Raw genomic sequence first — 113,519 nt, 5'->3', positions numbered from 1 at the left:
AGATAATGACTAAACAGATTATGTTTCCATTCCGGCTGAGAATAGGTGTCGTATTCCAGATTGCCATTGTCCTGGCAGTCGACGTCATATAACGGCAGGAAATCTAATAGCGACGTAATACGTAATGCCAGTTCACGCATTTCTGCATTATTAATTGCATGAATGATTGCTCGCGCCAGCATTTCAATCTGCAACTCATTGACCACTAATTCGCATTTGCTGCCATCATGTAGCGTTAATGCGAAATTAAGATTTTCGCCCTGATTATCGGTAAGTTCCAGCGCGTTAACCCGGCGATTAATATCGGCATTTTTAAGCTCATCAACCAGAATTTCCGGGATATTTTCTGCCATTTTCTTAATGGCTTTATCGCGAGCTTGCTCATACAGAAGGCGTGCATCAGCATCCAGTTTATGCTTTTGATGCAGACGACTTTCCAGCGCAATCAGAAGGTCGCGCAGTTCCATCACAGACATAAAGAACAACGATTCTTTATTGCGAGGCTCTTTAATTTTCAGCGCCAGTGCAATGAAATTATTACTCTTGCGAATAACACCGGTATTAACACCCTTGATGCTTATGGCCATGTAGGTTCTCCCTAACCATTTCTCAATTAAATAATTAATTTTAATTTATAAGCCAGATAAATGGGCTTGGTAGTAATAGTTGTTAAAATAACATAAATAGCCGTGCTCACTCTATATAAACAGAAAAGAAAGGTTAATTATTGGTGTTGGCTATATAAAGAGTAAAAATAGCAATGTATATGAATAATTAAAGGTTATGCAACGGGCAAAGATTAAACTTCCCTGTAAAATGACAGGTCGCTGTACTGCGTTTGTTGCTCTTGCCGGATGCGGCGTAAACGCCTTATCCGGCCTATAGTTCATTGAAAATTCATTCAATTTCAATGCACGATGTAGGCCTGATAAGCGTAGCGCATCAGGCAATTTTAATGTTTAACTTCCCTGTTTAATCAGTTACTGCTGGCGTAGCTGGAGATCCAGCGGCGTTTTGCTGGGTTCGCCACCAATCTCGCGCGCCAGTTTTGGCACCAGATATCCCGATACTAACGTCAGCAACTCACGCATAATCTGCCGCGCTTCATCATCGCTCACCATGAAATGCGCCGCGCCCTGCACTTTATCGAGCACATGCAGGTAATAGGGCATCACACCGGCGTCAAACAGTGCATTACTCAGATTTGCCAGAGTTTGCGCGTTATCGTTCACGCCACGTAACAGAACGCTTTGGTTAAGCAGGGTGACGCCGACACGGCGCAATTTAGCCATCGCCTGACGAAACGTTTCATCTACCTCATTGGCATGGTTGATGTGATTCACCAGCAAGATTTGCAGCGTAGAACGGGCAAAGCGTTCAACCAGCGCCTCGGTGATGCGTGCCGGGATCACAATCGGCAGACGGCTGTGAATCCGCAGACGTTTGATATGTGGGATCGCTTCCAGTTGCGTTAATAACCAGTCCAGTTCGTGATCTTTCGCCATCAGCGGATCGCCGCCGGAGAAAATAATCTCGTCCAGTTCCGGATGCGCAGCAACATACTCAAGTGCCGTCTTCCAGTTTCGCTTGTTGCCCTGATTTTCGGCATACGGGAAGTGGCGACGGAAGCAATAGCGGCAATTTACCGCGCAGCCACCTTTGACCAGCAACAGCGCCCGGTTGTGGTATTTATGCAACAAACCAGGCACTACGCTGTGCTGTTCTTCCAGCGGGTCGGTGGAGAATCCGGGCGCGACGACAAACTCATCTTGCGAGGTAAGTACCTGACGCAAAAGTGGATCGTTTGGATTGCCTTTCTCCATGCGATCGATAAATGAGCGGGGCACGCGCAGGGCAAACAGCTTTTTGGCGCTGCGTCCGGCCAACAGTTTTTCGTCCGCGTCTATATTCAAAAGACGCAGAAGTTCATCAGGATCGGTCACAACATCGGCAAGTTGCGCTAACCAATCTTCTCTGGATGGGGTATTTAGGGTTACAATATGCGCCATTTTGTGGCTTAGCTACCAATTAATAAATTTCAGAGGGCCTTATGGCAACGTACTATAGCAACGATTTTCGTGCTGGTCTTAAAATCATGTTAGATGGCGAACCTTACGCGGTTGAAGCCAGTGAATTCGTGAAACCGGGTAAAGGTCAGGCATTCGCTCGCGTTAAACTGCGCCGTCTGCTGACTGGCACTCGCGTAGAAAAAACCTTCAAATCTACCGATTCCGCTGAAGGCGCTGATGTTGTCGATATGAACCTGACTTACCTGTACAACGACGGTGAGTTCTGGCACTTCATGAACAACGAAACTTTCGAACAGCTGTCTGCAGATGCAAAAGCAATTGGCGACAACGCTAAATGGCTGCTGGATCAGGCAGAGTGCATCGTAACTCTGTGGAATGGTCAGCCGATCTCCGTTACTCCGCCGAACTTCGTTGAACTGGAAATCGTTGATACCGATCCGGGTCTGAAAGGTGATACCGCAGGTACTGGCGGCAAACCGGCTACCCTGTCTACTGGCGCTGTGGTTAAAGTTCCGCTGTTCGTACAGATCGGCGAAGTCATCAAAGTGGATACCCGCTCTGGTGAATACGTATCTCGCGTGAAGTAATGCGGTTGTGGTGCGGCCTGTGGGCTGCACCATCACTTTCTCAGGTCAGAGATGATGAAACGCCTTATCCTTCTTGTTTTGCTTGCCAGTGCGCTGCTCACGGGCTGTAACACCGCTCGCGGTTTTGGTGAAGACATTAAACATCTCGGTAATTCCATCTCCCGCGCAGCCAGCTAATTTTTCTTCTCTTCCTAAAAATCATCAGATTTCCGTCATTTTCGGTGGTGTTGTCTATTATTAATTTGCTATAGGCAAACACAAATAACATTACCTAAAAGGAAGACGTTATGGTGAAGAAGACAATTGCAGCGATCTTTTCTGTTCTGGTGCTTTCAACAGTATTGACTGCCTGCAACACCACGCGTGGCGTTGGTGAAGATATCTCCGACGGCGGTAACGCGATTTCTGGCGCAGCAACGAAAGCGCAGCAATAAGCAATAACGGTACGGCAGTTTTGTCGTGCCGTTGATACTGATGACAAAGGCAAAATTGCCTGATGCGCTACGCTTATCAGACCTACATAGCCCATGCAATATATTGAATTTGCACAATTTTGTAGGCTGGGTAAGGCATTAACGCCGCATCTGGCATAAACAACTGACACTTTGTCAACAATCTGTAACGGTACGACAAGTTTGTCGTACCGTTTATTTTTTCAGCGATAGTCACTAAGGTAATAGTTGAAATTCCCCTGCCACCTGGCAAAATATCCGTTCAACCATCAGCTTTGCAGGACGACCTGCAAACGCTTCTTTTCACCGGGGACGGCCCCATTTCTCCGGAGTTTTATATGTCCTGGATTATCTTATTTATTGCTGGGTTGCTGGAAGTCGTCTGGGCTGTTGGCCTGAAATATACCCACGGCTTTAGTCGTTTGACGCCAAGTGTTATTACCGTGACGGCGATGATTGTCAGTATGGCGCTGCTCGCCTGGGCGATGAAGTCATTGCCTGTAGGGACGGCTTATGCTGTCTGGACGGGGATTGGCGCAGTCGGCGCGGCTATCACCGGCATTGTGCTGCTCGGCGAGTCCGCTAACCCGATGCGCCTGGCGAGTCTGGCGTTAATTGTGGTGGGAATTATTGGTCTGAAACTCAGCACTCACTAACTACCGGGCTGCTGTACCCAAATAAACTTACTAACATCAAACCCTTCCCGGGTTGCGACTGCCAGCATCTCCTGTTTAACTTCGTCAGAAATGGTTGGCGTGCGAGAGAGTATCCACAGGTAGTCGCGGTCCGGGCCGCAAACCAGCGCGTGGCGGTACTCCCGGTCGAGCGCGATGACATTATAACCGCCGTAGAATGGCCCAAAGAACGACACCTTCAGGGCTGCGCGACGCGGATCTCCAGTAAAGTAGGCTTTTCCTTCACTCTGCTGCCACATCTCTCTGTCAGGGTTATAGCCTTTATTAATGACATTCAGGCCGCCGTCATCACGCAGGCTGTATGTTGCGGTGACTTTTTCCAGTCCACGTTCAAAGCGGTGATCAAAACGGGCAATCTCATACCATGTACCCAGATAGCGTTTGGTATCGAAATTATTTACCACGGTCACGCCACGCGGTGGTGTGGGAGAACTACAGGCAACCACCAGAAATGCAGCCGTCGCTGCGGCAACGAGAGGGAGCAGGCGCATAAATGTTTCCTTACTGGTTTTTTCTAAGTGTAGATGACAGCAAGGAAATGCGAAGAAAAGGTCCGAAAATTCGGACCCGATGAAATTTTACTGCAGAGCGTTGAGAATCTGCCAGGCGGCGGTAACTCTCGCTGGATTGGGATAATTTTTGTTAGCCAGCATCACAATACCCAGCTCTTTTTCTGGGATAAACGCGACATAGCTACCAAATCCGCCGGTCGCACCTGTTTTATGCACCCATGATGACCGCACAGCAGGAGCAGGGGGCGTAATCGCTTTTACTGGGCTTGTCGCCAGCGCAATTTTACTGTCGCTGCCATTGATGATGCTGTCAGGATTTACCGGCCAGTCCAGCATTTCCCAGCCCAGGCCCTGATACATATCGCCGGTTTGCCAGTAGCGAGATTGCGCCAGTTGTATCCCTTGCTGAAGTGTTTTGCCGTTGATATCACGGGGATTCATATTGCTTCGTACCCAGCGGGCCATATCTTCAATCGTCGATTTTACACCGTACGCTTCAGCATCCAGCGCCCCTGGCGAAACATGCACTGCCTTGCCTTCGCGATATCCCCAGGCGTAATTCTTTTCTTCTGCGGACGGCACATTAATCCACGTATGAGTGAGTTTGAGTGGCTGGAAAACACGAGTTTGCATCGCCTGTTCAAAGCTCAAACCTGATGGCTTCACGGCCAGTGCGCCGAACAAACCGATACTGGAGTTTGCATACAGACGTTGTGTTCCTGGCGCCCATTCAGGCTGCCAGTTTTGATAGAAGCGCAGCAAGTCGCTTGAGGATTTCACCTCATCCGGCACCTGTAACGGCAGGCCGCCAGCGGTGTAGGTTGCGAGATGTAATAGTGTGATCCCATTCCACTGTTTAGCGGTAAGTTCAGGCCAGTATTTTGTGACGGGATCGTTTAGATTGATTTCCCCTCGAGCAATAGCATCGCCACCAAGCACGCCCGTAAATGTTTTACTGACCGAGCCTAACTCAAACAACGTTTGCTGCGTGACGGGCCGCTTTTTTGCCACATCCGCGTAGCCCCAGGTAAAGTAATAAGGCTTACCCTGATAAATCACTGCAACGGCCATGCCGGGGATGTTTTGTTGCTCAACAAGTGGGGTAATTGTGTGATGCACAATATCGTTGATTTGTTGTTCGCTATGGGGCGCGGCAAGAGTGGAGCAAGAGACGGTAATCAGTAAGGTGCAAAGCGTCGTTTTGAGCATAAGGTCTGGTTTCCATACAAAACGGCCCGCCATAGGCGGGCCGGATTTACATTGGCGATACGTTAGATTGTAACGATACCAATCAGTGTGACAACTGTCAGGATAGCAGCCAGACCGTAGAAAACCCATTTACCCGCAGGCACGTGAATTTTCAGATCGTGCATCGCGTGGTGCATACGGTGTAAACCACACCACAGCGGCAGGACGATCATCAGGAACAGGAATACGCGACCAATGAAGCTTTGCGCGAACGCCAGAACGCGTTCGTAGCTCAGTGCGTCACCCGGGAACAGACCCAGCGGCAACAGAATGCCAACCAGCAGGATCATTACCGGCGCAATGATCGCACTCCACATACCACCGGCCCCGAAGAGGCCCCAGAATACCGGTTCGTCAGAACGCTTTGGATTTGGATTAATCATCTCAGGCTCCTTACCAGTACAGGGCAACAAACAGGATTACGATGGTGGCAACCACGGTTACCGCCCAGAGACTTTTGATAATTGGCTCTGGTCCCATTTTTTCGTCTTTTACAATGATATTGGCCGCTTTCGGTGCCAGTTCAAACCAGGTTTTGGTGTGCAGCAGGGCTGCCGCCAGAGTAATCAGGTTAATGATCACGATAACCGGGTTTTGTAAAAAGTCGACGAATCCCGCCCAGGTATCCGGGCCATTTTTCAGGGCAAACAGCCCGAAAATCAGTTCAATGCTGAACCACACAGCCGGAACCGCTGTGCCTTCGCGCAGCATGTAAAAGCGATAAAACGGCAATTTTTTCCACCAGGTGGACGTCATTGGCCGTACATACGGTTTACGTTTAGTCGTCATGTTGCACTCCTTAGCGTGGTTTCAGGGTCGCGATAAGAAAGTCTTTTGAACTTTCTACTTTGCCCTGCTGAATGGCCGCAGCCGGATCGACGTGTTTCGGGCAGACTTCGGAGCAGTAGCCCACGAAAGTACAGCTCCATACGCCGTTCTGGCTGTTTAACTGCGCCATACGCTCCTTCTTACCGTGGTCGCGGCTATCTTCGTTATAACGATGTGCCAGCGTAATGGCAGCCGGACCGATGAACTCTGGGTTCAGGCCGAACTGCGGGCATGCGGCATAGCACAGACCACAGTTGATGCAACCGGAGAACTGGTGATACTTCGCCATCTGCGCCGGGGTCTGGATGTTAGTACCCTGATCCGCGGTGCGGGAGTTGCCGATGATGTACGGTTTGATCGCTTCCAGACTTTCGATGAAGTGGGTCATATCGACCACCAGATCGCGTTCAATCGGGAAGTTAGCTAACGCTTCAACCTTCATGCCGTTGGTGTAGTCACGCAGGAAGGTTTTACATGCCAGTTTCGGCACGTTGTTAACCATCATGCCGCAGGAGCCACAAATCGCCATACGGCAGGACCAGCGGTAGCTCAGGTCCGGCGCAAGGTTGTCTTTGATATAGCCCAGCGCATCCAGCAATGAGGTGGTTTCATCATAAGGCACTTCATAGAATGCGCTATGTGGTGCGGTATCGACTTCCGGGTTATAACGCACCACCTCAATTTTCAGGTTTTTCATCTCAGCCATTCGCCTTCTCCTTCTTATTGGCTGCTTCCGCCTTATCGGCTGCATCCGCTTCGCCACCGTACATGCGTTTGGCCGGCGGCAGCTTAGTAATTTTCACGTCGCTGTACTCCAGGCGAGTAGTGCCATCAGCATCGCGGAAGGCGAGGGTGTGTTTGAGGAAGTTGATGTCGTCACGTTCAGTGCAACCTTCGTCCAGACGCTGGTGCGCGCCGCGGGACTCTTTACGTGCCATTGCAGAGTGCGCCATACATTCGGCAACGTTCAGACCGTGGCCCAACTCAATGGTGTAAAGCAGGTCGGTGTTGAACACGCTGGAAGTGTCGGTGATGCGAACGCGCTTGAAGCGTTCCTGCAGTTCCGCCAGCTTGTCGATGGTTTTCTGCATCAGTTCCGGCGTACGGTAGATACCGCAGCCTTCTTCCATGGCCAGGCCCATTTCGTCGCGGATCTTCGCCCAGTTTTCGCCGCCGTCCTGGTTAACCAGATCTTTCAGACGCTGTTCAACGCCAGCAACTTGGGCATTGATCGCTGCATCGTTGCCATTACCGGCAGTAGATGCGCGCTCCATTGCTTGCTCACCAGCCAGACGACCAAAGACCACCAGTTCCGCCAGGGAGTTGGAGCCCAGACGGTTTGCGCCGTGCAGACCTACAGAGGAACATTCGCCTACGGCGAACAGGCCCTTAATGCGGGTTTCGCAGTTCTGATCGGTTTCGATACCACCCATGGTGTAGTGTGCGGTCGGACGTACCGGAATCGGCTCTTTAACCGGATCGACGCCAACATAAGCTTTCGCCAGTTCACAGATGAACGGCAGACGTTCGTGCAGTTTTTTCTCGCCCAGGTGACGCAGGTCAAGGTAAACCACATCGCCACGCGGCGTGGAAATGGTGTTGCCTTTACGCCATTCGTGCCAGAAGGCCTGAGAAACTTTGTCGCGTGGACCCAGTTCCATGTATTTGTTTTTCGGCTCGCCCAGCGGAGTTTCTGGACCCATGCCGTAGTCTTGCAGATAACGGTAGCCATTTTTGTTGACCAGAATACCGCCTTCGCCACGGCAACCTTCGGTCATCAGGATACCGGAACCTGGCAGACCGGTTGGGTGATACTGAACGAATTCCATGTCACGCAGCGGAACACCGTGGCTCAGCGCCATACCCATACCGTCGCCAGTAACGATGCCGCCGTTGGTGTTGTAACGATAAACACGGCCAGCGCCACCAGTTGCCATCACCACTGCGTTAGCACGGATCTGAACCAGCGTGCCTTCCATCATGTTCATTGCTACCAGGCCGCGAACATGACCATCATCAACCAGAATATCCAGCACGAAGTGTTCGTCAAAACGCTGGATCTGCGGGAATTGCAGAGAGGTCTGGAACAGCGTATGCAGCATATGGAAGCCGGTCTTATCGGCGGCGAACCAGGTACGCTCGATTTTCATGCCGCCGAAGCGACGTACGTTCACGCTACCATCCGGGCGACGGCTCCATGGGCATCCCCACAGTTCCAGTTGGGTCATTTCGGTTGGGCAGTGGTGGACGAAATAATCCACAACATCCTGCTCACATAACCAGTCGCCACCCGCTACTGTATCGTTAAAGTGATAATCGAAGCTGTCATGATCCTGCGCGACAGCGGCGGAGCCCCCTTCTGCAGCAACGGTATGGCTGCGCATTGGGTATACTTTTGAGATTAGTGCGATTTTTGCATTCGGATTTGCCTGCGCGGCAGCAATTGCAGCACGTAATCCCGCGCCACCGGCACCTACAATGGCAAGATCGGCTTGAAAGGTTTGCACGACATTCCTCCAGATTGTTTTTATCCCACATCCACGTACTTCAGGGTAAGTGCCTGAAAGTTACGGTCTGCGAACGCTATTCCACTGCTCCTTTATAGGTACAACAGTATAGTCTGATGGATAAGTCTGAAATTTGACGAGATCGATTTTTTTAGTGCGCAAGCGGGCTAAATTATCACTGAAGATGATTAATTTAATTACTAAACCATCAGATTGTGGTTTTTTTAGTCACCCCCCCTTGCTGAATGATTCCTGCGTAAAATTTGTCTCGCCGTCGCGTTGCGAGTAGACTTCGTGCCCTTGTTAAAAACTGGAGATTTCACTATGAGCGAAACGGCATCCTGGCAGCCGAGCGCATCCATTCCTAACCTATTAAAACGCGCGGCGATTATGGCGGAGATCCGTCGTTTCTTTGCCGATCGTGGAGTGCTGGAGGTGGAGACGCCTTGTATGAGCCAGGCGACGGTAACCGATATTCATTTGGTCCCGTTTGAGACACGTTTCGTTGGCCCCGGACACTCCCAGGGGATGAATCTCTGGTTAATGACCAGCCCTGAATATCACATGAAACGCCTGCTGGTTGCCGGTTGTGGCCCAGTATTCCAGCTGTGCCGCAGCTTCCGTAATGAAGAGATGGGGCGTTATCACAACCCTGAGTTCACGATGCTGGAGTGGTATCGGCCGCATTATGATATGTACCGGCTGATGAACGAAGTTGACGATCTTCTGCAGCAAGTACTGGATTGCCCGGCTGCAGAAAGCCTTTCTTATCAGCAAGCCTTCTTACGTTATCTGGAAATTGATCCGCTCTCTGCTGATAAAACGCAGCTGCGGGAAGTGGCGGCGAAACTGGATCTGAGCAACGTTGCCGATACCGAAGAAGACCGCGATACGTTGTTGCAGTTGCTGTTTACCTTTGGTGTGGAACCGAACATTGGTAAAGAAAAACCGACCTTTGTTTATCATTTCCCTGCCAGTCAGGCATCACTGGCGCAAATCAGTACCGAAGATCATCGGGTCGCAGAGCGCTTCGAGGTCTACTACAAAGGTATTGAGCTGGCGAATGGTTTCCACGAATTAACGGACGCCCGTGAACAGCAACAACGCTTTGAGCAGGATAACCGTAAGCGTGCGGCGCGTGGTTTACCGCAGCATCCAATCGACCAAAACCTCATCGAAGCTCTGAAAGTCGGTATGCCTGACTGCTCCGGCGTAGCTCTGGGCGTTGATCGTCTGGTGATGCTGGCGTTGGGCGCGGAGACGCTTGCGGAAGTGATTGCCTTTAGCGTTGACCGGGCATAATTCTGAAAAATCATCTAATTAACCACACAGAATGGCGCTGTAACGCCATTCTGTAGCAGATGTTTTCATTTTTCTGCTAAAGGCCACAATTTAAGACTGGATATTTGCTATCATCCAGGTATCAATTCTGTATGTTTTTTTATTGCGACCCGTCAATCGAGGGGTAGTGCAGTTCAGTGCGCGCGTTTTATACATGTGCTAAAACGAAGGATAATTTCATGCCTCACACGATAAAAAAGATGAGTCTGATAGGACTCATATTGATGATCTTTACCTCAGTATTTGGGTTTGCCAATAGTCCGGCAGCTTATTATTTAATGGGGTATAGTGCGATTCCCTTTTATATATTTTCTGCATTATTATTTTTTATACCATTTGCCTTAATGATGGCAGAAATGGGCGCGGCCTATCGCAAAGAAGAAGGCGGCATCTATTCCTGGATGAATAATAGTGTCGGACCACGTTTCGCCTTTATCGGCACATTTATGTGGTTTTCCTCTTATATCATCTGGATGGTGAGTACCTCAGCTAAAGTCTGGGTACCATTTTCTACGTTCCTCTACGGTACCGACATGACTCAGCACTGGCGCATTGCTGGCCTGGAGCCAACGCAGGTAGTGGGTCTGCTGGCGGTGGCATGGATGATCCTGGTTACCGTGGTTGCTTCAAAAGGGATTAATAAAATTGCTCGTATTACTGCAGTAGGTGGTATTGCAGTAATGTGTCTTAATTTAGTATTACTGTTAGTGAGCATTGCCATTTTGTTATTAAATGGTGGCCATTTTGCACAGGATATTAATTTCGTGGTATCGCCGAATCCAGGATATCAATCCGGTCTGGCGATGTTATCGTTTGTGGTATTTGCCATTTTCGCTTACGGCGGAATTGAAGCGGTTGGTGGTCTGGTAGATAAAACAGAAAACCCAGAAAAGAACTTTGCCAAAGGTATTGTTTTTGCCGCTATTGTTATTTCAATCGGTTATTCGCTGGCGATATTTTTATGGGGCGTCAGCACTAACTGGCAGCAGGTATTAAGTAATGGTTCCGTTAACCTCGGCAATATCACCTATGTGTTGATGAAAAGTCTGGGGATGACGCTGGGTAACGTGCTGCATTTGTCACCTGAAGCGTCATTGTCGCTGGGCGTATGGTTTGCGCGTATTACCGGGCTTTCGATGTTCCTGGCTTACACCGGCGCGTTCTTTACGCTTTGCTATTCACCGCTGAAAGCGATCATCCAGGGTACGCCGAAAGCGTTGTGGCCGGAACCGATGACGCGCCTGAACGCCATGGGTATGCCGTCTATCGCCATGTGGATGCAGTGCGGGCTGGTTACTGTCTTCATCCTGCTGGTTTCGTTTGGCGGTGGTACTGCATCAGCGTTCTTTAACAAGCTGACGCTGATGGCGAACGTTTCCATGACGCTTCCCTATCTGTTCCTCGCGCTGGCTTTCCCATTCTTTAAAGCTCGTCAGGATCTCGACAGACCATTTGTGATTTTCAAAACACACATGTCAGCAACGATCGCGACAGTGGTGGTGGTACTGGTGGTGACGTTTGCGAACGTTTTCACCATCATCCAGCCAGTGGTTGAAGCCGGAGACTGGGATAGCACATTGTGGATGGTTGGCGGCCCTGTCTTCTTCTCGCTGTTAGCGATGGCGATTTACCAGAACTATTGCAGCAGAGTGGCAAAAAATCCGCAGTGGGCGGCTGAGTAATCAGATGCCCTATCGTCGGCCTGACGATAGGGCGTAATGACAGGGAATGAGTGGGATTTCGTATGCGCTATAGCGAAATTAAGCGACCGGTTTCCTCATGAGTGCGCGCATGTTTGTCTTGTGCTGCATCTGGTTTGTTGTGGCGTTCTTCTGGATAACCATCACTTCCGCGCTGGACAAAGAGTGGATGATTGATGGACGCGGGATTAACAACGTCTGTGATGTGCTGGAGTATCTGGAAAATGACGATACTCGCGATGTCGGTGTGATATTGACGTTGCCGCTCTTTTTCCCTTTTCTCTGGTTCGCGCTGCGGCGAAAAAAAAGCGGCTGGTTTATGTACGCCACCGCACTGGCGATCTTCGGCTATTGGCTGTGGCAGTTTTTTCTGCGCTATCAGTTTTGTTTGTGAGCCGGAGTGGTTCATCCGGCCACAAAGACCTTACAAACTTCCCGCCTGACGACCTTTACCCGCAGAAGTCAACGTTCTCCCCGTTTGTTTACCGTTGAGGCTTTCCAGACGCATCTGGAAGGGCGGGAATGGCATATCAATACCGTGGGCGTGGAAGCCCGCCAGAATCAGTTGATGGATTTCATGGCGCAGCGGCATGCGGTGACCCATTTCTGCGGCGTAAATACGCAGCTCGAAAATCTGGATCCCTTGCTGTAGATCCACCAGGAAGACTTCCGGCGCAGGATTGTCGATCACCAGCGAGCAGCGATGCGCAGCGTTAAGCAAGATTTCCGTCACTTCTTCACTGTTGGCATCAGCAGGGGCCGGAATCGTCAACACCACGCGCGTGACCGAGTCAGAGAGCGACCAGTTGATAAACTGCTCAGTAATAAACGCCTTGTTCGGCACGATAATCTCTTTACGGTCCCAGTCGCTGATGGTGGTGGCGCGGGTGTTAATTTTCGTCACGCTACCGGTAAGATCGCGGATCGTTACCGTATCGCCAATGCGAATCGGTTTTTCGAACAGGATAATCAGGCCAGAGATAAAGTTGGCGAAAATTTCCTGCAAACCAAAACCGAGACCAACACCGAGCGCGGCGACCAGCCACTGCAATTTCGACCACTCAATACCAATCATTGAGAAGCCGACCAGCCCGCCAATCAGCATCAGCAGATATTTGGTGATGGTGGTGATGGCGTAGCCCGTACCCGGCGTTAAATCCAGGTGCTGCAAAATCGCCAGTTCCAGCAGCGCGGGCAGGTTGCGCACCAGCTGCGTGGTGATGATAAACACCAGAATGGCAATCAGCACCGCACCGAGGGTAATCGGCTCCAGACTTTCTACGCCCTGTACCGTGGAAGTGACATCCCACAGCGAAATATTTTCGAGGAAGCCGAAAGCGGAATGGATTTCTGACCACAGCACAATGACCGAAAGCAGGGCGATCAACATCAGGATTGAGCGCACCAGCCGCAAGGACTGCGCACTGATGGCATCGAGATCGACTTCGCTTTCATCGACTTCAATCGCCCCTTCCGGGCTACTGTGATGATGCGCTTCCTCTTCGCCACGCGCGCGCTGCGCTAACATCTCGGCCCGGCGATGTTTCGCCCGGTCAAAAGCCAGTCTGCGTCGCTGGATTAGCATCCAGCGGCGGATAACGTGGTAAACCACCAACAGCAGGAACCAGATGGCGACCGAGGTTTCAAGCCTTGCTAACAGCGCCTGTGCCGTTGCCAGGTAACCGACTGCCGCTGCCAGAATAGCGACCAGCGGCGCGCCAATCATCATGTTCCATAACATATGGTTGGTAATGTTATCGCCGCTTCCCTCTTTGTTGAGGTACAGCGGGATCCCCGCTTTTTTCAAACTGAGGGTGACCACCGCCAGCGCACCACATATGAGAATAAAGCAAAGCCGTCCCAGCGAACCGGAAAACTCGCGGTCGTCGAGATTATCGAACATCATCAGCGCCATAATCAGCGGCACGATAAGCCCGATGCTCATCAGGTAGTAGCGCATCCCGCGGGAAACACGTTCGCGCGGCCAGCCAAAATGAGCGATAAACAAGCCGTTCGGGCGGGCAAATGTGGCGCAAATCATCACTACCCACAGCAGCGGCACGGTGGCTGTTACGCCATCACCAATCGCTACCGCCAGCGGATAAGGCCACGCCTCGCGCAAGCCGTAACCCAGCGTCATCCACAGCACCGGTAACGGTGACGCGACGAGAATCGACCAGAAAAGGGTGCGTAATGTCAGCCAGAAGTGATCCTGAGTCACCTTGCCGACTTTCGCTGCCGAACGTTCGAGAAAACGGGTGAAATAGCGGCGCGAGTAAATACTGCAACCGACCAGAATCAACGCGCCAAACAGCGGCAAAATCGTCTCTTTGCTGGTCAGCATCATGATGCTGGCTTTACCTAACTGGCTGAAGGTGTCCAGCGAAATGAGACGGCGCAGGTCCTGGGCGATTTCCAGCGGCCAGGCGATGGTCATCGGGCGCACGTCAGAGGTCCAGAACAGATAGCGGTGCGTCGCTTCGTTCACCTCTTTCAGCGCATCTTCCAGTTGCCCGTTGGAGACTTTCAGCTTGGTCAGTTCCAGCAGTAGCGTGTCACCACCCTGCAACAATGAGTTCAGCAACTCACGCTGAGTACGCAGTTGTGCTTCGAGAATACGGTTTTGCTCGGCGGTCAGCGGCTGACCGTCAGTCTGAAGGATTTGTCGCAGTTGCGGTTGTTTATTGAGTAGATCCTCATAGTGCAACCGTTGCACGCGCAACTGCGCCATTTCGGTATCAAGTTGTTGCGGTTTCGGCATTTCCGGCAGTCGTGCCACCTGCGCTCGCAACGCTTCGCCGAGCAGGTTGGATGCTCCCAGCCATTGTGACTGCTCGCGCAGGGTATTCAGCGCCTGCCGGACCTGTAATGTCTGGCTGGCAGCCTGACGCTGTTGCGAAGCGACGAGATCCATTCGCTGCGCTTGTTGATTCAGCGCTGCCGACAGTTCGCGGTTAATTTTGAATTGCGCGACGATATCTTTCGGTAAATTGGCACTGCTTTCAGCCAACAACTCGGTGCTTTCCAGCGCCCGCTCCGCCTCAAGCTGGCGTTGGCTGTTCAACTGATTACGTAAGGCCTGCAAATACGCATCCAGCTGCTGGCTCTCTTTTTCCGCCAGCTCAGAGCGCAAGCGCGCTAATTCCTGGCGGTTATTGGCAGACAGCTGCGCCAGCTCTAGTTCATCAACGAGGGTTTTCAGACGTGCGGAGTCAGACTGCAACGCGAAATTTTGCGCCTGGTTGAGCGGGGTATTGCCGGTAAGCGTTCCCAGGCGGCGCTCAATTTCATTTAACTGACGACGGGCATCAGTTTGCTGTTGCGGAAGTTGATTCAATGAATCCGCTATCTCGCGGGCGCGTTCCTGCTCTTGCTGGGCCTGACGGCTCTTATCCAGCAACTGACTGCTGACCTGGAGAATTTCCTGATTCAGCGCGTCGGTAGACATTCCCGGCGACACGCTGCGCGGCTCGTCACGCATGTTGTTTAATTGTGCGCGCAGAGTAGCAGAGAGTTTCGGATAATTATCAATGACTTCTTGGTATTGCTTGATGCGCTCAAGGGAACCTTTTCGTTCCTCAAGCGCATTTAAGGCAGACTGGAGCGCCTCTACGACTTCCGGCTGCGCGGGTTTCGCCGCTTTTGCCTGCTCCAGTTCCTGGGTGATTTGTTTGCTATCGGGGGCCGTCGCGGCGTACGCCCCCCAACTGAGGCACCAGGCCATCAGAAAAGTGATAATCAGGCGCACGTCAGCGTTTCCTTTGATGGATTAGACCTGGTCTTTTTTATCGTCAACCAATGGGCTGGCGTCGTGTTCTGCTTCGATCTCTTCAGCAGGAAGCGGGGCTGGTTCAGCGTCTGGCGTAACAAAGGTTTCGGTAGATACTGCCAGCGGCTGGCCAATTTTCGTGACAGACAGGCTTTCCAGTTGCTCAACCAGATTCACTTTACCTGGTGCAAACAGGTTGATAACGGTAGAGCCAAGTTTAAAGCGACCCATTTCCTGGCCTTTCAGCAGCGCCACAGAACCGTCGTTTTCCCCGGCAGGCCAGGTCCAGCGTTTGATGATGCCTTCGCGCGGTGGTGTAATGGTACCCGCCCAGACCGTCTCAATGCTGCCAACAATCGTCGCACCAACCAGAATCTGCGCCATCGGGCCAAATTCGGTATCGAACAGGCAGATCACGCGTTCGTTACGGGCAAACAGATTTGGCACGTTCTGAGCAGTGAGATGGTTAACGGAGAAGAGATCGCCCGGCACGTAGATCATTTCACGCAGAATACCGTTGCACGGCATGTGTACGCGGTGGTAGTCACGCGGGGAGAGGTAAGTGGTCACAAACGTACCGTTGCGGAATAGGTCCGCCATCAGATAGTTGCCCGCCAGCAGGGCTTCGAGGCTGTAATTGTGGCCTTTGGCTTGCAGGATTTTATCTTCTTCGATTTTACCTAACTGGCTGATAACGCCATCGGCAGGCATGACCAGTACATTCGGATCGGTATTGATTGGGCGTACTTCGTCACGCAGCGGACGGACAAAAAATTCGTTAAAGGAGCGGTAGCTGGCAGTATCCGGCTTCTGCGCCTCTTGCATGTCGACTTTGTAGTATTTAACGAACAGATCGATAACCAGTTTTGTCAGCCATCCTGCTCGCTTGCTTGCGCCCCAACCCGCCAGGCGAGTAAGCCATAGTTTCGGCAGAATGTACTGTAGCGAAAGTTTAAATGAATTTAACAAAGTAGCCTCCAGGCCATTGTTTTGTCGTTCCTGATCCGGCGTATATGCCGGATCCTGAAAAAAAGGGGGACGATTCTAACGACGGTTAGCTTAATTGTCAGTCATCCGTATCAGAAAAGTTTTTACGCGTTTTTACCTGCGCCATGCTTTCCAGAATACGGTGATAGTTTTCGAAACGGGTTTCCGCGATTTTCCCTTCGTCAACGGCTTCACGGATAGCGCAGCCCGGATCGGTATCGTGTTTGCAATCGCGGTATTTGCACAGACCTAAGTAGTCATGGAATTCGACAAAACCGTGAGTGATTTGTTCCGGCTCGAGATGCCAGAGTCCGAATTCGCGTACCCCAGGAGAATCAATCACATCGCCGCCGTGCGGGAAGTGATACAACCGAGCGGCAGTCGTGGTGTGCTGGCCCAGACCTGAGTTGTCAGAGACATCGTTGGTCAGGATCTCTTTTTGCAGCCCCAGCAACGCGTTCAGCAGGCTGGATTTGCCAACGCCAGATTGCCCGGCAAAAATGCTGATGCGTCCGGTCAATGCCTCTTCCAGCGGTTTCAGCCCATCCTGAGTATGGCTGGAAACCATCAATACGCGATAACCGATGTTGCGGTAGATATCCATCTGTTCGTTGACGAACGCCATGCCTTCGTCGTCCAACAGGTCAATCTTGTTGAGCACAATAATCGGCTCAATCTGCAAGGTTTCGCAGGCTACCAGGTAACGGTCGATGATATTGAGCGACAGCTCCGGCAAAATGGCGGAGACAATAACAATCTGATCGATGTTGGCGGCGATGGGTTTCACGCCGTCGTAGAAATCCGGACGCGTCAACACCGAGGTGCGCTCATGTACCGCTTCCACGATCCCTTTGACATTTACGCCTTCCGCCGCCGGTTTACCCGGACGCCAGACTACGCGGTCGCCGGTCACCAGCGAACGGATGGTACGGCGAATATTGCAGCGGTGAACGTCGCCATCGGCGGATTCCACATCAGCGTGCATACCAAAGCGGCTGATGACGATACCTTCATCAGGCTCACCAAACAGATTGTCGTCGTAGTCGGGCTTCTCCTTAGACGTTTTAAGACGACGCTGGTGATTGGCGTTCACGCGGCGCTGCTGGCCTTTGGAGAGTTTATTTTTACTCAATCGTACAGACTCCTGGTCGCCCCTGATGGGCAAAACATCTATGATACACGCAATTGTGGATCAATATAGTCACTGTGAATGGGTGGAAAATAGCATGAGTGCCAATGAAAACAACCTGATTTGGATCGATCTTGAGATGACCGGTCTGGATCCCGAGCGCGATCGCATTATTGAGATTGCCACGCTGGTGACCGATGCCAACCTGAATATTCTGGCAGAAGGGCCGACCATTGCAGTACACCAGTCTGATGAACAGCTGGCGCTGATGGATGACTGGAACGTGCGTACTCATACCGCCAGCGGGCTGGTAGAGCGCGTGAAAGCGAGCACGATGGGCGATCGGGAAGCAGAACTGGCGACGCTCGAATTTTTAAAACAGTGGGTGCCTGCGGGTAAATCACCTATCTGCGGTAACAGCATCGGCCAGGATCGTCGCTTCCTGTTTAAATACATGCCGGAACTGGAGTCGTACTTCCACTACCGCTATCTCGATGTCAGCACGCTGAAAGAGCTGGCGCGCCGCTGGAAGCCGGAAATTCTCGACGGTTTTACCAAGCAGGGGACGCATCAGGCGATGGATGATATCCGCGAATCAGTTGCGGAACTGGCTTACTACCGCGAGCATTTCATCAAGCTGTAAAATTTTTCCTGGTCACGTAACCGCCGGAATCCACTTGCGGCGGCGTGATTTTGACGCTAAATTGAACGCCTTGCTGATAATTTCAGCACTTGAGATAAAAATTCGAAAAATTTTTTTTAGGGGGGTTGCAGAGGGAAAGATTTCTCGTATAATGCGCCTCCCGTAACGACGCAGAAATGCGAAATTACGAAAGCAAAAATTAAGTAGTACGCGGGAATAGCTCAGTTGGTAGAGCACGACCTTGCCAAGGTCGGGGTCGCGAGTTCGAGTCTCGTTTCCCGCTCCAAAATTTGAAAAGTGCTGTAAAGCACAGACCACCCAATCGCAGTATTTCGAATTGCGACAAGGCGGCAACTGAACGAATCCTTGGGGACTTACAAAAGTAAGTGACTAAGGTGAGTGAAGGCAGCCAAGGCAGTAGCAGTTCGAAAGACGAAGATTAAGCGGGAATAGCTCAGTTGGTAGAGCACGACCTTGCCAAGGTCGGGGTCGCGAGTTCGAGTCTCGTTTCCCGCTCCAAAATTTGAAAGTGCTGCAAAGTACAGACCACCCAAGCGGGAATAGCTCAGTTGGTAGAGCACGACCTTGCCAAGGTCGGGGTCGCGAGTTCGAGTCTCGTTTCCCGCTCCAAATTCTTCCCCCAATAAAATATCCACAGCGACGCGATGCGTTATTGCTGGTTTTTGTTGCCTCTGACAAACTCTTGTAAACAGAGTTATCCACAGGTCCGGGCTGTAATCTTAATTTCAGAAAAACTTCGCACGGTGAACAGTAATTTTTTAACTTGTTGATATATAAGTTGAAAATTAAGATTGTATTTTGTCGTATCGATCACTTGACGATGATATTCGTCTTGAATTGCAATGCGTTTTTATTTTTATTCACAAGCTGTGGATGAATCAGGCGTCACGTGGTAGTCCCTTTTCAATTACACGAACCAGACGCTGTTTTTTTGGTAATTGCACTTCGACCACGCACGCATTTCGTCTCTCAATTTGCTGCGCAATCGCCCACGCTATATGCTCATCAAGAAGTGGGTGCTCACCTTTACGACTTTCCAGCGCCGTCAGAATCGCTTCATCCCAGGGCGCATTGCCTAATGCTACGGCGATATTACGCAGCCAACGCAGGTGACCTATACGGCGAATCGCCGATCCTTCCGTGACTTTTAAGAATTTCTCTTCGCTCCATGCAAAAAGCTCAATGAGTTCCGGTGCGTGTAGTGGTTTGCGCGGGCTGAAATCGTCTTCAGTTGTCAGTTGTGAATAGCGATTCCACGGGCAGATAAGCTGACAGTCATCACAGCCGTAAATACGGTTTCCCATTAACGGTCGCAACTCTTCCGGGATAGCCCCTTCCAGCTCAATCGTCAGATAAGAAATACAACGGCGAGCATCGACGGTATATGGCTCGACGATGGCGCCGGTCGGGCAAATCGTCATACAGGCCACGCATTTACCGCATCCTTCCTCGACCGGTTGATCCACGGGCAGAGGAATATCGACCAGCAATTCACCTAAAAAGAAGAACGAACCGGCCTCGCGATTGAGGATAAGTGAGTGCTTACCTGTCCAGCCAAGTCCAGCTTTTTCAGCTAACGGGCGCTCGAGAATAGGCGCAGAATCGACAAACGGTCTAAAATTCAGCGAAACACAATGTTGTTGAATCATCTCGCCCAGCTTTTTGAGTCGGTTGCGCAGAAGCTTGTGATAGTCACGGCCCAGCGCATAACGGCTAACATAGCCGAGTTTGGGATTTTTCAGCGTGCTGGCAAATGCGGCGTTGGCAGGAAGATAATTCATCCGCACGCTGATCACGCGCAGCGTACCGGGCAATAACTCGTGGGGGCGGGCGCGCAGCATACCGTGACGCGCCATCCAGTCCATTTCGCCGTGGTACTGTTTGTCCAGCCATGCTTGCAGTTTGGGCTCGGACTCGCTGAGATCGGTATCGGTAATACCCACCTGCTGAAAGCCCAGTTCCAGCCCCCACTGTTTAATTTTTTGCGCTAACTGATTGAGATCGAGGGGCTCTGACATGACGGACCATACAATGAAGAAAAACCCCGTAAGTATACCACACACCGTCTGGCACGCCGACGATATCCGCCGTGGAGAACGTGAGGCGGCCGATGCGCTGGGGCTAACGCTCTATGAGCTGATGCTTCGCGCTGGCGAAGCCGCATTTCAGATGTGTCGCGCGGCTTATCCTGACGCCCGCCACTGGTTGGTGCTGTGCGGTCATGGCAATAATGGCGGCGATGGCTACGTGGTCGCGCGGCTGGCAAAAGCGGTCGGCATTGAGGTCACGTTGCTGGCTCAGGAAAGTGACAAACCGTTACCGGAAGAGGCCGCGCTGGCACGCGAAGCATGGTTAAACGCGGGAGGCGAGATCCATGCTTCGAATATTGTCTGGCCCGAGTCGGTGGAGTTGATTGTTGATGCGCTGCTCGGCACCGGATTGCAGCAAGCGCCGCGCGAATCCATTAGCCAGTTAATCGACCACGCTAATTCCCATCCTGCGCCAATTGTGGCGGTTGATATTCCTTCCGGCCTGTTGGCGGAAACCGGCGCCACGCCAGGTGCGGTGATCAACGCCGATCACACCATCACCTTTATTGCGCTGAAACCTGGCTTGCTCACCGGGAAAGCGCGGGATGTTACCGGGCAACTGCATTTTGACTCGCTGGGGCTGGATAGCTGGCTGGCAGGTCAGGAGACGAAAATTCAGCGGTTTTCTGCTGAACAACTTTCTCTCTGGCTGAAACCGCGTCGCCCGACTTCGCATAAAGGTGATCACGGGCGGCTGGTGATTATCGGTGGCGATCACGGCACGGCAGGGGCGATTCGTATGACGGGGGAAGCGGCGCTGCGTGCTGGTGCTGGTTTAGCCCGAGTACTGACTCGCTGTGAAAACATTGCGCCGCTGCTGACTGCACGACCGGAATTGATGGTGCATGAACTGACTATGGACTCTCTTACCGAAAGCCTGGAATGGGCCGATGTGGTGGTGATTGGTCCCGGTCTGGGCCAGCAAGAGTGGGGGAAAAAAGCCCTGCAAAAAGTTGAGAATTTTCGTAAACCGATGTTGTGGGATGCCGATGCATTGAACCTGCTGGCAATCAATCCCGATAAGCGTCACAATCGCGTGATCACGCCGCATCCTGGCGAGGCTGCGCGGTTGTTAGGCTGTTCCGTCGCTGAAATTGAAAGTGACCGCTTACATTGCGCCCAACGTCTGGTACAACGTTATGGCGGCGTAGCGGTGCTGAAAGGTGCCGGAACCGTGGTCGCCGCCCATCCTGACGCTTTAGGTATTATTGACGCCGGAAATGCAGGCATGGCGAGCGGCGGCATGGGCGATGTGCTCTCTGGTATTATTGGCGCATTGCTTGGGCAAAAACTGTCGCCATATGATGCAGCCTGTGCGGGCTGTGTCGCGCACGGTGCGGCAGCTGACGCACTGGCGGCGCGTTTTGGTACGCGCGGGATGCTGGCAACCGATCTCTTTTCCACGCTACAGCGTATTGTTAACCCGGAAGTGACTGATAAAAACCATGATGAATCGAGTAATTCCGCTCCCTGATGAGCAGGCAACATTAGACCTGGGCGAGCGGGTAGCGAAAGCCTGCGATGGCGCAACCGTAATCTATCTGTATGGCGATTTAGGCGCAGGTAAAACCACCTTCAGCCGGGGCTTTTTACAAGCTCTGGGTCATCAGGGTAATGTCAAAAGCCCCACTTATACGCTGGTCGAACCCTATACGCTCGACAACTTAATGGTTTATCACTTTGATTTGTACCGCCTTGCCGATCCCGAGGAGCTGGAGTTTATGGGGATCCGCGACTATTTTGCCAACGATGCCATCTGCCTGGTGGAGTGGCCACAACAAGGTACAGGTGTTCTTCCTGACCCGGATGTCGAAATACACATTGATTATCAGGCACAAGGCCGTGAGGCGCGCGTGAGTGCGGTTTCCTCTGCGGGTGAATTGTTGCTGGCGCGTTTAGCCGGTTAACCTTTAAAAGGTGGCGGGATGATGTATCGCATCAGAAATTGGTTGGTGGCGGTGTTGGTGCTGCTGTGCGCGCAGGCTGGCGCCGCGACGCTCTCTGATATTCAGGTTTCTAACGGTAATCAACAGGCGCGGATAACGTTAAGTTTTAATGGCGATCCTGATTATGCGTTTAGCCATCAAAGCAAACGCACCGTGGCGCTCGATATCAAACAAACGGGCGTGATTCAGGGGCTGCCGTTGTTGTTCAGCGGTAATAATCTGGTGAAGGCGATTCGCTCTGGAACACCTAAAGATGCACAAACGTTGCGGCTGGTGGTCGATCTTACCGAAAACGGTAAAACCGAAGCGGTGAAGCGGCAGAATGGCAGCAATTACACCGTTGTCTTTACGATTAACGCCGATGCGCCGCCACCGCCCCCTCCACCGCCTGTTGTTGCTAAACGCGTTGAGGCTCCGCCAGTGGTCGCACCGCGCGTTAGCGAACCGGCGCGCAATCCGTTTAAAACAGAAAGCAACCGTACCACGGGTGTTATCAGCAGCAATACGGTAACGCGTCCGGCAGCGCGCGCGACGGCTAACACTGGCGATAAAATTGTCATCGCTATTGATGCTGGACACGGCGGTCAGGACCCTGGCGCTATCGGCCCTGGTGGTACACGGGAGAAAAATGTCACCATCGCCATTGCGCGTAAATTACGTACCTTGCTCAATAACGATCCGATGTTTAAGGGCGTTTTAACCCGTGACGGGGATTACTTTATCTCGGTGATGGGGCGCAGTGATGTGGCACGTAAGCAAAACGCCAATTTCCTCGTGTCGATTCATGCCGATGCCGCACCAAACCGTAGTGCCACCGGTGCCTCCGTATGGGTGCTCTCAAACCGTCGCGCTAACAGCGAAATGGCAAGCTGGCTGGAACAGCATGAGAAGCAGTCGGAGCTGCTGGGCGGGGCGGGTGATGTGCTGGCGAACAGTCAGGCCGACCCGTACCTAAGCCAGGCGGTGCTGGATTTACAATTCGGTCATTCCCAGCGGGTAGGGTATGATGTGGCGACCAATATGATCAGTCAGTTGCAACGCATTGGCGAAATTCATAAACGCCGACCAGAACACGCCAGTCTCGGCGTTCTGCGTTCGCCGGATATCCCGTCAGTACTGGTCGAAACTGGTTTTATCAGCAATAACAGCGAAGAACGTTTGCTGGCGAGCGACGATTACCAACAACAACTGGCAGAAGCCATTTACAACGGCCTGCGCAATTACTTCCTTGCGCATCCAATGCAGTCTGCGCCGCAGGGTGCAACGGCACAAACTGCCAGTACGGTGACGACGCCAGATCGCACGCTGCCAAACTAAGGATTATTGATGCCAATTCAGGTCTTACCGCCACAACTGGCGAACCAGATTGCCGCAGGTGAGGTGGTCGAGCGACCTGCGTCGGTAGTCAAAGAACTGGTGGAAAACAGCCTCGATGCGGGCGCGACGCGTATCGATATTGATATCGAACGCGGTGGGGCGAAACTTATCCGCATTCGTGATAACGGCTGCGGTATCAAAAAAGATGAGCTGGCGCTGGCGCTCGCGCGTCATGCTACCAGTAAAATCGCCTCTCTGGACGATCTCGAAGCCATTATCAGCCTGGGCTTTCGCGGTGAGGCGCTGGCGAGTATCAGTTCGGTTTCCCGTCTGACGCTCACTTCGCGTACCGCGGAGCAGCAGGAGGCCTGGCAGGCTTATGCCGAAGGCCGCGATATGGACGTGACGGTAAAACCGGCGGCCCATCCGGTGGGAACGACGCTGGAAGTGCTGGACCTGTTCTACAATACCCCGGCGCGGCGCAAATTCCTGCGCACTGAGAAAACTGAATTTAACCATATCGATGAAATCATCCGCCGCATTGCGCTGGCGCGTTTCGACGTCACTATCAACCTGTCGCATAACGGAAAAATCGTACGCCAGTACCGCGCAGTGCCGGAAGGCGGGCAAAAAGAACGCCGTTTAGGGGCGATTTGCGGCACCGCTTTTCTCGAACATGCGCTGGCGATTGAATGGCAACACGGCGATCTCACGCTGCGCGGCTGGGTGGCCGATCCGAATCACATCACGCCCGCACTGGCGGAAATTCAGTATTGCTACGTGAATGGTCGCATGATGCGCGATCGCCTGATCAATCACGCGATCCGCCAGGCCTGCGAAGACAAACTGGGGGCCGATCAGCAACCGGCATTTGTGCTATATCTGGAGATCGACCCGCATCAGGTGGACGTCAACGTACACCCCGCCAAACACGAAGTGCGTTTCCATCAGTCGCGTCTGGTGCATGACTTTATCTATCAGGGCGTGCTGAGCGTGCTGCAACAGCAGCTGGAAACGCCTTTGCCGTTGGAAGATAACGCCCAGTCAGCACCGCGCCATATACCCGAAAACCGCGTGGCAGCAGGGCGTAATCACTTTGCTGAACCGGCAGTTCGTGAGCCAGTGGCTCCGCGTTACTCTCCGTCTTCATCTCCTGCGCCTGCTGCAAGTAGCGGTAGCCGTCAGGCCGCCCCGTGGCCGAACGCGCAACCGGGCTACCAGAAACAGCAAGGCGATGTGTATCGCCAGCTTTTGCAAACGCCTGCAGCGATGCACAAACCAAAAGTGCAAGAATCGCAGGAACTTACGCTGGCTGCGAATGGTCAAAGCTTTGGTCGGGTGTTGACTATCGTCCATTCGGACTGTGCGCTACTAGAACGTGACGGCAATATTTCACTTTTAGCCCTGCCGGTGGCGGAACGCTGGTTACGTCAGGCGCAGTTAACGCCGGGAGATGCGCCGGTCTGCGCTCAGCCGCTGCTTATTCCGCTGCGGTTAAAAGTCTCTGGTGAAGAAAGAGCGGCCTTAGAAAAAGCGCAGTCTGCACTGGCGGAATTGGGTATTGAATTTCAGTCCGATGCGCAGCATGTGACCATCAGGGCCGTGCCTTTACCCTTACGCCAACAAAATTTACAAATCTTGATTCCTGAACTGATAGGCTACCTGGCGGAGCAGTCCGTATTCGAACCTGGCAATATTGCGCAGTGGATTGCACGAAATCTGATGAGCGAACATGCGCAGTGGTCAATGGCACAGGCCATAACCCTGCTGGCGGACGTGGAACGGTTATGTCCGCAACTTGTGAAAACGCCGCCGGGTGGTCTGTTACAATCTGTTGATTTACATCCGGCGATAAAAGCCCTGAAAGATGAGTGATATCAGTAAGGCGAGCCTGCCTAAGGCGATTTTTTTGATGGGGCCGACGGCCTCCGGTAAAACGGCGTTAGCTATTGAGCTGCGTAAAATTTTACCAGTAGAGTTGATAAGCGTTGATTCTGCCCTTATTTACAAAGGGATGGATATCGGGACGGCGAAGCCGAACGCTGAAGAATTACTCGCCGCGCCGCACCGATTGCTGGATATTCGCGATCCGTCGCAGGCTTATTCGGCCGCTGATTTTCGCCGCGATGCGCTGGCGGAAATGGCCGATATCACGGCGGCGGGGCGGATCCCGCTGTTAGTGGGCGGTACGATGTTGTATTTCAAGGCGTTGCTGGAAGGGTTGTCTCCACTACCGTCGGCGGACCCGGAAGTACGGGCCAGAATTGAGCAACAGGCGGCAGAGCAAGGTTGGGAGTCATTGCATCGTCAACTTCAGGAGATCGATCCGGTTGCGGCAGCAAGGATTCATCCAAATGATCCACAAAGGCTTTCCCGGGCACTGGAAGTTTTTTTCATTTCGGGTAAAACTTTAACGGAACTGACGCAAACGTCAGGAGACGCTCTACCGTATCAGGTGCATCAGTTCGCCATCGCCCCGGCGAGCCGTGAACTGCTCCATCAACGAATTGAGCAGCGTTTTCATCAGATGTTGGCTTCAGGTTTTGAAGCAGAAGTCCGGGCGCTTTTTGCCCGAGGAGATTTGCATACGGATTTGCCTTCCATTCGTTGCGTGGGTTATCGCCAGATGTGGTCTTACCTTGAAGGCGAAATCTCATACGATGAAATGGTTTATCGAGGTGTTTGCGCCACGAGACAGTTGGCGAAGCGGCAGATAACCTGGCTGCGTGGTTGGGAAGGCGTTCACTGGCTTGACAGTGAAAAACCAGAACAGGCGCGTGACGAAGTATTACAGGTTGTTGGTGCTATCGCAGGCTGAATGTGTACAATTGAGACGTATCGTGCGCAATTTTTTCAGAATCGAAAGGTTCAAAGTACAAATAAGCATATAAGGAAAAGAGAGAATGGCTAAGGGGCAATCTTTACAAGATCCGTTCCTGAACGCACTGCGTCGGGAACGTGTTCCAGTTTCTATTTATTTGGTGAATGGTATTAAGCTGCAAGGACAAATCGAGTCTTTTGATCAGTTCGTGATCCTGTTGAAAAACACGGTCAGCCAGATGGTTTATAAGCACGCGATTTCTACTGTTGTCCCGTCTCGCCCGGTTTCTCATCACAGTAACAACGCCGGTGGCGGTACCAGCAGTAACTACCATCATGGTAGCAGCGCGCAGAATACTTCCGCGCAACAGGACAGCGAAGAAACCGAATAAGGTTTCGGGCTGTTTTTTTTACACGGGGAGCCAGCGATCCTGCGTTCCCCGCTGATCTATTTAGAGGGTTATACGCTTGTTTGACCGTTATGATGCTGGTGAGCAGGCGGTACTGGTACACATCTATTTTACGCAAGACAAAGATATGGAAGACCTCCAGGAGTTTGAATCTCTGGTTTCTTCCGCCGGTGTCGAAGCATTGCAGGTGATTACCGGTAGCCGTAAAGCGCCGCACCCAAAGTATTTTGTAGGTGAAGGTAAAGCAGTTGAAATTGCGGAAGCCGTAAAAGCGACGGGAGCTTCGGTCGTTCTTTTTGACCATGCCCTGAGCCCGGCGCAGGAGCGTAACCTGGAGCGTTTGTGCGAGTGTCGTGTTATCGACCGCACCGGCCTTATTTTAGATATTTTCGCCCAACGTGCGCGTACCCATGAGGGTAAGTTGCAGGTTGAGCTGGCGCAGCTGCGCCATCTGGCTACGCGCCTGGTGCGTGGCTGGACCCACCTTGAAAGACAGAAAGGCGGGATCGGTTTGCGGGGGCCGGGTGAAACCCAGCTCGAAACCGACCGTCGTTTGTTGCGTAATCGCATCGTACAGATACAGTCGCGCCTGGAAAGAGTTGAAAAGCAGCGTGAGCAGGGGCGGCAATCACGTATCAAAGCCGACGTCCCTACTGTTTCGCTGGTGGGATATACCAACGCCGGTAAATCTACCCTTTTCAATCGCATCACCGAAGCGCGGGTCTACGCGGCAGACCAGTTGTTTGCCACCCTCGACCCGACGTTGCGGCGTATTGACGTCGCAGATGTCGGTGAAACCGTGCTGGCAGATACCGTAGGGTTTATTCGCCACCTGCCGCACGATCTGGTGGCGGCATTTAAAGCCACGTTACAAGAGACGCGGCAAGCCACATTGCTGCTGCACGTCATTGATGCGGCAGATGTGCGTGTACAAGAAAACATCGAAGCGGTGAATACGGTTCTTGAAGAGATCGATGCTCACGAGATCCCAACTCTGCTGGTGATGAACAAGATCGATATGCTGGAAGGTTTCGAACCGCGTATTGATCGGGACGAAGAGAACAAACCGATCCGTGTCTGGCTTTCCGCACAGACCGGAGCGGGGATACCACAGCTTTTTCAGGCTTTGACGGAGCGGCTTTCCGGCGAGGTGGCGCAGCATACATTGCGTCTGCCGCCGCAGGAAGGGCGTCTGAGAAGTCGTTTTTATCAGCTTCAGGCAATAGAAAAAGAGTGGATGGAGGAGGACGGCAGCGTAAGTCTGCAAGTTCGTATGCCGATCGTTGACTGGCGTCGCCTCTGTAAACAAGAACCGGCGTTGATCGATTACCTGATCTAACGGCGTAGCGTCTGAAGCGTGGAGTCATATCCTCTGGCGTCGAAAGACAACAGGGATCACCGCATAACAAATATGGAGCACAAACATGGCGTGGAATCAGCCCGGTAATAACGGACAAGACCGCGACCCGTGGGGAAGCAGCAAACCTGGCGGCAACTCTGAGGGAAATGGAAACAAAGGCGGTCGCGATCAAGGGCCACCTGATTTAGATGATATCTTCCGCAAACTGAGCAAAAAGCTCGGTGGTCTGGGCGGCGGTAAAGGCACTGGTTCTGGCGGTGGCAGTTCATCGCAAGGCCCGCGCCCGCAGCTTGGCGGTCGTGTCGTTACCATCGCAGCGGCAGCGATTGTCATTATCTGGGCGGCCAGTGGTTTCTACACCATTAAAGAAGCCGAACGCGGCGTGGTAACACGCTTTGGCAAATTCAGCCATCTGGTTGAGCCGGGTCTGAACTGGAAACCGACGTTTATCGACGAAGTCAAACCGGTGAACGTGGAAGCCGTGCGTGAACTGGCCGCTTCCGGTGTGATGCTGACGTCCGATGAAAACGTAGTGCGCGTTGAGATGAACGTGCAGTACCGCGTCACCAATCCGGAAAAATATCTGTATAGCGTGACCAGCCCAGATGACAGCCTGCGTCAGGCTACCGACAGCGCCCTGCGTGGGGTTATCGGTAAATACACCATGGACCGCATTCTGACGGAAGGTCGTACCGTGATTCGTAGCGATACTCAGCGCGAACTGGAAGAGACTATCCGCCCGTATGACATGGGTATCACGCTGCTGGACGTCAACTTCCAGGCTGCTCGTCCGCCGGAAGAAGTAAAAGCGGCGTTTGATGATGCGATTGCCGCGCGTGAAAACGAACAGCAATACATTCGTGAAGCAGAAGCGTATACCAACGAAGTTCAGCCGCGTGCGAACGGTCAGGCGCAACGTATCCTCGAAGAGGCGCGTGCGTACAAGGCCCAGACCATCCTGGAAGCTCAGGGTGAAGTGGCGCGCTTTGCTAAACTTCTGCCGGAATATAAAGCTGCGCCGGAAATTACTCGCGAGCGTCTGTATATCGAGACGATGGAAAAAGTGTTGGGCAACACCCGCAAAGTGCTGGTTAACGATAAAGGTGGCAACCTGATGGTTCTGCCGTTAGACCAGATGCTGAAAGGTGGTAACGCGCCTGCGGCGAAGAGCGATAACGGTGCCAGCAATCTGCTGCGTCTGCCGCCAGCCTCTTCCTCCACAACCAGTGGAGTAAGCAACACGTCGTCCACCAGTCAGGGCGATATTATGGACCAACGCCGCGCCAACGCGCAGCGTAACGACTACCAGCGTCAGGGGGAATAACGATGCGTAAGTCAGTTATCGCGATTATCATCATCGTGCTGGTAGTGCTTTACATGTCTGTCTTTGTCGTCAAAGAAGGTGAGCGCGGTATTACGCTGCGTTTTGGTAAGGTACTGCGTGACGATGACAACAAACCTCTGGTTTATGAGCCGGGTCTGCATTTCAAGATACCGTTCATTGAAACGGTGAAAATGCTCGACGCGCGTATTCAGACCATGGACAACCAGGCAGACCGCTTTGTGACCAAAGAGAAGAAAGACCTGATCGTCGACTCTTACATCAAATGGCGCATCAGCGATTTCAGCCGTTACTACCTGGCAACGGGCGGTGGCGACATTTCGCAAGCGGAAGTGCTGTTGAAACGTAAGTTCTCCGACCGTCTGCGTTCTGAAATTGGTCGCCTGGACGTGAAAGACATCGTCACCGATTCCCGTGGTCGTCTGACCCTGGAAGTGCGTGACGCGCTGAACTCTGGTTCTGCGGGTACAGAAGATGAAGTTACTACCCCGGCAGCAGATAACGCCATTGCCGAAGCGGCAGAGCGCGTAACGGCTGAGACGAAGGGCAAAGTTCCGGTCATCAACCCGAACAGTATGGCGGCGCTGGGTATTGAAGTTGTCGATGTGCGTATCAAGCAGATCAACCTGCCGACCGAAGTGTCTGAAGCGATCTACAACCGTATGCGCGCCGAGCGTGAAGCGGTAGCGCGTCGTCATCGTTCACAAGGTCAGGAAGAAGCAGAAAAACTGCGTGCGACTGCTGACTATGAAGTGACCAGAACGCTGGCAGAAGCAGAACGTCAGGGCCGTATCATGCGCGGTGAAGGTGATGCCGAAGCTGCCAAGCTGTTTGCAGACGCATTCAGCAAGGATCCGGACTTCTACGCGTTCATTCGTAGCCTGCGTGCTTATGAGAACAGCTTCTCTGGCAATCAGGACGTGATGGTCATGAGCCCGGACAGCGATTTCTTCCGCTACATGAAGACGCCGAGTTCCGCGACGCGTTAAGATAACGACCGCGGTACAGGTCAATAAAGCCACCGCATCCTCAGGGATGTCGGTGGTTTTCTTTTTCTATAAGGATAATGAATGAATTCGACAATCTGGCTGGCGCTTGCCCTGGTTTTAGTCTTGGAAGGTTTAGGGCCGATGCTTTACCCGAAGGCATGGAAGAAGATGATCTCCGCAATGACTAATTTACCCGATAATATTTTACGTCGTTTTGGCGGTGGACTTGTGGTTGCGGGCGTTGTGGTCTACTACATGTTGAGGAAAACGATTGGCTGAGCAAAAAATAGGCTGACCAAGGTCATTTTTGGATGCAAAAAGTGCTGTAACTCTGAAAAAGCGATGGTAGAATCCATTTTTAAGCAAACGGTGATTTTGAAAAATGGGTAACAACGTCGTCGTACTGGGCACCCAATGGGGTGACGAAGGTAAAGGTAAGATCGTCGATCTTCTGACTGAACGGGCTAAATATGTTGTACGCTACCAGGGCGGTCACAACGCAGGCCATACTCTCGTAATCAACGGTGAAAAAACCGTTCTCCATCTTATTCCATCAGGTATTCTCCGCGAGAATGTAACCAGCATCATCGGTAACGGTGTTGTGCTGTCTCCGGCCGCGCTGATGAAAGAGATGAAAGAACTGGAAGACCGTGGCATCCCCGTTCGTGAGCGTCTACTGCTGTCTGAAGCATGTCCGCTGATCCTTGATTATCACGTTGCGCTGGATAACGCGCGTGAGAAAGCACGTGGCGCGAAAGCGATCGGCACCACCGGTCGTGGTATCGGGCCTGCTTATGAAGATAAAGTAGCACGTCGCGGTCTGCGTGTTGGCGACCTTTTCGACAAAGAAACCTTCGCTGAAAAACTGAAAGAAGTGATGGAATATCACAACTTCCAGTTGGTTAACTACTACAAAGCTGAAGCGGTTGATTACCAGAAGGTTCTGGATGATACGATGGCAGTTGCCGACATCTTGACTTCTATGGTGGTTGACGTTTCTGACCTGCTCGACCAGGCGCGTCAGCGTGGCGATTTCGTCATGTTCGAAGGTGCGCAGGGTACGCTGCTGGATATCGACCACGGTACATATCCGTACGTAACTTCTTCCAACACCACTGCTGGTGGCGTGGCGACCGGTTCCGGCCTGGGCCCGCGTTATGTTGATTACGTTCTGGGTATCCTCAAAGCTTACTCCACTCGTGTAGGTGCAGGTCCGTTCCCGACCGAACTGTTTGATGAAACTGGCGAGTTCCTCTGCAAGCAGGGTAACGAATTCGGCGCAACTACAGGTCGTCGTCGTCGTACCGGCTGGCTGGATACCGTTGCCGTTCGTCGTGCGGTGCAACTGAACTCTCTGTCTGGCTTCTGCCTGACCAAACTGGACGTTCTGGATGGCCTGAAAGAGGTGAAACTCTGCGTGGCTTACCGTATGCCGGATGGTCGCGAAGTGACTACCACTCCGCTGGCAGCTGACGACTGGAAAGGTGTTGAGCCGATTTACGAAACCATGCCTGGCTGGTCTGAATCCACCTTCGGCGTGAAAGATCGTAGCGGCCTGCCGCAGGCGGCGCTGAACTACATCAAGCGCATTGAAGAGCTGACCGGTGTACCGATCGATATCATCTCTACCGGCCCGGATCGTACTGAAACCATGATTCTGCGCGACCCGTTCGACGCGTAATTCTGGGACGCCCGGCAGATATTTTGCCTGCTGGGCTAACAGTGTGATACATTGCTGTGTCGGGTAAGCCATTACGCTATCCGACACAGTGTTAAATCCTCGCTTTTTTCCTTCCCCAAACTGAAATAAATTAGCGACACAGCTTGTGGCTGGTTTATCATCAATATAAATGTATTTTTTCCCGATTTCCCTTTTTTGAGGTTGATGTGCAGTTAACGAGTTTCACTGATTACGGATTACGTGCGCTGATCTATATGGCATCATTGCCAGAAGGGCGGATGACCAGTATTTCTGAAGTGACTGACGTCTACGGCGTCTCCCGTAATCATATGGTCAAAATAATCAATCAACTTAGTCGTGCCGGCTACGTGACTGCTGTTCGTGGAAAAAATGGCGGCATTCGCCTGGGTAAACCGGCGAGTGCGATACGTATTGGTGATGTGGTGCGCGAGCTGGAACCTTTATCGCTGGTGAATTGCAGCAGTGAGTTTTGCCACATTACACCTGCCTGTCGGTTGAAACAGGCACTTTCTAAGGCCGTGCAAAGTTTTCTTACGGAACTGGATAACTACACGCTTGCCGATTTGGTTGAAGAGAATCAACCGCTTTATAAATTATTGCTGGTGGAGTGACGAAAATCTTCATCAGAGATGACAACGGAGGAACCGAGATGTCACAAGATCCTTTCCAGGAACGCGAAGCTGAAAAATACGCGAATCCCATCCCTAGTCGGGAATTTATCCTCGAACATTTAACCAAACGTGAAAAACCGGCCAGCCGTGATGAGCTGGCGGTAGAACTGCACATTGAAGGCGAAGAGCAGCTTGAAGGCCTGCGTCGCCGCCTGCGCGCGATGGAGCGCGATGGTCAACTGGTCTTCACTCGCCGTCAGTGCTATGCGCTGCCGGAACGCCTCGACCTGGTGAAAGGTACCGTTATTGGCCACCGTGATGGCTACGGCTTTCTGCGGGTTGAAGGACGTAAAGATGATTTGTATCTCTCTAGCGAGCAGATGAAAACCTGCATTCATGGCGATCAGGTGCTGGCGCAGCCGCTGGGCGCTGACCGTAAAGGTCGTCGTGAAGCGCGTATTGTTCGCGTACTGGTGCCAAAAACCAGCCAGATTGTTGGTCGCTACTTTACCGAAGCGGGCGTCGGCTTTGTGGTTCCTGACGACAGCCGTCTGAGCTTCGATATTTTAATCCCGCCCGATCAGATCATGGGCGCGCGGATGGGCTTTGTGGTGGTTGTTGAACTGACCCAACGCCCGACTCGCCGTACCAAAGCGGTGGGTAAAATCGTCGAAGTGCTGGGCGACAATATGGGCACCGGCATGGCGGTTGATATCGCTCTGCGTACCCATGAAATTCCGTACATCTGGCCGCAGGCTGTTGAGCAACAGGTTGCCGGGCTGAAAGAAGAAGTGCCGGAAGAAGCAAAAGCAGGTCGTGTCGATCTGCGCGATTTACCGCTGGTCACCATTGATGGCGAAGACGCCCGTGACTTTGACGATGCAGTTTACTGCGAGAAAAAACGCGGCGGCGGTTGGCGTTTATGGGTCGCGATTGCCGACGTCAGCTACTATGTGCGTCCGCCAACACCGCTGGACAGCGAAGCGCGTAACCGTGGTACGTCGGTGTATTTCCCTTCGCAGGTTATCCCGATGCTGCCGGAAGTGCTCTCTAACGGCCTGTGCTCGCTCAACCCGCAGGTAGACCGCCTGTGTATGGTGTGCGAGATGACAATTTCGTCGAAAGGCCGCCTGACTGGCTACAAATTCTATGAAGCGGTGATGAGCTCTCACGCGCGTCTGACCTACACCAAAGTCTGGCATATTCTGCAGGGTGATCAGGATCTGCGCGAGCAGTACGCCCCGCTGGTTAAGCATCTCGAAGAGTTGCATAACCTCTATAAAGTGCTGGATAAAGCCCGTGAAGAACGCGGTGGGATCTCGTTTGAGAGCGAAGAAGCGAAGTTCATTTTCAACGCTGAACGCCGTATTGAGCGTATCGAACAGACCCAGCGTAACGACGCACACAAGTTAATTGAAGAGTGTATGATTCTGGCGAATATCTCGGCGGCGCGTTTCGTTGAGAAAGCCAAAGAACCGGCACTGTTCCGTATTCACGATAAGCCGAGCACCGAAGCGATTACTTCTTTCCGTTCAGTGCTGGCGGAGCTGGGGCTGGAATTGCCGGGCGGTAACAAGCCGGAACCGCGTGACTACGCGGAGCTGCTGGAGTCGGTTGCTGATCGTCCTGATGCAGAAATGCTGCAAACCATGCTGCTGCGCTCGATGAAACAGGCGATTTACGATCCAGAAAACCGTGGGCACTTCGGTCTGGCATTGCAGTCCTATGCGCACTTTACTTCGCCGATTCGTCGTTATCCTGACCTGACGCTGCATCGCGCCATTAAGTATCTGCTGGCGAAAGAGCAGGGGCATCAGGGCAACACCACTGAAACCGGCGGCTACCATTATTCGATGGAAGAGATGCTGCAACTGGGTCAGCACTGTTCGATGGCGGAACGTCGTGCCGACGAAGCAACGCGCGATGTGGCTGACTGGCTGAAGTGTGACTTCATGCTCGACCAGGTGGGCAACGTCTTTAAAGGCGTTATTGCCAGCGTCACTGGTTTTGGCTTCTTTGTTCGTCTCGACGACCTGTTCATTGATGGTCTGGTTCACGTCTCTTCGCTGGACAATGACTACTATCGCTTTGACCAGGTAGGGCAACGCCTGATGGGCGAATCCAGCGGCCAGACTTATCGCCTGGGCGATCGCGTGGAAGTTCGCGTCGAAGCGGTTAATATGGACGAGCGCAAAATCGACTTTAGCCTGATCTCCAGCGAACGCGCACCGCGCAACGTCGGTAAAACGGCGCGCGAGAAAGCGAAAAAAGGCGATGCAGGCAAAAAAGGCGGCAAGCGTCGTCAGGTCGGTAAAAAGGTAAACTTTGAGCCAGACAGTGCCTTCCGTGGCGAGAAAAAACCGAAGCCGAAAGCGGCGAAGAAAGATGCGAGAAAAGCGAAAAAGCCATCGGCTAAAACGCAAAAAATAGCCGCAGCGACCAAAGCGAAGCGTGCGGCGAAGAAAAAAGTGGCAGAGTGATCATTACCCTCTTCAAACAGAAGAGGGTTAGATTGCTGACAAAATGCGCTTTGTTCATGCCGGATGCGGTGTGAACGCCTTATCCGGCCTACATAATCACGCAAATTCAATATATTGCAGGGACCATGTAGGCCGGATAAACGTAGTGCATCAGGCAAAACGTAAACAACGAGTACATTAATGAGCGAAATGATTTACGGCATCCACGCAGTGCAGGCCCTGCTGGAGCGCGCCCCTGAACGTTTTCAGGAAGTCTTTATTTTAAAAGGCCGTGAAGATAAACGTCTGTTACCGCTGATTCACGCCCTTGAATCCCAGGGCGTGGTTATCCAGCTGGCAAACCGCCAATATCTCGATGAGAAAAGCGACGGTGCCGTGCATCAGGGCATTATCGCCCGTGTGAAACCAGGACGGCAGTATCAGGAAAACGATCTGCCGGATCTGATCGCTTCGCTCGAACAACCGTTCCTGCTGATCCTCGACGGTGTAACCGATCCGCACAACCTCGGCGCGTGCCTGCGTAGCGCGGACGCCGCTGGCGTTCATGCGGTGATTGTGCCGAAAGATCGCTCCGCACAGCTCAACGCCACGGCGAAAAAAGTAGCCTGCGGCGCGGCAGAAAGCGTTCCGCTGATTCGGGTGACTAACCTTGCGCGCACCATGCGTATGTTGCAGGAAGAGAATATCTGGATCGTCGGTACGGCAGGCGAGGCGGATCATACGCTCTATCAGAGCAAAATGACCGGACGACTGGCGCTGGTGATGGGCGCGGAAGGTGAAGGTATGCGTCGTCTGACCCGTGAACATTGCGATGAGTTGATCAGCATCCCAATGGCAGGAAGTGTTTCTTCGCTGAACGTTTCGGTTGCGACCGGAATTTGCTTATTTGAAGCGGTTCGCCAGCGCAGCTAATCCCTCTGATTTAAGAAAAACCATCCAGATTTGGATGGTTTTTTTTTATCTATAGCTGGTAAGATAATTACGCTCTATAAATATTCATCTTATTAATAATTAAATTTAATATATATGGAATAATATATGATATGGAATCCGTTGGCGCTGGCGACAGCGTTACAAGCTGTACCTAAACAAAATATTGATGTAACAAATAGTGAAAATGCATTAATTATTAAAATGAATGATTACGGCGATTTGCAAATCAATGTTCTTTTTACTTCTCGCCAGATGATTATCGAAACATTTATTTGTCCGGTAAGCTATATCAATAATCCAAATGAATTTAATACATTCCTTTTAAGAAATCAGAAAATTATGCCGCTGTCATCGGTGGGGATCTCCAGCGTGCAACAGGAAGAGTATTACATTGTTTTCGGGGCATTATCGCTTAAATCTTCTCTTGAAGATATCCTGCTTGAAATAACCTCGCTGGTAGATAATGCATTGGATCTGGCTGAAATTACGGAAGAATATTCACACTAATTACAAGGACGGGTATTTATGGGAATTTTAAAAAGTTTATTTACGCTGGGGAAATCGTTTATCTCCCAGGCGGAAGAATCCATTGAAGAAACCCAGGGCGTGCGCATGCTGGAACAACATATTCGGGACGCCAAAGCTGAACTGGATAAAGCCGGAAAATCTCGCGTCGATCTGCTGGCGCGGGTGAAATTAAGTAACGATAAGCTGAAAGATTTACGCGAGCGTAAAACCAGTCTGGAAGCCCGTGCGCTGGAAGCATTAAGCAAGAACGTTAACCCATCGTTAATTAACGAAGTCGCCGAAGAAATTGCGCGCCTTGAGAATCTTATTACCGCTGAAGAACAGGTGTTGTCGAATCTGGAAGTCTCCCGCGATGGTGTGGAAAAAGCCGTTACGGCAACGGCACAGCGTATTTCCCAGTTTGAGCAACAAATGGAAGTCGTTAAAGCTACTGAAGCCATGCAGCGTGCGCAGCAGGCCGTAACGACCTCGACTGTTGGTGCCTCTTCCAGCGTTTCGACAGCTGCAGAGTCATTAAAACGCCTGCAAACGCGTCAGGCTGAGCGCCAGGCCCGGCTGGATGCCGCCGCGCAGCTGGAAAAAGTGGCAGACGGTCGCGATCTCGACGAAAAACTGGCGGAAGTGGGGATTGGTGGTGTTAACAAAAGCAATGCCCAGGATGTGCTGGCAAGGCTGCAACGCCAACAGGGTGAGTAATTTTTTGCCAGCCTCACTAAAAGGCTGGCTGCTAATTTAAGGATAAAATATGTCTGGTTTTTTCCAGCGCCTGTTTGGTCAGGATGATAAGCCTGTTATCGTTCGCGGTCCGCTGGGACTTCATCTCAATAGTGGCTTTACGCTCGACTCGTTAGCGTTTCGTTTGCTGGAAGATGAATTGCTGATTGCGCTGCCGGGTGAAGAATACACGGTAGCAGCTGTCAGCCACATCGATCTGGGCGGCGGTAGCCAGATTTTCCGCTACTACACTTCGGGCGATGAATTTCTGCAAATCAATACCACCGGCGGCGAAGATATTGATGACATTGATGATATCAAGCTCTTTGTCTATGAAGAGAGCTACGGTATCAGTAAAGAGAGTCACTGGCGCGAGGCGATCAACGCCAAAGCGATGGGGGCAATAACCTTAAACTGGCAGGAAAAACGCTGGCAGCGATTTTTTAACAGCGAGGAACCGGGAAATATCGAACCCGTCTACATGCTGGAAAAAGTAGAAAATCAAAACCATGCCAAATGGGAGGTCCATAATTTTACCATGGGCTACCAACGGCAAGTGACCGAAGATACTTACGAATATTTGCTGTTAAATGGTGAGGAATCTTTTAACGATCTCGGCGAGCCGGAGTGGTTATTTTCGCGCGCGCTGGGCGTCGATATCCCGCTGACATCACTTAATATTATTGGTTAATTACAGGGACGGTTACGATGCATATACTGGATTCACTTCTTGCTTTTAGCGCCTATTTTTTTATTGGCGTGGCGATGGTAATTATTTTTCTTTTTATCTATTCTAAAATTACACCGCACAACGAATGGCAGTTAATTAAAAATAATAATACCGCGGCGTCACTGGCGTTCAGCGGTACATTGTTGGGTTACGTGATCCCGTTATCCAGTGCGGCAATCAATGCGGTGAGCATTCCGGATTATTTCGCCTGGGGCGGGATTGCACTGGTGATTCAGTTACTCGTTTTTGCTGGTGTCAGACTTTATATGCCCGCATTAAGCGAAAAAATTATTAATCACAATACCGCAGCAGGAATGTTTATGGGAACCGCCGCACTGGCTGGTGGTATTTTTAACGCAGCTTGTATGACATGGTAATGGACGATCATGGCCAGAAAACGCAAATCAAGAAATAACAGTAAAATTGGTCACGGAGCGATCAGTCGCATTGGTAGACCGAATAATCCTTTTGAACCGCGTCGCAATCGCTACGCACAAAAATACTTAACGTTGGCGCTAATGGGCGGTGCCGCTTTTTTTGTATTGAAAGGTTGTGGCGATAGTGGCGATGTCGATAACGACGGTGATGGAACGTTTTACGCGACTGTGCAGGATTGTATTGATGACGGTAATAATGCCGACATTTGCGCGCGTGGCTGGAACAACGCCAAAGCGGCATTTTATGCCGATGTTCCGAAGAATATGACTCAGCAGAACTGTCAGTCTAAGTACGAAAATTGCTACTACGACAATGTTGAACAGAGTTGGATCCCGGTCGTTTCTGGATTTTTGTTAAGCCGGGTTATTCGTAAAGATCGCGATGAGCCGTTTGTTTATAACAGCGGTGGATCCTCATTTGCTTCCCGCCCCGTCTGGCGCAACACTTCCGGTGATTACTCCTGGCGCTCCGGTTCTGGCAAAAAAGAGTCTTATTCCACGGGCGGCTTTACCACCAAAAAAGCGTCTACCGTTTCTCGCGGCGGCTATGGCCGTTCTTCCAGCGCCCGTGGGCATTGGGGAGGCTAATCATGCTGAGACACAACGTTCCTGTGCGGCGGGATCTGGACCGGATTGCCGCCGATAACGGATTTGACTTTCATATCATCGACAATGAAATCTATTGGGATGAGAGTCGGGCTTACCGCTTTACTCTGCGCCAGATTGAAGAGCAGATCGAAAAACCGACTGCGGAACTGCATCAGATGTGCCTGGAGGTGGTGGATCGTGCGGTTAAAGATGAAGAGATCCTGACGCAACTGGCGATCCCGCTGTTGTACTGGGATGTGATCGCCGAAAGCTGGCGCGCACGCGATCCTTCGCTGTATGGCCGTATGGATTTTGCCTGGTGTGGTAATGCGCCGGTTAAGTTGCTGGAGTACAACGCCGATACGCCAACTTCATTGTACGAGTCGGCTTATTTCCAGTGGTTGTGGCTGGAAGATGCCCGGCGCAGCGGCGTTATTCCGCGCGATGCCGATCAGTACAATGCCATTCAGGAGCGCCTGATTTCACGCTTTAGCGAGCTTTATAGCCGGGAGCCGTTTTATTTTTGCTGCTGTCAGGACACCGACGAAGACAGGAGTACCGTGCTGTACTTGCAGGACTGTGCTCAGCAGGCAGGACAGGAGTCGCGGTTTATCTACATTGAAGATCTCGGTTTGGGCGTCGGCGGTGTACTGACCGATCTTGATGATAATGTCGTCCAGCGTGCATTTAAGCTGTATCCGCTGGAGTGGATGATGCGTGACGATAACGGTCCGCTGCTGCGCAAGCGTCGTGAGCAGTGGGTGGAGCCGTTATGGAAAAGTATCTTGAGTAACAAAGGGCTAATGCCGCTGCTTTGGCGCTTCTTTCCTGGTCATCCTAATCTTCTGGCGTCCTGGTTTGAGGGTGAAAAACCGCAGATCGCCGCTGGCGAAAGCTATGTGCGTAAACCGATCTACTCACGCGAGGGCGGTAACGTCACCATTTTCGACGGTCAGAATAACGTCGTTGACCACGCTGATGGTGATTACGCCGATGAACCGATGATCTATCAGGCGTTTCAACCGCTACCGCGATTTGGCGATAGTTACACGCTGATTGGTAGCTGGATTGTCGATGATGAAGCGTGCGGTATGGGTATCCGCGAAGATAACACGCTGATCACTAAAGACACTTCGCGTTTTGTTCCGCACTACATTGCGGGTTAAGAATGTTTTAGCAATCTCTTTCTGTCAGGAATCCGTGGCAGTGACCATACTAATGGTGACTGCCATTGATGGAGGGAGACACCGTGCACTGGCAAACTCACACTGTTTTTAATCAACCTATACCCTTAAATAACAGCAATTTATACCTGTCTGATGGCGCGCTCTGCGAAGCGGTAACGCGCGAAGGCGCTGGCTGGGATAGCGATTTTCTCGCCAGTATTGGTCAGCAACTCGGAACGGCAGAATCCCTTGAACTGGGGCGGCTGGCGAATGTAAACCCACCTGAACTGTTGCGCTACGATGCCCAGGGGCGACGTCTGGACGATGTCCGTTTCCATCCCGCATGGCACCTGCTGATGCAGGCGTTATGTACCAATCGGGTACACAACCTGGCCTGGGAAGAAGATGCTCGTTCTGGCGCATTTGTGGCGCGGGCGGCGCGTTTTATGTTGCACGCGCAGGTTGAGGCCGGGTCGTTATGTCCGATAACGATGACCTTTGCCGCCACGCCATTGCTGTTACAGATTCTACCCGCGCCGTTTCAGGACTGGACCACCCCGCTGCTGAGCGATCGCTACGATTCTCACTTATTGCCAGGCGGGCAAAAACGCGGTTTGTTGATTGGCATGGGAATGACGGAAAAGCAGGGCGGTTCCGATGTCATGAGCAACACCACCCGTGCAGAGCGTCTGGAAGATGGCTCTTATCGGCTGGTGGGGCATAAATGGTTTTTCTCGGTGCCACAAAGCGACGCGCATCTGGTGCTGGCGCAGACCGCGGGCGGTTTGTCCTGCTTTTTTGTGCCGCGATTTTTGCCTGACGGGCAACGCAACGCGATTCGGCTGGAGCGTCTGAAAGATAAGTTGGGTAATCGTTCCAATGCCAGTTGCGAAGTGGAGTTTCAGGATGCCATTGGCTGGTTGTTGGGGCAGGAAGGGGAAGGGATTCGCCTGATCCTGAAAATGGGCGGGATGACGCGTTTTGATTGTGCTCTGGGCAGCCACGCCATGATGCGCCGTGCGTTCTCGCTGGCGATTTATCACGCACATCAGCGCCATGTATTTGGTAATCCGTTAATAGAACAGCCTCTGATGCGCCATGTCTTAAGTCGCATGGCGCTTCAGCTTGAAGGGCAAACAGCATTGTTGTTTCGTCTGGCGCGGGCCTGGGATCGACGTGCCGATGCCAAAGAAGCTCTGTGGGCGCGTTTATTTACGCCTGCGGCGAAATTTGTGATCTGCAAACGTGGCATTCCGTTTGTGGCTGAAGCGATGGAGGTACTGGGCGGTATTGGCTATTGCGAAGAGAGCGAACTACCGCGACTTTATCGAGAGATGCCAGTGAACAGCATCTGGGAAGGCTCTGGCAATATTATGTGCCTCGATGTGCTGCGCGTTCTTAATAAGCAAGCGGGTGTATACGACTTGCTGTCGGAAGCGTTTATGGAAGTGAAAGGGCAAGATCGTTATTTTGATCGCGCGGTTCGTCGCTTACAACAGCAACTGCGCAAACCGGCTGAGGAATTGGGACGGGAGATAACACATCAATTATTTTTGCTGGGCTGCGGCGCGCAAATGTTGAAATATGCTTCTCCGCCAATGGCGCAGGCGTGGTGTCAGGTGATGTTAAATACGCGCGGTGGCGTGCGGTTGTCAGAGCAGATCCAGAATGATTTATTGCTGCGGGCGACGGGGGGAGTGTGTTTGTAAGCGTATACGACGGATGCGACGCTGGTTTCGATTAACTAAATGAAATATGTGAAAATTGTAGGCCGGACAAGGCGCTCGCGCCGCATCCGGCATTGTTCATTTGCTGTAGATGACACTCACGCATACAGTATCGCCTGTACACGCCAGTTATCGGGCTGCTGGTCTTCATACATGGTAATAATGCGATACCATGATGCCCCTTGTTCATCGGCCTTTAACGCCACGATACGTTCCACGTCCTGCGGATCCCCTGAAATATTGCTAACCGAGATCTGACCTATTTCATTCAGGCCCGTCACGCAGTCAGCACTGGCGAATTCTGCAGACTGTGCCGTGGCGCTCGCAGGGCAAGTCACTAATTGCAGCGAGGGTGAGGCAAGTAATTGTTTCATCGTCAGCTCCATTTTTCGTTTCCCCACATGTTGCAGGGCATTCCATCGCGGTAATAAACGCCCGAGCTTCCAGCCGGTAATTTATTGTGCACAGATAAACGCATAGGGACGCAAAGCAATGTAAAGCTGACTATGTAAGTTGTCTGATTTATTTACGGTACAAAATGGCTTGTGAATACCACTGTCCTGTCACGATGGTTTCATCCACCATTACGACAACGTAATAATCAGCTTTTGCAGCGACAGCTTTCGCTCTGATTTCTGCTAATGCGTCATCCGGAGAGCCCCGTACCATCGTGCTTACGCTACCTATTCGCTGTAACCCTTGTGTCTGGTCACGGCGAATCTCTTGCGGATGGTCCGTTACTGGCGGTGCTGGCTGTGGCGTACCTTGCAGTGCGCTACAGGCGCTTAGCATCAACACCAATAATAAACTGGCAAACCGATAAATAACGCTATTACGTTTCCTGCTAACCATAGTGTAGTGCCTTATTTATTTAACTTGAGGGGAATGTTCCCGAATTGTTACCTGGTACGCGATTTTCGAATGAAAACGTTGTGAAAGCGTAATCCACATCTCAACATTATGAACTAATACGGTCAGCAGAAACTTGTGCTAAGGATTTCTTCATGTCATACCAGACTCAAAGGAGAAAAAGATGATTGAATTAGAATCACGCGTGCTGGCTGATATTCCCGTTCTTCACGCTTATCCCATAGGGCAAAAAGAACCCCCATTACCGTGTGTGATTTTTTATCACGGATTTACTTCATCCAGCCTGGTTTATAGCTATTTTGCCGTCGCGCTGGCGCAGGCTGGTTTCCGGGTGATCATGCCGGATGCGCCCAATCACGGTAGCCGTTTTAGTGGCGACGCAGCGAGGCGTTTAAATCAATTCTGGCAAATCTTGCTACAAAGTATGCAGGAATTCACTACTTTACGTGCGGCAATAGCCGAAGAAAACTGGCTGCGTGATGAACGCCTGGCGGTTGGTGGCGCGTCGATGGGCGCAATGACCGCGTTGGGGATTACCGCTCGCCACCCCACGGTGAAATGTACCGCCAGCATGATGGGGTCTGGCTATTTCACATCGCTTGCCCGTTCACTGTTTCCACCGTTGAAGCCTGAAACGCCAGCACAGCAAAACGAATTTGATAACATTATTGCTCCACTGGCAGAGTGGGAAGCGGCAAACCACCTGGACGAACTGGGAAGCAGGCCACTGCTGTTGTGGCATGGCCTTGACGATGATGTTGTGCCTGCCGAGGAATCACTACGTTTGCAGCAGGCATTAAGAGAAACGGGACGAGATAAACAGTTAACCTGTTTATGGCAGCCTGGCGTGCGCCACCGTATTACACCCGAGGCGTTAGATGCTGCGGTGACATTTTTCCACCAGCATCTTTAAACACGCAGAATGCTGACCCCTTGCGCTTCCAGCTGTTGCAGGATCTCTGGGTTAGCATTTTTGCCGGTGATCAGCATATCGATTTGATCGGCGCGGCTAAAGAGCATCCCCGCGCGTTCACCAATCTTACTGCTATCGACCAGCACTACTAGTTTCCCTACCACGCTCAGCATCTTCTGCTCTGCCATCGCTGTCAGCATATCGGTTTTATATAACCCTTCTGCGGTCAGCCCTTTGCCGCTGGTAAACATCCAGTGCCCGGCATAGAGACTGTTTTCGCTGCCCTGTGGGCTTAAGGTGATGGACTGACTTTTGTTGTACTGCCCGCCCATGATGATCACGCTGTCATGTTCCTGATCGATCAGATAGTTTGCCAGCGGGAGATAATTAGTGATGATTTGCACCGGTTTGCCACACATTTCCCGGCCGAGCAGAAACGCGGTAGAGCCGCAGTTGATGACCACGCTTTCGCCCGGATTGACCAGTTGTGATGCCGCTTTAGCGATACGTACTTTTTCATCGTGATTCTGCGCCTGATGCAGATTCATCGGCGTCCATCGCGGGCGCTGCTGGGTAATCGCTTCGGCGCCATTGCGCACTTTTTTCAGTTTGCCGCTTTCGTCGAGTTTATTGATATCGCGTCGCGCAGTGGCAGGCGAAATTCCCAGACGCTCAACGACTTTCTCCACGGTCACAAAGCCCAATTGTGCGAGCATTTCCAGGAGGATTTGATGTCTTTGTGCTTCAGTCATGAGCTATTCCGATAGAATTTGATTTTTTTAGATGATATTTGAAATAGCCAGGAAATACTACGCCGGATAGCGCGAACAGATCCACGCTACCCGGTATAAACGACAGATTACAGGAACGATTTGAACGGCAGATCCGGTTCAATAGTGAAGCAATCGTCAAAACCACGCGGATAGTGATACTCGAAGTTATCTTTATCCAACGGCCAGGTAAACTTGCCACCGACCTGCCAGATAAACGGCTTAAAGCCATACTTCAGACGATCTTTTTTCATCTCCCACAGTACGCGGATTTCCTGCGGATCGGCCTGGAAGTTTGACCAGATATCATGGTGGAACGGGATAACTACTTTCGCATTCAACGCTTCGCCCATACGCAGCATATCGGCGCTGGTCATTTTGTCGGTAATACCGCGTGGGTTCTCACCGTACGATCCTAACGCCACGTCGATCTGATGCTCGTTGCCATGTTTTGCATAGTAGTTAGAGTAGTGGGAATCGCCGCTGTGATACAGGGAACCGCCCGGTGTTTTGAACAGATAGTTTACTGCGCGATCGTCCATGCCGTCTGGCAGCACGCCAGCCGCTTTTTGATCCGCTGGTAGGGTGATCAGTGCAGTACGGTCGAACGCGTCAAGGGCATGAATTTCAATGTCTTTCACTTTTACCACATCGCCTGGTTTGACCACGATGCAGCGCTCTTTTGGTACTCCCCAGCCAATCCATAAATCCACGCAGGTTTTCGGTCCGATAAACGGTACGTCATCAGCACAGTTCTGCATCACGGCAGCAGCGACGTTGACGTCTATATGATCGTTGTGATCGTGAGTTGCCAGTACCGCGTCGATCTGGCGAATCGCAAACGGATCAAGAACAAACGGGGTAGTACGCAGGTTTGGCTGCAGTTTTTTCACGCCAGCCATGCGCTGCATCTGGTGACCCTGTTTCATCAGCGGGTTACCGTGACTTTGTTTGCCAGTACCGCACCAGAAATCAACGCAAACGTTGGTGCCACCTTCCGATTTCAGCCAGATCCCAGTACAACCGAGCCACCACATCGCGAATGTACCAGGAGCTACCTGCTCTTGTTCAATTTCTTCATTCAGCCAGCTACCCCACTCCGGGAAAGTGCTCAGGATCCAGGATTCACGGGTGATACTTTTCACTTTACTCATCGCCATTTACCTTCATGATGTTCAGTTTTAATCAATATGTGATTGGTTTTGATTAATCCTGACACTATTTTTTCAGGAAGGCAATGACCATTTTTTGACTTTTTGCCAGGGGAGTTGTTGTGGATTTTGAGTGTGGAAAGATTTAACGGAATGTGTAATCCATTTAACTAAATGAATTTAAATGAGTAATTGTTTCGTTGCATGAATCCCACTCTATCCATGTGGAATTATTTGCGTGCCGCGTCACATTTAATCATAAATAATCTTGTTGTGATTACTTTTGAAAATTAGAGTGAATGCACAACATTCCGGGTGTGCGGAATACCCGGTTACCTCTTCTTCAGGAGATCGTTATGGAGATCCTCTACAACATCTTTACCGTGTTTTTTAACCAGGTCATGACCAATGCCCCGTTGTTGCTGGGTATTGTGACCTGTCTGGGCTACATCCTACTGCGCAAAAGTGTCAGCGTTATTATTAAAGGGACGATTAAAACCATTATTGGTTTCATGTTGTTGCAGGCAGGGTCCGGCATCCTGACCAGCACCTTCAAACCGGTGGTGGCGAAAATGTCGGAAGTCTACGGTATCAACGGTGCGATTTCAGATACTTACGCTTCGATGATGGCCACTATCGAGCGCATGGGCGATGCCTATAGCTGGGTGGGTTACGCGGTGTTGCTGGCTCTGGCGCTGAACATCTGTTACGTGCTGCTGCGTCGTATTACCGGTATTCGCACCATCATGCTGACTGGTCACATCATGTTCCAGCAGGCGGGGCTGATTGCCGTTACGCTGTTTATTTTCGGTTATTCCATGTGGACGACCATTATCTGCACCGCGATTCTGGTTTCGCTCTACTGGGGCATTACCTCCAACATGATGTACAAGCCGACTCAGGAAGTCACCGACGGCTGCGGTTTCTCCATCGGTCACCAGCAGCAGTTTGCATCATGGATTGCTTATAAAGTCGCGCCGTTCCTGGGCAAAAAAGAGGAGAGCGTTGAAGACCTCAAACTGCCTGGCTGGCTGAATATTTTCCACGACAACATCGTCTCCACGGCGATTGTCATGACCATCTTCTTTGGCGCCATTCTGCTCTCCTTCGGTATCGATACCGTGCAGGCGATGGCAGGCAAAGTGCACTGGACGGTCTACATTCTGCAAACCGGTTTCTCCTTCGCGGTGGCGATCTTCATCATCACTCAGGGCGTGCGCATGTTTGTGGCGGAACTCTCTGAAGCATTTAACGGTATCTCCCAGCGTCTGATCCCAGGTGCGGTTCTGGCGATTGACTGTGCGGCTATCTATAGCTTCGCGCCGAACGCCGTGGTCTGGGGCTTTATGTGGGGCACCATCGGTCAGCTGATTGCGGTTGGTATCCTGGTCGCCTGCGGTTCCTCGATCCTGATTATTCCTGGCTTTATCCCGATGTTCTTCTCCAACGCCACCATCGGCGTGTTCGCTAACCACTTCGGCGGCTGGCGTGCGGCGCTGAAAATTTGTCTGGTGATGGGGGTGATTGAAATCTTTGGTTGCGTCTGGGCGGTGAAACTCACCGGTATGAGTGCCTGGATGGGTATGGCGGACTGGTCAATTCTGGCACCGCCGATGATGCAGGGCTTCTTCTCCATCGGTATCGCCTTTATGGCCGTCATCATTGTAATTGCACTGGCTTATATGTTCTTCGCTGGCCGCGCACTGCGCGCAGAAGAAGATGCAGAAAAACAACTGGCAGAACAGTCTGCTTAATAAGGAGTTTTGATTATGACCGTACGTATTCTGGCTGTGTGTGGCAACGGACAAGGCAGTTCCATGATCATGAAGATGAAAGTGGACCAGTTTTTAACCCAATCAAACATTGACCACACGGTAAATAGCTGCGCGGTTGGCGAATACAAAAGCGAGTTGAGCGGCGCGGATATCATCATCGCTTCTACGCACATTGCGGGCGAAATCACCGTGACCGGCAACAAATACGTGGTTGGCGTACGCAACATGCTCTCTCCTGCTGATTTTGGCCCGAAACTGCTGGAAGTGATCAAAGAGCATTTCCCGCAGGATGTGAAGTAAGGACGCGCCATGAAATTACGTGATTCGCTGGCGGAGAATAAATCTATCCGTCTGCAGGCTGAAGCTGAGACATGGCAGGACGCAGTGAAAATCGGCGTTGACCTGCTGGTGGCGGCGGATGTTGTCGAGCCGCGTTACTACCAGGCGATTCTGGATGCGGTTGAACAGCACGGCCCGTACTTTGTGCTCGCACCAGGCCTGGCAATGCCGCACGGTCGGCCGGAAGAGGGCGTTAAGAAAACCGGTTTTGCGCTGGTGACGCTGAAAAAGCCGCTGGAGTTCAACCACGAAGATAACGACCCGGTGGATATCCTCATCACTATGGCGGCGGTTGATGCCAACACTCACCAGGAAGTGGGCATCATGCAGATCGTCAACCTGTTTGAAGATGAAGAGAATTTCGACCGTTTACGTGCCTGCCGTACCGAGCAGGAAGTACTGGATCTCATTGACCGCACCAACGCGGCAGCTTAAGAAGGAATTGAACATGTCATTACCGATGTTGCAAGTCGCGCTGGACAACCAGACTATGGATAGCGCCTACGAAACCACTCGCTTGATTGCCGAAGAAGTCGACATTATCGAAGTGGGTACCATTCTATGCGTGGGCGAAGGCGTGCGTGCGGTTCGTGACCTGAAAGCGCTTTACCCGCACAAAATCGTGCTGGCAGATGCCAAAATTGCCGATGCGGGCAAAATCCTTTCTCGTATGTGCTTCGAAGCCAATGCTGACTGGGTGACTGTAATTTGCTGTGCGGATATCAACACCGCCAAAGGCGCTCTGGACGTGGCAAAAGAGTTTAACGGCGACGTGCAGATCGAACTGACCGGTTACTGGACCTGGGAACAGGCGCAGCAGTGGCGCGACGCAGGCATTCAGCAGGTGGTTTATCACCGCAGCCGTGACGCACAGGCCGCAGGCGTAGCGTGGGGCGAAGCGGACATTACCGCGATCAAACGTCTTTCCGATATGGGCTTCAAAGTGACCGTCACTGGTGGCCTGGCGCTGGAAGATCTGCCGCTGTTCAAAGGCATTCCGATTCACGTCTTTATCGCGGGCCGTAGTATCCGTGATGCCGCTTCTCCGGTGGAAGCCGCACGTCAGTTCAAACGTTCCATCGCCGAACTGTGGGGCTAAGGAGCGGATATGTTGTCCAAACAAATCCCGCTTGGCATCTATGAAAAAGCGCTCCCCGCCGGGGAGTGCTGGCTGGAACGGCTGCAACTGGCAAAAACGCTGGGCTTCGATTTTGTCGAGATGTCGGTAGATGAAACTGACGAGCGCTTGTCGCGCCTCGACTGGAGCCGTGAGCAGCGTCTGGCGCTGGTGAATGCAATTGTTGAAACCGGCGTGCGTGTACCGTCCATGTGCCTTTCTGCTCATCGTCGTTTCCCGCTGGGCAGCGAAGATGATGCGGTGCGGGCGCAGGGGCTGGAGATTATGCGTAAAGCTATCCAGTTCGCCCAGGACGTCGGCATTCGCGTGATCCAGTTGGCGGGCTATGACGTTTACTATCAGGAGGCCAATAACGAAACGCGTCGTCGTTTCCGTGACGGCCTGAAAGAGAGCGTCGAGATGGCGAGCCGTGCGCAGGTCACGCTGGCAATGGAGATCATGGATTACCCATTGATGAACTCTATCAGCAAGGCGCTGGGCTACGCGCACTATCTCAACAATCCGTGGTTCCAGCTCTACCCGGATATCGGCAACCTGTCGGCGTGGGACAACGATGTGCAGATGGAGTTACAGGCCGGAATCGGGCATATCGTTGCGGTGCATGTGAAAGACACCAAACCTGGCGTCTTCAAAAACGTGCCGTTTGGTGAGGGTGTGGTGGATTTCGAACGTTGCTTCGAAACGCTCAAACAGAGTGGCTATTGCGGGCCCTATCTGATTGAGATGTGGAGCGAAACGGCGGAAGACCCGGCGGCAGAAGTGGCGAAAGCGCGTGATTGGGTGAAAGCGCGCATGGCCAAAGCAGGCATGGTGGAGGCGGCATAATGCAAAAGCTGAAACAGCAGGTATTTGAAGCCAATATGGATCTGCCGCGCTACGGGCTGGTGACCTTTACCTGGGGTAACGTCAGCGCCATTGACCGCGAACGCGGGCTGGTGGTGATCAAGCCCAGCGGCGTCGCCTACGAAACCATGAAAGCAGACGATATGGTGGTGGTCGATATGAGCGGCAAGGTGGTGGAAGGGGAGTATCGTCCGTCTTCCGACACTGCGACGCATCTCGAACTCTACCGTCGTTACCCGTCGCTTGGCGGCATTGTCCATACCCACTCCACTCATGCCACCGCATGGGCGCAGGCGGGGCTGGCGATCCCGGCGTTAGGCACCACGCACGCTGACTACTTTTTGGGCGATATCCCGTGTACGCGCGGGTTAAGCGAAGAAGAGGTGCAGGGCGAGTACGAACAGAACACTGGCAAAGTGATTATCGAAACGCTGGGTGACGCCGAGCCACTGCATACGCCGGGAATTGTGGTGTATCAGCACGGACCGTTTGCCTGGGGGAAAGATGCTCACGATGCGGTGCATAACGCGGTGGTGATGGAGGAAGTGGCAAAAATGGCGTGGATTGCGCGCAGTATTAACCCACAACTCAATCACATCGACAGCTTCCTGATGAATAAACACTTCATGCGTAAGCACGGTCCTAACGCCTATTACGGGCAGAAGTAAAACACGCGCTGCGGAAATTGCCTTCTTCGGGAGATAACTGGTCTGATTCCGCAGCCGTTTTTCAAAAAAATGCCCCCGGAGAAGGGGGCAAAGCAAACTATGGCAATGTTTCGTTGGTTATACCTGGTGCTAGCGATAAATATCCGCGCTGGCGTGCATATTGCCGTTACTCCCCGGTTCCCGCATCAGAATCACGTGGTAGTACGTTGCGCCTTGCGCATCTGTCTCTTCATTCAGTGCCTGGCGAGCTTCACTTTCAGTGGCGAAGTTATGGTTGATATAAATCACGCCTAAGCTCTGCACGTCGTCCATATTTCTGGCCTGGTGGTTATTAATTTCAATGGCTGCCCATGTATTTGCACTTAGCAAAAGCACAGCCAGAAGGGCTAAAACACGGCTGAACATAGATACCTCCTCAACGGCTGACTTTGTACGCGCTCCTCTGTGATGATCTTCTGATTTAATTTTAATCAATGATAAAGAAGTTGATGGTGACCATTTCTGATGCAGTTGTTCAAAAAAACGCCCTGATGGGATGTGATGAACTTCAAATCAGCGGGTTAGTACGATTTGGCGAAAGATGAGATTTATTTGTCGGCTGGCCTTGAGTTTAGCGGGGCATACAAGTACTATAACGCGTCATTTTTCAGCCGACCTTTAACACGTTCCTTGCCTCCCCGGGATTCGGCTGACCCAGACAGGAGGCTGAATAATCCGTAAGGAGCAATTCGATGCGTCATTACGAAATCGTTTTTATGGTCCATCCTGACCAGAGCGAACAGGTTCCGGGCATGATCGAGCGCTACACTGCTGCCATCACTGGTGCAGAAGGCAAGATCCACCGTCTGGAAGACTGGGGCCGCCGTCAGCTGGCTTACCCGATCAACAAACTGCACAAAGCACACTACGTTCTGATGAACGTTGAAGCTCCGCAGGAAGTGATCGATGAGCTGGAAACTACCTTCCGCTTCAACGATGCCGTTATCCGCAGCATGGTTATGCGTACCAAGCACGCTGTTACCGAAGCATCTCCGATGGTTAAAGCGAAAGACGAGCGCCGTGAGCGTCGCGATGATTTCGCAAACGAAACCGCAGATGATGCTGAAGCTGGGGATTCTGAAGAGTAATTTCTGATGACCAACCGTCTGGTGTTGTCCGGCACCGTGTGCAGGACTCCCCTTCGCAAGGTCAGTCCATCAGGAATTCCTCACTGCCAGTTCGTGCTTGAGCATCGTTCTGTGCAGGAGGAAGCCGGTTTTCACCGGCAGGCGTGGTGCCAAATGCCCGTTATTGTTAGCGGACACGAAAACCAGGCCATTACTCACAGTATAACGGTCGGCAGTCGCATAACCGTTCAGGGGTTCATTTCATGCCACAAGGCAAAGAACGGACTGAGCAAAATGGTTTTGCATGCCGAGCAGATTGAATTGATAGATTCTGGAGACTAGCCATATGGCACGTTATTTCCGTCGTCGCAAGTTCTGCCGTTTCACCGCGGAAGGCGTTCAAGAGATCGACTATAAAGATATCGCTACGCTGAAAAACTACATCACCGAAAGCGGTAAGATTGTCCCAAGCCGTATCACCGGTACCCGTGCAAAATACCAGCGTCAGCTGGCTCGCGCTATCAAACGCGCTCGCTACCTGTCCCTGCTGCCGTACACTGATCGCCATCAGTAATCGGTCACGGTCCATTAATACGACTTTGAGAGGATAAGGTAATGCAAGTTATTCTGCTTGATAAAGTAGCAAACCTGGGTAGCCTGGGTGATCAGGTAAACGTTAAAGCGGGCTATGCTCGTAACTTCCTGGTACCGCAGGGTAAAGCTGTTCCAGCTACCAAGAAAAACATTGAATTCTTCGAAGCACGTCGCGCTGAACTGGAAGCTAAACTGGCTGAAGTTCTGGCAGCAGCTAATGCTCGCGCTGAGAAAATCAATGCACTGGAAACTGTTACCATCGCGTCTAAAGCTGGCGACGAAGGTAAACTGTTCGGTTCCATCGGTACTCGCGACATCGCTGACGCTGTAACTGCAGCTGGCGTTGAAGTGGCTAAGAGCGAAGTTCGTCTGCCGAACGGCGTTCTGCGTACCACTGGCGAACACGAAGTGAGCTTCCAGGTTCACAGCGAAGTATTCGCGAAAGTGATCGTAAACGTAGTAGCTGAATAATTCGTTATTCAACGAGACGTAAAAACGCCGACCTTGTGTCGGCGTTTTGCTTTTAGTGATAAAAACCTCAGAAACAGCTGTTCCCTTCATAAAGTTCTCTTACTATTCCTTTTATAAAAAATTCTCAGGACCCATACCTGGCCCCCAGCCTCGCCGCTGGTAGCTCGTGTCATGTTTTTTTACGCGGAAAACATGACAAAAGCATCAATACAGCGTCTCCCTTGCAAGATAATAAAAACAATAAGTTATGTGCAAATGCGCTGTTATTTTATTGTTTTTTTAGATAAAAAGATAAAATATTATCATTATGGGTAAAAAAACAGCACCGTTACTCCCTTATACGAATCAGATGCTTAGTGAATTTGGTGAGCGGCTGAAACTTGCTCGTTTACGACGCAGGCTTACCGCAAAGCAAGTTGCTGAACGTGCCGGGATGTCGCCAATAACATTGCGTTCTCTGGAGTCAGGAAGTGCAGGGGTCACGATAGGGGCATATTTGTCTGTGATGCAGGTTTTGGGTCTGGAAACGGATTTAAATAAGCTTGCAGCTGAAGACGACTTAGGGCGTCAGCTCCAGGATTCCCGTTTGATTAAAAAAAGAGGGCTTGCTCGTTCATCCGGTAAGAATGACGAAGGGATTCAGACAGCCTCATTTCAGACGAAACGCGAGAAAGAAGGTCATCTCACCACGGATTTAACAGCGCTGGCAAAAGACTCAACGCCAACTAATCCAGGGGAAACGTCCACCTCTCTTGCTGCACTATTACAACCGATAAAAAAACCGATAAAAGGAAATTAATTATGGCATTAATCGGAGTGTATGCGGATTGGGAAGGCCTGGATGGTCCTGCGCGTATTGGTTATTTGCACAGTCGTCGCACCCGGGCGCGTGAGATATTTGAGTTTGAGTACGATAAAAAGGCGCTTGCAGATCCTGCACTTAATTTTATTCAGTTAGATCCTGAAATAATGTTGTATGAGGGAACACAGTACCCAATTCCTCCTAAGGATAAATTTGGTGCATTTAGTGATTCCTGCCCGGATCGTTGGGGACGCATGCTAATGAAGCGGCGTTTTGAGAGGGATATCCGAGACGGATTATTTGATAAAGACTCCCACCTTTATGAGTCTGCTTATTTATTAGGTGTACATGATCTTTATCGGGTTGGGGCTCTTCGATATAAACTTGAAGACACTGGAGAGTTTCTTGATAACCGCATTGATGTTGCAGCCCCACCATTTACCGAAATAGCGAGTCTGGAAAGAGCTAGCCGGGCAATTGAAGAAGATCCTGATAATAGAGAACTCATGGGGCAAAAATGGTTAAGAATGCTAATCGCACCTGGGGGCTCATTAGGAGGTGCGCGTCCGAAAGCCAGTGTTGTTGATGAAGCAGGACATCTCTACATCGCTAAATTTCCCAGTGTAAAAGATGAGTATGATGTTGGTGGATGGGAAATGGTCGTTAATGCACTTGATTTGGAATTAGCTCGAGAAGTTGCGGAGTATTTTCGACTTGGTTTGACAGAAGCAGATGACATTATTGCTAATTTTAGAGGAATTGTCAGTCAGTGGCGAACCATTGCCGAGCGTCTTAGATTACCTGGTCGTGAACAAGAGTTAATGGCAGAGGCGTTCAGGGCGTCAATTTAGAATAGTTATTTCGATATATTCGATGAGGGCCGCAATAAGCAGCCCTATTAAGATAATTACTTCGTCGCCTGAATGTCGGCCAGCATTGGGGCAAGGGCAGGGTTATCCTTAGCGAAGTTTGCGTACATTGGCTGTACTTTCTCGATAAACGGAGCTTTATCAACCTGGTAGACTTTCACGCCCATTTTATCCAGTTTCGCAAATTCTTGTTTCTCTTCTTCGCTCCACAAGTCTTTCATGTAGCTCATTGATTCTTTAGATGCTTTTAATATAGCAGCCTGATTTTCCGGGCTAAGTTTATCAAACGCAGCATTGCTCATCAGAACCACATCGGGAACCATAGTGTGTTCGTCAAGGCTGAAGGATTTTGCCACTTCACCGTGACGCATGGTGGTCAGCGCCATCACACTGTTTTCCGCCATATCGACCACGCCCTGCTGTAAGGCTGTATACAGCTCGCCGTAATCCAGTGGCGTCGGGTTACCGCCCATGACTTTGATCATTTCAACTGCGCCAGGACTTGGCTGGACACGGACTTTCATGCCTTTCAGATCGTCTGGTTTCAGTACCGGTTTATTGCCGTAGAAGCTGCGGGCGCCTCCATCATAAAAAGTCAGCCCGAAATAACCTTTGCTTTTCGTTGAGTCGAGGATTTTTCTCCCGATATCGCCCTGCATCACCTGATAATAATGATCACGATCGCGGAACAAATAAGGCAGGCTAAATAATTTATAAGAATTTTCAAATGATTCCATTTCTGCCGCATTGGTTTTTACCAGCGGAATAGCGCCAGAACGAATCAGCTCCATTGTTTCTCGTTGAGTACCCAATGTTCCATTTGGATAAATACGAATAGTAATATCACCGTTAGAGTACTCTTTGCTCTTTTTCGCAAAGAACTCCATCGCTTTATGAACAGGATGAGACTTATCCTGATTATGACTCAGTTTTAATGTCACTGCCCAGGACTGGCTTGCGGATAACATAAGAACAGCACCGATAATGCCAGCGGATACTTTTATTTTCATAGATGTTCCTTTTCTAATAAATATGGCGGCAGGTGCCGCCAGTGAATGCATATCAGTAGCCCAGTGCTCTTGGCAATGCCATACTGATTTGCGGAATATAGGTCACCATTGCCAGCACCAATACCATCACGGCATAGAATGGCAGCATAGGTTTGATAATTTTATTAATCGGTAATTTAGATACACTACAACCGACAAATAACACACTGCCTACAGGCGGAGTACAAATACCGATACACATGTTCAGTACCATGACAATACCAAAGTGAATCGGGTCCATGCCCAGTTCGGTGACAACCGGTAAAAATATCGGCGTAAAAATCAGTACCGCTGGCGTCATATCCATAAATGTGCCAATGATCAACAAGATAATATTGATAATAAGCAGGATTACTATTGGATTATCAGAAATGGTATTGAGCAAATCGAGGATCAGGAAGGGTACGTCAGCGTTGGACATAGCCCATGACATGCCCATTGAAGAACCGATCAATAACAAAACAATTGCGGTGGTAATGACGGATTCCAGAAATATTTTAGGCAAATCTTTAACTGAGATTTCACGATAAAGAACCAGCGCAAGGAAAAGGGTATAAATTACCGCAATTGCCGAAGCCTCTGTCGGGGTAAAAACACCGCTTAGTACACCGCCCATAATTAACACAATCAGGAAAATACTGGGGATCGCCATCCATATAGCCACTCCAGCCTGGCGTAAAGTTGGGCGTTCTGGTTTGGGGTATCCGCGACGTACCGCGATAATACCGGCGACGACCATCAGCGCCAGGCCCAGTAAAATTCCCGGAACATACCCTGCCAGGAACAGTGCAGCAATAGACGTACCGCCGCTGACCAGTGAATAGACGATCAACGTATTGCTTGGTGGAATAAGTAAACCAGTAGGAGCAGAAGCAACGTTAACCGCAGTGCTGAATGCCGGGTCGTAGCCTTCTTTAACCTGTTGCGGATGCATGACACCGCCCATCGCCGCCGCCGAAGCAACGGCTGAACCAGAAATTGCCCCGAACAGCATATTGGCAAGAATATTACAGTGAGCAAGTGAGCCTGGCAGACGACCGCCAAGAATTCGGGCAAAGTTAATTAGCCTTCGTGCTATTCCTCCATGATTCATAATGTTGCCAGACAAGATAAAAAATGGGATTGCCAACAACGTAAAACTATCTAACCCGGAGGCTAACTTTTGGGAAACCACACTCAATGCTGAGTTGAAATCGAGTTGTGTGGAAATTGATGCCAGTGTTGATAAACCAATGGCATAAACAATAGGTACACCTAATGCCAACATAAAAAAGAAGGCACCAAATAACACAATAATCGGTAACCAGTAATCCATAATTTCTCCATTCCTACTATGGTTGGTTGTTGTTTATTATCTTTAGCGTGGTTGTTTAAGTTCTGTTAAAACCATATCTATGGTGTATATAATAATAAGTACACCACTAATCGGGATGCTCATATAGATATATCCCATCTGCCAACCTAAAGCGGGTGAGGTTTGACCTGAATCGAATGTGTCCATAGTTAATAGCCCACCACCATATACCATAATGATGGTGGCGAAGATAATAACGATAGTCTGAATACACAAAAATAAATGACGCCGTGCTTTTCCTTTCAGCATCATAGGAAGCAGGTCAATCGCCAGGTGCCGGTTCTGCCCCGCGGTATAGGCACCACCAAAAAGGCCAAGACAAATAAAAAGCAAACGACTGAGCTCATCCGTAAATATACTGGGGCTTTTAAATATAAATCGTGCTACCACCTGCCATGTCACACATGCCACAATGATCGCCAAAATGGTAATATTCAATGTTGCAAGCAGAGCATTAATAGATCTAATTATATTTCGCATAGTGATTAACCTTTGCAATATCATTCATCCTGTGGCTGGTAAATTGTCCCATTAAGAAAACCAGGCCAGTTTTTTTCAAACCAAATGCCGCGGATAATGGGAAACTCACGAACAGGTGCTTTTCTGACGTGAAAGATACCATTGCAATAATGAATAAGTAGCTTATCTTTTTTATCCTCAGTACGCTCTGAACGAAAGCGCCAAGCATCACAAAAACCATTTCGTGTTTGCGGAATCGAATTTCCATCTCCGTCGAGAATAATACGAGCCCCACGGCTACCACCATCGGCATCAATATAATGCGTCAACTGTGTCAATACGGCAGCAGAGGTCAGCGTCATATGCCGCCACATAAACAGCTCGGCAATTTCGCCCACATGTTTGATAGCCAATCCATGCTGTTGGACAAATTCGTTCAATAGCAGGGCATCACGAGTGGCACGTCGGACTTTATCGGTATGGCAAATAAACCCCGCATGATCAGACATTCGTGCCTGAATTTTTTCCTTAACCAATGACAATGGCATCCCGGTCTCGTTATCGTGCGCCTGAGTAATGATCTCTCTTATGGACGCCAGGGCCGGAGCGGTCAGTTGTGCAATATCTCCATCAACAGACCGCTTTTGGGAGCAACCAATAAAACGCGCCAGGCGCACTGCAAAAACCTGTCCAGCATTCAGTGCCGCGCCGCCAGGCCGGGTAACGCCGTGAGTTCCGGCAACTTCTCCCACCGCGAAGCAACCAGGCAGGGAGGTTTGCCCCCAGATATCCACTTCTATACCGCCATTCATGTGCTGATTATTCATGGCAAACTGCAATGGCTGCGTGGTGAGATCGTAGCCGTGCATCTTGTACAGCGAGATAGACAGCGGATTCATTCGTTGCAGGCGTTCGATGGGCGATTGCGCCAGGGCGCCGTTGTTTTCAAGATATGCGCGAACGTCGTCGTCCAGTCGATCCAATGAGAACGGCAAATCACCAGGCACCGCTTCAGGATTGCGATTGAAATCCATAAATACCTGGCGACCTGATTGCTGTTCCTGCGCCACCGCCATGTCTAACAAGCTTGAACCAAAATCCATCACTCGTGTGGCGTGGAATGGCCACTGATAGCCTTTACGGAAGATGTTTGAAGCCAGTTCCTGGGTGGTGCGATAGTAATCTGCAAGGAAGTTATACTCGTTGCCCTCAGCATCCACAGAATAGATATACGGGATCACCTGCACATAGGTGCCGGATAAATTCCACGGAAACGTGCTGCGTGGCGTGCCTATACCAAACTGGCTTTCTGTCAGATTGGTTAGTGTCAGACCTTCTTCCAGGGCCAGTCCCAGCGAGCCGAAGCATTTATGTGGATAAACACTGTCGCGATAAAGCTCGCCCGGTCCGCCCGTTGCCAGTACCACATTGGGCGTAGTCACAATGGCCAGCCCCCAGGGGTTATGGGCGCGGGAACCGGTTGCGAGAATAGCCCCCGCAACGCGATCTTCGCCATTCTCTCCGCACTGATGCAGGAGCTTAATCACCGTTGCACTGGTCAACATTGGGATGGCGAGGCGCTGCACTTCCTCCAGCAATACTTTTACCATCAGGCGAGATGTCCGCGGTCCACAGGAGGTTGCGCGTCCGGCTTCGTCATGGTCGGTTTGATAACGGAGAATTGCGCCATAGCGATCTTCCGGTAATTCCAGACCAAGATATTGCAGACCGCCGAGGGTATGCAGGGAACCGACCGCCTCGACATAAGCGGTGTCGTGATCCATTGCGCCACCGCTCGCCAGTGCCTCGGCCAGTTTGGCAAAATTGTCTCCGTTGCCCGCAGTAGCGGCGGTAAACAGTGTTTGTTTATCAGAACCGGAACACGCTGACGTTCCCATGTATAACCCGGCGGTGGCGACCAGCACATTTTGCTGGCGACGTTTCAGCTCAACCGCCGCACGTAATCCTGCTGCGCCGCTACCAACGACCAGCGCATCAACTTGCCAGATCGGGTAATCAACATCCTCAACGGTGACAATTGACGTTGGTTCTGCTGACACAAACCCCTTTGGAAAAGTGACGTGCGTCAGCGAATCGAGGATGGCGTCATCAAGCTGGCTCATGCATCCTCCATCGGCGTAAACAGGCTGCTTTCCATCAGACGTGGTTGCCTGATAATCGGGCGGAAGGCCATGAACGGCAGAATGTCGCGCTCAATCTCCACACCTGGCGCGATCTCAATTAATTCAACGCCTTCTGCCGTTAACTGGAATACCGCGCGTTCGGTGATATACAGCACCTCCTGACCGCTTTGCTGTGCGTACGCGGCGCTAAAGGTAATTTTTTCCACCTGAGTAACCAGTTTGGGGATTTGACCTGACTGGGCGATATGCAGGCCATCTGGCGTTACATCGATTTTGCTGCCTTTGGCGTCAAACGTGCCGCAGAACACCACTTTTCGGGCGTTTTGTGCAATTTCGAGGAAGCCGCCGGGGCCGATCAGATTGCCGTTGAGATGCGAAACGTTGACGTTGCCGTGCTGATCCATCTCACCCATGCCGAGGAAAGTGATATCGATCCCGCCGCCGCTGTAGAACTCGAATTGATCCAGCGAAGGGATAATGGCGTCGGCGTTACGGGCGCAGCCAAAAAACGCGTCATCCAGCATCATGCCGTTATGTACGCCTTGCTCAACACTTAGCCACAAACTTTGATAAGGCACGCCTTCACGCAGCGCAACGCCAGGAATACCGCCCGGAATACCAAAGCCAAAGTTGGTTGAAGCACCAGCTACCAGTTCACGTGCTGCCCGACGGGCAATCAGACGACGTACCGGATGACTAACCAGTTCAATAGCGTCGTTAGAACTCAGACGGCGATGTTGACCACTAATTGTCAGGTCGTAACCACCAAGATAGGTTTGCGGTTGTTCGCGGTGTTCAACGATGCCATCGACCAGAATCCCCGGAAGCTTGACTCTACGTGGTTCAAGCGCGCCTGCTTCCAGTACATCGCGCACCTGTACGAACACTTTGCCGCCGCTGTTGTGTGCTGCCAGCGCCATCGAATAGCTATCCATATCAATCGCTTCTTCTTCGAGGCTGACGTTGCCACGCGGATCGGCATAAGTGCCGCGCAAAATGGCATAGTCCACTTTGAAAGGGCGATAGCGGAGTTTGGTTTCACCATCAATTTCAATCAGTTCTACCAGATCATCGGTGGTGCAAGCGTTTGACTTCCCGCCGCCATTACGCGGATCAACAAACGATCCCAACCCTACGTGGGTAAAAAGTCCCGGACGTCCGGCGCCGATCTCCCGCAGCAGAGCCTGAATTACGCCGCCCGGGAAGCAGTAGGCTTCAATGGCATTGTTTTTCACCAGTTCCTGCATTTTGGGCGACCAGGTAAAGTGTCCGGCAATTATGCGTTTGAGCATTTCGGCATGAGCGAAGCGATTGGTACCTTTGCTGTCGCGATCGCCAATACCCAGCGAGTGGATTAATGTCAGATCGCGCGGGTGTCCGGTTTGCAGGAAACGAGCTTCAATGGCTGCCAGAATATGGTCAGCTTCCACCATGCCGCCGCCGTTACCGCTAATGGCAATGGTTGCGCCGTCCTGAATTTGCGCCGCCAGTGCCTCGGCGGTTGTTATCTTACGCATACAATTTCCTTATTGATTGTGGAAGCTCACGCTACTTTTTTCGGCAAACGCGCGCGTCGCCTGCTGGCAATCCTGAGTGGCGGACATTAACCCTGCCAGTAACTGGTGCGAGTAATCGGCGTGTTTATTTTCCAGCGCCAGAATCAGTTGCTTAATATGCGCCAGTGCCACCGGACCACATTTTTCCAGCTGCGCTAACTGATTCGCCATCCAGCTTTCTACCTGTTCTTTTTCCACCACTTCATCAATTAAATTCGCCGCCTGGGCTTCATGTGCCGTCAGACGTTTACCCAGCATCAGCATCTGGCGACCAACCACCGGGCCAACCTGATTAAGCACGCGCTCAATGCCCATCCAGCCTGGCACCATGCCGAGGATCACTTCAGGATTAGAGAATTTCGCGTGGGGGCGAGCGATACGAATATCACAGCACAAGGCGAGTTCAATCCCACCGCCAATGGTATGACCGTTGAGATTCGCAACGGTTAATTGGGGTAAATTGCGCAGACGATTAAAAACGTCATTACCGCGTTTAATCCATTTTCTGCCCATATCTAATGGCGAATAGGCTGACCACGATTTAATATCGCCGCCTGCACAAAAGAATTTATCGCCGGTAGCAGTTAATTCGACTAATCGTAATGTGGTGTCGTTTTCAATTTCATTTAAATAATGATCGAGAGATTCGATCATTTCTTCATTAATAGCATGACATTTATCTTCACGGTTCAATGTCAGGCGGCAGGTAGCCGCCGCTCTGCTGAACAGAACGGGTTGGTCACTCATGTTCATTCCTTAACAATAATGTGCGATGCGATCGACGCTAATATCCAGCGTGCTGTTAATATCTTTCTGCCACCAGTACGGCGAGAATATTTCCAGTTCAATAGCGCCATTAAATCCGGCGTTTTCAACCAGCCGACGGATTGACGGAATATTGATGACGCCATCTCCCGGCATTCCCCGATCATTGACCAGATCGGTGGTTGGTACTAACCAGTCGGAAACATGAAACGCGAGAATGCGTTTTCCGGCACGCAGGATTTGGCTGGCGAGCTCCGGATCCCACCAAACGTGGTAGACATCTACCGCGACGCCGAGGCCAAATTCGCCATCGGGATCGAGTTCATCACACCAGTCCAGCGCCTGGCGTAACGTGCACAAACAGGAACGATCGGCTGCGGTCATCGGGTGCAGCGGTTCCAGCGCAATCGGCACGCCGACCTCTTTCGAATGCGGTAGTAACTGGCGAATCCCTTGTTTCACCTGTTCCCGCGCCTCATACAGATCTTTTGTACCCGTTGGCAGTCCACCAACCACCTGCATATAACAGGCGGCGTTAAGCACGGCGGCGTCGTCCAGCGCCCGGCGGTTATCATCAATCGCTAGTTTGCGTTCCGCCAGCGTCGGTGCGGTGTAGTAAGTGCTACGGCACAAACCGGAAACGCTCATGTTACTGGCGGCGAGTTGGCGGGCGATCTGCTGGAGATCTTCGCCCTGCAATTCTCTGCGCCAGGGGGCTATTGCGCCAATACCGCGCGCGGCGCAAGCGTCAATAATGGCGGGCAGCGGCGTTTTATAACCCAGTGTCGCGGTATTAATGCTGAATAAATCAGGGCGTTGTAACAGATCTCTCATGATTCAGCCTCAGAAGCGCGGCATACTTAAGCCGCCGTCGATGGCGACCGCCTGACCACAGGTGTAAATCAGTTTGCCTTCCGCCATCGCGCGGACAGTGGAGGCGATATCAGCCGGATAACCCCAACGTCCCCACGGCACCAGACCTTTGGCAATCAATTCGTCGTAATAGGCGGTTGCCGGAATGGTCATATCGGTTTTAATTAGGCCAGGGCGCACTTCATAGACGCCAATTTGTTCGTTACAAAGGCGAGCGGCAAACAGACGAGCAGCGGCAGAAACGGCGGTTTTGGCAATGGTGTATTCGCCGCGATTCATCGCCAGCATGATGGCGTTTATGGAACTGACAAAAATAATCGAACGGTGCGGCAGCTCCGCTTCCGGCTTCGGCTGTGCGAGCAGACGTTTACTGAATGCCTGAGCGAGGAAGAACGGTGCGCGGGTATTGATGGCAATGTTTTGGTCGAAACTGTCTGGTTCGAGATCGAGGAGGTCACCGCGCTTTTTCACTGAAATCCCTGCGTTGTTGAGCAGACAGTCCAGACGCCCCCACTGGTTTTGCGCCGCGTCGAGCATCTCTTCATGTAGGGAGAGATCGCCGACATCGGCAGGGAAGCAAATGACTTCCACGCCTTCTGCCATACATTCTTGTTGTGTGATATGCAGTTTTTCTACGCTGTCGGCATCAGGGCGATCGTTAATCAGCAGGTTAAACCCGCCACGAGCAAGTTCCAGCGCACAACCCTTTCCAATACCACGTGCAGCGCCAGTGATGACAGCAACAGGACGAGTGGATTTCATAGGTTAATCCTCTTTTTTTGAATATTGTTTCCTTAAGTGATGGTTAGCTTGCAACTAGTTAGTAAAAAGATCAACCATCTGGTTGGTTGATCTGCGATAATGATCACAGGACATTTGATAACTCGATGAAAGACAATGTTTTGCCTTTTTGCTGTCGCTGAGATCAAATACGGTTATGATAGCCATCACGAAGAAGACGTGGGGAAGCGGAATGTATCTTGATACCAGTCACGCGCAAAACCTGAAGGAAAAATTGTTGTTATGCGCAGTCAATGAATTTGCCGAATATGGCTACGAAGGGGCCAGAGTCGATAATATTGTGAAGGCCGCAGGGTGCAGTAAACAGACGGTTTATCACCACTTCGGGAACAAAGAAAATTTATTTATTGAAGTTCTGGAATATACCTGGAATGATATTCGGCAAAAAGAAAGATCCCTTGATGTTTCTGGCCTTCCGCCACAAAAAGCCATAGAGGAAATTATCGATTTCACCTGGGATTATTATATATCTAATCCCTGGTTTCTAAAGATCGTGCATAGCGAAAACCAAAGTAAAGGTGTGCATTATGCGAAATCACAGCGCCTCCAGGATATTAACCACGCGCACTTGCAGTTAATGGAGTCATTATTGGCTGAAGGGAAGAAACGTAATATTTTTAAGCCAGATATCGACCCGCTGCAGGTGAATATTAATATTGCTGCACTCGGGGGATATTATTTGATAAACCAGCATACACTTGGCCTGGTTTATCACATCAGTATGGTTTCACCGCAGGCGCTGGAAGCCAGACGTAAGGTCATCAAAGAAACTGTCCTTAGCTGGCTTCTGATTGACCCTTCAGCTATCGAGCGCGAATAAAACTGCCATCCGGCTGGCGGGTAAACAAGACTTGTTGATTATTCCCCGTATCAATGGTTAAGCCCGTCACCACGCCGCTGGCGTTCTGGCGGATTTTCACTATCTGCCCGTTTTGCAAATTACTTAATGGTTTACCTGCGCCTTCTACCTGTGCCATTGCGTATACATCGGTAGGAGGCAGACCGTGGTCGCGGAACAGTTGTGCCATCGTTTTACCGGCTTCAACACGATAAGAGCGCCATTGATTGTCAATGCCGCTATCTGGCTGGAAAGGTTGCGCTTGCGTAGTTTGCTGCTCTTCCGGTTGACCTTCCTGTATTGGTTCTGGAGCGACCGGGGCAACTTGATCCGGATCGTTTTGCGGCGTAACTAGCTGCGCCCGAAGTTGTTCTTCTGTCGGCGGCTGAGATTGCGACTGAATATCCAGCTGCGCTTCACGCGTCACGACGGGGGAGTCGGGCGCATCCTCAGACGGAAGCATAAAACCGACCACCAAAATAATGGCGGCAATAATAATCCCCCGACGATGCATCGGTGGTAGCGGATCCATGAAGCGAAAGTTGTCCGGCGCGTGCCAGACCTTCTCCAGGGTTGGTTTTAGTTCAAAGCGCCCGGGCATGGTTTCCTCCTGCTCCGCGTCTTGTTCCTCAATCATAGCCTATGAATAAGCTAACGCTATGATGTCCGTGGTAAACCCGCCTCTATTATATTCATACGGGATATTGCTATTGTTTCTTTTTCCCCGGGATTTGTCATCACTCTCGCGACAAAGTTTTACCCAAGGAAGTGTGGCTGATATGCTGCCCGTTACTTTATACCCCGAGGAAGGAAATACGATGACCACCCCAACTTTTGACACCATCGAAGCGCAAGCAAGCTACGGCATTGGTTTGCAGGTAGGGCAACAACTGAGTGAATCTGGTCTGGAAGGGCTGCTGCCAGAAGCGCTGGTTGCAGGTATTGCCGACGCGCTGAAAGGCAAACATCCGGCTGTTCCGGTTGATGTGGTGCACCGCGCGCTGCGTGAAATCCATGAACGTGCCGATGCTGTTCGTCGTCAGCGTTTCCAGTCGATGGCTGCTGAAGGTGTGAAATATCTTGAAGAAAACTCTAAAAAAGAAGGCGTGAACAGCACTGAATCCGGCCTGCAATTCCGCGTGATCAACCAGGGCGAAGGCGCAATTCCTGCCCGTACCGACCGCGTCCGCGTTCATTACACCGGTAAATTGATCGACGGCACTGTATTTGACAGCTCTGTTGCCCGTGGCGAACCGGCTGAATTCCCGGTGAACGGCGTGATCCCTGGCTGGATTGAAGCACTGACTCTGATGCCAGTAGGTTCTAAGTGGGAACTGACGATCCCGCAGGAACTGGCCTATGGCGAGCGTGGCGCTGGCGCGTCCATCCCTCCGTTCAGCACCCTGGTGTTTGAAGTCGAGCTGCTGGAAATCCTCTAAACAGCGTATTCTGTTCCCCTCGAGCCAGAGGGGAGCAGGCATTTAGCAATAAACCCTTCAGTTTGCCAATAGGCGATATTTTGTGTTGCAAACACTCCGTAAGCGTGTATTTTTGTGAGCTGTTTCGCGTTATCACCGTGATATGACACTCACTTTAAACATAAAATTAACATTAGATCTAAATCTTAGTATTCATCCCACGTATTGTTTCCTAATATCGATGAGTCCCGATACAGATTCGTCGTATCATAGACTGACTAAAGGCCGCAGAGCCTGAACAACACAGACAGGAAGAAAAAACATGGTAGATCAGGTAAAAGTCGTTGCCGATGATCAGGCTCCGGCTGAACAGTCGCTACGGCGCAATCTCACAAACCGGCATATTCAGCTTATTGCCATTGGCGGCGCCATTGGTACGGGGTTGTTTATGGGATCCGGTAAAACAATCAGTCTTGCCGGGCCGTCGATCATTTTCGTTTATATGATCATCGGTTTTATGCTCTTTTTCGTGATGCGGGCAATGGGGGAATTGCTGCTTTCGAATCTGGAATACAAATCTTTTAGTGACTTCGCTTCCGATTTATTAGGGCCGTGGGCAGGATATTTCACTGGCTGGACTTATTGGTTCTGCTGGGTGGTTACCGGTATGGCGGACGTGGTTGCCATCACGGCTTATGCGCAGTTCTGGTTTCCGGGGCTATCTGACTGGGTCGCCTCGCTGGCGGTGATAGTGCTGTTGCTGACCCTGAACCTCGCCACCGTGAAAATGTTCGGTGAGATGGAGTTCTGGTTTGCGATGATCAAAATCGTCGCCATCGTGTCGTTGATTATCGTCGGCCTGGTCATGGTGATGATGCACTTCCAGTCTCCAACCGGTGTGGAAGCGTCATTTGCGCATTTGTGGAATGACGGCGGCTGGTTCCCGAAAGGCTTAAGCGGCTTCTTTGCCGGATTCCAGATAGCGGTTTTCGCTTTCGTGGGGATTGAGCTGGTAGGTACTACTGCTGCGGAAACCAAAGATCCTGAGAAATCACTGCCGCGCGCAATTAACTCTATTCCGATCCGCATTATTATGTTCTACGTCTTCGCGCTGATTGTGATTATGTCCGTGACGCCGTGGAGTTCGGTAGTCCCGGATAAAAGCCCGTTTGTTGAACTGTTCGTGTTGGTGGGGCTGCCTGCTGCTGCCAGCGTGATCAACTTTGTGGTGCTGACGTCTGCGGCTTCTTCTGCTAACAGTGGCGTCTTCTCTACTAGTCGCATGCTGTTTGGTCTGGCGCAGGAAGGTGTGGCGCCGAAAGCGTTCGCTAAACTCTCTAAACGCGCCGTACCAGCGAAAGGGCTGACCTTCTCTTGTATCTGTCTGCTCGGCGGCGTGGTGATGTTGTACGTGAATCCAAGCGTGATTGGCGCGTTCACGATGATCACGACGGTTTCCGCAATTCTGTTTATGTTCGTCTGGACGATTATCCTTTGTTCGTACCTGGTGTATCGCAAACAGCGCCCGCACCTGCATGAGAAGTCAATCTACAAGATGCCGCTCGGCAAGCTGATGTGCTGGGTATGTATGGCGTTCTTTGTGTTCGTCATCGTGCTGCTGACGCTGGAAGATGACACCCGCCAGGCGCTGCTGGTTACCCCACTGTGGTTTATCGCGCTGGGGCTGGGCTGGCTGTTTATTGGTAAGAAGCGGGCTGCTGAACTGCGGAAATAACCGCATTATCATGCTGGATGGCGCAATGCCATCCAGCTTTTAGATCACTCACCCGCCAGCGCGCGCGGGAACAGTACATTGTTTTCCAGACTGATGTGCTCCATCAGGTCATCAATCAGTTCATTAATGCCGTTATACATCGCTTTCCAGGTGGTGCAGGCTTCCGGCGGCGGTGTGACGTTATTGGTGGTGTGTTTAATCACTTCCAGCAGTTCACCCGCTTCATCGTGCTCGCTTTCCATCACGCTGATTGGCCCCATTGCCTGGCTGCCCATGCCTTGTTTGATCATCGGGAAGAGGATCTGCTCTTCTTTCATCATGTGGCTGGAAAGCTCTTCATGCAGCATAGTCAGATATTTTGTCAGCCCTTTTGGCACGCTCGGTTTGTCGGCGTGAACGCGCTCGACTTTAGTCGCTTGCAGGATCAGCTCCGGCAACTGCTCGCGGTGACGATCGTGGTAGCGCACGATGATATGGTCAATGATTTCTGCCAGCGGGGCGCTACGCCAGTCTTTCTCAATCGGTTGTTCAGCGAGCTTTGCCAGTTCAGCTTCAATGACGTCAACATCCAGCTCTTTACGTGCCGCAGCACGAGCCAGCGTCTGCTTACCGCCACAGCAGTAATCCATATCATATTTACGAAACAGAGCCGAAGCGCGAGGAATAGAGAGCGCCAGTTCACCTAAAGGTTGGTCGCGATAAGCCATAGCTGATACCTCATTCTTAATAATATAAGATGTATTTTAAATGCATCTTTAAGGCAAAAGCTATAACCCTTACGTAGCAGAGGCTTATTTAACTCACTTCCAGCATGTCAACTTTCTGAGACAGATTCAGTTAAAGGCTTTTCCGGTTTTGCTCTGACTGCAATGACCACGCCAACCACTAACAGCGCGATACCGCTCAGCGTCATCAGCGGTGGAATTTGTTGGCGTAGCAAAAAGGTGTACAGCAAACCTGCCAGCGTTTCGAAAACAATCAGCGGCCCGAGAATCACTGTCGGTAATCGCTGGCTGGCGACGTTCCAGCAAAGCGCGCCGACCCATGAGCAAAGCACGGCAATCGCAATCATCAGGCTGATAAACACCAGCGGACGGGGGCCAAAGGGTAGGGAGAATTGCGGCGTTTGGGTATTCAGCCAGTAACAAGCGACGAGATAGCCGATGAGAGAAACCGGCAGTGTGACCAGTGCCTGGGCCGTCGCCCACATCATTGGATGTTTGTCTGGGTTTTCCCGCAGCCAGCGGGCGTTGCGCAGGGCATACCACGCCCAACAGACTACAGAGACTGACGCCAGCACGATGCCTGAGGTATAACGAGCCCAGTCAAAATCGGGGTGTCCGTGGTTTAACTCAGCAATATTCACACACGCCAGGCCGATGCCAATACAAACCAGCGCCGGGGCGAGTTTTCCCCACGCGAGTTTGCCGTCGCGCTGGCTATAAAGCAGATTGGCGAAGACAGGAATAACTACCGGCAGAGTTCCGATAATCATCGTGGAAACAGGCGCGCCGGTACGTTGAATGGCACTGGCGAGACAGAAGTAATAGATGAGGTTGCCCATCATGGTGAGCATTAGTGCGGTAAGCCAGTCGCGACGCGCCAACTGACGCAGACGCACGCGTCCCAGCCAGGCAATGGGCAGCGCAATTAACCCTAACGCCAGATAACGCCCCATCGACTGCAACATCGCCGGGTATTCTGGCACGATCAACGGCCCGACAAAAATAAGCCCCCACATCAACCCTGCTAACAGGGCGTACAGCACGCCGCTAATCATCACTGGCATCCATTGGTCTGTCAGAAGAAATATTCAGGGAACAGACGTGGTCGTTCCCCGCATCCCGTCATTATCAGAGAGGATGCGGGAGGATGCCACTTTAATTAACTAGTTATTAACATTAAAAAGATGGCTTACGCTTTCGGCTAGCGTTGTCGTTGGGCGGCCAATTAATTTGCTAAGCGTTTTGCTGTCATCAAACAGACCGCCTTTCGATGCGCCAACGTCAGAATCCGCCAGCATATCCGCCAGTCCGCCAGGCAGTCCGACGCTTTTCAGTGCCGCGGCGAAATCGGCTTCGCTCAGGTTTTGATAGGTAACCTGTTTGCCGCTCTGTTTGGTCAGCTCTGCCGCTAACTGTGTCAGCGTCCAGGCACTATCACCTGCCAGTTCATAAATTTTGCCTTCGTGGCCTGTTTCGCTCATTACGCGCGCCGCAGCTTCTGCATAATCTGCGCGCATGGCTGAGGCAATTTTGCCATCGCCCGCGGCACCGATAAATACGCCGTGCTCCAGTGCTGCCGGGGCGCTGGCGAGGTAGTTTTCGGTGTACCAGCCGTTACGCAGCAGGGTATAAGCGATGCCAGAATCAGCCAGCATTTTCTCGGTTTCGATGTGCTCATCGGCGAGGCCGAGCGGTGAGGTATCTGCATGTAGCAGGCTGGTATAAGCGATAAATTTCACGCCAGCCGCCTTTGCGGCATTAATAACATTACGATGCTGCGGGGCACGTTGACCCACTTCGCTGGAAGAGATCAGCAGCAGTTTTTCCACGCCCTGTAGCGCAGATGTCAGTGCGGCTTCATTTCCGTAGTCAGCCTGACGCACGGCAATGCCTTGTGCGTTCAATGCATGGGCTTTTTCCGGATTGCGGACAATAGCCACTATTTGGCTGGCAGAAAGCGATTTCATCAAGGATTCAATAACATAGTGACCAAGTTGGCCAGTTGCGCCAGTAATAGCGATCATGGGAAGTCTCCATCTGTTTGTCTTGTGTTTAAATACGCTAACACCTAAACTTACTTTTAGTAAGTACGTACAAAAAGGTAAGTATGAGATGAGTCAGGTTAGCCTGTCGCAACAACTGAAAGAGGGAAATCTCTTTGCTGAACAGTGCCCTTCGCGCGAGGTGTTGAAACACGTCACCAGCCGTTGGGGGGTATTGATTCTGGTGGCGCTACGCGAAGGTACTCATCGCTTTAGCGACCTGCGGCGCAAAATCGGCGGGGTGAGTGAAAAGATGCTTGCGCAGTCGTTACAGGCGTTAGAGCAGGATGGTTTTCTTAACCGTATCGCGTATCCGGTGGTGCCGCCGCATGTGGAATATAGCCTCACGCCGCTGGGCGAGCAGGTGAGCGAAAAGGTTGCTGCACTGGCGGACTGGATTGAGTTGAATTTGCCCGAGGTGTTGGCGGTGCGGGATGAACGTGCGGCATAACAGCCGGATGCGCTGCGCTTCTACGGCCTACGGTTCATAGCTTGTAAGGCGGATAAGGTGCGTCAGCATCGCATCCGCCAGGAAGAGCCGGATGCGCTGCGCTTATCCGGCCTACGGTTCATAGCTTGTAGGGCGGATAAGATGCGCCAGCATCGCATCCGCCAATAAATGCCGGATGCGGTTGATGATTTGTAGGCCGAAAATGAAGTGTTTTACTTACTCAAATCCACCTGATAAATCGCAAAGCCGATATCATCGGTCGCGACTTTATTCATCGGATACTGCCCTTTCTCTTTAATAAATGCTGCGGCTTTATCTGACGGGGAAGTTTCGAAACGGATATCCAGTTTCTTATCGCCAGCAATCGGCGCTAGACGCCAGTTGTTATCTGCCGCCGGGTGAATTTCCCCCGCACGTTTCGACTCATCAGCAATCCACGCTGCCAGCACCGAGCGGTTCTCATCCGGTGAAGCAAAGGCAATATGGCTATCACCTGTTCCGGCAAATTTGCCGCCGTAAGCGCGATAGTTATTGGTGGCAACGAGGAACATGGCGTTCGGATCAATGGGTTTACCGTTAAAAGTCAGGTTCTTAATCCGCTCTGCATTGGCATTAACCACCTGACATTCACCGTCATAGCGGGCGGGCTGGGTAACATCAATCTGATAATTCACGCCATCAATCACATCAAAGTTATAGGTGCGGAAACCCTCCCAGTTGATCAACGACTGTGGTTGAGTGCTGTTAGGATCAATCTGGTTAAACTGCCCGGCGGAGCACTCCAGCCACTCTTTCACCTCTTTACCGCTGGCTTTCACCACGATAAGCGTATTGGGATAGAGATAAAGATCGGCGGCATTACGGAAGGTCAACTGGCCTTTTTCCACTTCGACATAACTGGCAGGGTCGTTCTTACGCCCACCGACTTTAAACGGCGCGGCAGCAGAGAGCACCGGCAGTTTTGCCAGGTCAGGATCGCCCTGAATGTAATGTTCGACATACGCTTTTTGCGCGTTGTTCACCACCTGCACGGTCGGATCATCCTGCACCAGCGCCAGATAGCTATACATATTGTCGGCAGATTTACCGATCGGTTTGCTGACAAACTGGCGTGTGGCGTCGTGATCGACCTTTAGCGTATCGACCAGTTGACTGTCTTCCGCCGCGAGAGATTTTTTATTGGTGATATCGTAAATAGGCCGTGCTTCGGCTTTGGCCTGCGTCACCTGCCATTTCCCGCTGTCATTATTGAGTTGCAGATCAACCACGCCCAGATGATCGCCCCACATGCCAGGCATTACCGCCGGAACGCCGTTCAGCGTACCTTTGGCAATATCCGCGCCTTTAATATCGGCAAAATCTTTACTCGGGAAGACGGCGTGAGCATGGCCAAACATAATGGCGTCAACGCCCGGAATTTCACTGAGATAATAAACTGAGTTTTCCGCCATCACTTTATACGGATCGGCAGACAAACCAGAATGCGCCAGGACGACAACAACATCGGCCCCTTTCTCGCGCATTTCTGGTACGTACTTGCGCACTGTTTCAGTAATATCGTTAACGGTGACTTTGCCGGATAAATTGGCTTTATCCCAGCTCATAATCTGCGGTGGCACGACGCCAATGTAGCCAATTTTCAGCGTCTGTTTTTTCCCGTCTTTATCGACCACTTCGGTGTCTTTAATTAAATACGGCGTAAACATCGGCTGTTTGGTCTTAGCGTCAATGACGTTGGCGTTTATATAAGGGAATTTCGCCCCTGCCAGCGCATTTTTCAGGTAATCCAGACCGTAGTTAAATTCATGATTGCCGAGTGTGCCGACCGTATAATCCAGCGTATTCAGCGCCTTATAAACCGGATGAACATCACCTGCTTTTAATCCTTTCGCCGACATGTAATCTGCCAGCGGACTCCCCTGAATCAAATCGCCGTTATCGACCAGCACGCTGTTTTTCACTTCATTACGCGCGCCATTAATCAGACTCGCAGTACGAACCAGTCCGAATTTTTCTGTGGCGGAGTCTTTGTAATAATCGAAATCCATCATATTGCTATGCAAATCAGAGGTTTCCATTATGCGGAGATCGACTGTTGCCGCATTCACACTGGCGGCAATCAGCGTAGCAAGGAGCGTTGCACTAAACTTAACCATCTGGGCATCCTTTTATGAATGAGTAGATGAAACGTCTTTCATACAGAGCGTTGAAGGATGCCATAAATAATAAATCAGGAAACGATGACGCCATCACAGTTGGCGGATTCTTTAACGATAGGGTATAAGTAAAACAACGAGTTAACACCACTGAAACAAAAGAGGTGGAGAATGTTAGAACAAGTATGTCAACTCGCACGGATTGCGGGCGATGCCATTATGCAGGTCTACGACGGGACGAAACCGATGGACGTCGTCAGCAAAGCGGATAACTCACCGGTGACAGCGGCGGACATTGCCGCGCATACCGTAATCATGGACGGTTTACGTACGCTGACGCCGGATATTCCGGTTCTGTCTGAAGAAGATCCTCCCGGCTGGGAAGTCCGTCAGCACTGGCAGCGTTACTGGCTGGTGGACCCGCTGGATGGCACTAAAGAGTTTATTAAACGTAACGGCGAATTCACCGTTAATATTGCGCTCATCGACCACGGAAAACCGATTTTAGGTGTGGTGTATGCGCCAGTAATGAACGTAATGTACAGTGCGGCAGAAGGCAAAGCCTGGAAAGAAGAGTGCGGCGTGCGCAAGCAGATTCAGGTACGCGATGCGCGGCCGCCGCTGGTGGTCATTAGCCGATCCCATGCGGATGCAGAGCTGAAAGAGTATCTGCAACAGCTTGGCGAACATCAGACGACGTCCATTGGCTCTTCGCTGAAATTCTGTCTGGTGGCGGAAGGGCAGGCGCAGCTCTACCCACGTTTCGGACCAACCAATATTTGGGACACCGCCGCCGGCCACGCTGTTGCTGCCGCAGCCGGAGCGCACGTTCACGATTGGCAGGGTAAACCGCTGGATTATACCCCGCGTGAATCGTTCCTGAACCCAGGATTCAGAGTTTCTATTTATTGAGCAACTTATGCAGCAAGTCCATCACTTGCTGCACCTCTTCCTGGGTGAGCGCTCCGTCCTTCGCCCATTGCACACGGCCGTCTTTATCGAGCACGGCAATGGCAGAACTCTCTTCATCCAACTGCCAGGCGCCGCGCGCGACGCCGTTGCTATCGACAATAAACTGCGACCACGGATAAAGCTTTTTATTACTTTCCAGACTGCTGCGCACAAACATGCCGGAACCCGGAATTGCGTCATCTGTGTTGACAATGGTGGTGGTCTGGTAGCGATCGTGCGGCAACTTCGCCGATTTAATCGCTTCTATCAGCGTCGCGTTTTTCTCTTTGGCTGACGTACGACCAGCTATATGTTGTAGCACTCGCACTTTTCCCGCTAACTGCGCGCTGTTCCAGGTTTTGTAGCTAAACTGATCTTTATCAAGCACCAACTCGCCACGATCGGTAATGCCAATCGGCGGTACTCGCTGGCCGGTTTCGAACTGATGTGCAGAGGCCATCATCGGCAGCAGCAGGCAGGTGAGGGCCAGAATCTTGCGTAGAGTCATGGTGTTTCCTTCTTATGATATGCAGGTGATCCGACCACTTGGGTCTGACTTTTAATCATATGTGCTATTTATTGAAAATCCCGCAAGTGTGATGCCAGTTTGCGGACAAGCGCACAAATCATATGAAAAATGAATGCTTATACTAAAGATTCTGATTAGGCGAAAAGATAATTCTGAATAATTGTAACGTCACGGTAAAAAAACTCATACAGGCTGGAAACATTACCGCAGTAGTCTATAGTCATTAGGCATTAAAATTTGCGCCTCATAATAGTTGGACCGATTGTGGTACCGCAAAGGCGTAATACTCAGCAGGAGACAACAATGAAAATTTTCCAACGGTACAACCCACTGCAAGTGGCGAAGTACGTGAAGATCCTGTTTCGTGGACGGTTATACATCAAGGATGTTGGCGCTTTTGAATTTGATAAGGGTAAAATTCTTATCCCAAAAGTGAAGGATAAACTGCATTTATCAGTGATGTCCGAAGTAAACCGTCAGGTTATGCGTCTGCAAACAGAGATGGCTTAACCAAAGTGCTATGCAGTAATAAGACGGCTCCTGATTCAGGAGCCGTTGATGTTTCTGAGGTTATGCGACGTTTTCTTCTTTATCTTTGTCTTTATCTTTAGCGTCAGTCAGTTTTGGCGAAAGGACGGTGGCTTTGCTGTCGATCCGCGTTACCAGCAGCTGGTCGATGCGGTAGTTATCGATATCCACCACTTCAAATTTGTAGCCGGCGAATTTCACCGAATCAGTGCGTTTGGGGATCTTACGCAGCATAAACATCATAAAGCCGCCAATGGTTTCGTAATTGCCTGACTGCGGGAACTCGTCAATATCCAGTACACGCATCACGTCATCAATCGGTGTTCCACCATCGATTAGCCATGAGTTCTCATCACGCGCCACAATCTGCTCTTCCAGACCCTGACCAACCAGATCGCCCATCAGTGTGGTCATCACGTCGTTGAGGGTGATTATCCCCACAACCAGCGCGTATTCATTCATGATTACAGCAAAGTCTTCGCCCGCAGTTTTAAAACTTTCCAGCGCCTCAGAAAGGGTCAGCGTGTCTGGCACGATCAGCGTGTTGCGAATTTGTACGCCACTGTTCAGCGCCAGGCTTTGATTGGCCAGCACGCGGTTAAGCAGATCTTTCGAATCCACATAGCCGATGATGTGGTCGATATCTTCAGTACAGACGAGGAATTTTGAGTGCGGATGTTCCGCCACTTTATTCTTCAGACTTTGCTCGTCTTCGTGGAGATCGAACCAGATGACGTTCTCACGCGGAGTCATAGACGACGGGACAGTACGGGATTCAAGCTCGAACACGTTTTCAATCAGTTCATGCTCTTGTTTACGTAATACTCCCGCCAGCGCCCCCGCTTCTACTACCGCGTAAATATCATCGGAAGTGATGTCATCCTTGCGCACCATCGGCAGTTTAAAGATACGGAAGATCATGTTCGCCAGGCCGTTGAAGAACCACACCAGCGGGGTGCAGACGTACAGGCAGAAGCGCATCGGGTTGATGATACGCAAAGCCACAGCTTCTGGCGCAATCATACCGATGCGTTTCGGGGTTAAATCCGCAAACAGGATAAACATGCCAGTCACTAACGAGAAAGAGAGAATAAAGCTCAGTTGCTCAGAGAGCTCTGCCGACATATAGCGGGAGAACAGGCTGTTAAAAGCCGGGGAGAACGCTGCATCACCGACGATACCGCCGAGAATCGCCACTGCGTTCAGACCGATTTGTACCACGGTAAAGAACATGCCGGGATTTTCCTGCATATTCATAACGCGTTGGGCATTTATATTGCCTTCATCAGCCAGCAGTTTAAGTTTGATTTTGCGTGAGGCGGCAAGCGAGATCTCGGACATCGAGAAGAACGCACTTACGGCGATCAAGCAGAGTATGACTAAAATACTGTTTAACATATCTTATCTAACCGTTCAGGTCAGATCCTCGGAAGGGGAAGTTGATTAATTTGTGTGAAATACACATTGAAAGCCGATTCGAAGAGAGTGAACCGGCATTTTCAGAGGCTAGTATAGCGTAAGGTACTGTAAAGTCGCCAGAGGGTTAAATTTTTGTCTCATTTCACTTTGGGGCCACCTTTTAATACTACACTTCAGGCGGCAGACAAACGCCTATTCCACCAATTCCGCAATAGCCATAAGGGTTTTTATGTAGATACTGTTGGTGGTCATCTTCGGCATAATAGAACGGTGTGGCGTTAGCAATCTCGGTGGTTATCTGGCGATCGTCATCGGCGGTGAGCATTGCGGCCTGAAAACGTTCCAGACTGGCGCGGGCGGCGGCATCCTGTTCTGGTGTCAGCGGGTAAATCGCGGAACGGTACTGCGTGCCGTGATCATTACCTTGACGCATCCCTTGTGCAGGATCGTGGTTTTCCCAGAAAACCTGCAACAGTTGTTCATAGCTGATTACCGACGGATCGTAAACCACTCGCACCGCTTCGGCGTGGCCGGTCTCACCGGAACACACTTCCCGATAAGTCGGGTTTGGCGTGTAACCGCCAGTGTAGCCTGCGGCAGTACTGTAAACACCGGGAAGTTGCCAGAAAAGGCGTTCAACGCCCCAGAAACAGCCCATCGCAAAAATGGCGATCTCCATTCCGTCAGGCACATTTGTCATTGAGTGACCGTTGACCGCATGCAGCGTAGCTACGGGTATCGGGGTATTCCGTCCAGGAAGGGCATCGGTGGGGGAAACCAGATGCTTTTTATCAAATAAACTCATGGTGTCGTTCTCCCGAAAGTCGGTCATAGGGGTTTAGGTTGTAACAAGGGACGTATTTGCACACAATAACCCCCGTGAATGGGTCTAAAGTAAAACATAAGTAATATTTTGGGTTTAGTCTGCTTTTTAATCCATATTGCTGGATTATTGTTAAGCCGTTTAACGGAGTTCCAGGGGCAGGAATAAAGGATATTCAGGAGAAAATGTGCGCTATATCCGACAGTTATGCTGTGTAAGCTTACTCTGCTTTAGTGGTTCTGCCATCGCCGCGAATGTCCGTCTACAGGTGGAAGGGTTATCGGGACAGCTGGAAAAAAACGTTCGTGCACAGCTTTCTACGATTCAAAGTGATGAAGTGACGCCAGACCGGCGCTTTCGCGCACGTGTTGATGATGCCATTCGGGAAGGTCTAAAAGCACTGGGCTATTACCAGCCAACAATTGAATTTGATCTCCAGCCACCGCCAAAGAAAGGACGGCAGGTGCTGGTTGCTAAAGTTACACCGGGTGTACCCGTATTGATTGGCGGCACCGATGTTGTCTTGCGCGGTGGTGCGCGAACCGATAAAGACTATTTGAAGTTGCTGGATACTCGCCCGGCTATAGGTACGGTGCTAAACCAGGGCGATTATGAAAATTTCAAAAAGTCCTTAACCAGTATTGCGCTGCGTAAAGGCTATTTCGATAGCGAATTTACCAAAGCTCAGTTAGGCATAGCGCTTGGCCTGCATAAAGCGTACTGGGATATTGATTACAACAGTGGCGAACGTTACCGCTTTGGGCATGTCACTTTTGAAGGTTCGCAAATTCGCGACGAGTACCTGCAAAACCTGGTACCGTTCAAAGAAGGCGATGAATACGAGTCAAAAGATCTGGCGGAACTGAACCGTCGCCTTTCCGCGACTGGCTGGTTTAATTCGGTGGTAGTGGCACCGCAATTTGATAAAGCGCGCGAAACGAAAGTATTACCGTTGACGGGCGTGGTTTCGCCGCGAACAGAAAACACCATCGAAACCGGGGGCGGTTACTCTACGGACGTGGGACCACGCGTGAAAGCGACGTGGAAAAAGCCGTGGATGAACTCATACGGTCACAGTCTGACTACCAGTACCAGCATTTCCGCGCCGGAACAGACCCTCGACTTCAGCTATAAAATGCCGCTGCTGAAGAATCCGTTGGAACAATATTATTTGGTGCAGGGCGGTTTTAAGCGTACTGACCTGAATGACACCGAATCCGATTCCACTACCCTGGTCGCTTCCCGCTACTGGGATCTTTCCAGCGGCTGGCAGCGCGCAATTAACCTACGCTGGAGTCTCGACCACTTTACTCAGGGTGAAATTACTAACACCACAATGCTGTTTTATCCAGGGGTGATGATTAGCCGGACGCGATCACGCGGCGGCCTGATGCCGACCTGGGGCGACTCGCAACGCTACTCTATCGACTATTCCAACACAGCCTGGGGATCGGATGTCGATTTCTCCGTTTTCCAGGCACAGAACGTCTGGATCCGCACACTGTACGATCGCCATCGCTTTGTTACGCGCGGCACGTTGGGCTGGATTGAAACCGGTGACTTCGACAAAGTACCGCCGGATCTGCGTTTCTTCGCCGGGGGCGACCGCAGTATTCGCGGCTATAAATACAAATCTATTGCGCCGAAATATGACAATGGTGACCTGAAAGGGGCATCAAAGCTAATTACCGGATCACTGGAGTACCAGTACAACGTGACCGGAAAATGGTGGGGCGCGGTGTTTGTCGATAGCGGTGAAGCGGTGAGTGATATTCGCCGCAGCGACTTCAAAACCGGCACCGGGGTTGGCGTTCGCTGGGAATCGCCGGTCGGGCCGATCAAGCTCGATTTCGCCGTACCGGTCGCGGATAAAGACGAGCACGGGTTACAGTTTTACATCGGTCTGGGGCCAGAATTATGAGTTTATGGAAAAAAATCAGCCTCGGCGCGGTTATCGTCATCTTACTACTGCTGGGCTCGGTGGCATTTCTGGTTGGCACCACTAGCGGCCTGCATCTGGTATTTAAAGCGGCGGACCGCTGGGTGCCTGGGCTGGACATCGGCAAGGTCACTGGCGGCTGGCGCGACCTTACCCTGTCTGACGTTCGTTATGAGCAGCCAGGCGTGGCGGTAAAAGCGGGCAATCTGCACCTGGCCGTTGGGCTGGATTGTCTGTGGAACAGCAGCGTTTGTGTTAACGATCTGGCGCTGAAAGATATTCAGGTCAACATCGACAGCAAAAAAATGCCTCCTTCTGAGCAGGTTGAAGAAGAGGAAGATAGTGGACCGCTGGATCTCTCCACGCCGTATCCCATCACACTGACACGCGTGGCGCTGGATAACGTCAACATCAAGATTGATGACACTACGGTGTCGGTGATGGACTTCACCTCCGGCCTGAACTGGCAGGAGAAAACCCTGACCCTGAAACCGACGTCGCTGAAAGGCTTGCTGATTGCCTTGCCGAAAGTGGCGGACGTGGCGCAGGAAGAAGTGGTCGAGCCGAAGATTGAAAATCCGCAGCCGGAGGAAAAGCCGCTCGGCGAAACGCTGAAAGATCTCTTTTCTCGCCCGGTATTACCGGAAATGACCGACGTGCATTTGCCGCTTAACCTGAACATTGAAGAGTTTAAAGGCGAGCAACTGCGCGTGACAGGCGACACGGATATCACCGTGAGCACCATGCTGCTGAAAGTGAGCAGCATCGACGGCAATACCAAACTGGATGCGCTGGATATTGACTCTAACCAGGGGATTGTCAATGCCAGCGGTACGGCACAATTGTCCAACAACTGGCCAGTAGATATCACCCTCAACAGCACTTTGAATGTGGAGCCGTTGAAAGGTGAAAAGGTGAAGCTAAAAGTGGGCGGCGCGCTGCGCGAACAGCTGGAGATAGGCGTTAACCTTTCCGGCCCGGTGGATATGGATTTGCGCGCCCAGACGCGGCTGGCGGAAGCTGGATTACCGCTCAACGTGGAAGTGAACAGCAAACAACTTTACTGGCCGTTCACTGGTGAGAAGCAATATCAGGCGGATGACCTGAAACTGAAACTCACCGGCAAAATGACCGATTACACGCTGTCTATGCGTACGGCGGTGAAAGGGCAGGAGATCCCGCCAGCGACCATTACCCTTGATGCGAAAGGGAATGAACAGCAGGTCAATCTCGATAAACTCACCGTTGCGGCGCTGGAAGGAAAAACCGAGCTGAAGGCGCTGCTCGACTGGCAGCTGGCCATTAGTTGGCGCGGCGAATTGACGTTCAACGGCATTAATACGGCGAAAGAGTTCCCGGACTGGCCATCGAAACTCAATGGTTTGATCAAAACGCGCGGTAGCCTGTACGGCGGCACCTGGCAGATGGACGTGCCGGAGTTGAAGCTGACCGGCAACGTCAAACATAACAAAGTGAACGTTGAGGGAACGCTGAAAGGCAACAGTTATATGCAGTGGATGATCCCAGGTCTGCATCTGGAACTGGGGCCAAACAGTGCCGAAGTGAAAGGCGAGCTGGGGGTAAAAGATCTCAATCTTGACGCCACCATCAATGCGCCGGGGCTGGATAACGCGCTGCCAGGACTTGGCGGTACAGCGAAAGGGCTGGTGAAAGTTCGCGGTACGGTGGAAGCGCCGCAGTTGCTGGCGGATATCACCGCGCGCGGCTTGCGCTGGCAGGAACTTTCTGTGTCGCAGGTTCGCGTGGAAGGCGACATCAAATCCACCGATCAGATTGCGGGTAAACTCGACGTGCGCGTTGAGCAAATCTCGCAGCCGGATGTGAATATCAACCTTGTTACTCTGAATGCGAAAGGCAGCGAAAAGCAGCACGAGTTACAACTGAGGATTCAGGGCGAACCGGTTTCCGGGCAGCTTAATCTGGCAGGTAGCTTTGATCGCAAAGAAGAACGCTGGAAGGGAACACTTAGCAATACGCGCTTCCAGACGCCGGTCGGACCGTGGTCGCTAACGCGTGATATCGCGCTGGACTATCGCAATCAGGAGCAAAAAATCAGCATTGGGCCACACTGCTGGCTTAACCCGAATGCGGAACTGTGCGTGCCGCAAACCATTGATGCCGGGGCTGAAGGGCGTGCGGTTGTGAATCTCAACCGCTTCGACCTGGCAATGCTGAAACCGTTTATGCCGGAAACTACTCAGGCAAGCGGTATCTTCACGGGTAAAGCGGACGTTGCCTGGGACACCACCAAAGAGGGGCTGCCACAGGGTAGTATCACTCTTTCGGGGCGTAACGTGCAGGTGACGCAAACCGTCAACGATGCGGAGCTACCGGTGGCGTTTCAGACGCTGAACCTATCGGCAGAGCTGCGGAATAATCGCGCTGAGCTGGGCTGGACCATCCGTCTGACCAATAACGGCCAGTTTGATGGTCAGGTGCAGGTGACCGATCCACAAGGCCGCCGGAATCTTGGTGGCAACGTCAACATCCGCAATTTTAACCTCGCAATGGTGAACCCCATCTTTACGCGTGGTGAAAAAGCAGCGGGGATGGTGAGCGCCAACCTACGTCTGGGCGGTGATGTGCAAAGCCCGCAGCTGTTTGGTCAGCTACAGGTCACAGGCGTGGATATCGACGGCAACTTTATGCCATTTGATATGCAGCCGAGCCAGCTTGCGGTCAATTTTAACGGTATGCGCTCGACGCTTGCGGGGACCGTGAGGACTCAGCAGGGTGACATCTACCTGAACGGTGATGCTGACTGGAGCCAGATTGAAAACTGGCGGGCGCGGGTAACGGCGAAAGGCAGTAAGGTACGGATCACCGTACCACCGATGGTGCGAATGGATGTGTCGCCTGACATCGTATTCGAAGCGACACCAAGCCTGTTTACCCTCGATGGTCGCGTGGATGTACCGTGGGCGCGCATTGTGGTGCACGATCTGCCGGAAAGTGCGGTGGGTGTCTCAAGCGATGTGGTGATGCTCAACGATAACCTGCAACCGGAGGAGACGAAAACCGCGTCAATTCCGATCAACAGCAACCTGATTGTCCACGTCGGCAATAACGTGCGCATTGATGCCTTTGGCCTGAAGGCGCGGCTGACGGGCGATCTCAACGTCGTACAGGACAAACAAGGTCTGGGCCTGAACGGGCAAATTAACATCCCTGAAGGGCGCTTCCATGCATATGGCCAGGATCTGATTGTGCGCAAAGGCGAGCTGCTGTTCTCTGGTCCACCGGATCAACCGTATCTCAATATCGAAGCCATTCGTAACCCGGATGCTACAGAAGATGACGTAATCGCTGGTGTTCGTGTCACCGGGCTGGCGGATGAGCCGAAAGCGGAGATCTTCTCTGACCCGGCGATGTCACAACAGGCTGCATTGTCTTACTTATTGCGTGGACAAGGGCTGGAGAGCGATCAGAGCGACAGCGCGGCGATGACTTCGATGCTGATTGGTCTGGGGGTTGCGCAAAGTGGTCAGATTGTGGGTAAAATCGGCGAGACATTTGGTGTAAGTAATTTAGCGCTCGACACCGAGGGGGTAGGTGATTCTTCCCAGGTGGTGGTCAGCGGCTATGTATTACCAGGCTTACAAGTGAAATACGGCGTGGGGATATTTGACTCTATAGCAACACTCACGTTACGTTATCGCCTGATGCCGAAGCTATATCTGGAAGCCGTGTCTGGTGTAGATCAGGCACTGGATTTGCTCTATCAGTTCGAGTTTTAGCTATGCGAATATTTGTCTACGGCAGTTTACGTCACAAACAAGGCAACAGCCACTGGATGACAAATGCCCAGTTGCTGGGCGATTTCAGTATCGATAACTACCAGTTGTATAGCCTGGGCCACTATCCAGGCGCAGTTCCGGGAAACGGAACGGTACATGGTGAAGTGTATCGTATTGACAACGCCACGCTGGCCGAACTTGATGCCTTGCGCACCAGGGGCGGTGAATACGCGCGCCAGTTGATTCAGACGCCGTACGGGAGTGCATGGATGTACGTTTATCAACGACCCGTCGATGGATTAACGCTGATTGAAAGCGGTGACTGGTTAGACAGGGATCAGTCATAATATAAACACGCCACCTTCGGGTGGCGTTGTTTTTTGCGATGTATCTCGCGATTTTTTTGTAACTTTCACATCTTTTGCTTTTCTCTCCGAGCCGCTTTCCATATCTGCAATCGCATAAAAAACTCTGCTGGCGTTCACAAATGTGCAGGGGTAAAACGGGGGCACGCTTTGAACGGTGAGTATGAGTGAGGTCGGCTAACTTCCAGCAAGTGGCTATGAACAGCAAAATGGTGGTCGAGTTTAGCTTGTTCTTACCGTTCAAGCCTTTCAACTGCTGAAAATAATAATAGTGGAGTAGATAGTTTATAAATTGCGGGCATAAAAAACCCTTACTAACCGAAGCCCGGCGTTCAGGGTTATTGCGCTATACTCGTCATACTTCAAGTTGCATGTGCTGCGACTGCGTTCATTCACCCCAGTCACTTACTTCTGTAAGCTCCAGGGGATTCACTCACTTGTCGCGTTACTCGGCCTTAGGCCTCGCCCTTTCAGGGCCAACGCAAGCGTTGTTCAAAACGCCGCTGGCGTTTTGTCCTGCAAGTTGAATTATTTAGAGTATCTAAGAACTTATTTATTCTTTGCGCGCTCGAAGGAAGCAACGATTTCAGCTTTAGCGGCTTCAGCGTTTTCCCAACCTTCAACTTTCACCCACTTGCCTTTTTCGAGGTCTTTGTAGTGCTCGAAGAAGTGAGCGATCTGAGCTTTCAGCAGCTCCGGCAGATCGTTAACGTCTTTGATGTGATCGTATTCTTTGCTCAGTTTGCTGTGCGGAACAGCAACCAGTTTCGCATCTTCACCAGCTTCGTCGGTCATTTTCAGAACGCCAACCGGACGGCAACGGATCACAGAACCCGGCTGCAGCGGGTACGGAGTCGGGACCAGAACGTCAACCGGGTCACCGTCCAGAGACAGAGTGTGGTTGATATAGCCGTAGTTGCACGGATAGAACATCGCGGTGGACATGAAGCGGTCAACGAACAGTGCGCCGCTCTCTTTGTCGATTTCGTATTTGATCGGATCAGCGTTAGCCGGGATTTCGATAACAACGTAGATGTCTTCCGGCAGATCTTTACCCGCAGGGACGTTGAGTAAGCTCATGTCTGTTTCCTTTAAAATATGTGGCAAACAAGTGCCGAGTATTATAGCCAACTCGCGCCGAATGTCTTCGCTTGTTTTCGCCCTCATTTTCCTTTTTCGCCAGTTTTAAGACGGTTCGCAGAGCTGGAAAATCCATAACCGTAGCCGCATTTTTCATAGTGATATGAAAGCGATTACAAACTTGTGATTAACGATGTATTTACTTTTTTGAAGTGTGATGTAACGCAATCTGTTACAGAACCAATTGTCTATAGTTTTTTCGCGAACATCTTTTCACCAATAATAATCACCCCGACGAGGACAACCCTATGTGGAAACGCTTACTTGTAGTCTCTGCAGTCTCGGCAGCCATGTCGTCTATGGCGTTGGCCGCTCCGTTAACCGTAGGATTTTCGCAGGTTGGATCCGAATCCGGCTGGCGCGCAGCAGAAACTAATGTGGCGAAAAGTGAGGCCGAAAAACGCGGTATCACACTGAAAATTGCCGATGGTCAGCAAAAGCAGGAAAACCAGATTAAAGCAGTGCGTTCCTTTGTCGCGCAAGGGGTAGATGCCATCTTTATCGCCCCGGTGGTTGCAACGGGTTGGGAACCTGTTTTGAAAGAAGCAAAGGAAGCCGAAATTCCGGTCTTTTTGCTTGACCGTTCCATCGACGTGAAAGACAAATCTCTCTATATGACCACCGTCACCGCCGACAACATCCTCGAAGGCAAGCTGATTGGTGACTGGCTGGTTAAAGAGGTCAATGGCAAACCGTGTAACGTGGTTGAGTTACAGGGCACCGTTGGGGCCAGCGTCGCCATTGACCGTAAGAAAGGCTTTGCCGAAGCCATTAAGAATGCGCCAAATATTAAAATCATCCGCTCGCAGTCCGGTGACTTCACCCGTAGTAAAGGTAAAGAAGTGATGGAGAGCTTTATCAAAGCGGAAAACAACGGCAAAAACATCTGCATGGTTTACGCCCATAACGACGACATGGTGATTGGCGCAATTCAGGCAATTAAAGAAGCGGGCCTGAAACCGGGCAAAGATATCCTGACAGGCTCTATCGACGGCGTGCCGGACATCTACAAAGCGATGATTGATGGCGAAGCGAACGCCAGCGTTGAACTGACGCCAAACATGGCGGGACCCGCCTTTGACGCGCTGGAGAAATATAAAAAAGACGGCACCATGCCTGAAAAGCTGACGCTGACCAAGTCCACCCTTTACCTGCCTGATACCGCAAAAGAAGAGTTAGAGAAGAAGAAAAACATGGGGTATTGAGACGTATCAGGCATTAATGCCTGATACCGACTCGTAGGCCGGATAAGGCGTTTACGCCGTATCCGGCAGTTGTGCACTGGTGCCTGATGCGACGCTGGCGCGTCTTATCATGCCTACGAGCTCGATGCGCTGTGTAGGCCGGATAAGGCGTTTACGCCGCATCCGGCGTTTATGCACTGGTGCCTGATGCGACGCTGGCGCGTCTTATCATGCCTACGAGTTCGATGCACTGTGTAGGCCGGATAAGGCATTTACGCCGCATCCGGCGTTTATGCACTGGTGCCTGATGCGACGCTGGCGCGTCTTATCAGGCCTGGCGGGAGCACGCTTTACTTCGGGGGAAACCATGACGACCGACCAACACCAGGAAATCCTCCGCACCGAAGGATTAAGCAAATTTTTCCCTGGCGTCAAAGCGTTAGATAACGTTGATTTCAGCCTGCGCCGTGGTGAAATCATGGCGCTACTCGGTGAAAACGGAGCCGGTAAATCAACGTTAATCAAAGCACTTACCGGCGTTTACCATGCCGATCGCGGCACCATCTGGCTGGAAGGTCAGGTTATTTCACCGAAAAACACCGCCCACGCACAGCAGCTCGGCATCGGCACTGTCTATCAGGAAGTTAACCTGCTACCCAATATGTCGGTCGCTGATAATCTATTCATAGGCCGCGAACCTAAGCGTTTCGGCCTGCTACGACGTAAAGAGATGGAAAAGCGCGCCACCGAACTGATGGCATCTTACGGTTTTTCCCTCGACGTGCGGGAACCGCTCAACCGCTTTTCAGTTGCGATGCAGCAAATCGTCGCCATCTGCCGGGCCATCGATCTCTCCGCCAAAGTGCTGATCCTCGATGAACCCACCGCCAGCCTCGACACTCAGGAAGTGGAGTTATTATTTGGCCTGATGCGCCAGTTGCGCGATCGCGGCGTCAGCCTGATCTTTGTCACTCACTTTCTCGATCAGGTCTATCAGGTCAGCGATCGGATCACCGTCTTACGCAACGGCAGCTTTGTTGGTTGTCGGGAAACCCGCGAGCTACCGCAGATCGAACTGGTGAAAATGATGCTGGGGCGTGAGCTGGATACTCATGCGCTACAGCGTGCCGGAAGAACATTGCTTAGTGACAATCCTGTTGCAGCGTTTAAAGATTACGGCAAGAAAGGAACGATCGCGCCGTTTGATCTGGAAGTACGCCCCGGCGAGATCGTCGGTCTGGCAGGCTTGCTGGGATCAGGACGTACCGAAACCGCTGAAGTGATCTTCGGCATCAAACCAGCCGATAGCGGCACGGCGCTGATCAAAGGCAAACAGCAAACCCTGCGATCGCCACATCAGGCTTCGGTACTGGGCATCGGCTTTTGCCCGGAAGACAGGAAAACCGATGGCATCATCGCCGCCGCCTCGGTGCGGGAAAATATCATCCTCGCTCTCCAGGCCCAGCGCGGCTGGCTACGGCCGATTTCCCGTAAAGAACAGCAAGAGATTGCCGAACGCTTTATCCGTCAGCTGGGCATTCGTACTCCTTCCAGCGAACAACCGATTGAATTTCTCTCCGGTGGCAATCAGCAAAAAGTGTTGCTCTCACGCTGGCTGCTGACTCGTCCGCAATTTCTGATCCTCGATGAGCCAACGCGTGGCATTGACGTTGGCGCCCATGCCGAGATCATTCGCCTGATAGAAACGCTGTGCGCTGACGGTCTGGCGCTGCTGGTGATCTCCTCCGAACTGGAAGAACTGGTGGGCTATGCCGATCGGGTGATTATCATGCGCGATCGCAAACAGGTGGCGGAGATCCCGCTGGCAGAGCTTTCCGTTCCGGCGATCATGAACGCCATTGCGGCGTAAGGAGAACAGTGTGATGCCTCAATCTCTCCCTGACACCGCGTCGTCGAAAAAGCGCTTTCGCTGGCCGACGGGGATGCCGCAGTTGGTGGCGCTATTGTTGGTGCTGGTGGTCGATAGCCTGGTGGCCCCGCATTTCTGGCAGGTGGTGCTTCAGGATGGGCGTTTGTTCGGTAGCCCTATCGACATTCTTAATCGCGCCGCTCCGGTTGCGCTACTGGCGATTGGTATGACGCTGGTGATTGCTACGGGTGGGATTGATCTCTCTGTGGGGGCGGTGATGGCTATCGCCGGAGCCACAACGGCTGCGATGACGGTCGCGGGGGTCAGCCTGCCAGTTGTTTTGTTAAGCGCCCTGGGTACCGGCATTCTGGCTGGATTGTGGAACGGCATACTGGTGGCGATCCTCAAAATTCAGCCGTTTGTCGCCACGTTGATCCTGATGGTCGCCGGACGTGGTGTTGCGCAATTGATTACCTCCGGGCAGATCGTCACGTTCAACTCGCCGGATCTCTCATGGTTCGGCAGCGGATCGCTATTGTTCCTGCCAACGCCGGTCATTATCGCTGTGCTGACGCTTCTCTTCTTCTGGCTGTTGACCCGCAAAACGGCGCTGGGGATGTTTATTGAAGCCGTTGGCATCAACATTCGGGCGGCAAAAAATGCCGGAGTCAACACACGAATCATCGTCATGCTCACTTATGTGTTGAGCGGGCTGTGTGCGGCGATCGCGGGCATTATCGTGGCGGCGGATATTCGCGGTGCCGATGCCAACAACGCCGGATTATGGCTGGAGTTGGACGCCATTCTCGCGGTGGTGATTGGCGGTGGATCGCTGATGGGTGGGCGCTTTAACCTGCTGCTCTCGGTGGTGGGGGCGCTGATTATTCAGGGGATGAACACCGGAATTTTACTTTCGGGCTTTCCGCCAGAGATGAACCAGGTGGTGAAAGCGGTGGTGGTGCTTTGCGTGCTGATTGTCCAGTCGCAACGCTTTATCAGTCTGATTAAAGGAGTGCGTAGCCGTGATAAAACGTAACCTGCCGCTTATGATCACCATCGGCGTCTTTGTGCTGGGCTATCTCTACTGCCTGACCCAGTTTCCCGGTTTTGCTTCCACGCGCGTGATCTGCAATATCCTGACCGATAACGCCTTTCTTGGGATCATTGCCGTTGGCATGACCTTTGTGATCCTCTCCGGTGGGATCGATCTCTCCGTCGGTTCGGTGATCGCCTTTACCGGCGTGTTTCTGGCAAAAGTGGTTGGCGATTTCGGCCTCTCGCCGCTGTTGGCGTTTCCACTGGTGCTGGTGATGGGCTGTGCCTTCGGCGCATTTATGGGGCTTCTGATCGACGCCCTGAAGATTCCGGCGTTTATCATTACTCTGGCGGGAATGTTCTTTTTGCGCGGTGTCAGCTATCTCGTTTCGGAAGAGTCGATCCCGATAAACCATCCAATTTATGACACGCTTTCAAGTCTGGCGTGGAAAATCCCCGGCGGTGGTCGCTTAAGCGCGATGGGGCTGCTGATGTTGGCGGTGGTGGTTATCGGCATATTCCTCGCGCATCGTACGCGTTTTGGTAATCAGGTATACGCCATTGGCGGCAACGCAACGTCGGCGAACCTGATGGGGATTTCCACTCGCAGCACCACTATTCGCATTTATATGCTCTCTACCGGACTGGCGACACTGGCAGGAATTGTCTTCTCGATTTATACCCAGGCCGGATACGCCCTGGCGGGTGTAGGTGTGGAACTGGACGCTATCGCGTCGGTGGTGATTGGCGGTACACTTTTGAGCGGTGGCGTTGGAACGGTATTAGGGACGCTTTTTGGTGTGGCGATTCAGGGACTGATCCAGACTTACATAAACTTTGACGGCACGCTGAGCTCATGGTGGACGAAAATCGCCATCGGCATTTTGTTATTCATTTTTATTGCCTTACAGCGTGGATTAACGGTGTTGTGGGAGAATCGTCAGAGTTCGCCTGTAATAAGAGTGAGTCCGGAAAATACAATAAAAGAGTAAAATTACTGATATATAAGGATATTTTTATGTGGGCAAAGGAAGGCGAGGATTTAAGTACAACATGCAAAAACTGTGGTGTGGCTGTTTTACCACCTGACGATTATTGTAAAAGTTGTGCGGATAAAAAACTTACAGGGATTGGCGGTTGGCTGTATTTACCTGCTATTTCTTTAGTGCTGGTGATTATTTCGAGCATCTATTCTTTTGTACAAACATGGGGGCTTGCTCAGGGCAGTCAGGAAGAACCACTCAGAACTCTGCTTTATCTGGAAGTGGTTGTATTTGCCATGGTATTTCTGTTGGTAAGTTATACTACTTTTTTGTTTTTTAAAAAGAAACGCCAGCTCCCGTACTACTATATTGCCCTTCTTCTGTCGCTCTTCGTATTTAATATTGCTGATATTTGGGGAGCAGTACAGTTTCTTCATGCCACAATTGATCTTTCAGACGCATGGGGCGTGCTGAGAGATATCATTCATATGGCAATCTGGATTCCCTATTTCCGTGTCTCTAAACGAGTCAAATTAACTTTTGTTAATTAAAATGCAAAAACGCCGGAACAACCCGGCGTTTTTAGACCATTACGCGTCCGGGAACTCACGGATAAAGCGTTCGACATCTTCAACCATATGGTCGTTGCCGACGAAGAACGAACGACGCTGGTGCAGGGTTTCCGGGATGATATCCAGAATACGCTCTTTGCCATCGCTCGCTTTACCGCCCGCTTGTTCCGCCAGGAATGCCATCGGGTTGCACTCATACAGCAAACGCAGTTTGCCGTCCGGGTGGCTGGCAGTGCTTGGGTAGAGATAAATACCGCCTTTCAGCAGATTACGGTGGAAATCCGCGACCAGCGAGCCGATATAACGTGAGGTATACGGACGGTTGGTAGATTTATCTTCTTCCTGGCAGAATTTAATGTACTTCTTCACCCCGTTCGGAAACTTAATGTAGTTCCCTTCGTTGATAGAGTAGGTTTTTCCTTTCTCCGGGAAGCGCATCCGTTCCTGGCACAGGCAGAAAACGCCGAGCGAAGGATCGTAAGTAAAGGCGTGAACACCGCATCCGGTGGTGTAAACCAGCATGGTAGAGGAGCCGTATACCACGTAACCTGCAGCAACCTGTTTGTTACCAGGCTGGAGGAAATCTTCTTCCGTTACCGGCGTGCCGACCGGTGTAACGCGGCGGTAAATGGAGAAAATGGTACCGACAGAGACGTTAACATCGATGTTGGACGAGCCATCCAGCGGATCCATCAGCACAACGTATTTTGCGTGTTCACAACCTTCAAAGACGACAATCTCATCTTCTTCTTCGGATGCAATGCCCGCAACAATATCGCGTGCTTTCAGTGCGGCTTTCAGTTTTTCATTAGCGAACAAGTCGAGTTTTTGTTGAACCTCGCCCTGCACGTTCTCAGCACCGCTGGCACCCAGGATATCAACCAGTCCAGCTTTGTTGATATCGCGATGAATAATCTTGGCGCCCAGTTTTATTGCCGATAGCAAAGCAGTGAGCTCACCGGTAGCATGAGAAAACTCGTGCTGCTTTTCGACAATAAATTCACCTAACGTTTTCATAAAACTTTCCCTGCAATGTTTATGGAGTAAAGCGACCGCAATAATCTTAACAAATAATCTCAATGTTGCGCTCAGGTGAATCGCGCCAGCAAATTACGGATTATCCTGAAATGCGTTTCTCTGTTGCCCGACATATGCGTAAAATGAACGGTAGATTAAAAAAGGATAGTGACGTATGCGCATTCATATATTAGGAATTTGTGGCACGTTTATGGGCGGTCTGGCGATTCTGGCGCGCCAGTTGGGCCATGAAGTAACGGGTTCGGACGCCAATGTGTATCCGCCGATGAGCACCTTACTTGAGAAGCAAGGCATTGAACTGATTCAGGGTTATGATGCCAGCCAGCTCGATCCTCAGCCGGATCTGGTGATTATTGGCAACGCCATGACCCGTGGAAATCCGTGTGTGGAAGCGGTACTGGAAAAAAACATTCCATATATGTCAGGTCCGCAGTGGTTGCACGATTTTGTGCTGCGTGACCGCTGGGTGCTGGCCGTTGCCGGTACACACGGTAAAACCACCACCGCGGGAATGGCGACCTGGATTCTGGAACAGTGCGGCTATAAACCAGGTTTTGTGATCGGTGGAGTACCGGGGAACTTTGACGTTTCTGCACGCCTGGGCGAAAGCGACTTCTTTGTTATCGAAGCAGACGAGTATGACTGCGCCTTCTTCGACAAACGCTCTAAGTTTGTTCATTACTGCCCGCGAACGCTGATCCTCAACAACCTTGAGTTCGACCACGCCGATATCTTCGACGACCTGAAAGCGATTCAGAAACAATTCCACCATCTGGTGCGTATTGTTCCTGGTCAGGGGCGTATTATCTGGCCGGAAAACGACATCAACCTGAAACAAACCCTGGCGATGGGCTGCTGGAGTGAACAGGAGCTGGTGGGCGAGCAAGGTCACTGGCAGGCGAAAAAGCTGACCACTGACGCTTCCGAATGGGAAGTCTTGCTGGATGGCGAAAAAGTGGGCGAAGTGAAATGGTCGCTGGTGGGCGAACATAATATGCACAATGGTTTGATGGCGATTGCTGCGGCCCGTCATGTTGGCATCGCACCGGCTGATGCTGCTAACGCGCTGGGATTGTTTATCAATGCCCGTCGCCGCCTGGAACTGCGTGGCGAAGCTAATGGCGTGACGGTGTATGACGATTTTGCCCATCACCCAACGGCAATTCTGGCAACGCTGGCGGCGCTGCGCGGCAAAGTTGGCGGTACGGCGCGTATTATTGCCGTGCTTGAGCCGCGTTCCAACACCATGAAGATGGGCGTCTGCAAAGATGATTTGGCTCCGTCATTAGGTCGTGCCGATGAAGTCTTCCTGCTGCAACCGTCACATATTCCGTGGCAGGTAGCAGAAGTGGCAGAAGCATGTATTCAGCCTGCGCACTGGAGTGGAGATGTTGATGCGCTGGCAGAAATGGTGGTGAAAACCGCTCAGCCTGGCGACCATATTCTGGTGATGAGCAACGGCGGTTTTGGTGGGATCCATCAGAAACTGCTGGATGGTCTGGCGAAGAAAGCGGAAGCTGCGCAGTAATCCTGAGACGTTTTATCAGGCCTACAGGGGTGTAGGCCGGATAAGGCGTTGACGCCGCATCCGGCATTTGAGCATAGCGCCTGATGCGACGCTTGACGCGTCTTATCAGGCCTACAGATCTGGCGGTGCACTGCATCCGGCAAACCATACTCACATCAACAACGAAAATTACCCTTCGTTCTCTGCCAGCTCGCGCAGATACTGGAAAATCTGGCGTGCGGATTTCGGCGGCTTATTCCCTTCTTTCTCTTTCTTCGCGTTGCGGATCAGAGCACGCAGTTGCTGACGATCGGCATCTGGCCACAGATTCAATACTTCAGCGATAGCATCATCCCCTTGATCGATCAGACGATCGCGCAGGTTTTCCAGTTTATGGAACAACACCACCTGCTGGTTGTGGCGGTTTTTCAGCTTATCCAGCGCCTGACGGATAGGCTCTACATCGCGTTGGCGCAGCATCTTACCAATGAGCTGCAACTGGCGGCGGCGACCTTCCATCTTAATACGCTGGGCTAACTCAATAGCTGCACGCAGATCCGCATCTAACGGGATCTTATCCAGCGCGTTTTTCCCCAGATCAACAATTTCTGCGCCCAGGCGTTTTAGCTCCTCGGCGTCACGTTTAATTTCACTTTTACTGACCCAGATAATTTCATCGTCTTCGTCTTCGATGTCATCACCGGGAACGTCGTCGAGCCAGTCTTCGGGCTGCTTAGTCATGTCAGGCTCCTTAAAAAAAAGAGGCTAATGTTACCAGTTAAGATGCGCACTGAAAAACGGTTCTCTGTTAGACTTCAGAGAAACTCTCTACATTATGGCACTTGCAATGAAAGTAATCTCTCAAGTTGAAGCGCAGCGCAAGATTCTGGAAGAAGCAGTTTCGACTGCGCTGGAGTTGGCCTCAGGCAAATCGGACGGTGCGGAAGTTGCCGTCAGCAAGACCACCGGCATTAGCGTTAGTACGCGCTATGGTGAAGTGGAGAATGTCGAATTCAATAGTGATGGCGCGCTGGGGATAACCGTTTATCACCAGAACCGCAAAGGTAGCGCATCATCCACCGATTTAAGCCCGCAGGCCATTGCACGCACCGTACAGGCGGCGCTGGATATTGCGCGTTACACTTCGCCAGATCCGTATGCAGGCGTGGCAGATAAAGAACTGCTGGCTTTCGACGCGCCGAATCTTGACTTGTTCCACCCCGCAGAAGTCTCTCCAGACGAAGCCATTGAACTGGCGGCCCGTGCTGAACAGGCGGCATTACAGGCGGATAAACGCATTACCAACACCGAAGGCGGCAGTTTTAACAGCCATTACGGCGTCAAAGTTTTCGGTAATAGCCACGGTATGTTGCAAGGCTACTGCTCAACGCGTCATTCGCTCTCCAGTTGCGTGATTGCCGAAGAAAATGGCGATATGGAGCGTGATTATGCCTACACCATTGGCCGCGCGATGAGCGATCTACAAACGCCAGAGTGGGTCGGGGCCGACTGCGCTCGCCGTACCTTATCGCGTCTGTCACCGCGTAAACTCTCCACCATGAAAGCGCCGGTCATTTTTGCCAATGAAGTGGCAACCGGGCTGTTCGGTCATCTGGTGGGGGCGATTGCTGGTGGTGCGGTCTACCGTAAATCCACCTTCCTACTGGATTCGCTGGGTAAACAAATTCTGCCGGACTGGCTGACCATTGAAGAGCATCCGCATCTGCTGAAAGGGCTGGCATCTACGCCATTCGACAGCGAAGGTGTTCGTACCGAACGTCGCGACATTATTAAAGATGGCATCCTGACTCAGTGGCTGCTGACCAGCTACTCGGCGCGCAAATTGGGGCTGAAAAGCACCGGACACGCGGGCGGTATTCACAACTGGCGCATTGCCGGACAAGGTCTAAGCTTCGAGCAGATGCTCAAAGAGATGGGCACCGGGCTGGTGGTGACGGAATTGATGGGCCAGGGCGTGAGTGCAATTACCGGTGATTATTCCCGTGGTGCGGCGGGCTTCTGGGTAGAAAACGGCGAAATTCAGTATCCGGTTAGCGAAATCACCATCGCAGGTAATTTAAAAGATATGTGGCGCAATATTGTCACCGTCGGTAACGATATTGAAACACGCAGTAATATACAGTGTGGTTCTGTGCTGTTGCCGGAGATGAAAATCGCCGGACAGTAAAAAAACTGGCGCGACCTGCCGCGCTATAAACTAAAAAATTACACAAAATCATTCGCACTGCATCGAGACGGAAAGTGAATGAGGGCCGGGGAGCGTACTCGTAGTACGTGACTCGGGCGAATGAGCTTAGCCGTCGATGAGGCAGTGTGAAGGATGAAGTGTAAATAAAAAAGGAAGTGAGCAATGCGTAAAAGCCTGTTAGCTATTCTTGCAGTCTCCTCGTTGGTATTCAGTTCGGTGTCGTTTGCCGCTGAGCTGGAAGACAATATGGAAACCCTCAACGACAATTTAAAAGTGGTCGAAAAAGCGGATAACGCGGCGCAAGTCAAAGACGCGTTAACCAAAATGCGTGCCGCGGCGCTGGATGCGCAAAAAGCAACGCCGCCGAAGCTGGAAGGAAAATCGCCAGACAGCCCGGAAATGAAAGACTTCCGCCACGGTTTCGACATTCTGGTTGGCCAGATTGACGACGCGCTGAAGCTAGCTAATGAAGGTAAAGTAAAAGAAGCGCAGGCCGCCGCAGAGCAACTGAAAACGACCCGCAATTCATATCACAAGAAGTATCGTTAATTCCTCATTGGGCGGTGAAACGTCGCCGCCCAATGCTCTCCTCTCCCTTCGTAAAATCACCGCTAAATCTCTCTTCACTACGACATATTTCTGCGTGTCGCCGCCATTTTTGCGAGGCGTTTTCCAGAAATGAATGTAATGCATATGTAATGCTATAATGCATTACACTTTTCATAATTACCGGAGGCATAATGGCCACACTTAACGTCCGTCTGGATGACAAATTGAAAAACGAGGCTTATGCGGTGCTGGAAAAATTAAATATCACGCCTACTGAAGCCGTACGGCTGCTGTTTCAGTACGTTGCGGAAAATGGGCGAATGCCGGTAAAAACGCTCACTGTCAGTGATAGTGAAGAAGCCTTGTTACGCACTGTCAGGGAACGACTGGCCAACCCACAAGAGGCCATTAAGGTCCGACTGGATGAACTATGAGCTGGCCTTTGATCCGCGAGCGCTGAAAGAGTGGCAAAAACTGGGCGTGACAGTCCGGGAACAATTTAAAAAAAAGCTTGAGGATGTGCTGAAAAGGCCGCGCAATCCCTCGGCTAAACTGCGGGATTTACCGGACTGCTACAAAATTAAGCTTCGCACTCTGGGATATCGTCTGGTTTATCAGGTTAACGATAAAGAGTTGCTCGTGTTGGTGATAGCTATTGGTAAGAGAGAGAACTCAGCCGTTTATGAAGATGCGGATAAACGGCTGGAAGAGTGATTAACGTAAATGGTGTACCACCTGGTTGCTGCTGCCGCGCCAGATCAGGGAAGGGTCTTTTAAATCCTGCATAAATTTGCCATCAACCAGCACGTTAATCAAATCAACAACCTGCATTTGTGCAGCGTTGAGTTCGTCGAGTTTATACCCTGTCCACACCCAAATGTCTTTACCCGGGCATTCGGCACGGATGCGTTGTACCAGTTTCAGAATATCCGGCACGTTTTGCGGATGCAGCGGATCGCCGCCGGAGAGGGAAATGCCCTGGCGTTTGATGCGAGTGTCGTTCAGATCGTTGATGATCTGGTCTTCCATTTCTTTGGTAAATGGCTGACCGGAATTTACCCGCCAGGTGCTTTTGTTATAGCAACCGGGGCATTCATGAACACACCCGGAGACAAACAGGGTGCAACGAGTGCCGGGGCCGTTGACGATGTCGACAGGATAGTATTGATGGAAGTTCATATTTCGCCTGGCTTATCAGTCTGCGTGTAGGCCGGATAAGGCGTTTACGCCGCATTCGGCAATCAACGCCTGATGCGACGCTGTCGCGTCTTATCAGGCCTACAGCCGTTGCTACAGTCTGGAATTTGTAGGATTTGTAGGTCGGATAAGGCGTTTACGCCACATCCGGCAATCAACGCCGGATGCGACGCTTTCACATCACATCCGGCATTTGCTTAACGCAGCGTGGAGATCAACCGATCTGCCCATTTCCTAAATGTTTAACGCGGCGTTTAACTTCTTCCTGCTTGCCGGCGTTAAACGGACGCGCATCCGGACTACCTAAATATCCGCACACGCGGCGAGTTACCGACACACGGGAGGTGTCATGGTTACCACATTTCGGACAAGTGAAGCCTTTGCTGGTGCACTCAAACTCGCCGGTAAAGCCACATTCGTAGCATTCATCGATCGGTGTGTTGGTGCCGTAATACGGCACATGCTGATAGCTGTAATCCCAGACATCTTCCAGCGCCTTCAGGTTGTGCTGAATGTTTGGATACTCGCCGTAGCAAATGAAGCCACCGTTCGCCAGCGGCGGGTAAGGCGCTTCAAAGTCGATCTTGTCGTACGGGTTCACCTTCTTCTCCACATCAAGGTGGAAACTGTTGGTGTAGTAACCTTTATCGGTCACGCCCGGCACCACGCCAAACTCAGCGGTATCGAGACGGCAGAAGCGGTCGCACAGGTTCTCACTCGGCGTACTGTAGAGGCTGAAACCGTAGCCGGTTTCTTCTTTCCACTGATCCACCGCCTGACGCAGACGTTCAACAATCGCAATACCTTTCGCACGCAGCTGCTCGTTGTCGTAAACATGCTCGCCGCCGAACAGCGCGTTAATGGTTTCGTGGATACCGATGTAACCCAGCGAGATAGACGCTCGACCATTTTTGAAGATTTCAGACACGTCATCGTCTGCATTCAGACGTACGCCGCAGGCACCTTCCATATAGAGGATCGGCGCTACGCGCGCTTTCACGCCTTCCAGACGGGCGATACGGGTCATCAGCGCCTTACGCGCCAGCACCAGACGTTCATCCAGCAGCTTCCAGAAGGTGGCTTCATCGCCTTTCGCTTCCAGAGCAATACGTGGCAGGTTCAGGCTGATCACGCCGAGGTTGTTACGACCATCGTGGATCTGCTCACCGTTTTCGTCTTCCCACACGCCGAGGAAGCTGCGGCAACCCATTGGCGTTTTAAACGAGCCGGTGACTTTCACTACCTGATCGTAGTTCAGGATATCCGGATACATGCGCTTGCTAGCGCACTCCAGCGCCAGCTGTTTGATGTCGTAGTTCGGATCGCCCACTTTATGGTTCAGGCCATCGCGAATTGCGAACACCAGTTTCGGGAACACGGCGGTTTTACGGTTTTTACCCAGGCCCGCGATACGGTTACGCAGGATAGATTCCTGAATCAGGCGCGATTCCCAGCTGGTACCCAGACCAAAGCCAAAGGTCACAAACGGCGTCTGACCGTTGGCGGTGTGCAGGGTATTTACTTCATATTCCAGCGACTGGAATGCGTCGTAGCACTCTTTGATAGTACGAGAGTTAGCGTAACCTTCGACGTCAGGAATGCTCCACTCTTCCGCAGTTTTACGGTGCTTGTTGTAGCTGGCGGTGACAAACGGTGCCAGAACTTCGTCGATACGGTTAATGGTGGTGCCACCATAAATATGGCTGGCGACCTGAGCAATAATTTGCGCAGTTACTGCGGTAGCTGTAGAGATCGACTTCGGCGGTTCAATCTCTGCATTCCCCATCTTAAAGCCTTGCGTCAGCATGCCTTTCAGGTCGATCAACATGCAGTTGAACATTGGGAAGAACGGCGAGTAATCGAGATCGTGGTAGTGGATATCACCACGTTCATGTGCCTGCACCACGTCACGCGGCAGCAGGTGCTGACGTGCATAGTGTTTAGCAACAATCCCGGCCAGCAGGTCACGCTGGGTCGGAATGACTTTACTGTCTTTATTCGCGTTTTCATTGAGCAGCGAGGAATTAGTCTGCTCGACCAGACCACGGATCTCCTGGTTCAGACGACCGCGTTTTTCACGTTCAATGTCGCGATCGTGACGGTACTCAATATATGCACGGGCCAGTTGTTTGTACGGGCCAGACATCAGTTGGTTTTCAACAGCGGTCTGGATTTCGTTGATATCTACCTGGTTACGCCCCTGCATTTGCTCGCTGACGATAGCGGCAACAGTGGCACAATAATCTGCATCATCGACTTCCGCTGCTTTAGCTGCACGCAGAATAGCTTCTTTGATGCGCTCTGATTTAAACGGCACTTTGCAGCCGTCTCGTTTCATCACATGCGGTGTCATGATCGCTCCATATTTTTAAGAACAGGTTATCCACAGAAAGTTGGGAAGTGCGCCCCGGTTTATTCAGCTCTTGTTACGGGGATTTACTGCAATCCCAATTCGCTTTATCCACAATTGTGTCGGCTTCGTTGATGTGTATCTTGTTGCAAGTTTAGACGATGGATACAACATATTGGGTTTAGATGCATTTTAAAGTCTATATATAGTGCTTTGCATTAAGGATGTTTGCGTTTTTTTTGATTTAGCTCAAAGTAAAAAGCAGAGAGTACGGATGGCGGGCGCTAGAGCGATGTGTAAATTTTTTGATGATTTTCTGGTTATAAAATCAACAAAAACAATATACTACCCGGTAAGTCCCCGGAAATACTCGCTTTAGCATGGTCTGGAGAGGGATTATCTCTGAAACCACCAGACAGCCTCAAAAGACCGTAATGTCGTGGCACAGAGTTGTGGTGAGGTTTCTTCAAAGCTATACATCAGAAGCTGCCAGTAGTGTTCTGAACACTCTTTGGATAAATCTGGTAGAAGGTAACTCTCAGGAAAGGGCTGCTGGGATGACGATTTGTTGAGGTTCGCTGCGTCCGGTTACCTGTTCGATCAACTGGCTGGCAGCCTGACGTCCGGCTTCGGCGTAGCCTGGATCAACGGTGACGATCTCCGGATGGAGAAACTTCATTAACGGCGTATTACCGACGCTCGCCAGTTGCAGTGTGTCGATGTGTTGCTCTTGCAGGTACTTACATGCCCCGAGCGCCAGCGTGTCGGTTGCGCACAGCAACGCAGTGGTTTCTGGCGTAATCACTTTTGCCACGTTCTCGTAACCTTGCTTCATGGCCAGGCCGGGCAGGGCGGCGACGGGATGTAGTTTATGTGCTTTGCAAAATGCCAGATAAGCCTCATGACGCCGCTTACCAGTGGTAATGTCGCTGTGTGGTACGCCAAGATAACTGATATTGCGATGCCCCCGATCGTAGAGGCATTGCATCAGAATCTTAATCGCCCCTTCGTCGTCATAACAGACCGAAGCAAAACCTTTTGCGTCATGCGCCAGCAGTACCAGAGATGATTGCCAGTGAGCTAACATTTCTTCCGTTATGCCGGTAAAACCGAACAGCACCACTCCGTCAATATTGCGACGTTTCAGAACGCCTAAATGTTCAGTAACCAGCTGTGGCGAAAACTGGCTTTCCATCATGATCGGATCGTAACCCTGTTCATAGAATGCAGGCAGCATCGTCTGAACGGCGAGATTTTCTGATAACGAATCCAGACGGGTGACGATAATAGCAACCACTTTATCGCTTTGCCCACGCATAGCACGCGCGGATCGGGAAGGGGAAAATCTATGCTGATTCATCACTGCTTCCACGCGCTCGCGCGTGTGCTGACTCACGCCACTTTCGTTATTCAGCACTCGGGAAACCGTGGATTTCCCCACGCCGCTTAAACGAGCAATGTCTTTGATGGTCAGCCGATTTTGCATCCTGTTGTCCCGTAATTTGCGTTTAATTATTTGAGCCTAACTTTACCCACGCATTCAGCAATGGGTAAAGTCTGGTTTATCGTTGGTTTAGTTGCTTGCAGATATTATATCGGCATAAATGCTACGAATATTATTGGATTCTCCTTATTATTTGCGGCGCTTTTTTCACTTACCGGAGGTTATATGGAACCTGATCCCACGCCTCTCCCTCGACGGAGATTAAAACTTTTCCGGTAAGCCTGTCTTTTCACGGCATTACCGGATGTGTAAGGCCGTGACGTTTTAACGTCCCAGCTCATGTTTATTACCTTCAGGTAAGGCTTTGCGACGCCTGAAGATATTTTCTGCACCATGCTTACAGGGTGCGGAGGGACTTCCTATGTTTAAAGAAATTTTTACCCGGCTCATTCGCCATTTACCTTCTCGTCTGGTCCATCGCGATCCGTTGCCTGGTGCGCAACAGACAGCGAATATTCCGATCCCGCCTTCCTTAAGCGCGCATTGCCTGAAAATGGCGGTGATGCCAGAAAAGGAATTATGGAAAACCTTCGGCACGCATCCAGAAGGGTTAAATCAGGCGGAAGTGGAATTAGCCCGCGAACAACACGGTGAAAATAAACTACCCGCGCAACAACCGTCGCCGTGGTGGGTACATTTGTGGGTCTGTTATCGCAACCCCTTTAATATTTTGCTCACGATCCTCGGCGGCATTTCTTACGCCACGGAAGATTTATTTGCCGCGGGCGTTATTGCGTTAATGGTAGCTATTTCTACGTTGCTGAACTTTATTCAGGAAGCGCGCTCCACCAAAGCAGCAGATGCCCTGAAAGCGATGGTCAGTAATACTGCGACGGTGCTGCGCGTAATTAACGATAAAGGCGAAAATGGCTGGCTGGAGATCCCGATCGATCAGCTGGTGCCTGGCGATATTATTAAACTGGCGGCGGGAGATATGATCCCGGCAGATTTACGTATTTTGCAGGCGCGGGATCTGTTCGTCGCCCAGGCATCGTTAACCGGTGAGTCTCTGCCCGTGGAAAAAGCTGCAACCACTCGCCAGCCAGAGCACAGCAATCCGCTGGAGTGCGATACCCTGTGTTTTATGGGCACCACCGTGGTGAGCGGTACGGCACAAGCAATGGTGATTGCCACAGGTGCCAACACCTGGTTTGGTCAACTGGCGGGGCGTGTCAGCGAGCAGGAAAGCGAGCCGAATGCTTTTCAGCAAGGGATCAGCCGCGTCAGTATGCTGCTGATTCGCTTTATGCTGGTGATGGCGCCCGTGGTGCTGTTGATCAACGGTTATACCAAAGGCGACTGGTGGGAAGCGGCACTTTTCGCGCTTTCAGTGGCGGTGGGCTTAACGCCGGAAATGTTGCCGATGATTGTCACTTCGACGCTGGCGCGTGGAGCAGTAAAACTGTCGAAACAGAAAGTGATCGTCAAACATCTGGATGCGATTCAGAACTTTGGTGCAATGGATATTCTGTGCACTGATAAAACAGGCACCCTGACGCAAGATAAAATTGTGCTGGAGAATCATACCGATATCTCCGGTAAAACCAGTGAGCGCGTGCTGCATAGCGCGTGGCTGAACAGTCATTATCAGACCGGACTGAAAAACCTGCTCGATACGGCGGTGCTGGAAGGCATTGATGAGGAGTCCGCCCGTCAGTTGGCCAGTCGTTGGCAGAAAGTGGATGAAATTCCGTTTGATTTCGAGCGCCGCCGGATGTCGGTGGTAGTGGTAGAAAATGCCGAACACCATCAACTGGTGTGCAAAGGCGCATTGCAGGAAATCCTTAATGTATGTTCGCAGGTGCGTCACAATGGCGCGATTGTTCCGCTCGATGACACCATGCTGCGTAAGATTAAGCGGGTTACAAATACGCTTAATCGTCAGGGGTTGCGTGTGGTGGCGGTGGCGACGAAATATCTGCCCGCGCGTGAAGGGGATTATCAGCGGATTGATGAATCCGACCTGATCCTCGAAGGATATATTGCTTTCCTTGATCCGCCAAAAGAGACAACGGCTCCGGCACTGAAGGCATTAAAAGCGAGTGGAATTACCGTCAAAATCCTTACTGGCGACAGTGAGTTAGTGGCGGCGAAAGTGTGCCATGAAGTGGGACTAGATGCGGGAGAGGTGGTAATTGGTAGTGATATTGAAACGCTAAATGACGACGAACTGGCAAATCTCGCGCAGCGTACCACGTTGTTTGCCCGCCTGACGCCGATGCATAAAGAACGCATTGTGACCTTACTGAAGCGCGAAGGGCATGTGGTTGGCTTTATGGGCGATGGTATTAATGATGCGCCCGCCTTACGTGCTGCGGATATCGGCATTTCTGTGGACGGTGCGGTAGATATTGCCCGTGAAGCGGCTGATATCATCCTGCTGGAAAAAAGCCTGATGGTACTGGAAGAGGGGGTTATTGAGGGACGCCGAACTTTTGCCAACATGCTGAAATACATCAAAATGACGGCAAGTTCTAACTTCGGTAATGTGTTCAGCGTGCTGGTGGCGAGTGCATTCTTGCCCTTCCTGCCGATGTTGCCGTTACACTTGCTTATTCAAAACCTGCTGTACGATGTGTCACAGGTGGCGATCCCGTTTGATAATGTCGACGACGAGCAAATTCAAAAGCCGCAGCGTTGGAATCCGGCGGATTTGGGGCGCTTTATGATCTTCTTCGGACCGATCAGCTCGATCTTCGATATTCTGACGTTTTGCCTGATGTGGTGGGTATTTCATGCCAATACGCCGGAAACGCAAACGCTGTTCCAGTCGGGCTGGTTTGTGGTGGGATTACTGTCGCAAACGCTGGTTGTGCATATGATCCGCACCCGCCGTGTGCCGTTTATTCAAAGTTGTGCGTCGTGGCCATTAATGGCGATGACCGCGATCGTAATAGTCGTGGGGATCGCGTTGCCGTTTTCACCGCTGGCTGGTTATCTGCAACTGCAGGCACTGCCGTTAAGTTACTTCCCGTGGCTGATTGCGATTCTGGCAGGGTATATGGTGTTAACGCAGTTGGTTAAAGGGATTTATAGTCGTCGTTACGGCTGGCAGTAAAGAATTAACTGGGCATGGTGGCCCGGATTCAGATTGCAGACAAAGTGAGCTTTGTTCATGCCGGATGCGGCGTAAACGCCTTATCCGGTCTACAAATTCAATAAATTGCAGGAATCACGTAGGCCTGATAAGCGTAGCGCATCAGGCGATTTTGCTTTTGTCATCAGACTTAATCCGGGCATGATAGCCCGGATTTCCATCAAGATTAGCGACGAACAGCGATCGCTTCGATCTCAATCTTCACGTCTTTCGGCAGACGTGCAACTTCAACGCAAGAACGTGCCGGGAAGGTGGCATTGTGCTCGGTGAAGAACGCTTCGTAAGTGGCGTTTACGGTTGCGAAGTCGTTCAGATCTTTCACAAACACGGTGGTTTTAACGATGTCGCCCACTTTCAGGCCAGCGGCTTCCACGATCGCTTTTACGTTATCCAGCGACTGACGCGCCTGTGCAGCGACGTCTGCCGGTACTTCGCCAGTTTTCGGGTTTACCGGGATCTGACCGGAAGTGATGATCATACTGCCCAGATCAACGCCCTGAACATACGGACCGATAGCTGCGGGTGCATTTTCCGTCGCGATAGTTTTGCTCATGATTTCTCCTTTATTACAGCGGTAAAAAGTCTGGCTCATTATAGGGAGCCTGACATTTATTACCAACCGCAATTAATTGGCCAGCACCACATTATGCGAAAACTCTTTTTCACAATATTTGCATTTGAGCGCAATATCATTGGCGCGTTTTCTCACGGCAAAGCTGGAAGAAACCGGTTCTGCATGGCTGATACAGTTGCTGTTCGGGCAGACCAGCACATTATCAATACGTTCCGGCAGGCTGGGGCGTGATTTGCCGACCACTTCATAGTTGTCGATACGGTTTACCGTGGCTTGCGGTGCATACAGTGCCAGTTGGTCTACTTGATCTTCACTTAAAAAGGTATTTTCGATTTTGATCAGATCCTTGCGGCCCATCTCGCCGGAAGGTAGGTTCAGACCGATGGTGATGCGCTGATCGGTTTCGGTTAACTTGAACAAGCTCAACAGCTTAAATCCGATCTGGGCGGGGATATGGTCAATTACCGTGCCGCGTTTAATAGCTTCAACCTGCAATTTATTATCGTGTGTCATCTCTATTTCCCCTTACAGTACCAGATCGCGATTCAGAACCAGTGCCAGTAACGCCTGGCGAGCGAAAATCCCATTGCCTGCTTGCTGGAAGTACCAGGCGTGCGGCGTTTTATCGACATCCGTCGCAATTTCATCAATACGCGGCAGCGGATGCAGCACTTTCATATTGGCTTTGGCGTTGTGGAGATCGCTGGCGCGCAGGACAAACTGCGCTTTTACGTTGGCGTATTCGGACGGGTCCAGACGCTCTTTTTGCACGCGAGTCATATACAGAATGTCCACTTCCGCCATCACTTCTTCAATGGAACTATGCAGACTCCAGGCGATACCTTTTTCATCGAGCATATCCAGAATGTACTGCGGCATTGCCAGCGCATCCGGGGCGATGAAGTAAAAACGGTTGCCGTCGAACTTCGCCAGCGCCTGGGTCAGGGAGTGAACGGTGCGACCATATTTCAGGTCGCCGACCATTGCGACGCGAAGATTGTCGAGACGTCCCTGGGTTTCCTGAATGGTGAACAGATCCAGCAAGGTTTGCGTCGGATGTTGGTTGGAGCCATCACCGGCATTCAGTACCGGTACATTGCCGGAAAATTCGGTTGCCAGGCGTGCCGCACCTTCCTGTGGATGGCGCATCACAATCGCATCGACGTAAGTGCTGATAACCGAGATGGTATCAGCCAGCGTTTCCCCTTTTTTTCCCAGTGAGGTGTTTGCGCTGTCAGAGAATCCCACCACACTAGCGCCCAGGCGGTGCATCGAGGTTTCGAAAGAGAGGCGGGTGCGGGTTGATGCTTCGAAGAAGCAACTGGCAATCACTTTATGTTTCAACAGTTCTGGTTGCGGGTTCGCTTTCAGTTTCGCCGCTGTCGCCAGCACCAGATTAAGGTCATCGCGACTAAGGTCGTTTATGGAAATGATATGTTTTTGATATAGCGGATTAGCCATCTTTTATCTCCTGACGCCTGGGCAAAAAAAAGCCCCTCGATTGAGGGGCTGGGAATAGGTGAACAACGGGAAGAAAAACGGCAGGCCAGCGTCTTTTTTCAGACGCGGTAAGACAAAATGTCGAACACACTGAACCATACATCCTCCCGGCAAATTGTCCGGCATTATACTCAGCCAGAAAGTGGGATCAAGCAATCAATGCAAAAAATTACCCAGGTAAACGATTGTAGTGAATTTATATGCTTTAAAATTGAGTTTTTAACAATATTTTTTTTGTGGCAAGCGGGCAGAAAAACATGCTTTGGCGCAATCGGACAGCAAAAAATGCTGGTATGGCAGTAAGGAATTACGTATAACGAGAGAAATGAAACATTGTTTTAATTGAGGAATGAAAAAGATGATCATCGGAAATATTCATAATCTCCAGCCGTGGTTGCCAGAAGAGTTACGCCAGGCCATTGAACATATCAAAATGCACGTTACGGCAGAAACGCCAAAAGGTAAGCATGATATCGAAGGCAACCGTCTGTTTTATCTTATCTCTGAAGATATGACTGAGCCGTATGAAGCGCGTCGCGCGGAGTATCATGCCCGCTATCTCGACATCCAGATTGTGTTAAAAGGGCAGGAAGGAATGACTTTTAGCACACAGCCTGCGGGTACGCCGGATACTGACTGGTTAGCTGATAAAGACATCGCCTTTTTGCCTGAAGGTATTGAAGAGAAAACAGTTATCCTTAATGAAGGCGATTTTGTTGTGTTTTATCCGGGTGAAGTGCACAAACCGCTGTGCGCAGTGGGTGAGCCTGCTCAGGTTCGCAAAGCGGTTGTTAAGATGCTGATGGCTTAAGCGAGTACCTGCCGGTGGCGACGTGAAGCCGCCTCCGGTACTGAAATTATTTGGCAAGCGTCGCAACCATTACCGCTTTGATAGTATGCATACGGTTTTCCGCCTGATCAAAAACAATGCTGGCGGGAGATTCGAAAACCTCGTCCGTTACTTCCATCCCACCATGTAGGCCAAATTCTTCAGCCATCTTTTTGCCAAGCGTTGTTTGGTCATCATGAAACGCGGGCAGGCAGTGGAGGAATTTGACCTCCGGGTTACCAGTTAACTGCATCATCTTGCTATTCACCTGATAATCACGCAGCAATGCAATCCGTTCAGCCCATTTCTCTTTTGCTTCACCCATTGATACCCACACATCGGTATAGATAAAGTCAGCACCTTTAACGCCAGTCGCGACATCTTCTGTCAGGGTAATATTCCCGCCATTTTGTTGTGCCAGGGCGCGGCATTCCGTAACCAGCGAAGATTCTGGCCAGCATGCCTGTGGCGCCACCAGACGCAAATCCAGACCGGTCAGCGCGGCCGCTTCCAGCATCGAGTTCCCCATGTTATTGCGGGCATCTCCGGCGTAGACCAGCGTCATCTCATTAAACGCTTTACCCGGTAAATGTTCTTGCATGGTCAGCAGATCTGCCAGCAATTGCGTGGGGTGGAACTCATTGGTCAGCCCATTCCATACCGGGACGCCAGCGTATTCCGCCAGTGTTTCGACAATCTCCTGACCATAGCCGCGATACTGAATACCGTCATACATGCGGCCAAGCACGCGGGCGGTATCTTTAATTGACTCTTTATGGCCAATCTGGCTGCCGCTTGGGCCGAGATAAGTGACGCGAGCACCCTGGTCATATGCGGCAACTTCGAAAGAGCATCGGGTACGGGTTGAGTCTTTTTCGAAGATGAGCGCGATGTTTTTACCGGTGAGTCTGGCTTCTTCTTTACCGCTTTTTTTATCTGCTTTTAGTTTAGCGGCTAGCCGGAGCAAGGTGTTGAGTTCAGCTGGCGTGAAATCAAGTAATTTCAGGAAATGCTTATGATAAAACCCGGACATAGATCCCTCCTGTGGCTTACGCCATAATGAATTAAAATTCAATTTATATGTATGAATATTCATTTGCAAGCCTAAAGCATAAAACTTTGTCACAAAGGTGGAGGCAATGTCAGTGGTGTGTGACAATAAGAGTATCAGCAGGACATTAAGAGGAATAAGTCATGGCAAACCCGGAACAACTCGAAGAACAGCGTGAAGAAACACGTTTGATTATTGAAGAATTACTGGAAGATGGCAGCGATCCGGACGCGCTGTACACCATCGAACATCACCTTTCCGCAGACGATCTGGAAACCCTGGAAAAAGCAGCGGTTGAAGCGTTTAAACTCGGTTACGAAGTGACCGATCCGGAAGAGCTGGAAGTGGAAGATGGCGATATCGTAATTTGCTGTGACATCGTCAGCGAATGCGCGTTGAATGCCGATCTGATCGATGCCCAGGTTGAGCAATTGATGAACCTGGCAGAGAAATTCGACGTTGAATACGACGGTTGGGGGACTTATTTTGAAGATCCTAACGGCGAAGATGGCGACGATGAAGATTATGTCGACGAAGACGATGACGGTGTTCGCCATTAATTAATTGATTAAAATGCCCGATAGCACACACTAGCGGGCATTTTTTTAGAGTTCGCGCAACATCCGCACTTCACAATCAACATGGCCCGTGCAGCCAAGTGCATAGTCGATATGTTGAAAACCTAAATGTTCATACAAACCAATCGCTTCTTTCAAAAAAGCGGTCGTTTCCAGATAGCAGCGTTTGAAGCCCATTTCTCGTGCCTGCTCCATCGCCATTAAGGCCAGTTTTTTCGCCAGCCCTTTGCCGCGAATGGCGGGAAGAAAATACATTTTCTGCAGTTCGCAAATGTCCGATTCACTACCTGCTAATGGCGCAATCCCGCCGCCGCCCACCACTTCGCCATTGTGTTCAACTACCCAATAGGCATGACCGGGCTGACTATACACTTGATACAATTCGTCAAGATTGGGATCGGCGACGGTATAGCCTTTATCAGCGGTAAGACCGTACTCTGCGGACACCTGGCGGATGACGCTGGCAATAGCAGCATTATCGGCGGCGGTAAGTTTGCGCAAACGGAGCGCGGGCGAAACGACAACATTCATAGCATAGCTCAATTTCAAATGTATGATTTATAGCTCCCTTTAATACCACCCTCGCTTTGGTGGTGCAAGAAGAAGATAAATCAGAAAATATTAAGCATATATCGCTTAGATAAAGCGTATTCTAGGTGGTCCAGTATCAATTGACTGGAATTATTATCTATATGAATGGAATTTATTTTAGGGATATAGTTCATGAATGGTGTAAACGTAGGGAAAGATAATCCTCGTCACGCATTTGTTTTTACAGGCAAGGGTGGTGAGTATTTTCTTATTTGTCTTGTGAATTTTTTACTGACAATTATTACTCTGGGAATATATGGGCCGTGGGCATTAGTGAAATGCCGTCGTTATATTTATCAACATGTGACACTCAAGGGGCAACCATTTAGTTATAAGGGAACAGGTGGTGCCATTTTTGTTAGCATGTTACTTATTGTGGCGGTTTATCTTCTCAGTATTTCTTGTTTTGCAGGCCAACACTTTGCGCTCGGTTTATTCCTGTTTGCTCTCTTTATCTGCGGTATTCCTTGCATGGCAGTGAAGAGTCTGCAGTATCAGGCGAACATGACCTCGCTGAATGGCATTCGCTTTGGCTTTAACTGCTCAATGCTTCGTGCATGGTGGGTTATGTTAGGTCTGCCTGTTCTGTTGGCGTTAGCTTTTTGGCTCGCACTGCACCTTATTGCGCAAGTGACGACATCGATAGGTGGGTTAATCTTTAACTTAGTGGTCTTAAGTTTGCTTTCCGTCATCGGACTGGGTGTTATCAATGGTATTACCTATAGCAAGTGGATGCCATTACTGGGTAATAACGCGACTTTTGGTGTCCATCAATTTTCCATTAAGGTCAACGTAAAAGAATGCATTAAAGGCTGTATGCTCGCAATATTAACCATGGTTCCTTTCATCATTGTGATTGGTATTATGATTGCGCCAGTATTTCAGCAGTTAATGATGATGACCATGTTGGGTAGGTCCGATGCGGGCAGGGAGCTAGTATTGCAATATTACCCGCAGATTACGGCTTCTTATTTCCTGTATTTTGTCGCGATTCTTGTTTTTGCCAGTTATCTCTATGTCACGTTACGCAATCTGTTTTTGAATAATCTGACACTGGCAAATGGCACTATTCGTTTTCATTCATCTGTTACCGCGATCGGTATGCTTTTGCGCATGTTGGCGGTATTAATGGGGTCCTCAATTACCTGTGGTCTGGCTTATCCCTGGCTGAAAATGTGGATGGTTAGCTGGATTGCTAACAATACCCATGTTCAGGGCGACCTTGATTCGCTGGAGTTAACCAATGATGACAAACCGCAGGATAGCGGTCCGTTAATGTGGATATCTCGCGGTATTATGCCGTATGTTCCGTTTATCTAAATAAAAAGGCCGGAGCATGCTCCGGCCTTCGTTTTCTTCACAGTGTTGATTACAGCGCGGCGATAACTGCCTGCTGTTCAATCAGCTTCGCTTTCGCTTCTGCATAACCTTCCAGCTTCTCACGCTCTTTCGCGATGACCGCTTCCGGTGCGCGGGCTACAAAGCCTTCGTTCGCCAGCTTGTTCTCGATGCGGCTGATTTCACCTTCAATCTTCGCCACTTCTTTCGCCAGACGCGCCAGCTCATCTTCTTTGTTAATGAGGCCCGCCATCGGGATCAGCAGCTCTGCGCCGTCGACGATCTTAGTAACGGAAACCGGGCCTTTGTCATCCGCAGGCAGTACGGTGATGCTTTCCAGACGCGCCAGCGTTTGCAGGAAGCCACGGTTTTCGTTCACGCGACGTTCTGCATCTGCACTGCAACCACGCAGCAGCAGCTCCAGCGGTTTGCCCGGCGCGATGTTCATTTCCGCGCGGATATTACGTACAGCAACGATCGCCTGCTTCAGCCACTCGGTGTCGGCCAGTGCGGCTTCATCGACCTGAGACGCATCGTACTGCGGGAACGGCTGCAGCATGATGGTGTCGGCAGTGATGCCACAAAGTACTTTCACACGCTGCCAGATGGTTTCGGTGATGAACGGAATGATCGGATGCGCGAGGCGCAGCAGACCTTCCAGCACGGTCACCAGCGTATGGCGAGTACCGCGCAGTTCGGCTTCGGTGCCACCGTTCATTACCGGCTTAGTCAGCTCCAGATACCAGTCACAGAACTGGTTCCAGGTGAACTCATACAGAATGCCTGCGGCAATATCGAAGCGGAAGCTGTCCAGCGCTTCGCGGTACGCTTTGATGGTCTGGTTGAACTCAGCCAGAATCCAGCGGTCCGCCAGTGACAGCGTCATTTCGCCGCCGTTGAAGCCGCAATCCTGACCTTCCGTGTTCATCAGCACAAAGCGGCTGGCGTTCCACAACTTGTTACAGAAGTTACGGTAGCCTTCCAGACGCTTCATATCCCAGTTGATGTCACGACCGGTAGAAGCCAGCGCCGCCAGGGTGAAGCGCAGCGCGTCAGTACCGTGCGGCTCAATGCCGTTCGGGAACTGCTTCTCGGTGCGCTTACGGATTTTATCCGCCAGCTGTGGCTGCATCATATTGCCGGTACGTTTTTCCAGCAGTTCTGGCAGCGAAATACCGTCAACCATATCCAGCGGGTCGATAACGTTACCCTTGGATTTGGACATCTTCTGGCCTTCGTCATCACGAATCAGGCCGGTCATGTAAACGGTGTGGAACGGCACCTGCGGTTTGCCATTTTCATCTTTGATGAAGTGCATGGTCATCATGATCATGCGGGCAATCCAGAAGAAGATGATGTCGAAACCAGACACCATTACGCTGGTTGGGTGGAACTGACGCAGGGCGTCGGTGTTTTCCGGCCAGCCAAGGGTAGAGAATGTCCACAGTGCAGAAGAGAACCAGGTGTCGAGAACGTCTTCGTCCTGACGCAGGGCAACATCAGCACCAAGGTTATTTTCTTTACGCACTTCGTCTTCGTTGCGGCCAACATAAACGTTACCCGCTTCGTCGTACCATGCCGGGATACGATGACCCCACCACAGCTGACGAGAGATACACCAGTCCTGAATATCGCGCATCCAGGAGAAGTACATGTTTTCGTACTGCTTCGGTACGAACTGAATGTCGCCGTTCTCAACCGCTTCAACCGCCGGTTGCGCCAGTACATCGGCACGCACGTACCACTGGTCGGTCAGCATCGGTTCGATAACTACGCCGCCACGGTCGCCGTAAGGAACGGTCAGGTCGTGCGGTTTAATTTCTTCCAGCAGGCCAAGCGCGTCAACCGCAGCAACGATGGCTTTACGCGCAGCAAAACGCTCCAGTTTCTGGAACTCTGCCGGGATCTCGCTGGAATAAACATCAGATTCGTTACCTTTGGTATCGAACACTTGAGCGCTTTCACGGATATCACCGTCAAAGGTCAGGATGTTGATCATCGGCAGGGCGTGACGTTTACCGACTTCATAGTCGTTAAAGTCGTGCGCCGGAGTGATCTTCACGCAGCCGGTGCCTTTTTCCATATCGGCGTGTTCGTCGCCAACGATCGGAATACGACGGTTAACCAGCGGCAGAATGACATATTTGCCAATCAGATCTTTGTAACGCGGATCTTCCGGGTTAACGGCCACGCCGGTGTCGCCCAGCAGGGTTTCCGGACGGGTAGTCGCAACCACCAGATAATCTTTACCGTCTGCGGTTTTCGCGCCATCAGCCAGCGGATAGCGGATGTGCCACATCGAACCTTTCGATTCGCGGTTTTCTACTTCCAGGTCAGAGATAGCGGTACGCAGTTTCGGGTCCCAGTTTACCAGGCGTTTGCCACGGTAAATCAGGTCTTCTTTATACAGACGGACGAAAACTTCTTTCACCGCATTGGACAGGCCTTCGTCCATGGTGAAGCGTTCACGCTCCCAGTCGACGGAGTTGCCGAGACGGCGCATCTGACGGGTAATGGTGCCGCCGGATTCCGCTTTCCATTCCCAGATTTTGTCGATGAAAGCTTCGCGGCCGTAGTCGTGACGGGTTTTACCTTCTTCTGCGGCAATCTTGCGCTCAACGACCATCTGGGTAGCGATCCCGGCGTGGTCAGTACCGACCTGCCACAGGGTGTTTTTGCCCTGCATGCGCTGATAGCGGATCATGGTATCCATGATGGTTTGCTGGAAGGCGTGACCCATATGCAAACTGCCGGTGACGTTCGGCGGCGGGATCATGATGCAGAAACTTTCCTGGCTTTCATCGCCATTAGGCTTAAAGTAGCCCTGCTTTTCCCAGTGCTCGTAAAGCGGCTGTTCGATATCTTGTGGGTTGTATGTCTTTTCCATTATTTCCAGGTTGCCGTATTCAGGTTGAAACCAGCCACGCGGTAGGCTTTATAGCGTTCGCGCGCCAGTTGTTTCAGAGAATCTTCATAAGGAACGAAGTCTACCACTTCTGTGAAAGCGGTGGCAAAATCTGCAAAGCTTGTTCGCAGACTAATCAATATATCGCGCGGGCTGCTGCTACGCTTTTGCGGCCAGGCGATCTCCACCGGCGCACCGCCGCGCGGTCCTTCTCCTGCTAAATTATGCGGAACAAAGCTTTCTGCCGGACGTGCCCACAGGGCTTCATCCAGCCGGTAAGCCTGCTTTTCATCTTCACAGGCGATGAGCACGCGCTTACCACTGCGCCAACGTTCTGCGGCAATTTCACACACCAGCAGCTCAACGGCGCTTAAGCCATCGACGGTGGTGTCATTGTCCAGAAGGTAGAACGTTGCGTTTTTCATATATGGGGCTTCTTGTGGTGGATTTAAATATGCATCTGGTAATACACAGCATTGCCTGATGCGACGCTGCCACGTCTTATCAGGCCTACTAGTTCAGTGCTGTGTGTCGGTCGGATAAGGCGTTCACGCCGCATCCGACAATTACAGCGTTGCCTGATGCGACGCTG

General features: G+C 51.3%; 114 protein-coding genes, 3 tRNA genes and 1 pseudogene (1 of these 118 running past the window's edge). 70 read left to right on the top strand and 48 right to left on the bottom strand.

The window, feature by feature from the left end; translation table 11 throughout:
- Together FEK42_RS15575 and epmB are read right to left on the bottom strand one after the other, a co-directional pair.
- A protein-coding gene (locus tag FEK42_RS15575; protein WP_138211885.1) for a YjeJ family protein crosses the window boundary here: on the bottom strand, positions 1-587 show its 5' portion. The gene continues 283 nt to the left of window position 1, outside the view; only the first 587 of its 870 coding nucleotides appear in the window; the start codon lies at positions 585-587; the stop codon falls past the left edge of the window.
- Between the two features lie 393 nt (positions 588-980).
- On the bottom strand, positions 981-2,009 hold the full coding sequence (epmB, locus tag FEK42_RS15570) for an EF-P beta-lysylation protein EpmB (protein ID WP_130205957.1): 1,029 nt from the start codon (positions 2,007-2,009) through the stop codon (positions 981-983).
- Between the two features lie 41 nt (positions 2,010-2,050).
- Between epmB and efp the strand changes: the two genes are divergently transcribed.
- From efp to sugE, 4 genes are all read left to right on the top strand, one after another.
- A complete protein-coding gene (efp, locus tag FEK42_RS15565) occupies positions 2,051-2,617 on the top strand; it encodes an elongation factor P (RefSeq protein WP_000257278.1) in 567 nt (188 codons plus the stop codon).
- Positions 2,618-2,668: 51 nt separating this feature from the next.
- The gene (gene ecnA / locus FEK42_RS15560; protein WP_064525758.1) at positions 2,669-2,794 is read left to right on the top strand and encodes a lipoprotein antitoxin entericidin A; all 126 of its coding nucleotides are present in this window, start codon (positions 2,669-2,671) and stop codon (positions 2,792-2,794) included.
- A gap of 110 nt (positions 2,795-2,904) precedes the next feature.
- Complete coding sequence (ecnB, locus tag FEK42_RS15555; RefSeq protein ID WP_000239596.1) at positions 2,905-3,051, top strand: lipoprotein toxin entericidin B; 147 nt, start codon at positions 2,905-2,907, stop codon at positions 3,049-3,051.
- Between the two features lie 356 nt (positions 3,052-3,407).
- The gene (sugE, locus tag FEK42_RS15545; RefSeq protein ID WP_130205961.1) at positions 3,408-3,725 is read left to right on the top strand and encodes a quaternary ammonium compound efflux SMR transporter SugE; all 318 of its coding nucleotides are present in this window, start codon (positions 3,408-3,410) and stop codon (positions 3,723-3,725) included.
- Here sugE and blc read toward each other — a convergent pair.
- The 6 genes from blc to frdA form a co-directional block, all read right to left on the bottom strand.
- Positions 3,722-4,255, bottom strand: coding sequence for a lipocalin Blc (blc, locus tag FEK42_RS15540; RefSeq protein ID WP_130205963.1), 534 nt, complete (start codon positions 4,253-4,255; stop codon positions 3,722-3,724). The two genes, sugE and blc, sit on opposite strands and share 4 nt — an antisense overlap.
- Before the next feature lie 87 nt (positions 4,256-4,342).
- On the bottom strand, positions 4,343-5,485 hold the full coding sequence (locus FEK42_RS15535; protein WP_135493282.1) for a BlaEC family class C beta-lactamase: 1,143 nt from the start codon (positions 5,483-5,485) through the stop codon (positions 4,343-4,345).
- 62 nt (positions 5,486-5,547) lie between these two features.
- On the bottom strand, positions 5,548-5,907 hold the full coding sequence (gene frdD / locus FEK42_RS15530; RefSeq protein WP_001299198.1) for a fumarate reductase subunit FrdD: 360 nt from the start codon (positions 5,905-5,907) through the stop codon (positions 5,548-5,550).
- A gap of 10 nt (positions 5,908-5,917) precedes the next feature.
- Complete coding sequence (frdC, locus tag FEK42_RS15525; protein ID WP_135493283.1) at positions 5,918-6,313, bottom strand: fumarate reductase subunit FrdC; 396 nt, start codon at positions 6,311-6,313, stop codon at positions 5,918-5,920.
- 10 nt (positions 6,314-6,323) lie between these two features.
- Positions 6,324-7,058: a fumarate reductase iron-sulfur protein gene (gene frdB, locus FEK42_RS15520; RefSeq protein WP_064525766.1), complete on the bottom strand. Its 735-nt coding sequence runs from the start codon at positions 7,056-7,058 to the stop codon at positions 6,324-6,326.
- Entirely contained in the window at positions 7,051-8,859 is a 1,809-nt protein-coding gene (gene frdA, locus FEK42_RS15515) for a fumarate reductase (quinol) flavoprotein subunit (RefSeq protein WP_130205969.1), read from the bottom strand. Before frdA ends, frdB begins: the two co-directional genes overlap by 8 nt.
- Before the next feature lie 324 nt (positions 8,860-9,183).
- On the opposite strand from frdA, the gene epmA reads away from it, so the two are divergent.
- The 3 genes from epmA (at position 9,184) to FEK42_RS15500 (ending at position 12,294) form a co-directional block, all read left to right on the top strand.
- On the top strand, positions 9,184-10,161 hold the full coding sequence (epmA, locus tag FEK42_RS15510) for an elongation factor P--(R)-beta-lysine ligase (protein ID WP_000004771.1): 978 nt from the start codon (positions 9,184-9,186) through the stop codon (positions 10,159-10,161).
- 218 nt (positions 10,162-10,379) lie between these two features.
- Positions 10,380-11,882 carry a glutamate/gamma-aminobutyrate family transporter YjeM gene (gene yjeM / locus FEK42_RS15505; RefSeq protein WP_130205971.1) on the top strand — a complete coding sequence of 501 codons (1,503 nt, stop codon included), beginning with the start codon at positions 10,380-10,382 and terminating at the stop codon, positions 11,880-11,882.
- Positions 11,883-11,979: 97 nt separating this feature from the next.
- Complete coding sequence (locus tag FEK42_RS15500) at positions 11,980-12,294, top strand: YjeO family protein (protein ID WP_135493284.1); 315 nt, start codon at positions 11,980-11,982, stop codon at positions 12,292-12,294.
- 30 nt (positions 12,295-12,324) lie between these two features.
- On the opposite strand, the gene mscM is transcribed toward FEK42_RS15500, so the two are convergent.
- The 3 genes from mscM to rsgA form a co-directional block, all read right to left on the bottom strand.
- Positions 12,325-15,648: a miniconductance mechanosensitive channel MscM gene (mscM, locus tag FEK42_RS15495; RefSeq protein ID WP_138211884.1), complete on the bottom strand. Its 3,324-nt coding sequence runs from the start codon at positions 15,646-15,648 to the stop codon at positions 12,325-12,327.
- 21 nt (positions 15,649-15,669) lie between these two features.
- Entirely contained in the window at positions 15,670-16,638 is a 969-nt protein-coding gene (gene asd / locus FEK42_RS15490; protein WP_130259511.1) for an archaetidylserine decarboxylase, read from the bottom strand.
- Between the two features lie 97 nt (positions 16,639-16,735).
- Positions 16,736-17,788: a small ribosomal subunit biogenesis GTPase RsgA gene (gene rsgA / locus FEK42_RS15485; protein ID WP_130205979.1), complete on the bottom strand. Its 1,053-nt coding sequence runs from the start codon at positions 17,786-17,788 to the stop codon at positions 16,736-16,738.
- A 94-nt stretch (positions 17,789-17,882) separates the two neighbouring features.
- On the opposite strand from rsgA, the gene orn reads away from it, so the two are divergent.
- The 5 genes from orn (at position 17,883) to FEK42_RS15460 (ending at position 19,345) form a co-directional block, all read left to right on the top strand.
- Positions 17,883-18,428 (top strand): oligoribonuclease, encoded by a 546-nt coding sequence (orn, locus tag FEK42_RS15480; protein WP_064525781.1) that lies wholly within the window; start codon positions 17,883-17,885, stop codon positions 18,426-18,428.
- A 210-nt stretch (positions 18,429-18,638) separates the two neighbouring features.
- Positions 18,639-18,714 (top strand) — tRNA-Gly (locus tag FEK42_RS15475).
- Between the two features lie 157 nt (positions 18,715-18,871).
- Positions 18,872-18,947 (top strand) — tRNA-Gly (locus FEK42_RS15470).
- A 35-nt stretch (positions 18,948-18,982) separates the two neighbouring features.
- Positions 18,983-19,058, top strand: a tRNA-Gly gene (locus FEK42_RS15465).
- 233 nt (positions 19,059-19,291) lie between these two features.
- On the top strand, positions 19,292-19,345 hold the full coding sequence (locus FEK42_RS15460; RefSeq protein ID WP_100699686.1) for a hypothetical protein: 54 nt from the start codon (positions 19,292-19,294) through the stop codon (positions 19,343-19,345).
- On the opposite strand, the gene queG is transcribed toward FEK42_RS15460, so the two are convergent.
- Positions 19,328-20,467: a tRNA epoxyqueuosine(34) reductase QueG gene (gene queG / locus FEK42_RS15455; protein WP_130205981.1), complete on the bottom strand. Its 1,140-nt coding sequence runs from the start codon at positions 20,465-20,467 to the stop codon at positions 19,328-19,330. The two genes, FEK42_RS15460 and queG, sit on opposite strands and share 18 nt — an antisense overlap.
- Between queG and nnr the strand changes: the two genes are divergently transcribed.
- The 21 genes from nnr (at position 20,466) to FEK42_RS15350 (ending at position 42,321) form a co-directional block, all read left to right on the top strand.
- The gene (gene nnr / locus FEK42_RS15450; RefSeq protein ID WP_135493285.1) at positions 20,466-22,013 is read left to right on the top strand and encodes a bifunctional ADP-dependent NAD(P)H-hydrate dehydratase/NAD(P)H-hydrate epimerase; all 1,548 of its coding nucleotides are present in this window, start codon (positions 20,466-20,468) and stop codon (positions 22,011-22,013) included. The two genes, queG and nnr, sit on opposite strands and share 2 nt — an antisense overlap.
- The gene (gene tsaE / locus FEK42_RS15445; RefSeq protein WP_000981977.1) at positions 21,985-22,446 is read left to right on the top strand and encodes a tRNA (adenosine(37)-N6)-threonylcarbamoyltransferase complex ATPase subunit type 1 TsaE; all 462 of its coding nucleotides are present in this window, start codon (positions 21,985-21,987) and stop codon (positions 22,444-22,446) included. Before nnr ends, tsaE begins: the two co-directional genes overlap by 29 nt.
- Before the next feature lie 18 nt (positions 22,447-22,464).
- Complete coding sequence (gene amiB, locus FEK42_RS15440; RefSeq protein WP_135490670.1) at positions 22,465-23,802, top strand: N-acetylmuramoyl-L-alanine amidase AmiB; 1,338 nt, start codon at positions 22,465-22,467, stop codon at positions 23,800-23,802.
- A 9-nt stretch (positions 23,803-23,811) separates the two neighbouring features.
- A complete protein-coding gene (gene mutL, locus FEK42_RS15435; protein WP_135408721.1) occupies positions 23,812-25,677 on the top strand; it encodes a DNA mismatch repair endonuclease MutL in 1,866 nt (621 codons plus the stop codon).
- Positions 25,670-26,620, top strand: coding sequence for a tRNA (adenosine(37)-N6)-dimethylallyltransferase MiaA (miaA, locus tag FEK42_RS15430; protein ID WP_001280339.1), 951 nt, complete (start codon positions 25,670-25,672; stop codon positions 26,618-26,620). Before mutL ends, miaA begins: the two co-directional genes overlap by 8 nt.
- A gap of 85 nt (positions 26,621-26,705) precedes the next feature.
- Positions 26,706-27,014, top strand: a complete 309-nt coding sequence (gene hfq, locus FEK42_RS15425) for an RNA chaperone Hfq (RefSeq protein WP_001051883.1) — start codon at positions 26,706-26,708, stop codon at positions 27,012-27,014.
- Positions 27,015-27,090: 76 nt separating this feature from the next.
- Positions 27,091-28,371: a ribosome rescue GTPase HflX gene (hflX, locus tag FEK42_RS15420; RefSeq protein WP_135490672.1), complete on the top strand. Its 1,281-nt coding sequence runs from the start codon at positions 27,091-27,093 to the stop codon at positions 28,369-28,371.
- 85 nt (positions 28,372-28,456) lie between these two features.
- Positions 28,457-29,716, top strand: coding sequence for an FtsH protease activity modulator HflK (gene hflK, locus FEK42_RS15415; protein WP_130205989.1), 1,260 nt, complete (start codon positions 28,457-28,459; stop codon positions 29,714-29,716).
- Between the two features lie 2 nt (positions 29,717-29,718).
- Complete coding sequence (gene hflC, locus FEK42_RS15410) at positions 29,719-30,723, top strand: protease modulator HflC (RefSeq protein WP_001232411.1); 1,005 nt, start codon at positions 29,719-29,721, stop codon at positions 30,721-30,723.
- Between the two features lie 81 nt (positions 30,724-30,804).
- Entirely contained in the window at positions 30,805-31,002 is a 198-nt protein-coding gene (locus FEK42_RS15405; RefSeq protein ID WP_001089295.1) for a DUF2065 domain-containing protein, read from the top strand.
- 103 nt (positions 31,003-31,105) lie between these two features.
- The gene (gene purA / locus FEK42_RS15400; RefSeq protein WP_000527955.1) at positions 31,106-32,404 is read left to right on the top strand and encodes an adenylosuccinate synthase; all 1,299 of its coding nucleotides are present in this window, start codon (positions 31,106-31,108) and stop codon (positions 32,402-32,404) included.
- Positions 32,405-32,610: 206 nt separating this feature from the next.
- Positions 32,611-33,036 carry a nitric oxide-sensing transcriptional repressor NsrR gene (gene nsrR / locus FEK42_RS15395; RefSeq protein WP_001177639.1) on the top strand — a complete coding sequence of 142 codons (426 nt, stop codon included), beginning with the start codon at positions 32,611-32,613 and terminating at the stop codon, positions 33,034-33,036.
- 38 nt (positions 33,037-33,074) lie between these two features.
- Complete coding sequence (gene rnr, locus FEK42_RS15390) at positions 33,075-35,516, top strand: ribonuclease R (protein WP_130216725.1); 2,442 nt, start codon at positions 33,075-33,077, stop codon at positions 35,514-35,516.
- Positions 35,517-35,696: 180 nt separating this feature from the next.
- The gene (gene rlmB / locus FEK42_RS15385) at positions 35,697-36,428 is read left to right on the top strand and encodes a 23S rRNA (guanosine(2251)-2'-O)-methyltransferase RlmB (protein ID WP_001293284.1); all 732 of its coding nucleotides are present in this window, start codon (positions 35,697-35,699) and stop codon (positions 36,426-36,428) included.
- Positions 36,429-36,554: 126 nt separating this feature from the next.
- Positions 36,555-36,956, top strand: a complete 402-nt coding sequence (locus tag FEK42_RS15380) for a DUF2170 family protein (protein WP_130205993.1) — start codon at positions 36,555-36,557, stop codon at positions 36,954-36,956.
- Positions 36,957-36,974: 18 nt separating this feature from the next.
- Positions 36,975-37,673, top strand: a complete 699-nt coding sequence (locus FEK42_RS15375) for a PspA/IM30 family protein (RefSeq protein WP_130259517.1) — start codon at positions 36,975-36,977, stop codon at positions 37,671-37,673.
- 49 nt (positions 37,674-37,722) lie between these two features.
- On the top strand, positions 37,723-38,382 hold the full coding sequence (locus tag FEK42_RS15370) for a YjfK family protein (protein WP_135493286.1): 660 nt from the start codon (positions 37,723-37,725) through the stop codon (positions 38,380-38,382).
- 17 nt (positions 38,383-38,399) lie between these two features.
- Positions 38,400-38,798: a DUF350 domain-containing protein gene (locus FEK42_RS15365; RefSeq protein ID WP_000547760.1), complete on the top strand. Its 399-nt coding sequence runs from the start codon at positions 38,400-38,402 to the stop codon at positions 38,796-38,798.
- 9 nt (positions 38,799-38,807) lie between these two features.
- Positions 38,808-39,446, top strand: a complete 639-nt coding sequence (locus FEK42_RS15360; RefSeq protein WP_135493287.1) for a DUF1190 domain-containing protein — start codon at positions 38,808-38,810, stop codon at positions 39,444-39,446.
- Positions 39,447-39,448: 2 nt separating this feature from the next.
- A complete protein-coding gene (locus FEK42_RS15355; protein ID WP_135493288.1) occupies positions 39,449-40,612 on the top strand; it encodes a glutathionylspermidine synthase family protein in 1,164 nt (387 codons plus the stop codon).
- A gap of 83 nt (positions 40,613-40,695) precedes the next feature.
- Positions 40,696-42,321 (top strand): isovaleryl-CoA dehydrogenase, encoded by a 1,626-nt coding sequence (locus FEK42_RS15350; protein WP_135493289.1) that lies wholly within the window; start codon positions 40,696-40,698, stop codon positions 42,319-42,321.
- A 116-nt stretch (positions 42,322-42,437) separates the two neighbouring features.
- Here FEK42_RS15350 and yjfN read toward each other — a convergent pair whose 3' ends face one another.
- Together yjfN and bsmA are read right to left on the bottom strand one after the other, a co-directional pair.
- Positions 42,438-42,713, bottom strand: coding sequence for a DUF1471 family protease activator YjfN (gene yjfN / locus FEK42_RS15345; protein ID WP_001517630.1), 276 nt, complete (start codon positions 42,711-42,713; stop codon positions 42,438-42,440).
- A gap of 148 nt (positions 42,714-42,861) precedes the next feature.
- Positions 42,862-43,191: a biofilm peroxide resistance protein BsmA gene (gene bsmA / locus FEK42_RS15340; RefSeq protein ID WP_000254636.1), complete on the bottom strand. Its 330-nt coding sequence runs from the start codon at positions 43,189-43,191 to the stop codon at positions 42,862-42,864.
- Positions 43,192-43,372: 181 nt separating this feature from the next.
- Between bsmA and yjfP the strand changes: the two genes are divergently transcribed.
- The gene (yjfP, locus tag FEK42_RS15335; RefSeq protein WP_135493290.1) at positions 43,373-44,122 is read left to right on the top strand and encodes an esterase; all 750 of its coding nucleotides are present in this window, start codon (positions 43,373-43,375) and stop codon (positions 44,120-44,122) included.
- On the opposite strand, the gene ulaR is transcribed toward yjfP, so the two are convergent.
- Entirely contained in the window at positions 44,119-44,874 is a 756-nt protein-coding gene (ulaR, locus tag FEK42_RS15330; protein ID WP_000133631.1) for an HTH-type transcriptional regulator UlaR, read from the bottom strand. The two genes, yjfP and ulaR, sit on opposite strands and share 4 nt — an antisense overlap.
- Positions 44,875-44,981: 107 nt before the next feature.
- Positions 44,982-46,046, bottom strand: a complete 1,065-nt coding sequence (gene ulaG / locus FEK42_RS15325) for an L-ascorbate 6-phosphate lactonase (protein ID WP_001295191.1) — start codon at positions 46,044-46,046, stop codon at positions 44,982-44,984.
- Between the two features lie 353 nt (positions 46,047-46,399).
- On the opposite strand from ulaG, the gene ulaA reads away from it, so the two are divergent.
- Genes ulaA through ulaF form a run of 6 tightly spaced genes read left to right on the top strand, consistent with a single transcriptional unit; the run spans position 46,400 to position 50,806 of the window.
- Positions 46,400-47,797 carry a PTS ascorbate transporter subunit IIC gene (gene ulaA, locus FEK42_RS15320; RefSeq protein WP_138211883.1) on the top strand — a complete coding sequence of 466 codons (1,398 nt, stop codon included), beginning with the start codon at positions 46,400-46,402 and terminating at the stop codon, positions 47,795-47,797.
- Between the two features lie 15 nt (positions 47,798-47,812).
- Positions 47,813-48,118 carry a PTS ascorbate transporter subunit IIB gene (ulaB, locus tag FEK42_RS15315; RefSeq protein ID WP_000218362.1) on the top strand — a complete coding sequence of 102 codons (306 nt, stop codon included), beginning with the start codon at positions 47,813-47,815 and terminating at the stop codon, positions 48,116-48,118.
- Between the two features lie 9 nt (positions 48,119-48,127).
- Positions 48,128-48,592, top strand: coding sequence for a PTS ascorbate transporter subunit IIA (gene ulaC, locus FEK42_RS15310; protein ID WP_000776505.1), 465 nt, complete (start codon positions 48,128-48,130; stop codon positions 48,590-48,592).
- 13 nt (positions 48,593-48,605) lie between these two features.
- The gene (gene ulaD, locus FEK42_RS15305) at positions 48,606-49,256 is read left to right on the top strand and encodes a 3-keto-L-gulonate-6-phosphate decarboxylase UlaD (protein WP_000056760.1); all 651 of its coding nucleotides are present in this window, start codon (positions 48,606-48,608) and stop codon (positions 49,254-49,256) included.
- Positions 49,257-49,265: 9 nt separating this feature from the next.
- Complete coding sequence (ulaE, locus tag FEK42_RS15300; RefSeq protein WP_000949511.1) at positions 49,266-50,120, top strand: L-ribulose-5-phosphate 3-epimerase UlaE; 855 nt, start codon at positions 49,266-49,268, stop codon at positions 50,118-50,120.
- The gene (ulaF, locus tag FEK42_RS15295; RefSeq protein WP_135493291.1) at positions 50,120-50,806 is read left to right on the top strand and encodes an L-ribulose-5-phosphate 4-epimerase UlaF; all 687 of its coding nucleotides are present in this window, start codon (positions 50,120-50,122) and stop codon (positions 50,804-50,806) included. The genes ulaE and ulaF overlap by 1 nt, the downstream gene beginning before the upstream one ends.
- 129 nt (positions 50,807-50,935) lie before the next feature.
- Here ulaF and yjfY read toward each other — a convergent pair whose 3' ends face one another.
- Positions 50,936-51,211, bottom strand: a complete 276-nt coding sequence (gene yjfY / locus FEK42_RS15290; protein WP_000492914.1) for a DUF1471 family protein YjfY — start codon at positions 51,209-51,211, stop codon at positions 50,936-50,938.
- A 326-nt stretch (positions 51,212-51,537) separates the two neighbouring features.
- On the opposite strand from yjfY, the gene rpsF reads away from it, so the two are divergent.
- From rpsF to FEK42_RS15255, 6 genes are all read left to right on the top strand, one after another.
- Positions 51,538-51,933 (top strand): 30S ribosomal protein S6, encoded by a 396-nt coding sequence (gene rpsF, locus FEK42_RS15285; RefSeq protein ID WP_001216676.1) that lies wholly within the window; start codon positions 51,538-51,540, stop codon positions 51,931-51,933.
- Positions 51,934-51,939: 6 nt separating this feature from the next.
- Positions 51,940-52,254 (top strand): primosomal replication protein N, encoded by a 315-nt coding sequence (priB, locus tag FEK42_RS15280; RefSeq protein WP_001296681.1) that lies wholly within the window; start codon positions 51,940-51,942, stop codon positions 52,252-52,254.
- 4 nt (positions 52,255-52,258) lie between these two features.
- Positions 52,259-52,486, top strand: a complete 228-nt coding sequence (gene rpsR / locus FEK42_RS15275) for a 30S ribosomal protein S18 (protein ID WP_000135199.1) — start codon at positions 52,259-52,261, stop codon at positions 52,484-52,486.
- Positions 52,487-52,527: 41 nt separating this feature from the next.
- The gene (gene rplI / locus FEK42_RS15270) at positions 52,528-52,977 is read left to right on the top strand and encodes a 50S ribosomal protein L9 (RefSeq protein WP_001196062.1); all 450 of its coding nucleotides are present in this window, start codon (positions 52,528-52,530) and stop codon (positions 52,975-52,977) included.
- A 307-nt stretch (positions 52,978-53,284) separates the two neighbouring features.
- The gene (locus FEK42_RS15260; RefSeq protein WP_130206011.1) at positions 53,285-53,776 is read left to right on the top strand and encodes a helix-turn-helix transcriptional regulator; all 492 of its coding nucleotides are present in this window, start codon (positions 53,285-53,287) and stop codon (positions 53,774-53,776) included.
- A gap of 2 nt (positions 53,777-53,778) precedes the next feature.
- A complete protein-coding gene (locus FEK42_RS15255) occupies positions 53,779-54,630 on the top strand; it encodes a hypothetical protein (protein WP_135493292.1) in 852 nt (283 codons plus the stop codon).
- 56 nt (positions 54,631-54,686) lie between these two features.
- On the opposite strand, the gene FEK42_RS15250 is transcribed toward FEK42_RS15255, so the two are convergent.
- The 8 genes from FEK42_RS15250 to FEK42_RS15215 are packed head-to-tail and all read right to left on the bottom strand — an operon-like array spanning position 54,687 to position 63,610.
- A complete protein-coding gene (locus FEK42_RS15250) occupies positions 54,687-55,658 on the bottom strand; it encodes a TRAP transporter substrate-binding protein (protein WP_135493293.1) in 972 nt (323 codons plus the stop codon).
- A 52-nt stretch (positions 55,659-55,710) separates the two neighbouring features.
- On the bottom strand, positions 55,711-57,012 hold the full coding sequence (locus FEK42_RS15245; RefSeq protein WP_130206017.1) for a TRAP transporter large permease: 1,302 nt from the start codon (positions 57,010-57,012) through the stop codon (positions 55,711-55,713).
- A 42-nt stretch (positions 57,013-57,054) separates the two neighbouring features.
- Positions 57,055-57,531 (bottom strand): TRAP transporter small permease, encoded by a 477-nt coding sequence (locus tag FEK42_RS15240; RefSeq protein ID WP_130259525.1) that lies wholly within the window; start codon positions 57,529-57,531, stop codon positions 57,055-57,057.
- Between the two features lie 20 nt (positions 57,532-57,551).
- Positions 57,552-59,633, bottom strand: coding sequence for an FAD-binding protein (locus FEK42_RS15235; protein WP_135493294.1), 2,082 nt, complete (start codon positions 59,631-59,633; stop codon positions 57,552-57,554).
- Positions 59,630-61,171, bottom strand: a complete 1,542-nt coding sequence (locus tag FEK42_RS15230) for a CoA-transferase (RefSeq protein WP_130206023.1) — start codon at positions 61,169-61,171, stop codon at positions 59,630-59,632. Before FEK42_RS15230 ends, FEK42_RS15235 begins: the two co-directional genes overlap by 4 nt.
- Positions 61,172-61,180: 9 nt before the next feature.
- Entirely contained in the window at positions 61,181-61,957 is a 777-nt protein-coding gene (locus tag FEK42_RS15225; RefSeq protein ID WP_135493295.1) for an enoyl-CoA hydratase/isomerase family protein, read from the bottom strand.
- A gap of 9 nt (positions 61,958-61,966) precedes the next feature.
- Complete coding sequence (locus FEK42_RS15220) at positions 61,967-62,809, bottom strand: sugar phosphate isomerase/epimerase family protein (RefSeq protein WP_130206027.1); 843 nt, start codon at positions 62,807-62,809, stop codon at positions 61,967-61,969.
- Between the two features lie 9 nt (positions 62,810-62,818).
- Positions 62,819-63,610: a 3-ketoacyl-ACP reductase gene (locus tag FEK42_RS15215; protein ID WP_130216695.1), complete on the bottom strand. Its 792-nt coding sequence runs from the start codon at positions 63,608-63,610 to the stop codon at positions 62,819-62,821.
- A 211-nt stretch (positions 63,611-63,821) separates the two neighbouring features.
- Between FEK42_RS15215 and FEK42_RS15210 the strand changes: the two genes are divergently transcribed.
- Positions 63,822-64,469: a TetR/AcrR family transcriptional regulator gene (locus tag FEK42_RS15210; RefSeq protein WP_130206029.1), complete on the top strand. Its 648-nt coding sequence runs from the start codon at positions 63,822-63,824 to the stop codon at positions 64,467-64,469.
- Here FEK42_RS15210 and ytfB read toward each other — a convergent pair.
- Positions 64,453-65,088 carry a cell division protein YtfB gene (ytfB, locus tag FEK42_RS15205; protein ID WP_135493296.1) on the bottom strand — a complete coding sequence of 212 codons (636 nt, stop codon included), beginning with the start codon at positions 65,086-65,088 and terminating at the stop codon, positions 64,453-64,455. The genes FEK42_RS15210 and ytfB overlap by 17 nt on opposite strands.
- Positions 65,089-65,305: 217 nt before the next feature.
- Here ytfB and fklB point away from each other — a divergent pair, with 217 nt between their 5' ends.
- Both fklB and cycA read left to right on the top strand, forming a co-directional pair.
- The gene (fklB, locus tag FEK42_RS15200) at positions 65,306-65,926 is read left to right on the top strand and encodes an FKBP-type peptidyl-prolyl cis-trans isomerase (RefSeq protein ID WP_135493297.1); all 621 of its coding nucleotides are present in this window, start codon (positions 65,306-65,308) and stop codon (positions 65,924-65,926) included.
- Positions 65,927-66,227: 301 nt separating this feature from the next.
- Complete coding sequence (cycA, locus tag FEK42_RS15195; RefSeq protein WP_138211882.1) at positions 66,228-67,640, top strand: D-serine/D-alanine/glycine transporter; 1,413 nt, start codon at positions 66,228-66,230, stop codon at positions 67,638-67,640.
- Between the two features lie 44 nt (positions 67,641-67,684).
- Here cycA and ytfE read toward each other — a convergent pair whose 3' ends face one another.
- The 3 genes from ytfE to qorB form a co-directional block, all read right to left on the bottom strand.
- Positions 67,685-68,347, bottom strand: coding sequence for an iron-sulfur cluster repair protein YtfE (ytfE, locus tag FEK42_RS15190; protein ID WP_000331451.1), 663 nt, complete (start codon positions 68,345-68,347; stop codon positions 67,685-67,687).
- A gap of 107 nt (positions 68,348-68,454) precedes the next feature.
- Positions 68,455-69,420, bottom strand: a complete 966-nt coding sequence (locus FEK42_RS15185) for a DMT family transporter (protein WP_135493312.1) — start codon at positions 69,418-69,420, stop codon at positions 68,455-68,457.
- 108 nt (positions 69,421-69,528) lie between these two features.
- Positions 69,529-70,389: an NAD(P)H:quinone oxidoreductase gene (gene qorB, locus FEK42_RS15180; protein WP_135493298.1), complete on the bottom strand. Its 861-nt coding sequence runs from the start codon at positions 70,387-70,389 to the stop codon at positions 69,529-69,531.
- Positions 70,390-70,477: 88 nt separating this feature from the next.
- Here qorB and FEK42_RS15175 point away from each other — a divergent pair, with 88 nt between their 5' ends.
- Positions 70,478-70,858: a helix-turn-helix domain-containing protein gene (locus FEK42_RS15175; RefSeq protein WP_000084622.1), complete on the top strand. Its 381-nt coding sequence runs from the start codon at positions 70,478-70,480 to the stop codon at positions 70,856-70,858.
- Between the two features lie 212 nt (positions 70,859-71,070).
- Here FEK42_RS15175 and cpdB read toward each other — a convergent pair whose 3' ends face one another.
- Positions 71,071-73,014, bottom strand: coding sequence for a 2',3'-cyclic-nucleotide 2'-phosphodiesterase (gene cpdB / locus FEK42_RS15170; RefSeq protein ID WP_135493299.1), 1,944 nt, complete (start codon positions 73,012-73,014; stop codon positions 71,071-71,073).
- A 171-nt stretch (positions 73,015-73,185) separates the two neighbouring features.
- Between cpdB and cysQ the strand changes: the two genes are divergently transcribed.
- Complete coding sequence (cysQ, locus tag FEK42_RS15165) at positions 73,186-73,926, top strand: 3'(2'),5'-bisphosphate nucleotidase CysQ (protein WP_130206045.1); 741 nt, start codon at positions 73,186-73,188, stop codon at positions 73,924-73,926.
- Here the strand turns inward: cysQ and FEK42_RS15160 are convergent.
- Positions 73,916-74,473 carry a YtfJ family protein gene (locus FEK42_RS15160; RefSeq protein WP_064525852.1) on the bottom strand — a complete coding sequence of 186 codons (558 nt, stop codon included), beginning with the start codon at positions 74,471-74,473 and terminating at the stop codon, positions 73,916-73,918. The genes cysQ and FEK42_RS15160 overlap by 11 nt on opposite strands.
- A 324-nt stretch (positions 74,474-74,797) precedes the next feature.
- On the opposite strand from FEK42_RS15160, the gene FEK42_RS15155 reads away from it, so the two are divergent.
- Positions 74,798-75,004 carry a DUF1107 domain-containing protein gene (locus FEK42_RS15155; protein WP_000689228.1) on the top strand — a complete coding sequence of 69 codons (207 nt, stop codon included), beginning with the start codon at positions 74,798-74,800 and terminating at the stop codon, positions 75,002-75,004.
- 60 nt (positions 75,005-75,064) lie between these two features.
- On the opposite strand, the gene FEK42_RS15150 is transcribed toward FEK42_RS15155, so the two are convergent.
- Positions 75,065-76,420, bottom strand: coding sequence for a hemolysin family protein (locus tag FEK42_RS15150; protein ID WP_130206047.1), 1,356 nt, complete (start codon positions 76,418-76,420; stop codon positions 75,065-75,067).
- Positions 76,421-76,607: 187 nt separating this feature from the next.
- On the bottom strand, positions 76,608-77,246 hold the full coding sequence (gene msrA, locus FEK42_RS15145; protein WP_135493300.1) for a peptide-methionine (S)-S-oxide reductase MsrA: 639 nt from the start codon (positions 77,244-77,246) through the stop codon (positions 76,608-76,610).
- Between the two features lie 205 nt (positions 77,247-77,451).
- Here msrA and tamA point away from each other — a divergent pair, with 205 nt between their 5' ends.
- From tamA to FEK42_RS15130, 3 genes are read left to right on the top strand one after another with little or no spacing between them, the layout of a single operon-like run.
- A complete protein-coding gene (tamA, locus tag FEK42_RS15140; RefSeq protein WP_135493301.1) occupies positions 77,452-79,185 on the top strand; it encodes an autotransporter assembly complex protein TamA in 1,734 nt (577 codons plus the stop codon).
- Positions 79,182-82,961 (top strand): autotransporter assembly complex protein TamB, encoded by a 3,780-nt coding sequence (tamB, locus tag FEK42_RS15135; RefSeq protein ID WP_138211881.1) that lies wholly within the window; start codon positions 79,182-79,184, stop codon positions 82,959-82,961. The genes tamA and tamB overlap by 4 nt, the downstream gene beginning before the upstream one ends.
- Positions 82,962-82,963: 2 nt before the next feature.
- Positions 82,964-83,308, top strand: coding sequence for a gamma-glutamylcyclotransferase (locus tag FEK42_RS15130; protein WP_130206055.1), 345 nt, complete (start codon positions 82,964-82,966; stop codon positions 83,306-83,308).
- A 567-nt stretch (positions 83,309-83,875) separates the two neighbouring features.
- Here the strand turns inward: FEK42_RS15130 and ppa are convergent.
- Positions 83,876-84,406, bottom strand: a complete 531-nt coding sequence (gene ppa, locus FEK42_RS15125) for an inorganic diphosphatase (protein WP_000055075.1) — start codon at positions 84,404-84,406, stop codon at positions 83,876-83,878.
- Between the two features lie 308 nt (positions 84,407-84,714).
- On the opposite strand from ppa, the gene ytfQ reads away from it, so the two are divergent.
- From ytfQ to FEK42_RS15100, 5 genes are all read left to right on the top strand, one after another.
- Positions 84,715-85,671: a galactofuranose ABC transporter substrate-binding protein YtfQ gene (ytfQ, locus tag FEK42_RS15120; protein ID WP_064525873.1), complete on the top strand. Its 957-nt coding sequence runs from the start codon at positions 84,715-84,717 to the stop codon at positions 85,669-85,671.
- A 346-nt stretch (positions 85,672-86,017) separates the two neighbouring features.
- Positions 86,018-87,520 carry a galactofuranose ABC transporter, ATP-binding protein YtfR gene (ytfR, locus tag FEK42_RS15115; RefSeq protein ID WP_130206059.1) on the top strand — a complete coding sequence of 501 codons (1,503 nt, stop codon included), beginning with the start codon at positions 86,018-86,020 and terminating at the stop codon, positions 87,518-87,520.
- Between the two features lie 13 nt (positions 87,521-87,533).
- A complete protein-coding gene (ytfT, locus tag FEK42_RS15110; RefSeq protein WP_135493313.1) occupies positions 87,534-88,556 on the top strand; it encodes a galactofuranose ABC transporter, ATP-binding protein YtfT in 1,023 nt (340 codons plus the stop codon).
- Complete coding sequence (gene yjfF, locus FEK42_RS15105; protein WP_135493303.1) at positions 88,543-89,547, top strand: galactofuranose ABC transporter, permease protein YjfF; 1,005 nt, start codon at positions 88,543-88,545, stop codon at positions 89,545-89,547. Before ytfT ends, yjfF begins: the two co-directional genes overlap by 14 nt.
- Before the next feature lie 26 nt (positions 89,548-89,573).
- Positions 89,574-90,089: a DUF2569 domain-containing protein gene (locus tag FEK42_RS15100; protein ID WP_135490691.1), complete on the top strand. Its 516-nt coding sequence runs from the start codon at positions 89,574-89,576 to the stop codon at positions 90,087-90,089.
- A 39-nt stretch (positions 90,090-90,128) separates the two neighbouring features.
- Here FEK42_RS15100 and fbp read toward each other — a convergent pair whose 3' ends face one another.
- A complete protein-coding gene (gene fbp / locus FEK42_RS15095; RefSeq protein ID WP_000853753.1) occupies positions 90,129-91,127 on the bottom strand; it encodes a class 1 fructose-bisphosphatase in 999 nt (332 codons plus the stop codon).
- Between the two features lie 175 nt (positions 91,128-91,302).
- Between fbp and mpl the strand changes: the two genes are divergently transcribed.
- Positions 91,303-92,676, top strand: coding sequence for a UDP-N-acetylmuramate:L-alanyl-gamma-D-glutamyl-meso-diaminopimelate ligase (mpl, locus tag FEK42_RS15090; RefSeq protein ID WP_130206063.1), 1,374 nt, complete (start codon positions 91,303-91,305; stop codon positions 92,674-92,676).
- Positions 92,677-92,844: 168 nt separating this feature from the next.
- On the opposite strand, the gene yjgA is transcribed toward mpl, so the two are convergent.
- Positions 92,845-93,396, bottom strand: a complete 552-nt coding sequence (yjgA, locus tag FEK42_RS15085) for a ribosome biogenesis factor YjgA (RefSeq protein WP_130259537.1) — start codon at positions 93,394-93,396, stop codon at positions 92,845-92,847.
- A gap of 94 nt (positions 93,397-93,490) precedes the next feature.
- Here yjgA and pmbA point away from each other — a divergent pair, with 94 nt between their 5' ends.
- The 4 genes from pmbA to FEK42_RS15060 all read left to right on the top strand — a co-directional run bounded on the left by pmbA (position 93,491) and on the right by FEK42_RS15060 (position 96,127).
- Positions 93,491-94,843: a metalloprotease PmbA gene (gene pmbA, locus FEK42_RS15080; protein ID WP_135493304.1), complete on the top strand. Its 1,353-nt coding sequence runs from the start codon at positions 93,491-93,493 to the stop codon at positions 94,841-94,843.
- A 183-nt stretch (positions 94,844-95,026) separates the two neighbouring features.
- Positions 95,027-95,413, top strand: a complete 387-nt coding sequence (gene cybC / locus FEK42_RS15075) for a cytochrome b562 (RefSeq protein WP_130206066.1) — start codon at positions 95,027-95,029, stop codon at positions 95,411-95,413.
- Between the two features lie 191 nt (positions 95,414-95,604).
- Positions 95,605-95,847, top strand: coding sequence for a type II toxin-antitoxin system RelB/DinJ family antitoxin (locus tag FEK42_RS15065; RefSeq protein WP_000212715.1), 243 nt, complete (start codon positions 95,605-95,607; stop codon positions 95,845-95,847).
- A complete protein-coding gene (locus FEK42_RS15060) occupies positions 95,837-96,127 on the top strand; it encodes a type II toxin-antitoxin system RelE/ParE family toxin (RefSeq protein WP_131161322.1) in 291 nt (96 codons plus the stop codon). The genes FEK42_RS15065 and FEK42_RS15060 overlap by 11 nt, the downstream gene beginning before the upstream one ends.
- Here the strand turns inward: FEK42_RS15060 and nrdG are convergent, their stop codons facing one another.
- From nrdG to treR, 4 genes and pseudogenes are all read right to left on the bottom strand, one after another.
- Entirely contained in the window at positions 96,128-96,592 is a 465-nt protein-coding gene (gene nrdG / locus FEK42_RS15055) for an anaerobic ribonucleoside-triphosphate reductase-activating protein (protein ID WP_064530204.1), read from the bottom strand.
- A gap of 232 nt (positions 96,593-96,824) precedes the next feature.
- Complete coding sequence (gene nrdD / locus FEK42_RS15050; RefSeq protein ID WP_130206068.1) at positions 96,825-98,963, bottom strand: anaerobic ribonucleoside-triphosphate reductase; 2,139 nt, start codon at positions 98,961-98,963, stop codon at positions 96,825-96,827.
- 393 nt (positions 98,964-99,356) lie between these two features.
- A pseudogene (locus FEK42_RS23060) lies at positions 99,357-99,452 on the bottom strand (hypothetical protein); the annotation flags it as partial.
- A gap of 46 nt (positions 99,453-99,498) precedes the next feature.
- Positions 99,499-100,473, bottom strand: a complete 975-nt coding sequence (gene treR, locus FEK42_RS15045; protein WP_276320292.1) for a trehalose operon repressor TreR — start codon at positions 100,471-100,473, stop codon at positions 99,499-99,501.
- A 156-nt stretch (positions 100,474-100,629) separates the two neighbouring features.
- Here treR and mgtL point away from each other — a divergent pair, with 156 nt between their 5' ends.
- Positions 100,630-100,683, top strand: coding sequence for a mgtA regulatory leader peptide MgtL (gene mgtL / locus FEK42_RS15040; RefSeq protein ID WP_001387276.1), 54 nt, complete (start codon positions 100,630-100,632; stop codon positions 100,681-100,683).
- Between the two features lie 142 nt (positions 100,684-100,825).
- A complete protein-coding gene (gene mgtA, locus FEK42_RS15035; protein WP_135493305.1) occupies positions 100,826-103,522 on the top strand; it encodes a magnesium-translocating P-type ATPase in 2,697 nt (898 codons plus the stop codon).
- Between the two features lie 205 nt (positions 103,523-103,727).
- Here the strand turns inward: mgtA and FEK42_RS15030 are convergent, their stop codons facing one another.
- The 4 genes from FEK42_RS15030 to pyrL form a co-directional block, all read right to left on the bottom strand.
- Positions 103,728-104,114: an enamine/imine deaminase gene (locus tag FEK42_RS15030; RefSeq protein ID WP_000047542.1), complete on the bottom strand. Its 387-nt coding sequence runs from the start codon at positions 104,112-104,114 to the stop codon at positions 103,728-103,730.
- Positions 104,115-104,186: 72 nt separating this feature from the next.
- Positions 104,187-104,648: an aspartate carbamoyltransferase regulatory subunit gene (gene pyrI, locus FEK42_RS15025; protein ID WP_000148581.1), complete on the bottom strand. Its 462-nt coding sequence runs from the start codon at positions 104,646-104,648 to the stop codon at positions 104,187-104,189.
- Between the two features lie 12 nt (positions 104,649-104,660).
- Entirely contained in the window at positions 104,661-105,596 is a 936-nt protein-coding gene (gene pyrB / locus FEK42_RS15020) for an aspartate carbamoyltransferase (RefSeq protein ID WP_000013052.1), read from the bottom strand.
- Positions 105,597-105,599: 3 nt separating this feature from the next.
- On the bottom strand, positions 105,600-105,734 hold the full coding sequence (pyrL, locus tag FEK42_RS15015) for a pyr operon leader peptide (RefSeq protein WP_032341226.1): 135 nt from the start codon (positions 105,732-105,734) through the stop codon (positions 105,600-105,602).
- 259 nt (positions 105,735-105,993) lie between these two features.
- Between pyrL and tabA the strand changes: the two genes are divergently transcribed.
- Positions 105,994-106,446, top strand: a complete 453-nt coding sequence (tabA, locus tag FEK42_RS15005; RefSeq protein ID WP_130216649.1) for a toxin-antitoxin biofilm protein TabA — start codon at positions 105,994-105,996, stop codon at positions 106,444-106,446.
- A gap of 46 nt (positions 106,447-106,492) precedes the next feature.
- Here the strand turns inward: tabA and argF are convergent, their stop codons facing one another.
- Positions 106,493-107,497 (bottom strand): ornithine carbamoyltransferase, encoded by a 1,005-nt coding sequence (argF, locus tag FEK42_RS15000; protein ID WP_138211880.1) that lies wholly within the window; start codon positions 107,495-107,497, stop codon positions 106,493-106,495.
- A 161-nt stretch (positions 107,498-107,658) separates the two neighbouring features.
- On the opposite strand from argF, the gene rraB reads away from it, so the two are divergent.
- Positions 107,659-108,075 (top strand): ribonuclease E inhibitor RraB, encoded by a 417-nt coding sequence (gene rraB / locus FEK42_RS14995; protein ID WP_130206080.1) that lies wholly within the window; start codon positions 107,659-107,661, stop codon positions 108,073-108,075.
- Positions 108,076-108,120: 45 nt separating this feature from the next.
- On the opposite strand, the gene FEK42_RS14990 is transcribed toward rraB, so the two are convergent.
- Entirely contained in the window at positions 108,121-108,624 is a 504-nt protein-coding gene (locus FEK42_RS14990) for a GNAT family N-acetyltransferase (protein ID WP_135408771.1), read from the bottom strand.
- Between the two features lie 192 nt (positions 108,625-108,816).
- Between FEK42_RS14990 and FEK42_RS14985 the strand changes: the two genes are divergently transcribed.
- Positions 108,817-110,004, top strand: coding sequence for a DUF898 family protein (locus tag FEK42_RS14985; RefSeq protein ID WP_135493307.1), 1,188 nt, complete (start codon positions 108,817-108,819; stop codon positions 110,002-110,004).
- A 49-nt stretch (positions 110,005-110,053) separates the two neighbouring features.
- On the opposite strand, the gene valS is transcribed toward FEK42_RS14985, so the two are convergent.
- Positions 110,054-112,909 (bottom strand): valine--tRNA ligase, encoded by a 2,856-nt coding sequence (valS, locus tag FEK42_RS14980; RefSeq protein ID WP_138211879.1) that lies wholly within the window; start codon positions 112,907-112,909, stop codon positions 110,054-110,056.
- Complete coding sequence (holC, locus tag FEK42_RS14975; RefSeq protein ID WP_135493309.1) at positions 112,909-113,352, bottom strand: DNA polymerase III subunit chi; 444 nt, start codon at positions 113,350-113,352, stop codon at positions 112,909-112,911. The genes valS and holC overlap by 1 nt, the downstream gene beginning before the upstream one ends.
- Positions 113,353-113,519: the final 167 nt, after the last annotated feature.

It is taken from the genome of Escherichia sp. E2748 (genome assembly GCF_005781125.1).
In the GTDB taxonomy this organism is placed as follows: Bacteria; Pseudomonadota; Gammaproteobacteria; order Enterobacterales; family Enterobacteriaceae; genus Escherichia.
Note: the sequence above shows the minus strand (reverse complement) of the source record. Positions and strands in the feature narration are given on the sequence as shown.

What these genes read in the sequence shown, in the direction of transcription:
- FEK42_RS15220 (WP_130206027.1), bottom strand. Translation starts at nt 62,809, where the DNA reads ATGAGAGATCTGTTACAACGCCCTGATTTATTCAGCATTAATACCGCG.
- ppa (WP_000055075.1), bottom strand. Translation starts at nt 84,406, where the DNA reads ATGAGCTTACTCAACGTCCCTGCGGGTAAAGATCTGCCGGAAGACATC.
- cycA (WP_138211882.1), top strand. Translation starts at nt 66,228, where the DNA reads ATGGTAGATCAGGTAAAAGTCGTTGCCGATGATCAGGCTCCGGCTGAA.
- FEK42_RS15030 (WP_000047542.1), bottom strand. Translation starts at nt 104,114, where the DNA reads ATGAGCAAAACTATCGCGACGGAAAATGCACCCGCAGCTATCGGTCCG.
- hflK (WP_130205989.1), top strand. Translation starts at nt 28,457, where the DNA reads ATGGCGTGGAATCAGCCCGGTAATAACGGACAAGACCGCGACCCGTGG.
- FEK42_RS15215 (WP_130216695.1), bottom strand. Translation starts at nt 63,610, where the DNA reads ATGAAATCCACTCGTCCTGTTGCTGTCATCACTGGCGCTGCACGTGGT.
- FEK42_RS15100 (WP_135490691.1), top strand. Translation starts at nt 89,574, where the DNA reads ATGTGGGCAAAGGAAGGCGAGGATTTAAGTACAACATGCAAAAACTGT.
- ulaC (WP_000776505.1), top strand. Translation starts at nt 48,128, where the DNA reads ATGAAATTACGTGATTCGCTGGCGGAGAATAAATCTATCCGTCTGCAG.
- rpsF (WP_001216676.1), top strand. Translation starts at nt 51,538, where the DNA reads ATGCGTCATTACGAAATCGTTTTTATGGTCCATCCTGACCAGAGCGAA.
- miaA (WP_001280339.1), top strand. Translation starts at nt 25,670, where the DNA reads ATGAGTGATATCAGTAAGGCGAGCCTGCCTAAGGCGATTTTTTTGATG.
- tsaE (WP_000981977.1), top strand. Translation starts at nt 21,985, where the DNA reads ATGATGAATCGAGTAATTCCGCTCCCTGATGAGCAGGCAACATTAGAC.
- FEK42_RS15225 (WP_135493295.1), bottom strand. Translation starts at nt 61,957, where the DNA reads ATGAGTGACCAACCCGTTCTGTTCAGCAGAGCGGCGGCTACCTGCCGC.
- yjfN (WP_001517630.1), bottom strand. Translation starts at nt 42,713, where the DNA reads ATGAAACAATTACTTGCCTCACCCTCGCTGCAATTAGTGACTTGCCCT.
- FEK42_RS15240 (WP_130259525.1), bottom strand. Translation starts at nt 57,531, where the DNA reads ATGCGAAATATAATTAGATCTATTAATGCTCTGCTTGCAACATTGAAT.
- pmbA (WP_135493304.1), top strand. Translation starts at nt 93,491, where the DNA reads ATGGCACTTGCAATGAAAGTAATCTCTCAAGTTGAAGCGCAGCGCAAG.
- priB (WP_001296681.1), top strand. Translation starts at nt 51,940, where the DNA reads ATGACCAACCGTCTGGTGTTGTCCGGCACCGTGTGCAGGACTCCCCTT.
- ytfB (WP_135493296.1), bottom strand. Translation starts at nt 65,088, where the DNA reads ATGCCCGGGCGCTTTGAACTAAAACCAACCCTGGAGAAGGTCTGGCAC.
- FEK42_RS15360 (WP_135493287.1), top strand. Translation starts at nt 38,808, where the DNA reads ATGGCCAGAAAACGCAAATCAAGAAATAACAGTAAAATTGGTCACGGA.
- cpdB (WP_135493299.1), bottom strand. Translation starts at nt 73,014, where the DNA reads ATGGTTAAGTTTAGTGCAACGCTCCTTGCTACGCTGATTGCCGCCAGT.
- argF (WP_138211880.1), bottom strand. Translation starts at nt 107,497, where the DNA reads ATGTCCGGGTTTTATCATAAGCATTTCCTGAAATTACTTGATTTCACG.
- FEK42_RS15235 (WP_135493294.1), bottom strand. Translation starts at nt 59,633, where the DNA reads ATGAGCCAGCTTGATGACGCCATCCTCGATTCGCTGACGCACGTCACT.
- frdD (WP_001299198.1), bottom strand. Translation starts at nt 5,907, where the DNA reads ATGATTAATCCAAATCCAAAGCGTTCTGACGAACCGGTATTCTGGGGC.
- frdC (WP_135493283.1), bottom strand. Translation starts at nt 6,313, where the DNA reads ATGACGACTAAACGTAAACCGTATGTACGGCCAATGACGTCCACCTGG.
- purA (WP_000527955.1), top strand. Translation starts at nt 31,106, where the DNA reads ATGGGTAACAACGTCGTCGTACTGGGCACCCAATGGGGTGACGAAGGT.
- ecnA (WP_064525758.1), top strand. Translation starts at nt 2,669, where the DNA reads ATGATGAAACGCCTTATCCTTCTTGTTTTGCTTGCCAGTGCGCTGCTC.
- ecnB (WP_000239596.1), top strand. Translation starts at nt 2,905, where the DNA reads ATGGTGAAGAAGACAATTGCAGCGATCTTTTCTGTTCTGGTGCTTTCA.
- FEK42_RS15380 (WP_130205993.1), top strand. Translation starts at nt 36,555, where the DNA reads ATGATATGGAATCCGTTGGCGCTGGCGACAGCGTTACAAGCTGTACCT.
- mpl (WP_130206063.1), top strand. Translation starts at nt 91,303, where the DNA reads ATGCGCATTCATATATTAGGAATTTGTGGCACGTTTATGGGCGGTCTG.
- FEK42_RS15210 (WP_130206029.1), top strand. Translation starts at nt 63,822, where the DNA reads ATGTATCTTGATACCAGTCACGCGCAAAACCTGAAGGAAAAATTGTTG.
- FEK42_RS15250 (WP_135493293.1), bottom strand. Translation starts at nt 55,658, where the DNA reads ATGAAAATAAAAGTATCCGCTGGCATTATCGGTGCTGTTCTTATGTTA.
- FEK42_RS15375 (WP_130259517.1), top strand. Translation starts at nt 36,975, where the DNA reads ATGGGAATTTTAAAAAGTTTATTTACGCTGGGGAAATCGTTTATCTCC.
- fbp (WP_000853753.1), bottom strand. Translation starts at nt 91,127, where the DNA reads ATGAAAACGTTAGGTGAATTTATTGTCGAAAAGCAGCACGAGTTTTCT.
- msrA (WP_135493300.1), bottom strand. Translation starts at nt 77,246, where the DNA reads ATGAGTTTATTTGATAAAAAGCATCTGGTTTCCCCCACCGATGCCCTT.
- ytfE (WP_000331451.1), bottom strand. Translation starts at nt 68,347, where the DNA reads ATGGCTTATCGCGACCAACCTTTAGGTGAACTGGCGCTCTCTATTCCT.
- yjfY (WP_000492914.1), bottom strand. Translation starts at nt 51,211, where the DNA reads ATGTTCAGCCGTGTTTTAGCCCTTCTGGCTGTGCTTTTGCTAAGTGCA.
- FEK42_RS15260 (WP_130206011.1), top strand. Translation starts at nt 53,285, where the DNA reads ATGGGTAAAAAAACAGCACCGTTACTCCCTTATACGAATCAGATGCTT.
- epmB (WP_130205957.1), bottom strand. Translation starts at nt 2,009, where the DNA reads ATGGCGCATATTGTAACCCTAAATACCCCATCCAGAGAAGATTGGTTA.
- ulaF (WP_135493291.1), top strand. Translation starts at nt 50,120, where the DNA reads ATGCAAAAGCTGAAACAGCAGGTATTTGAAGCCAATATGGATCTGCCG.
- valS (WP_138211879.1), bottom strand. Translation starts at nt 112,909, where the DNA reads ATGGAAAAGACATACAACCCACAAGATATCGAACAGCCGCTTTACGAG.
- holC (WP_135493309.1), bottom strand. Translation starts at nt 113,352, where the DNA reads ATGAAAAACGCAACGTTCTACCTTCTGGACAATGACACCACCGTCGAT.
- nrdG (WP_064530204.1), bottom strand. Translation starts at nt 96,592, where the DNA reads ATGAACTTCCATCAATACTATCCTGTCGACATCGTCAACGGCCCCGGC.
- FEK42_RS15370 (WP_135493286.1), top strand. Translation starts at nt 37,723, where the DNA reads ATGTCTGGTTTTTTCCAGCGCCTGTTTGGTCAGGATGATAAGCCTGTT.
- ulaB (WP_000218362.1), top strand. Translation starts at nt 47,813, where the DNA reads ATGACCGTACGTATTCTGGCTGTGTGTGGCAACGGACAAGGCAGTTCC.
- tamB (WP_138211881.1), top strand. Translation starts at nt 79,182, where the DNA reads ATGAGTTTATGGAAAAAAATCAGCCTCGGCGCGGTTATCGTCATCTTA.
- pyrI (WP_000148581.1), bottom strand. Translation starts at nt 104,648, where the DNA reads ATGACACACGATAATAAATTGCAGGTTGAAGCTATTAAACGCGGCACG.
- frdB (WP_064525766.1), bottom strand. Translation starts at nt 7,058, where the DNA reads ATGGCTGAGATGAAAAACCTGAAAATTGAGGTGGTGCGTTATAACCCG.
- FEK42_RS15155 (WP_000689228.1), top strand. Translation starts at nt 74,798, where the DNA reads ATGAAAATTTTCCAACGGTACAACCCACTGCAAGTGGCGAAGTACGTG.
- FEK42_RS15175 (WP_000084622.1), top strand. Translation starts at nt 70,478, where the DNA reads ATGAGTCAGGTTAGCCTGTCGCAACAACTGAAAGAGGGAAATCTCTTT.
- FEK42_RS15500 (WP_135493284.1), top strand. Translation starts at nt 11,980, where the DNA reads ATGAGTGCGCGCATGTTTGTCTTGTGCTGCATCTGGTTTGTTGTGGCG.
- bsmA (WP_000254636.1), bottom strand. Translation starts at nt 43,191, where the DNA reads ATGGTTAGCAGGAAACGTAATAGCGTTATTTATCGGTTTGCCAGTTTA.
- yjeM (WP_130205971.1), top strand. Translation starts at nt 10,380, where the DNA reads ATGCCTCACACGATAAAAAAGATGAGTCTGATAGGACTCATATTGATG.
- FEK42_RS15130 (WP_130206055.1), top strand. Translation starts at nt 82,964, where the DNA reads ATGCGAATATTTGTCTACGGCAGTTTACGTCACAAACAAGGCAACAGC.
- hflC (WP_001232411.1), top strand. Translation starts at nt 29,719, where the DNA reads ATGCGTAAGTCAGTTATCGCGATTATCATCATCGTGCTGGTAGTGCTT.
- FEK42_RS15060 (WP_131161322.1), top strand. Translation starts at nt 95,837, where the DNA reads ATGAACTATGAGCTGGCCTTTGATCCGCGAGCGCTGAAAGAGTGGCAA.
- amiB (WP_135490670.1), top strand. Translation starts at nt 22,465, where the DNA reads ATGATGTATCGCATCAGAAATTGGTTGGTGGCGGTGTTGGTGCTGCTG.
- ulaA (WP_138211883.1), top strand. Translation starts at nt 46,400, where the DNA reads ATGGAGATCCTCTACAACATCTTTACCGTGTTTTTTAACCAGGTCATG.
- rnr (WP_130216725.1), top strand. Translation starts at nt 33,075, where the DNA reads ATGTCACAAGATCCTTTCCAGGAACGCGAAGCTGAAAAATACGCGAAT.
- cysQ (WP_130206045.1), top strand. Translation starts at nt 73,186, where the DNA reads ATGTTAGAACAAGTATGTCAACTCGCACGGATTGCGGGCGATGCCATT.
- FEK42_RS15230 (WP_130206023.1), bottom strand. Translation starts at nt 61,171, where the DNA reads ATGCGTAAGATAACAACCGCCGAGGCACTGGCGGCGCAAATTCAGGAC.
- FEK42_RS15185 (WP_135493312.1), bottom strand. Translation starts at nt 69,420, where the DNA reads ATGATTAGCGGCGTGCTGTACGCCCTGTTAGCAGGGTTGATGTGGGGG.
- blc (WP_130205963.1), bottom strand. Translation starts at nt 4,255, where the DNA reads ATGCGCCTGCTCCCTCTCGTTGCCGCAGCGACGGCTGCATTTCTGGTG.
- epmA (WP_000004771.1), top strand. Translation starts at nt 9,184, where the DNA reads ATGAGCGAAACGGCATCCTGGCAGCCGAGCGCATCCATTCCTAACCTA.
- queG (WP_130205981.1), bottom strand. Translation starts at nt 20,467, where the DNA reads ATGTCAGAGCCCCTCGATCTCAATCAGTTAGCGCAAAAAATTAAACAG.
- FEK42_RS15065 (WP_000212715.1), top strand. Translation starts at nt 95,605, where the DNA reads ATGGCCACACTTAACGTCCGTCTGGATGACAAATTGAAAAACGAGGCT.
- rpsR (WP_000135199.1), top strand. Translation starts at nt 52,259, where the DNA reads ATGGCACGTTATTTCCGTCGTCGCAAGTTCTGCCGTTTCACCGCGGAA.
- mutL (WP_135408721.1), top strand. Translation starts at nt 23,812, where the DNA reads ATGCCAATTCAGGTCTTACCGCCACAACTGGCGAACCAGATTGCCGCA.
- mgtA (WP_135493305.1), top strand. Translation starts at nt 100,826, where the DNA reads ATGTTTAAAGAAATTTTTACCCGGCTCATTCGCCATTTACCTTCTCGT.
- FEK42_RS15355 (WP_135493288.1), top strand. Translation starts at nt 39,449, where the DNA reads ATGCTGAGACACAACGTTCCTGTGCGGCGGGATCTGGACCGGATTGCC.
- hfq (WP_001051883.1), top strand. Translation starts at nt 26,706, where the DNA reads ATGGCTAAGGGGCAATCTTTACAAGATCCGTTCCTGAACGCACTGCGT.
- rlmB (WP_001293284.1), top strand. Translation starts at nt 35,697, where the DNA reads ATGAGCGAAATGATTTACGGCATCCACGCAGTGCAGGCCCTGCTGGAG.
- efp (WP_000257278.1), top strand. Translation starts at nt 2,051, where the DNA reads ATGGCAACGTACTATAGCAACGATTTTCGTGCTGGTCTTAAAATCATG.
- pyrL (WP_032341226.1), bottom strand. Translation starts at nt 105,734, where the DNA reads ATGGTTCAGTGTGTTCGACATTTTGTCTTACCGCGTCTGAAAAAAGAC.
- FEK42_RS15150 (WP_130206047.1), bottom strand. Translation starts at nt 76,420, where the DNA reads ATGTTAAACAGTATTTTAGTCATACTCTGCTTGATCGCCGTAAGTGCG.
- rraB (WP_130206080.1), top strand. Translation starts at nt 107,659, where the DNA reads ATGGCAAACCCGGAACAACTCGAAGAACAGCGTGAAGAAACACGTTTG.
- ulaD (WP_000056760.1), top strand. Translation starts at nt 48,606, where the DNA reads ATGTCATTACCGATGTTGCAAGTCGCGCTGGACAACCAGACTATGGAT.
- yjfP (WP_135493290.1), top strand. Translation starts at nt 43,373, where the DNA reads ATGATTGAATTAGAATCACGCGTGCTGGCTGATATTCCCGTTCTTCAC.
- FEK42_RS14985 (WP_135493307.1), top strand. Translation starts at nt 108,817, where the DNA reads ATGAATGGTGTAAACGTAGGGAAAGATAATCCTCGTCACGCATTTGTT.
- cybC (WP_130206066.1), top strand. Translation starts at nt 95,027, where the DNA reads ATGCGTAAAAGCCTGTTAGCTATTCTTGCAGTCTCCTCGTTGGTATTC.
- FEK42_RS14990 (WP_135408771.1), bottom strand. Translation starts at nt 108,624, where the DNA reads ATGAATGTTGTCGTTTCGCCCGCGCTCCGTTTGCGCAAACTTACCGCC.
- rplI (WP_001196062.1), top strand. Translation starts at nt 52,528, where the DNA reads ATGCAAGTTATTCTGCTTGATAAAGTAGCAAACCTGGGTAGCCTGGGT.
- ulaG (WP_001295191.1), bottom strand. Translation starts at nt 46,046, where the DNA reads ATGAGTAAAGTGAAAAGTATCACCCGTGAATCCTGGATCCTGAGCACT.
- pyrB (WP_000013052.1), bottom strand. Translation starts at nt 105,596, where the DNA reads ATGGCTAATCCGCTATATCAAAAACATATCATTTCCATAAACGACCTT.
- orn (WP_064525781.1), top strand. Translation starts at nt 17,883, where the DNA reads ATGAGTGCCAATGAAAACAACCTGATTTGGATCGATCTTGAGATGACC.
- FEK42_RS15365 (WP_000547760.1), top strand. Translation starts at nt 38,400, where the DNA reads ATGCATATACTGGATTCACTTCTTGCTTTTAGCGCCTATTTTTTTATT.
- FEK42_RS15405 (WP_001089295.1), top strand. Translation starts at nt 30,805, where the DNA reads ATGAATTCGACAATCTGGCTGGCGCTTGCCCTGGTTTTAGTCTTGGAA.
- fklB (WP_135493297.1), top strand. Translation starts at nt 65,306, where the DNA reads ATGACCACCCCAACTTTTGACACCATCGAAGCGCAAGCAAGCTACGGC.
- tabA (WP_130216649.1), top strand. Translation starts at nt 105,994, where the DNA reads ATGATCATCGGAAATATTCATAATCTCCAGCCGTGGTTGCCAGAAGAG.
- ytfR (WP_130206059.1), top strand. Translation starts at nt 86,018, where the DNA reads ATGACGACCGACCAACACCAGGAAATCCTCCGCACCGAAGGATTAAGC.
- FEK42_RS15160 (WP_064525852.1), bottom strand. Translation starts at nt 74,473, where the DNA reads ATGACTCTACGCAAGATTCTGGCCCTCACCTGCCTGCTGCTGCCGATG.
- FEK42_RS15255 (WP_135493292.1), top strand. Translation starts at nt 53,779, where the DNA reads ATGGCATTAATCGGAGTGTATGCGGATTGGGAAGGCCTGGATGGTCCT.
- sugE (WP_130205961.1), top strand. Translation starts at nt 3,408, where the DNA reads ATGTCCTGGATTATCTTATTTATTGCTGGGTTGCTGGAAGTCGTCTGG.
- FEK42_RS15245 (WP_130206017.1), bottom strand. Translation starts at nt 57,012, where the DNA reads ATGGATTACTGGTTACCGATTATTGTGTTATTTGGTGCCTTCTTTTTT.
- ytfQ (WP_064525873.1), top strand. Translation starts at nt 84,715, where the DNA reads ATGTGGAAACGCTTACTTGTAGTCTCTGCAGTCTCGGCAGCCATGTCG.
- ulaE (WP_000949511.1), top strand. Translation starts at nt 49,266, where the DNA reads ATGTTGTCCAAACAAATCCCGCTTGGCATCTATGAAAAAGCGCTCCCC.
- ytfT (WP_135493313.1), top strand. Translation starts at nt 87,534, where the DNA reads ATGCCTCAATCTCTCCCTGACACCGCGTCGTCGAAAAAGCGCTTTCGC.
- nnr (WP_135493285.1), top strand. Translation starts at nt 20,466, where the DNA reads ATGACGGACCATACAATGAAGAAAAACCCCGTAAGTATACCACACACC.
- ulaR (WP_000133631.1), bottom strand. Translation starts at nt 44,874, where the DNA reads ATGACTGAAGCACAAAGACATCAAATCCTCCTGGAAATGCTCGCACAA.
- yjgA (WP_130259537.1), bottom strand. Translation starts at nt 93,396, where the DNA reads ATGACTAAGCAGCCCGAAGACTGGCTCGACGACGTTCCCGGTGATGAC.
- nrdD (WP_130206068.1), bottom strand. Translation starts at nt 98,963, where the DNA reads ATGACACCGCATGTGATGAAACGAGACGGCTGCAAAGTGCCGTTTAAA.
- qorB (WP_135493298.1), bottom strand. Translation starts at nt 70,389, where the DNA reads ATGATCGCTATTACTGGCGCAACTGGCCAACTTGGTCACTATGTTATT.
- FEK42_RS15535 (WP_135493282.1), bottom strand. Translation starts at nt 5,485, where the DNA reads ATGCTCAAAACGACGCTTTGCACCTTACTGATTACCGTCTCTTGCTCC.